Origin of the sequence: Streptomyces sp. NPDC088910, from assembly GCF_044749865.1 — a bacterium.
GTDB lineage: Bacteria > Actinomycetota > Actinomycetes > Streptomycetales > Streptomycetaceae > Actinacidiphila.
The window spans coordinates 1-115,343 of the sequence record NZ_JBIVIV010000008.1; the positions used below are offsets into that span (position 1 = coordinate 1).

At 70.3% G+C, this 115,343-nt stretch carries 91 protein-coding genes, 3 tRNA genes, 7 pseudogenes and 1 riboswitch (1 of these 102 running past the window's edge); of the genes and pseudogenes, 44 read left to right on the plus strand and 57 right to left on the minus strand.

The window, feature by feature from the left end; genetic code table 11:
• Positions 1 to 276 (minus strand): annotated as a pseudogene (locus ACIP4Z_RS19395) (hypothetical protein); the annotation flags it as partial.
• A 208-nt stretch (positions 277 to 484) separates the two neighbouring features.
• Between ACIP4Z_RS19395 and ACIP4Z_RS19400 the strand changes: the two are divergent.
• The 5 genes and pseudogenes from ACIP4Z_RS19400 to ACIP4Z_RS19420 all read left to right on the plus strand — a co-directional run bounded on the left by ACIP4Z_RS19400 (position 485) and on the right by ACIP4Z_RS19420 (position 7,612).
• Complete coding sequence (locus ACIP4Z_RS19400; protein WP_355336180.1) at positions 485 to 2,095, plus strand: FAD-dependent oxidoreductase; 1,611 nt, start codon at positions 485 to 487, stop codon at positions 2,093 to 2,095.
• Between the two features lie 111 nt (positions 2,096 to 2,206).
• Entirely contained in the window at positions 2,207 to 4,444 is a 2,238-nt protein-coding gene (locus ACIP4Z_RS19405) for a hydantoinase/oxoprolinase family protein (RefSeq protein ID WP_401309539.1), read from the plus strand.
• Positions 4,441 to 5,052: pseudogene (locus ACIP4Z_RS19410) on the plus strand (hypothetical protein); the annotation flags it as partial. The gene ACIP4Z_RS19405 and the pseudogene ACIP4Z_RS19410, both read left to right, overlap by 4 nt.
• Positions 5,053 to 5,191: 139 nt before the next feature.
• The gene (locus ACIP4Z_RS19415; protein ID WP_355336186.1) at positions 5,192 to 6,484 is read left to right on the plus strand and encodes a transporter; all 1,293 of its coding nucleotides are present in this window, start codon (positions 5,192 to 5,194) and stop codon (positions 6,482 to 6,484) included.
• A gap of 102 nt (positions 6,485 to 6,586) precedes the next feature.
• Entirely contained in the window at positions 6,587 to 7,612 is a 1,026-nt protein-coding gene (locus ACIP4Z_RS19420; protein WP_355336188.1) for a hypothetical protein, read from the plus strand.
• Positions 7,613 to 7,699: 87 nt separating this feature from the next.
• Here the strand turns inward: ACIP4Z_RS19420 and ACIP4Z_RS19425 are convergent.
• Positions 7,700 to 7,775 (minus strand) — tRNA-Glu (locus tag ACIP4Z_RS19425).
• A 113-nt stretch (positions 7,776 to 7,888) separates the two neighbouring features.
• Between ACIP4Z_RS19425 and ACIP4Z_RS19430 the strand changes: the two genes are divergently transcribed.
• The 6 genes from ACIP4Z_RS19430 to ACIP4Z_RS19455 all read left to right on the plus strand — a co-directional run bounded on the left by ACIP4Z_RS19430 (position 7,889) and on the right by ACIP4Z_RS19455 (position 16,623).
• Entirely contained in the window at positions 7,889 to 8,239 is a 351-nt protein-coding gene (locus tag ACIP4Z_RS19430) for a metallopeptidase family protein (RefSeq protein ID WP_355336196.1), read from the plus strand.
• 209 nt (positions 8,240 to 8,448) lie between these two features.
• A complete protein-coding gene (locus tag ACIP4Z_RS19435) occupies positions 8,449 to 9,003 on the plus strand; it encodes a hypothetical protein (RefSeq protein WP_401309543.1) in 555 nt (184 codons plus the stop codon).
• Between the two features lie 230 nt (positions 9,004 to 9,233).
• Positions 9,234 to 11,546 carry a DEAD/DEAH box helicase gene (locus ACIP4Z_RS19440; protein ID WP_401309546.1) on the plus strand — a complete coding sequence of 771 codons (2,313 nt, stop codon included), beginning with the start codon at positions 9,234 to 9,236 and terminating at the stop codon, positions 11,544 to 11,546.
• Positions 11,547 to 11,758: 212 nt separating this feature from the next.
• Positions 11,759 to 14,833 (plus strand): FG-GAP repeat domain-containing protein, encoded by a 3,075-nt coding sequence (locus tag ACIP4Z_RS19445; RefSeq protein ID WP_401309549.1) that lies wholly within the window; start codon positions 11,759 to 11,761, stop codon positions 14,831 to 14,833.
• 43 nt (positions 14,834 to 14,876) lie between these two features.
• Positions 14,877 to 16,448 (plus strand): amino acid permease, encoded by a 1,572-nt coding sequence (locus ACIP4Z_RS19450; RefSeq protein WP_401309552.1) that lies wholly within the window; start codon positions 14,877 to 14,879, stop codon positions 16,446 to 16,448.
• Positions 16,449 to 16,550: 102 nt separating this feature from the next.
• Positions 16,551 to 16,623: transfer RNA gene (locus ACIP4Z_RS19455), tRNA-Lys, on the plus strand.
• On the opposite strand, the gene ACIP4Z_RS19460 is transcribed toward ACIP4Z_RS19455, so the two are convergent.
• From ACIP4Z_RS19460 to ACIP4Z_RS19480, 5 genes and pseudogenes are all read right to left on the minus strand, one after another.
• Positions 16,621 to 17,496 (minus strand): aminoglycoside phosphotransferase, encoded by an 876-nt coding sequence (locus tag ACIP4Z_RS19460; RefSeq protein WP_401310113.1) that lies wholly within the window; start codon positions 17,494 to 17,496, stop codon positions 16,621 to 16,623. The two genes, ACIP4Z_RS19455 and ACIP4Z_RS19460, sit on opposite strands and share 3 nt — an antisense overlap.
• Before the next feature lie 60 nt (positions 17,497 to 17,556).
• Positions 17,557 to 17,769 carry a hypothetical protein gene (locus ACIP4Z_RS19465; RefSeq protein ID WP_401309555.1) on the minus strand — a complete coding sequence of 71 codons (213 nt, stop codon included), beginning with the start codon at positions 17,767 to 17,769 and terminating at the stop codon, positions 17,557 to 17,559.
• Positions 17,766 to 18,122, minus strand: a pseudogene (locus tag ACIP4Z_RS19470) (radical SAM protein); the annotation flags it as partial. The pseudogene ACIP4Z_RS19470 and the gene ACIP4Z_RS19465, both read right to left, overlap by 4 nt.
• A gap of 175 nt (positions 18,123 to 18,297) precedes the next feature.
• Entirely contained in the window at positions 18,298 to 19,302 is a 1,005-nt protein-coding gene (locus tag ACIP4Z_RS19475) for an ATP-binding protein (protein WP_401310116.1), read from the minus strand.
• Positions 19,303 to 19,422: 120 nt separating this feature from the next.
• A complete protein-coding gene (locus tag ACIP4Z_RS19480) occupies positions 19,423 to 20,163 on the minus strand; it encodes a GntR family transcriptional regulator (RefSeq protein WP_401309558.1) in 741 nt (246 codons plus the stop codon).
• An 83-nt stretch (positions 20,164 to 20,246) separates the two neighbouring features.
• On the opposite strand from ACIP4Z_RS19480, the gene ACIP4Z_RS19485 reads away from it, so the two are divergent.
• Entirely contained in the window at positions 20,247 to 21,341 is a 1,095-nt protein-coding gene (locus ACIP4Z_RS19485) for a DUF1152 domain-containing protein (protein WP_401309560.1), read from the plus strand.
• Positions 21,342 to 21,389: 48 nt separating this feature from the next.
• Positions 21,390 to 22,004: an NUDIX domain-containing protein gene (locus tag ACIP4Z_RS19490; protein ID WP_401309563.1), complete on the plus strand. Its 615-nt coding sequence runs from the start codon at positions 21,390 to 21,392 to the stop codon at positions 22,002 to 22,004.
• A gap of 240 nt (positions 22,005 to 22,244) precedes the next feature.
• On the opposite strand, the gene ACIP4Z_RS19495 is transcribed toward ACIP4Z_RS19490, so the two are convergent.
• From ACIP4Z_RS19495 to ACIP4Z_RS19515, 5 genes are all read right to left on the minus strand, one after another.
• Positions 22,245 to 22,778 carry an NUDIX hydrolase gene (locus ACIP4Z_RS19495; protein ID WP_355336213.1) on the minus strand — a complete coding sequence of 178 codons (534 nt, stop codon included), beginning with the start codon at positions 22,776 to 22,778 and terminating at the stop codon, positions 22,245 to 22,247.
• A gap of 177 nt (positions 22,779 to 22,955) precedes the next feature.
• The gene (locus ACIP4Z_RS19500) at positions 22,956 to 23,231 is read right to left on the minus strand and encodes a hypothetical protein (protein ID WP_401309566.1); all 276 of its coding nucleotides are present in this window, start codon (positions 23,229 to 23,231) and stop codon (positions 22,956 to 22,958) included.
• 204 nt (positions 23,232 to 23,435) lie between these two features.
• Entirely contained in the window at positions 23,436 to 23,942 is a 507-nt protein-coding gene (locus ACIP4Z_RS19505; RefSeq protein WP_401309569.1) for an NUDIX hydrolase, read from the minus strand.
• 53 nt (positions 23,943 to 23,995) lie between these two features.
• Positions 23,996 to 24,760, minus strand: a complete 765-nt coding sequence (locus tag ACIP4Z_RS19510; protein ID WP_401309572.1) for a class I SAM-dependent methyltransferase — start codon at positions 24,758 to 24,760, stop codon at positions 23,996 to 23,998.
• Positions 24,761 to 24,772: 12 nt separating this feature from the next.
• Positions 24,773 to 25,156: a helix-turn-helix domain-containing protein gene (locus ACIP4Z_RS19515; RefSeq protein ID WP_355336221.1), complete on the minus strand. Its 384-nt coding sequence runs from the start codon at positions 25,154 to 25,156 to the stop codon at positions 24,773 to 24,775.
• A gap of 206 nt (positions 25,157 to 25,362) precedes the next feature.
• On the opposite strand from ACIP4Z_RS19515, the gene ACIP4Z_RS19520 reads away from it, so the two are divergent.
• A complete protein-coding gene (locus ACIP4Z_RS19520) occupies positions 25,363 to 25,725 on the plus strand; it encodes a DoxX family protein (protein ID WP_391159589.1) in 363 nt (120 codons plus the stop codon).
• Between the two features lie 241 nt (positions 25,726 to 25,966).
• The gene (locus tag ACIP4Z_RS19525) at positions 25,967 to 27,187 is read left to right on the plus strand and encodes an ATP-grasp domain-containing protein (protein ID WP_401309575.1); all 1,221 of its coding nucleotides are present in this window, start codon (positions 25,967 to 25,969) and stop codon (positions 27,185 to 27,187) included.
• A gap of 57 nt (positions 27,188 to 27,244) precedes the next feature.
• Here the strand turns inward: ACIP4Z_RS19525 and ACIP4Z_RS19530 are convergent, their stop codons facing one another.
• The 11 genes from ACIP4Z_RS19530 to ACIP4Z_RS19580 form a co-directional block, all read right to left on the minus strand.
• The gene (locus ACIP4Z_RS19530) at positions 27,245 to 28,147 is read right to left on the minus strand and encodes a YhjD/YihY/BrkB family envelope integrity protein (protein WP_355336225.1); all 903 of its coding nucleotides are present in this window, start codon (positions 28,145 to 28,147) and stop codon (positions 27,245 to 27,247) included.
• A gap of 144 nt (positions 28,148 to 28,291) precedes the next feature.
• Complete coding sequence (locus ACIP4Z_RS19535; RefSeq protein ID WP_401309579.1) at positions 28,292 to 29,194, minus strand: glycoside hydrolase family 25 protein; 903 nt, start codon at positions 29,192 to 29,194, stop codon at positions 28,292 to 28,294.
• Between the two features lie 208 nt (positions 29,195 to 29,402).
• Positions 29,403 to 30,275 (minus strand): NUDIX hydrolase, encoded by an 873-nt coding sequence (locus ACIP4Z_RS19540; protein WP_401309581.1) that lies wholly within the window; start codon positions 30,273 to 30,275, stop codon positions 29,403 to 29,405.
• Between the two features lie 66 nt (positions 30,276 to 30,341).
• On the minus strand, positions 30,342 to 33,071 hold the full coding sequence (locus ACIP4Z_RS19545) for a CHAT domain-containing protein (RefSeq protein WP_401309584.1): 2,730 nt from the start codon (positions 33,069 to 33,071) through the stop codon (positions 30,342 to 30,344).
• Between the two features lie 8 nt (positions 33,072 to 33,079).
• Positions 33,080 to 34,702 carry a CATRA conflict system CASPASE/TPR repeat-associated protein gene (locus tag ACIP4Z_RS19550; protein ID WP_401309587.1) on the minus strand — a complete coding sequence of 541 codons (1,623 nt, stop codon included), beginning with the start codon at positions 34,700 to 34,702 and terminating at the stop codon, positions 33,080 to 33,082.
• On the minus strand, positions 34,702 to 35,061 hold the full coding sequence (locus ACIP4Z_RS19555) for a CATRA system-associated protein (RefSeq protein ID WP_401309590.1): 360 nt from the start codon (positions 35,059 to 35,061) through the stop codon (positions 34,702 to 34,704). The genes ACIP4Z_RS19550 and ACIP4Z_RS19555 overlap by 1 nt, the downstream gene beginning before the upstream one ends.
• 169 nt (positions 35,062 to 35,230) lie before the next feature.
• Positions 35,231 to 35,860 (minus strand): potassium-transporting ATPase subunit KdpC, encoded by a 630-nt coding sequence (gene kdpC / locus ACIP4Z_RS19560; RefSeq protein WP_355336237.1) that lies wholly within the window; start codon positions 35,858 to 35,860, stop codon positions 35,231 to 35,233.
• Positions 35,861 to 35,911: 51 nt separating this feature from the next.
• On the minus strand, positions 35,912 to 38,080 hold the full coding sequence (gene kdpB / locus ACIP4Z_RS19565) for a potassium-transporting ATPase subunit KdpB (RefSeq protein WP_401309593.1): 2,169 nt from the start codon (positions 38,078 to 38,080) through the stop codon (positions 35,912 to 35,914).
• Positions 38,080 to 39,744: a potassium-transporting ATPase subunit KdpA gene (gene kdpA / locus ACIP4Z_RS19570; protein ID WP_391159447.1), complete on the minus strand. Its 1,665-nt coding sequence runs from the start codon at positions 39,742 to 39,744 to the stop codon at positions 38,080 to 38,082. The genes kdpB and kdpA overlap by 1 nt, the downstream gene beginning before the upstream one ends.
• On the minus strand, positions 39,744 to 39,833 hold the full coding sequence (gene kdpF, locus ACIP4Z_RS19575; RefSeq protein ID WP_188283652.1) for a K(+)-transporting ATPase subunit F: 90 nt from the start codon (positions 39,831 to 39,833) through the stop codon (positions 39,744 to 39,746). The genes kdpA and kdpF overlap by 1 nt, the downstream gene beginning before the upstream one ends.
• Positions 39,830 to 39,964: a hypothetical protein gene (locus tag ACIP4Z_RS19580; protein WP_355336243.1), complete on the minus strand. Its 135-nt coding sequence runs from the start codon at positions 39,962 to 39,964 to the stop codon at positions 39,830 to 39,832. The genes kdpF and ACIP4Z_RS19580 overlap by 4 nt, the downstream gene beginning before the upstream one ends.
• 363 nt (positions 39,965 to 40,327) lie before the next feature.
• Here ACIP4Z_RS19580 and ACIP4Z_RS19585 point away from each other — a divergent pair, with 363 nt between their 5' ends.
• From ACIP4Z_RS19585 to ACIP4Z_RS19610, 6 genes are all read left to right on the plus strand, one after another.
• Positions 40,328 to 41,113: a hypothetical protein gene (locus ACIP4Z_RS19585; protein ID WP_401309598.1), complete on the plus strand. Its 786-nt coding sequence runs from the start codon at positions 40,328 to 40,330 to the stop codon at positions 41,111 to 41,113.
• 41 nt (positions 41,114 to 41,154) lie between these two features.
• The gene (locus ACIP4Z_RS19590; protein ID WP_355336247.1) at positions 41,155 to 41,355 is read left to right on the plus strand and encodes a hypothetical protein; all 201 of its coding nucleotides are present in this window, start codon (positions 41,155 to 41,157) and stop codon (positions 41,353 to 41,355) included.
• A 113-nt stretch (positions 41,356 to 41,468) separates the two neighbouring features.
• Complete coding sequence (locus ACIP4Z_RS19595; RefSeq protein ID WP_401309601.1) at positions 41,469 to 41,873, plus strand: nitroreductase/quinone reductase family protein; 405 nt, start codon at positions 41,469 to 41,471, stop codon at positions 41,871 to 41,873.
• Positions 41,874 to 42,120: 247 nt separating this feature from the next.
• On the plus strand, positions 42,121 to 42,432 hold the full coding sequence (locus ACIP4Z_RS19600) for a hypothetical protein (RefSeq protein ID WP_355336251.1): 312 nt from the start codon (positions 42,121 to 42,123) through the stop codon (positions 42,430 to 42,432).
• Positions 42,433 to 42,563: 131 nt separating this feature from the next.
• A complete protein-coding gene (locus ACIP4Z_RS19605) occupies positions 42,564 to 43,844 on the plus strand; it encodes a hypothetical protein (RefSeq protein ID WP_401309605.1) in 1,281 nt (426 codons plus the stop codon).
• A 452-nt stretch (positions 43,845 to 44,296) separates the two neighbouring features.
• Positions 44,297 to 45,232, plus strand: coding sequence for a hypothetical protein (locus tag ACIP4Z_RS19610; protein ID WP_401309608.1), 936 nt, complete (start codon positions 44,297 to 44,299; stop codon positions 45,230 to 45,232).
• 70 nt (positions 45,233 to 45,302) lie between these two features.
• Here ACIP4Z_RS19610 and ACIP4Z_RS19615 read toward each other — a convergent pair whose 3' ends face one another.
• Positions 45,303 to 45,938 (minus strand): N-acetylmuramoyl-L-alanine amidase, encoded by a 636-nt coding sequence (locus ACIP4Z_RS19615; protein ID WP_401310119.1) that lies wholly within the window; start codon positions 45,936 to 45,938, stop codon positions 45,303 to 45,305.
• A gap of 678 nt (positions 45,939 to 46,616) precedes the next feature.
• A riboswitch (cyclic di-AMP (ydaO/yuaA leader) is annotated at positions 46,617 to 46,789 on the plus strand.
• A 293-nt stretch (positions 46,790 to 47,082) separates the two neighbouring features.
• Here ACIP4Z_RS19615 and ACIP4Z_RS19620 point away from each other — a divergent pair.
• A complete protein-coding gene (locus ACIP4Z_RS19620; protein ID WP_401309610.1) occupies positions 47,083 to 48,159 on the plus strand; it encodes a peptidoglycan DD-metalloendopeptidase family protein in 1,077 nt (358 codons plus the stop codon).
• 107 nt (positions 48,160 to 48,266) lie between these two features.
• Here ACIP4Z_RS19620 and ACIP4Z_RS19625 read toward each other — a convergent pair whose 3' ends face one another.
• Both ACIP4Z_RS19625 and ACIP4Z_RS19630 read right to left on the minus strand, forming a co-directional pair.
• Entirely contained in the window at positions 48,267 to 48,815 is a 549-nt protein-coding gene (locus tag ACIP4Z_RS19625; protein WP_401309612.1) for a hypothetical protein, read from the minus strand.
• 145 nt (positions 48,816 to 48,960) lie between these two features.
• Positions 48,961 to 49,263, minus strand: coding sequence for a hypothetical protein (locus tag ACIP4Z_RS19630; RefSeq protein ID WP_355336261.1), 303 nt, complete (start codon positions 49,261 to 49,263; stop codon positions 48,961 to 48,963).
• A 343-nt stretch (positions 49,264 to 49,606) separates the two neighbouring features.
• Between ACIP4Z_RS19630 and ACIP4Z_RS19635 the strand changes: the two genes are divergently transcribed.
• The 3 genes from ACIP4Z_RS19635 (at position 49,607) to ACIP4Z_RS19645 (ending at position 53,062) form a co-directional block, all read left to right on the plus strand.
• Positions 49,607 to 50,866, plus strand: coding sequence for a sensor histidine kinase (locus ACIP4Z_RS19635; RefSeq protein ID WP_401309616.1), 1,260 nt, complete (start codon positions 49,607 to 49,609; stop codon positions 50,864 to 50,866).
• A gap of 11 nt (positions 50,867 to 50,877) precedes the next feature.
• On the plus strand, positions 50,878 to 51,525 hold the full coding sequence (locus tag ACIP4Z_RS19640; protein ID WP_401309618.1) for a response regulator: 648 nt from the start codon (positions 50,878 to 50,880) through the stop codon (positions 51,523 to 51,525).
• A 445-nt stretch (positions 51,526 to 51,970) separates the two neighbouring features.
• Positions 51,971 to 53,062, plus strand: a complete 1,092-nt coding sequence (locus tag ACIP4Z_RS19645) for a hypothetical protein (RefSeq protein ID WP_401309621.1) — start codon at positions 51,971 to 51,973, stop codon at positions 53,060 to 53,062.
• Positions 53,063 to 53,261: 199 nt separating this feature from the next.
• Here ACIP4Z_RS19645 and ACIP4Z_RS19650 read toward each other — a convergent pair.
• Both ACIP4Z_RS19650 and ACIP4Z_RS19655 read right to left on the minus strand, forming a co-directional pair.
• Positions 53,262 to 53,600 (minus strand): annotated as a pseudogene (locus ACIP4Z_RS19650) (TMEM175 family protein); the annotation flags it as partial.
• 76 nt (positions 53,601 to 53,676) lie between these two features.
• Complete coding sequence (locus ACIP4Z_RS19655; RefSeq protein ID WP_401309624.1) at positions 53,677 to 54,396, minus strand: HNH endonuclease; 720 nt, start codon at positions 54,394 to 54,396, stop codon at positions 53,677 to 53,679.
• 153 nt (positions 54,397 to 54,549) lie between these two features.
• Between ACIP4Z_RS19655 and ACIP4Z_RS19660 the strand changes: the two genes are divergently transcribed.
• Positions 54,550 to 55,743, plus strand: coding sequence for a DNA cytosine methyltransferase (locus ACIP4Z_RS19660; RefSeq protein WP_401309627.1), 1,194 nt, complete (start codon positions 54,550 to 54,552; stop codon positions 55,741 to 55,743).
• On the opposite strand, the gene ACIP4Z_RS19665 is transcribed toward ACIP4Z_RS19660, so the two are convergent.
• The 3 genes from ACIP4Z_RS19665 to ACIP4Z_RS19675 all read right to left on the minus strand — a co-directional run bounded on the left by ACIP4Z_RS19665 (position 55,678) and on the right by ACIP4Z_RS19675 (position 58,856).
• Positions 55,678 to 56,127: a very short patch repair endonuclease gene (locus ACIP4Z_RS19665; protein WP_355336271.1), complete on the minus strand. Its 450-nt coding sequence runs from the start codon at positions 56,125 to 56,127 to the stop codon at positions 55,678 to 55,680. The two genes, ACIP4Z_RS19660 and ACIP4Z_RS19665, sit on opposite strands and share 66 nt — an antisense overlap.
• Before the next feature lie 128 nt (positions 56,128 to 56,255).
• A complete protein-coding gene (locus ACIP4Z_RS19670; RefSeq protein WP_401309630.1) occupies positions 56,256 to 57,212 on the minus strand; it encodes a NaeI family type II restriction endonuclease in 957 nt (318 codons plus the stop codon).
• Between the two features lie 411 nt (positions 57,213 to 57,623).
• Positions 57,624 to 58,856, minus strand: a complete 1,233-nt coding sequence (locus tag ACIP4Z_RS19675; protein WP_401309633.1) for a PrsW family intramembrane metalloprotease — start codon at positions 58,854 to 58,856, stop codon at positions 57,624 to 57,626.
• Positions 58,857 to 58,866: 10 nt separating this feature from the next.
• Between ACIP4Z_RS19675 and ACIP4Z_RS19680 the strand changes: the two genes are divergently transcribed.
• The gene (locus tag ACIP4Z_RS19680) at positions 58,867 to 59,076 is read left to right on the plus strand and encodes a hypothetical protein (protein WP_401309636.1); all 210 of its coding nucleotides are present in this window, start codon (positions 58,867 to 58,869) and stop codon (positions 59,074 to 59,076) included.
• Positions 59,077 to 59,436: 360 nt separating this feature from the next.
• Here the strand turns inward: ACIP4Z_RS19680 and trmB are convergent, their stop codons facing one another.
• From trmB to ACIP4Z_RS19695, 3 genes are all read right to left on the minus strand, one after another.
• A complete protein-coding gene (gene trmB, locus ACIP4Z_RS19685; RefSeq protein WP_401309639.1) occupies positions 59,437 to 60,354 on the minus strand; it encodes a tRNA (guanosine(46)-N7)-methyltransferase TrmB in 918 nt (305 codons plus the stop codon).
• A gap of 159 nt (positions 60,355 to 60,513) precedes the next feature.
• Positions 60,514 to 61,764 (minus strand): L-2-hydroxyglutarate oxidase, encoded by a 1,251-nt coding sequence (lhgO, locus tag ACIP4Z_RS19690; protein ID WP_355336277.1) that lies wholly within the window; start codon positions 61,762 to 61,764, stop codon positions 60,514 to 60,516.
• A gap of 278 nt (positions 61,765 to 62,042) precedes the next feature.
• On the minus strand, positions 62,043 to 63,458 hold the full coding sequence (locus ACIP4Z_RS19695; protein ID WP_188283634.1) for an MFS transporter: 1,416 nt from the start codon (positions 63,456 to 63,458) through the stop codon (positions 62,043 to 62,045).
• Between the two features lie 970 nt (positions 63,459 to 64,428).
• On the opposite strand from ACIP4Z_RS19695, the gene ACIP4Z_RS19700 reads away from it, so the two are divergent.
• The 5 genes from ACIP4Z_RS19700 (at position 64,429) to ACIP4Z_RS19720 (ending at position 72,293) form a co-directional block, all read left to right on the plus strand.
• The gene (locus tag ACIP4Z_RS19700; RefSeq protein ID WP_401309642.1) at positions 64,429 to 66,753 is read left to right on the plus strand and encodes an asparagine synthase-related protein; all 2,325 of its coding nucleotides are present in this window, start codon (positions 64,429 to 64,431) and stop codon (positions 66,751 to 66,753) included.
• Between the two features lie 871 nt (positions 66,754 to 67,624).
• On the plus strand, positions 67,625 to 68,836 hold the full coding sequence (locus ACIP4Z_RS19705) for a DNA polymerase III subunit delta' (protein WP_401309645.1): 1,212 nt from the start codon (positions 67,625 to 67,627) through the stop codon (positions 68,834 to 68,836).
• A 465-nt stretch (positions 68,837 to 69,301) separates the two neighbouring features.
• Positions 69,302 to 70,450 (plus strand): hypothetical protein, encoded by a 1,149-nt coding sequence (locus tag ACIP4Z_RS19710; protein ID WP_401309648.1) that lies wholly within the window; start codon positions 69,302 to 69,304, stop codon positions 70,448 to 70,450.
• Between the two features lie 96 nt (positions 70,451 to 70,546).
• Positions 70,547 to 72,112 carry an alpha/beta hydrolase gene (locus ACIP4Z_RS19715; RefSeq protein ID WP_401309651.1) on the plus strand — a complete coding sequence of 522 codons (1,566 nt, stop codon included), beginning with the start codon at positions 70,547 to 70,549 and terminating at the stop codon, positions 72,110 to 72,112.
• Positions 72,113 to 72,219: 107 nt separating this feature from the next.
• Positions 72,220 to 72,293 (plus strand) — tRNA-Thr (locus tag ACIP4Z_RS19720).
• A gap of 73 nt (positions 72,294 to 72,366) precedes the next feature.
• Here the strand turns inward: ACIP4Z_RS19720 and ACIP4Z_RS19725 are convergent.
• The 7 genes and pseudogenes from ACIP4Z_RS19725 to ACIP4Z_RS19755 form a co-directional block, all read right to left on the minus strand.
• Positions 72,367 to 72,792: pseudogene (locus tag ACIP4Z_RS19725) on the minus strand (tyrosine-type recombinase/integrase); the annotation flags it as partial.
• A 133-nt stretch (positions 72,793 to 72,925) separates the two neighbouring features.
• Positions 72,926 to 73,243, minus strand: a complete 318-nt coding sequence (locus ACIP4Z_RS19730; protein ID WP_401309654.1) for a hypothetical protein — start codon at positions 73,241 to 73,243, stop codon at positions 72,926 to 72,928.
• 16 nt (positions 73,244 to 73,259) lie between these two features.
• Positions 73,260 to 73,847 carry a class IV adenylate cyclase gene (locus ACIP4Z_RS19735; RefSeq protein ID WP_401309657.1) on the minus strand — a complete coding sequence of 196 codons (588 nt, stop codon included), beginning with the start codon at positions 73,845 to 73,847 and terminating at the stop codon, positions 73,260 to 73,262.
• A 7-nt stretch (positions 73,848 to 73,854) separates the two neighbouring features.
• The gene (locus ACIP4Z_RS19740) at positions 73,855 to 74,523 is read right to left on the minus strand and encodes a class I SAM-dependent methyltransferase (RefSeq protein WP_401309660.1); all 669 of its coding nucleotides are present in this window, start codon (positions 74,521 to 74,523) and stop codon (positions 73,855 to 73,857) included.
• The gene (locus tag ACIP4Z_RS19745; RefSeq protein ID WP_401309663.1) at positions 74,441 to 75,079 is read right to left on the minus strand and encodes a hypothetical protein; all 639 of its coding nucleotides are present in this window, start codon (positions 75,077 to 75,079) and stop codon (positions 74,441 to 74,443) included. The genes ACIP4Z_RS19740 and ACIP4Z_RS19745 overlap by 83 nt, the downstream gene beginning before the upstream one ends.
• Entirely contained in the window at positions 75,072 to 75,977 is a 906-nt protein-coding gene (locus tag ACIP4Z_RS19750) for a radical SAM protein (protein WP_401309666.1), read from the minus strand. The genes ACIP4Z_RS19745 and ACIP4Z_RS19750 overlap by 8 nt, the downstream gene beginning before the upstream one ends.
• A gap of 108 nt (positions 75,978 to 76,085) precedes the next feature.
• Positions 76,086 to 76,778, minus strand: a complete 693-nt coding sequence (locus ACIP4Z_RS19755) for an HAD family hydrolase (RefSeq protein WP_401309669.1) — start codon at positions 76,776 to 76,778, stop codon at positions 76,086 to 76,088.
• A gap of 98 nt (positions 76,779 to 76,876) precedes the next feature.
• On the opposite strand from ACIP4Z_RS19755, the gene ACIP4Z_RS19760 reads away from it, so the two are divergent.
• Together ACIP4Z_RS19760 and ACIP4Z_RS19765 are read left to right on the plus strand one after the other, a co-directional pair.
• Entirely contained in the window at positions 76,877 to 77,650 is a 774-nt protein-coding gene (locus ACIP4Z_RS19760; RefSeq protein WP_401309672.1) for an XRE family transcriptional regulator, read from the plus strand.
• Positions 77,637 to 78,104, plus strand: coding sequence for an NUDIX hydrolase (locus ACIP4Z_RS19765; protein ID WP_401309674.1), 468 nt, complete (start codon positions 77,637 to 77,639; stop codon positions 78,102 to 78,104). Before ACIP4Z_RS19760 ends, ACIP4Z_RS19765 begins: the two co-directional genes overlap by 14 nt.
• Here the strand turns inward: ACIP4Z_RS19765 and ACIP4Z_RS19770 are convergent.
• Entirely contained in the window at positions 78,092 to 78,673 is a 582-nt protein-coding gene (locus ACIP4Z_RS19770; RefSeq protein ID WP_401309677.1) for an HD domain-containing protein, read from the minus strand. The two genes, ACIP4Z_RS19765 and ACIP4Z_RS19770, sit on opposite strands and share 13 nt — an antisense overlap.
• 344 nt (positions 78,674 to 79,017) lie before the next feature.
• The gene (locus ACIP4Z_RS19775) at positions 79,018 to 82,803 is read right to left on the minus strand and encodes a DUF4365 domain-containing protein (protein WP_401309680.1); all 3,786 of its coding nucleotides are present in this window, start codon (positions 82,801 to 82,803) and stop codon (positions 79,018 to 79,020) included.
• Between the two features lie 746 nt (positions 82,804 to 83,549).
• On the opposite strand from ACIP4Z_RS19775, the gene ACIP4Z_RS19780 reads away from it, so the two are divergent.
• Positions 83,550 to 85,358, plus strand: coding sequence for a DNA cytosine methyltransferase (locus tag ACIP4Z_RS19780; RefSeq protein WP_401309683.1), 1,809 nt, complete (start codon positions 83,550 to 83,552; stop codon positions 85,356 to 85,358).
• 5 nt (positions 85,359 to 85,363) lie between these two features.
• Here ACIP4Z_RS19780 and ACIP4Z_RS19785 read toward each other — a convergent pair whose 3' ends face one another.
• From ACIP4Z_RS19785 to ACIP4Z_RS19805, 5 genes are all read right to left on the minus strand, one after another.
• Entirely contained in the window at positions 85,364 to 85,993 is a 630-nt protein-coding gene (locus tag ACIP4Z_RS19785; protein ID WP_401309686.1) for a hypothetical protein, read from the minus strand.
• A gap of 310 nt (positions 85,994 to 86,303) precedes the next feature.
• Positions 86,304 to 88,313, minus strand: coding sequence for an AIPR family protein (locus ACIP4Z_RS19790; RefSeq protein WP_401309689.1), 2,010 nt, complete (start codon positions 88,311 to 88,313; stop codon positions 86,304 to 86,306).
• A complete protein-coding gene (locus ACIP4Z_RS19795; RefSeq protein ID WP_401309692.1) occupies positions 88,306 to 89,325 on the minus strand; it encodes a PD-(D/E)XK motif protein in 1,020 nt (339 codons plus the stop codon). The genes ACIP4Z_RS19790 and ACIP4Z_RS19795 overlap by 8 nt, the downstream gene beginning before the upstream one ends.
• On the minus strand, positions 89,322 to 92,099 hold the full coding sequence (locus tag ACIP4Z_RS19800) for a Z1 domain-containing protein (RefSeq protein WP_401309695.1): 2,778 nt from the start codon (positions 92,097 to 92,099) through the stop codon (positions 89,322 to 89,324). Before ACIP4Z_RS19800 ends, ACIP4Z_RS19795 begins: the two co-directional genes overlap by 4 nt.
• A 62-nt stretch (positions 92,100 to 92,161) precedes the next feature.
• Entirely contained in the window at positions 92,162 to 93,679 is a 1,518-nt protein-coding gene (locus tag ACIP4Z_RS19805; RefSeq protein WP_401309698.1) for an ATP-binding protein, read from the minus strand.
• A 774-nt stretch (positions 93,680 to 94,453) separates the two neighbouring features.
• Here ACIP4Z_RS19805 and ACIP4Z_RS19810 point away from each other — a divergent pair.
• Both ACIP4Z_RS19810 and ACIP4Z_RS19815 read left to right on the plus strand, forming a co-directional pair.
• Positions 94,454 to 95,638: pseudogene (locus ACIP4Z_RS19810) on the plus strand (IS256 family transposase); the annotation flags it as partial.
• A gap of 112 nt (positions 95,639 to 95,750) precedes the next feature.
• Positions 95,751 to 96,455, plus strand: coding sequence for a hypothetical protein (locus ACIP4Z_RS19815; protein WP_401309701.1), 705 nt, complete (start codon positions 95,751 to 95,753; stop codon positions 96,453 to 96,455).
• A 158-nt stretch (positions 96,456 to 96,613) separates the two neighbouring features.
• On the opposite strand, the gene ACIP4Z_RS19820 is transcribed toward ACIP4Z_RS19815, so the two are convergent.
• A complete protein-coding gene (locus ACIP4Z_RS19820) occupies positions 96,614 to 97,027 on the minus strand; it encodes a hypothetical protein (RefSeq protein WP_401309704.1) in 414 nt (137 codons plus the stop codon).
• 166 nt (positions 97,028 to 97,193) lie between these two features.
• On the opposite strand from ACIP4Z_RS19820, the gene ACIP4Z_RS19825 reads away from it, so the two are divergent.
• Entirely contained in the window at positions 97,194 to 97,919 is a 726-nt protein-coding gene (locus ACIP4Z_RS19825; RefSeq protein ID WP_401309707.1) for an HNH endonuclease family protein, read from the plus strand.
• 354 nt (positions 97,920 to 98,273) lie between these two features.
• Here the strand turns inward: ACIP4Z_RS19825 and ACIP4Z_RS19830 are convergent, their stop codons facing one another.
• From ACIP4Z_RS19830 to ACIP4Z_RS19860, 7 genes and pseudogenes are all read right to left on the minus strand, one after another.
• The gene (locus tag ACIP4Z_RS19830; RefSeq protein WP_391042865.1) at positions 98,274 to 98,444 is read right to left on the minus strand and encodes a hypothetical protein; all 171 of its coding nucleotides are present in this window, start codon (positions 98,442 to 98,444) and stop codon (positions 98,274 to 98,276) included.
• A gap of 116 nt (positions 98,445 to 98,560) precedes the next feature.
• Positions 98,561 to 100,495: a vWA domain-containing protein gene (locus ACIP4Z_RS19835; RefSeq protein WP_401309710.1), complete on the minus strand. Its 1,935-nt coding sequence runs from the start codon at positions 100,493 to 100,495 to the stop codon at positions 98,561 to 98,563.
• A 645-nt stretch (positions 100,496 to 101,140) separates the two neighbouring features.
• Positions 101,141 to 101,275, minus strand: a complete 135-nt coding sequence (locus tag ACIP4Z_RS19840) for a hypothetical protein (protein WP_401309713.1) — start codon at positions 101,273 to 101,275, stop codon at positions 101,141 to 101,143.
• Positions 101,276 to 103,557: 2,282 nt separating this feature from the next.
• Entirely contained in the window at positions 103,558 to 103,779 is a 222-nt protein-coding gene (locus ACIP4Z_RS19845; RefSeq protein WP_401309716.1) for a hypothetical protein, read from the minus strand.
• 73 nt (positions 103,780 to 103,852) lie between these two features.
• Entirely contained in the window at positions 103,853 to 104,623 is a 771-nt protein-coding gene (locus ACIP4Z_RS19850; protein WP_401310122.1) for a transposase, read from the minus strand.
• 63 nt (positions 104,624 to 104,686) lie between these two features.
• The gene (locus ACIP4Z_RS19855) at positions 104,687 to 104,944 is read right to left on the minus strand and encodes a DUF6221 family protein (protein WP_401309719.1); all 258 of its coding nucleotides are present in this window, start codon (positions 104,942 to 104,944) and stop codon (positions 104,687 to 104,689) included.
• Between the two features lie 33 nt (positions 104,945 to 104,977).
• Positions 104,978 to 105,676, minus strand: a pseudogene (locus ACIP4Z_RS19860) (IS5 family transposase); the annotation flags it as partial.
• A 531-nt stretch (positions 105,677 to 106,207) separates the two neighbouring features.
• Here ACIP4Z_RS19860 and ACIP4Z_RS19865 point away from each other — a divergent pair.
• Positions 106,208 to 106,621: a hypothetical protein gene (locus ACIP4Z_RS19865; RefSeq protein ID WP_401309722.1), complete on the plus strand. Its 414-nt coding sequence runs from the start codon at positions 106,208 to 106,210 to the stop codon at positions 106,619 to 106,621.
• Positions 106,622 to 106,756: 135 nt separating this feature from the next.
• Here ACIP4Z_RS19865 and ACIP4Z_RS19870 read toward each other — a convergent pair whose 3' ends face one another.
• Positions 106,757 to 109,120, minus strand: coding sequence for an ATP-binding protein (locus ACIP4Z_RS19870; RefSeq protein ID WP_401309725.1), 2,364 nt, complete (start codon positions 109,118 to 109,120; stop codon positions 106,757 to 106,759).
• Positions 109,121 to 109,446: 326 nt separating this feature from the next.
• Between ACIP4Z_RS19870 and ACIP4Z_RS19875 the strand changes: the two genes are divergently transcribed.
• The 5 genes from ACIP4Z_RS19875 to ACIP4Z_RS19895 form a co-directional block, all read left to right on the plus strand.
• Positions 109,447 to 109,662 (plus strand): hypothetical protein, encoded by a 216-nt coding sequence (locus tag ACIP4Z_RS19875; protein ID WP_401309728.1) that lies wholly within the window; start codon positions 109,447 to 109,449, stop codon positions 109,660 to 109,662.
• Positions 109,649 to 110,176 (plus strand): DUF6879 family protein, encoded by a 528-nt coding sequence (locus tag ACIP4Z_RS19880; RefSeq protein WP_401309731.1) that lies wholly within the window; start codon positions 109,649 to 109,651, stop codon positions 110,174 to 110,176. Before ACIP4Z_RS19875 ends, ACIP4Z_RS19880 begins: the two co-directional genes overlap by 14 nt.
• A gap of 88 nt (positions 110,177 to 110,264) precedes the next feature.
• Positions 110,265 to 111,125 (plus strand): methionyl-tRNA formyltransferase, encoded by an 861-nt coding sequence (locus ACIP4Z_RS19885; protein WP_401309734.1) that lies wholly within the window; start codon positions 110,265 to 110,267, stop codon positions 111,123 to 111,125.
• 1,097 nt (positions 111,126 to 112,222) lie between these two features.
• Entirely contained in the window at positions 112,223 to 113,233 is a 1,011-nt protein-coding gene (locus ACIP4Z_RS19890; protein WP_401309737.1) for a helix-turn-helix domain-containing protein, read from the plus strand.
• A gap of 1,322 nt (positions 113,234 to 114,555) precedes the next feature.
• Positions 114,556 to 115,343 carry the start of a LamG-like jellyroll fold domain-containing protein gene (locus tag ACIP4Z_RS19895; protein WP_401309740.1) on the plus strand. 3,580 nt of this gene lie beyond the right edge of the window, so 788 of the gene's 4,368 nt are visible here — the first part of the coding sequence; it begins with the start codon at positions 114,556 to 114,558; its stop codon lies off the right edge, out of view.

The following is a 115,343-nucleotide window of genomic DNA, read 5'->3' on the forward strand; positions in this document are numbered from 1 at the left end:
GGCCCTCGCGCCGGGGGCCCGGTGCTCGGCGGCCCGCTCGCCGTGGGCCCTCGCGCCGGGGGCCCGGTGCTCGGCGGCCCGCTCGCCGTGGGCCCTCGCGCCGGGGGGCCGGTGCTCGGCGGCCCGCTCGCCGTGGGCCCTCGCGCCGGGGGCCCGGTGCTCGGCGGCCCGCTCGCCGTGGGCCCTCGCGCCGGGGGCCCGGTGCTCGGCGGCCCGCTCGCCGTGGGCCCACGCACCGGTGGCCCGGTGCTCGGCGGACTGCTCGCCGCGAGCCATCGCCCCGGGGGGCCGGGGTCTTTGGGGGCGGAGCCCTTAACGGGCGAGAGCCCCGCGGCCGGTCGGCGTCAGGGCACGTGGCCGTAGGGCGTCCTCGGCGAACCGGACGCCGGAGGGTCCGGGGTACCGGGCAGAGCCGTCATCCGACGCACCGCGCAATCTTTCGACAGCACCGCCGCAGGCGGTACGCACCACCTCAAGGAGACTCGTGAAACCCGGACCGGACATTCTCATCGTCGGCGGCGGCCTCGGCGGCGTGGCGGCGGCACTCGCCGCGTGCCGCGCCGGGCGCGGCGTCGTACTGACCGAGGAGACCGACTGGATCGGCGGCCAGCTCACCTCGCAGGCCGTCCCGCCGGACGAGCACCCGTGGGTGGAACAGTTCGGCACCACCGCCTCGTACCGCCACCTGCGGGAATCCATCAGGTCGTACTACCGCCAGTGGTACCCGATGCGCTCGGAGGCGCTGGCCCTCACCGAGCTGAACCCCGGCGCCGGACGGGTCAGCAAGCTCTGCCACGAGCCGCGCGTCGGCCTCGCCGTGCTGGAGTCGATGCTCGCGCCGCACCTCGCGTCCGGCCGCCTCACGCTGCTGACCGAGCACCGCCCGGTCGCGGCGGCGGCCGAGGACGACACCGTACGGTCCGTCACGGTGGAGAGCCTGCGCGACGGCAGCCGCCGCACCATCGCGGCGCGGTACGTGATCGACGCGACCGAGACCGGCGAACTGCTGGAGCTGGCCGGTGTCGAACACGCCGTCGGCGCCGAGTCGCGCGACGAATTCGGCGAGCCGCACGCCCCGGAGACCGCCGACCCGCTCAACCAGCAGGGCATCACGGTGTGCTTCGCGCTCTCGCACCACGAGGGCGAGGACCACACCATCGACAAGCCCGCCGACTACGAGTTCTGGCGGGACTACCGCCCCGACTTCTGGCCGGGCCCGCTGCTCGGCTTCCTCGCCCCCGACCCGCGCACGCTCGAAGCGGTGCCGCGCACCTTCGTCCCCAACCCCGACCTCGACCCGCTCGACGTCAACGCCGACCAGTCGGAGGACGCGGGCGACAAGGAGCTGTGGGGCTTCCGCCGCATTCTGGCCCGCCGGTTGCACCGGCCCGGCGCCTTCGACTCCGACATCACGCTCGTCAACTGGCCGCTCAACGACTACTGGCTCAAGCCGCTGATCGGCGCGGGCCCCGAGACCTCGGCCCAGGCCGTGGCCGAGGCGCGGCAGCTGTCGCTGTCCGTCCTGTACTGGCTCCAGACCGAGGCGCCGCGCGCCGACGGCGGCAAGGGCTTCCCCGGACTCAGGCTCCGCCCCGACATCACCGGCACCGCGGACGGCCTGGCCAAGGCGCCGTACGTCCGCGAGTCCCGCCGGATCAAGGCCGTCACCACCATCACCGAGCAGGACCTCGCGATCGACCTCGTCGGCCCGCACGGCGGCACCACGTACCGCGACTCGGTCGGCGTCGGCGGCTACCGCATCGACCTGCACCCGTCCACCGGAGGTGACAACTACATCGACATCGGCTCGGTGCCGTTCGAGATCCCGCTCGGCGCGCTCATCCCGCGCAGGGTCCGCAATCTGCTGCCCGCGGGCAAGAACATCGGCACCACCCACATCACCAACGGCTGCTACCGGCTGCACCCGGTGGAGTGGAACATCGGCGAGGTCGCCGGTGCCCTCGCCGCCCACTGCCTCGCCGAAGGCGTGGAACCGCACCGGGTCCAGGCCGAGGACAAGCGGTTCGACGCGTTCGCCGCCGTGCTCGACCGCGCCGGGATCCAGCGCCACTGGCCCGACGTGCGCGGCTACTGAGCAGGACCTGCCGCCCCCAAGGGAGAACGGCCGGACGGAAGCAGCTCCACCTGCCCCGCCCGGCCCACCGCCCGCGTATTCGCCAACACTGCACAAGGAGGTGCCCAGACCATGACCACCCACCGTATCCGCGTCGGCATCGACGTGGGCGGGACCTTCACCGACGCCGTGGCCGTAGACGCCGCGACCCTCGAACTCCGGGGGCAGGTGAAAGTGCCCACCAGCCACCACCACGAGGACGGCGTAGCCCACGGCATCGTCGAAGCGCTCGACCGCCTGCTGGAGCAGACCGGGAACGCCCCTGAGGACGTCGCCTTCCTGGCCCACGGTACGACCCAGGCTACCAACGCCCTCCTGGAGGGTGACGTCGCCACCGTCGGCCTGATCGGCATCGGTACGGGTCCGGGGGCCGCGTTCACCCGTCGGCTCGCGTCCTTCCGCAACCTCGAACTCACCCCCGGCAAGCGGCTCCCGCTGCACTACGCCCATGTCGCCGACCCCGACGACGCGGCCGATGTGCGCAGGGCCGTCGACGAGGTCGTACGGGAAGGCGCCGAAGTCCTCGTCGCCAGCCAGCCGTTCAGCGTCGACCGCCCCGAGGGCGAGGAGGCCGTGCTCGAAGCGGCCCGCGGCAAGGGCCTGCCGATGACGGCGGCCCACGGGATCACCTCGCTGTACGGGCTCCAGAAGCGGACCCGTACCGCCGTGGTCAACGCCGCGATCCTGCCGCGCATGCTCGCCACCGCCGACCTGGTCGACGCGGCCATCACCAAGGCGGGCGTCACGTCCCCGCTCATGGTGATGCGCTGCGACGGCGGCGTGATGTCGCTGGACGAGATGCGGCGCAGGCCGCTGCTGACCGTCCTGTCGGGACCCGCGGCCGGCGTCGCGGGCGCCCTGATGCAGGAGCGGATCAGCGAGGGCCTGTTCCTGGAGACCGGCGGCACCTCGACCGACATCAGCGTCGTACGGCGCGGCAAGGTCGCCGTCCGGCACGCCACGATCCTCGGCAAGACGTCCTATCTGTCCGCGCTCGACGTGCGGACGGTCGGCGTCGGCGGCGGGTCCATGGTCAGGATCAGCGGCGGTACGGGCGGTACGGGCGGTACGGGCGGTACGGGCGGTACGGGCAGGACCGGCGGCTCCGGCGGCTCCGGCGGGACGGGCGGCTCCGGCGGGACCGGCGGCTCCGGCCGGAAGGTCACCGCGGTCGGACCGCGCAGCGCCCACATCGCGGGCCTGCCGTACGCCTGCTTCGCCGACCCCGACGACCTGCGCGACGCCACGCTCGCCACGGTCAGCCCGCTCGCCGACGACCCCGCCGACTACGCGGTCCTCGACGCCGCGGGCGGCCGGTTCGCGATCACCATGACCTGCGCGGCCAACGCGCTCGGCCGGGTCCCCGAGGGCGACTTCGCCCGCTCGGACCAGGAGACGGCCAAGGCCGCGCTGGCGCCGCTGGCCGCCGCGCTCGGCGTGGACGTCGCCACCGCCGCGACCCAGGTGCTCGACGCCGGTACGGCCCAGGTGAAGGCCGTGGTCGACACCCTGATCTCCGAGTACCGCCTGGACAAGGACAACGCCGTCCTGGTCGGCGGGGGCGGCGGCGCCGCGTCCGTGACACCGCACCTGGCCGTCGTCTGCGAACGCGAGGGCAGGATCGCCGCCCACAGCGAGGTCATCAGCCCCATCGGGGTCGCCCTCGCGCTGGTCCGCGAGCAGATCGAGCGGATCATCCCGGGCGCCGGACAGGAACAGATCCTGGCCGTACGGGCCGAGGCGGAACGCGCGGTCGTCGCCCAGGGCGCCGCCGCTGACGGCGTCGAGGTCGAGGTCACCGTCGACCCGCAGACCAGCACCGTACGCGCGGTCGCCACCGGCGCCACCGAACTGCGTACCCAGGACCGGGCCCACCGCGCCGACGACGGGGAACGGCTGCGCGCCGCCGCCGCCAGCCTCAAGGCCGACCCCGCCGAGGTGCGGGTGCTCGCGGGCACGCCCTCGCACACCGTGTACGGCACGGAGCTGCGCCGCCGGTACCGCGCCACCCGCCACCCCGTGCGGGTCGTGGACGCCGACGGAGTGGTCCGGCTGCACTCGCCCGACGCCCGCGTCGAGACCACCACGGCGGGCGCCGCGCCCCAAGTCCTCGCCACGCTCGTGGACGAGGTCACCTCGTACGGCGACGGCGGGGTCCGCGCGCCCGCGCTGCGGCTGCTCATCGGGTCCCGGATCTCCGACCTGTCGGGCGTCGTGGAACCGCAGTCGCTGCTCGCGCTCGCCCGCAGCGAACTGAGCAGCCGCGCTGCCGACGAGCCGGTGGTGGCCGTTGTGGAGGCACGGACATGACGGCATCCGTCCTGACCCGTACGCCCGACCTGGCCGCGCTGCGCCGCCTCGCCGACCTGGACGACGTCGAGTTCGGCGTGCGGCTGCTCGCGGGCACCCCGACCCACGAGGGCCGCGACCCCGCGCTGCTGCGTCAATGGGCCCGCGCGGCGGCCGAGTTCGGTGCCGCGCTCGCACCCGTCGCCTGCGCGGCGGACGTCGTGGAGAGCGACGGCGGCCTGGAAATGGGCCTGTTGGCGCGCTACACCTCGCGGCCCGACGCCATCGAGCTGTTCACCGACACGATCGCGGCGGCCGACGGCCTCGCGGAGCGGCTCGGCTGGCGCGACTGGTACCCGGCCGGTTCCGTCCGCGCCGCGGCCGTCGCCCACGAGGCCGCGCACGCGCGGCTCCACCACGGGCCGGCCAAGGCCGAGTTGAGGCGCGCGCTCGGCCATGTCGTGCTGCGGCTCGGCAGCCGCCGCTGGTACGGGCACGTCGCCGGCGCCGACGAGATCGCGGCGCACGCGTACGCCCGTACGGTCTGCGGTCTCGGCCGCAGTCCGCTGCTGCTGACGGCGGCGCTCGCCGAGTGGGTGACCGCGTCGCCGCAGACACGCGCCCCTGGGGCGACCACCCCGCAAACACGTACCCCGCAAACACGTACCCCGCAAACACGTACCCCGCAAACACGGACCCCGCGGAGACGTACCCCGCAAACACGTACCCCGCGGAGACGCACACCGCACGGAAGAGAGAAGTGACGCCATGGGTGTCGTCATTCTGCTGATCATGGCGGCGGGTGTCGCCGCGATGCTCACCCGCAAGCTCCCCACGGCCTTCGCGCTCATCCTGCTGGCCGTCGCCATCGCCCTGGTCTCCGGGGCGCCGCTGACCGGCAAGAACAGCGTGCTGGACACGGTGCTCCAGGAGGGCGCCCCGGCGCTGGCCGCCACCATGATCGCGATCCTGCTCGGGTCGTGGCTCGGCAAGCTGCTGGACGAGACGGGCATCGCGGGCACCCTCGTCCGCAAGATCGTCGAATTCGGCGGCGACCGGCCCGTGGTGGTCGCGCTCGGCGTACTGGCCGTCTCCACGCTGGTCGGCACGGTCACCGGCTCGGCGCCCGCCGCGATGCTCGCGGGCATCATCGGCATCCCCGCGATGATCGCCGTCGGCATCCCCAAGGCCACCGCCGCGGGCACGATCCTGATGGGCATCGCCGCCGGCATGCCGTTCGAACTGCCCGTCTGGCAGTTCTTCTCCACGGCGCTCGAACTGCCCGTGCACACCGTGCGCGGCTTCATGATCAAGCTGTTCCCGTTCGCGCTGGTCGCCGCGGTCCTCTTCGTTCTGATCGAGAACCGCCGCAAGGGCGTCGAGCACTCCTGGTCCCTCAAGTCGGTGGCCGAGCGGCCCGGGCCGAACTCCGGCACGCGCCGCAAGCAGCTCGGCGACGCGCCCTGGTACGCGCTGTTCACCCCCGCCGTGCCGCTGATCCTCGCGCTCGGCTTCGACATCGCGATCATCCCGTCGCTGCTGGCGGGCGTGCTCTACGCCCTGGTCACCACCACCCGGCCGCGCGAGATGAACAAGCGGCTGCTGCGTACGCTCTACGCCGGATTCGAGGTCGCGGCGCCGCCGATCACGCTCTTCATCTCCATCGGCATCCTGCTGGCCGCGGTGAAACTGCCCGGCGCGGTCGACGCGCTCGAACCGCTGGTGAAGGCCGTCAGCCCGCAGAACGCCGTGCTGTTCGTCCTGGTCTTCACCGTGCTCGTGCCGCTGTGCCTCTACCGCGGGCCGCTGAACGTGTTCGGTCTCGGCGCGGGCATCGCCGGGGTCCTGATCGCCGCGGGCGTGTATCCGGCGATCGCCGTCCTCGGCCTGACCACCTCGTACAACCAGGTCTTCGGCGTCGCCGACCCGACCAGTACGCAGACGGTCTGGGCCGCTCAGTACGCGGGCGTCACCCCGCAGACGGTGATGGTCCGCACGCTGCCGTACGTCTGGTGCGTCGCGCTCGGCGGCTTCTGCGTCACGGCCGTGCAGTACCTCTGAGCGGCTCGTCCGCGTTCCTTCGTACGTCCCGTACTTCCTTTCCGCTTCCCGCACTTCCCGTACTTCTGCCCTTTCCGACATCCCTCCGGGACGGAGTTCCCCATGTCAGAGCAGCAGAACCCGCAGAGTCCGCAGAGCCCGAGCCGTCGCGTCATCCTGCGCGGGGCCGTCGCCACCTCCGCCGCCCTCGCCGTGGGCACGACGGCGGGCACGGCGACGGCCTCGGCCGCCACCCCCGGCGGATTCCCCGACTACCGTTACGTCAAGACCCTTCTGACGCCGTCTCAGCTCGCGTACAACCCGACCGGCGAGATCATCTTCCCGTGCATACGCGGCACGGTCGGCCGCCTCACCGCGCCGCTCGGCCGCTACTACCTCTACTACGCGCCGCACGACGCCCCCGGCGGCGTCTGCCTCGCCTACGGCGACCACATCGAGGGCCCGTTCACGGAGTACGCGGGCAACCCGGTCGTCTCCCGCACGTGGTCGCCCCACTACTCGGTCAGCCATGTCTCGTCGCCGCACGTCATATGGGTCGAAGGCGCCAAGGAGATGTGGCTCTACTTCCACGGCGAGAACACCACGACCCGGCTCGCCCGCTCCAAGGACGGCATCCACTTCACGTACGACAAGGTGGTCCTGTCGACCTCGATGCTGCCGTCCGGCACCACCGAGACCTCGTACGCCCGGGTCTTCGCCCACGAACTCCCCGCGAAGAACGCCCACTTCGTCATGCTGTTCATGCTGAACAACACCACCAACCACCGTGACATCGGCTGGGGCTGGTCGGCGGACGCCCGCAACTGGACCTTCTCCCAGACGCCCCTCATCCGCCACACCGACGTCGGCGCGGGCGACGTCGGCGGCCCCCACCTGCTCACCCGCGACGGCAGCGCGTACGTCACCTACAACAAGGACAAGGCGCACGGCGGCGACCTGATGATCACCGAGGTCGGCAACGACTTCAGCCTCCGCAAGCACCTCGGCGTCTTCTTCAACTCCTCCGACGGAGCCCCCGACAACGGCCGCAGCGCCGCCCCCAGCTTCGGCACCGAGAACGGCGTCCCCTACATGGTCTACGAGTCCGGCGAACGCCTGGCCGGCAAAATCGCCGTAGCCCGCGGCTGACCCCCGCCCCCCACCCGCCCCCACCCCGAACCGAGCCCGGCCCCGACGCACATCGCGCCGGGGCCGGACTCGTCGGACCGAGATCTGTGGTGCCCCCAACGGGATTCGAACCCGTGCTACCGCCTTGAAAGGGCGGCGTCCTGGGCCACTAGACGATGAGGGCTGGATGGCCGACCGTGGGCGCCGAGGCGCACGTCGGGGACGGGTGCAGCATATGGGATGGGCCGGGGGTTCGCCAAAACGCTTTTCGCGGCGGGGTGGCGGACAATGGGCAGCGTGCTGGAGATGACGCGTGAGGAGTTCGAAGAGCTGGTCGGGGAGGCGCTCGACCGGATTCCCGGCGAGCTGACCCGGCTGATGGACAACGTGGCGGTCTTCGTGGAGGACGAGCCCGCGCCGGGGGAGCCGGACCTGCTCGGGCTGTACGAGGGGACGCCGCTGACCGAGCGCGGCGAGTGGTACGCCGGGGTGCTGCCGGACCGGATCACCGTCTACCGGGGCCCGACGCTGCGGATGTGCGCCACGCGCGAGGAGGTCGTCGCCGAGACGGAGGTGACCGTCGTGCACGAGATCGCCCACCACTTCGGCATCGACGACGAGCGGCTGCACGCCCTGGGGTACGGATGACGGTTTCGGGGGCCCTTTCGCGCTGACGGCCGCGGGCGGCGGCCCGGCTGCGCGCCACGGGTGACGCCAGGGACGCGGGGCGTGTCCTGGCGGGAGGCGCGGCGTTGGACACGGCGATCCGACCGCCGACCGGTGCGTACGGACGTGCGGCGGTACGACGACCGTACGACCGTACGCGTCCGCCTGTACCGAGCCCGAGGTGCGTACACGTGCTCCCTGCCCCAGACCGCCCCCGCGACCCCCGCCGCGACCGGGCCCGAGCCGTCCGTACGGGGCTGCGGTCCGCCGTCCTCGTCACGCTGGTGGCCGCCGGGGTCGCGGCGTGCGTGAGCGCGGGGAGCGAGTCCGACCCCAAGGCGCCGAAGCACGCGCCCGGCGTGAGCGCGGGGACCGTCGCGGACGGTTCGCGGGTCCCGCAGGGCGCGGGCGACCCGCACCGCGGCGGCGGCCCGATGTCCCCGTCCCCGTCCGTCACCGGTACGGCCTCGCCCGGCGACACGCGGGCCCCCGCGACGCCCCGGGCGGGCGGCGCGGGCGGCGGCCCGGCAGGACCCGGCGGCGTACCGACCGCGTCCGACGGCACCTCGGCGCCCCAGCCGACCGCCCAGCCCTCGCCGACGGCCTCCCAGCCGACCGGCCAGCCGACGACGGACGCGCCGACCGCGCCGCCGACCACCGACCCGCCGACCGCCAGCCCCAGCTCCGACCCCAGCGGGTCGCCCGACCCGAGCGCCGAACGGCGCGGGGACCGCCGCGACCGCTGACCGCATCGTGGCGGTATCGCCGCTGGTCAGCGCCCGGTCCGAAAGGCGATTGGCAAAGGCGCCGACAGATGCGTATGCTGGTAGATCGTTTGATCCCACTGCCTGGCGCCTGATCCGATGTGCGCCGCGTGGCGCGTTCCTTTTCTCCTGTGGCTGACCGCATCGAGGCGGTTGTAAGCAACCTACGGAGCTGGCGCGTGCCGTAAGTCTCCGAGAGGTTTAGCTTCAGCATGTCCATTGACAGTGCCGACCGTTCCGTCATGCCCGAGAACGACGAGATCCTCGCCGTAGCGGACGTGGTGGACATCACCACCGCCGACACCGCAGAGAACACCGACATCACCGACATCACCGGCGCCGACGACGCGACCGACGTCCTCGACACCGGCATCACCACCGGCATCGCCGACGTCATCGACGCGGACACCGAGGCCGAGGCCGACGCCGAGGACGACACCGACGCCGAGCCCACCGTGACCTTCGCCGACCTCGGCCTCGCCGACGGCATCGTCCGCAAGCTCGCGCAGAACGGCGTCACCACCCCCTTCCCGATCCAGGCCGCGACCATCCCGGACGCGCTGGCGGGCCGGGACATCCTGGGCCGCGGCCGTACCGGCTCCGGCAAGACGCTCTCCTTCGGCCTGCCGCTGCTGACCCTGCTGTCCGGCGGCCACACCGAGCGCAAGCGCCCCCGCGGCGTCATCCTCACCCCGACCCGCGAGCTGGCCATGCAGGTGGCCGACGCGCTCCAGCCGTACGGCGACGTCCTCGGCCTGAAGATGAAGGTCGTCTGCGGCGGCACGTCCATGCAGAACCAGATCTACGCGCTGGACCGCGGCGTCGACGTCCTCGTCGCCACCCCCGGCCGGCTGCGCGACCTGATCAACCGCGGCTCCGCCGTGCTCGACCAGGTGCAGATCGCGGTCCTCGACGAGGCCGACCAGATGGCCGACATGGGCTTCCTGCCCGAGGTCACCGAGATCCTCGACCTCATCCCGGCGGGCGGCCAGCGCCTGCTGTTCTCCGCGACGCTGGAGAACGAGATCGACAGCCTCGTCCGGCGCTACCTGGTCGACCCGGTCACCCACGAGGTGGACGCCGCCCAGGGCGCCGTCACCACCATGAGCCACCACGTGCTCGTCGTGAAGCCGAAGGACAAGGCGCCGGTCACCGCCGCCATCGCCGCCCGCAAGGGCCGCACGATCATCTTCGTCCGCACCCAGATGGGCGCCGACCGCGTCGCCGAACAGCTCATCGAGGCCGGTGTCCGCGCCGACGCGCTGCACGGCGGCATGACCCAGGGCGCCCGTACCCGCACCCTTGAGGACTTCAAGGCCGGTCAGGTCAACGTCCTGGTCGCCACCGACGTCGCCGCCCGCGGCATCCACGTCGACGGCATCGGCCTGGTGCTCAACGTCGACCCGGCCGCCGACCACAAGGACTACCTGCACCGCTCGGGCCGTACCGCCCGCGCGGGCGAGTCCGGCACGGTCGTCTCGCTCGCCCTGCCGCACCAGCGCAAGCAGATCTTCCGGCTGATGGAGGACGCGGGCGTCGACGCCTCGCGCCACATCATCGGCGGCGCGGGCGTCTTCGACGAGGACGTCGCCAAGATCACCGGCGCGCGCTCGCTGACCGACGTCCAGGCCGACGCCGTACAGAACGCCGCTCTCCAGGCGGAGCGCGAAGTCGCGGACGTCACGCGTCAGTTGGAGCGGCTCCAGCGCCGCGCGACCGAACTGCGCGAGGAGGCCGACCGCCTCACCGCCCGTTCGGCCCGCGAGCGCGGCGAGGACCCGGAGGAGGCGGTGGCCGCCAAGGCCGCCGAACTCGCCGCCGAGGCCGCCGCGTTGGCCGCCGCCGCCCCGGCCCCCGTGCCGGAGCAGCGCGAGGACCGCCGCGACGACCGCGGCAACTTCGACCGCCGCAACGACCGTTCGTCCTACGGCAACCGCGACTCCCGTCCCTCGTACGGCAACCGTGACGACCGTCGCGACAGCCGCCCGTCGTACGGCAACCGTGACGACCGTCCCTCGTACGGCAACCGTGACGAGCGCCGTGACAGCCGCCCGTCGTACGGCAACCGTGACGGCAACCGCGACTCCCGTCCGTCGTACGGCAACCGCGACGGCAACCGTGACGACCGCCGTGACAGCCGTCCGTCGTACGGCAACCGTGACGACCGCCGCGGCGACGACCGTCGTGACTCCCGCCCCTCGTACGGCGAGCGCAGCGGCCGTCCGTCCACCCCGTACACCAGCCGCGACAGCCGCGACTCGCGTCCCTCGTACGGCAACCGTGACGACCGCCGTCCCGCGTACAACAGCCGCGACGACCGCGACCGCCCCTTCAACCGCGACCGCCGCGACAGCAGCCGTCCGTCCACGTCGTCCTCGTACGACCGCCGCGACAGCCGCCCCTCCTACGGCGACCGCGACTCGCGTCCCTCGTACGGCAACCGTGACGACCGCCGCGCCCCCGGCGCCGCCCCGGCCGCCGGCTCCTCCTACGACCGCAAGCCCCGCTGGAAGCGCAACGGCTGACCGCTGACCGCTCAGCCGCAGAACGGGCCCGCCCGGTGTGCCATGTGCACACCGGGCGGGCCTGTTTGCGCAGGTGGGGCGAGTGTTAGAGTGCGGTCACTTGCATGGGGGGTACAGCCGGGGGGCTGGGGGGCTTCACCGCAGTGCGCTGACGCGGCCGGACAGGCCGGGGTCCCGCCATGCCGTGTTCTTGATGACCTCAGGAGGAACGGGTGGCACAACGCCCCCGCGCGCACGGTGCTCTCGCCGCGCTCGCCACTTTCGCTCTGGCCGTGTCGTTCGGGGCGGGGACCGGGACGGTGACCACCGCGGCGGCGGCCGACGTACCCGCGGGCGGCGCTCCGACGTCGTTCCAGGCGGCGGTGCCGTGGTCCCCCGACGCCCGGACCGTCTTCGCGGGCGCGTCGGGCGTGCTGCGCAAGTCCCAGGACGGTGAGCACGAGTTCTGGACGCGCTACGCGGACGGCTCGTCCACCGAGGTGCCGCCGGTGGCCAACGACTGGGTCACCGCGAGCCGCGTGTCCATGGGCAGCGACATCCTGACCACACTGAACACGGCGAACGGCGGCAAGCGCCTGCTGCTGCGGGACATGGCCGACGGCGGCACATCGGAGATCGCCATCCCGGCCGGGCAGAATTTCCGGGCGATGGCGGGCAGCGCCGCACTCACCGATTCGGGCGACCGTACGGCGGGGACCTGGCGACTGCACATCCTGCGCGCGGGCGAGCGAGCGGGGGACGCCACGACCGACACCGCGGTGGCCCTGCCGGACGATGTCAACGTCTTCAGCGTGGACGGCGGCGACGACCGGGGCGCGGTGCTCACCTACCGCATGCCGTCGGGCGCGCTCCACATCGGCTACGTCGATCTGGCCGCCGCCGCCTTCCACGCCCTCGGCGACGCTCAGACCGGCACCGCCCACCCCATGCTCCTGCTCACGCCCAACAGGCTTGCCTGGTACTACGGTTCCACCATCCGGTCCGTCGGCCGGGACGACCTCGGCGGCCCGCGGACGACCGCCACGCTTCCCGCCCAGGCGCAGTCGACGCGGCGGTCCGTGAGCCTGGTCGGCGACTCCGCCCTGGTCTCCGACGCCCCGACCGCGACCGCGACGCCGACCGACACCCTCACGCCGTGGGGCGTTCCGGTCGTGGCCGTACCGCTTGCAGGCGGCGCGCCGGTGACCGTACTGCCGCGCTCCACCGGCCGCCTGCTCGCCACCGGCGACGGGCGCGCGCTCGTCGAGGGCGGCGCGGACGCCGCCGACTGGGCGGTACGGGTGCTCGCGGCGGACGGTGGGCCGATCGGCACGGGCGTTCCCGTCCTGCCCATGAGCCCCGCCGCGGTACGGGTCGACGGCATGACGATGGACCGCGGTGTGGTGCGGTACGCCACGGCCGCCGCCCGCTACGACGGCTCGCTCGGCCGGAATCTCTACAGCCAGGAACTCGGCCTCGCCGATGGCCTGCCCACCGGCCCGGCGGTCCCGAAGGGCGCCGTCGCCGCAACCGCCGTCCCCTGCGAGCCCGGCTCGTCCTGCGTCCGGCTCTTCGGCGGCAGTCAGCAACTCAGCTATCTCTCCACCGGTCCCGTCACGGACGGCGGCTACGACACGATCGGCCCGCGTACGACCCCCGGCAAGGGCGGCCGACTGGTCGACGCCTGGGGCCCTTACGTCGCGTACGCCAGCGGCACTCCCGCGCGGCTCTACGTCTTCGACAACAACAGCTCGAACCACACACCGGTCGACCAGCCGCTTTCCGCCGCCACTGTGCGCGGCGACATCCTGTGGCGGCCCACTGCCGCCAAGGGCGTGCTGACCGCCGATGTGATCCGCGAGTTCGGACACGGCCCGAAGCGGACCGTGGTGACCAACGCCCCTTGCGTTCCGACGGAGTTGCAGAGCGCCGGACGCTGGCTGTACTGGTCCTGCGGCCCGACCGGCCCGGCGGGTGCGTACGACCTGACCGCCAACAAGAACGTCGCGCTCCCGAGCGGCACCGCGCTGCTGGGCGACGGCTACCTGGTGCGCCACATCGGCGACCACCTGGTGCTGAACGACTTCCACGGCGGTACGGCCGCCGGCCCCGACCGGACGATCGCCGACCTTCCGGCGGCCTCGCTCACCGACGACCGCGGCTGGCACTGGACGGTCGACCGGTTCGGCGGCGGCGTGGCCTGGGCGGACGATGCGGGCACCTTCCACGTCCTCGGGACCGGGGTGCCCGGCTCGCCGCTGGAGAACGTCGGGGCGGGGGGAGCGTGGTACCCGAGCAGGCCGGTCGGCTCGTGGAAGGTCGACTACATACGGAAGGTGACCGGCGCGCGGGTCGCCACCCGCAGCTTCGGGGCGGTACGGGAGTACCACCTCGCGGCGAACTGGGACGAGCGGACCGACGCCGGCGTCGCCGTGCCCGACGGGCTGTACCGCAGCGAGGTGACCGCGAGGCCCGCCGACGGTCAGGGCCCCGACCTGGCCTTCGACGGGGGAACGCAGTTCGCCCAGCACGGCGCGCCCGTGCCGCACGACTACACCAAGGACGGCTTCCCCGACCTCTTCCTGACGGGCGTCGAAGCGAACCTCGACACCGTCTTCCGGGGCACGGAGAAGGGCGACTTCACGCCGTACCCGCTGCGCATCGCGGGCTGGGGCAAGGGCTCGCTGCTCGTCCCGACCGGTGACGCCGACGGAGACGGAATCAACGACCTGCTGATCCGTACCACCTCCGGTGAACTGCGCCGCCTCCCGGGCCGGTCGGACGGGACCCTTCCCGACATCTCGGGTCCGTCCGTCCTGATCGGTCCCGGCTGGAACATCTACAACGCGATCGTCTCGCCGGGCGACCTGAACCGGGACGGCTTCCCCGACGCGGTGGCCCGGGACGCCGCGGGCGTGCTGTGGCGGTACGACGGCACGTCACGCGGGACCTTCGCCCCGCGGGTCAGGATCGGTCCCGGCTGGAACATCTTCAACAAGATCGTCGGAGCCAACGACCTCAACGGCGACGGCGTGGCGGACCTTCTCGCCCGTGACACCGCGGGCGTGCTGTGGCGCTACGACGGCTCCGGCCGCGGCACCTTCGCGCCGCGCGTGCGGATCGGCGCCGGCTGGCAGATCTACAAGGACATCGTCGGCATCGGCGACCTCTCCCAGGACGGCCGCAACGATGTCCTCGCCGCCGACGCCTCCGGCGTTCTGTACCGCTACGACGGCAGCGGCAAGGGGACGTTCGCGCCGCGGAAGAGCCTCGGGGGGCCGAGGAGCATGGTGAAAGCCCTGTACTAGACGACGCGTGCATGTCATGCCCTGGGTGCGGGAAGCCTGGGGCATGACACCTGAGGACGTCCCTCTCTCCGCCTCTTCCGTACCCCCGGATTCCGCTCCCGTCTCCTCCTCCGTCTCCTCTCCCGTCTCCTCGTCCGTTTCCTCGTCCGTGTCGGACGAGGAGCGGCTCGCGCAGCTCGGCTACACGCAGAATCTGGCGCGCCGGATGTCGGCGTTCTCGAACTACGCGGTCTCGTTCACGATCATCTCGGTGCTGTCCGGCTGTCTGACGCTGTACCTGTTCGGGATGAACACCGGCGGTCCGGCCCTGATCACCTGGGGCTGGGTCGGGGTCGGCCTGATGACGCTGGTCGTCGGGCTGGCGATGGCCGAGATCTGTTCGGCGTACCCGACGTCCGCGGGCCTGTACTTCTGGGCGCACCGGCTGGCCCCGGAGCGCAGCGCCGCCGCGTGGGCGTGGTTCACCGGCTGGTTCAACGTCCTCGGCCAGGTCGCCGTCACCGCGGGCATCGACTTCGGCGCCGCGTCGTTCCTGGGCGCGTATCTGAACCTCCAGTTCGACTTCCGCGTCAGCCCCGGCCGGACGATCCTGCTCTACGCCGCGATCCTGCTCCTGCACGGCCTGCTCAACACCTTCGGCGTACGGATCGTCGCCGTCCTGAACAACGTCAGCGTCTGGTGGCACGTGCTCGGCGTCGGCCTGATCGTCGGCGCGCTCGCCTTCGTGCCCGACCACCACCGCTCGGCGAGCTTCGTGTTCACGCACTACGTGAACAACACCGGCTTCGGCAGCGGCATTTACGTGGTGCTGATCGGCCTGCTGATGGCGCAGTACACCTTCACCGGGTACGACGCCTCCGCGCACATGACCGAGGAGACGCACGACGCCGCCACCGCCGGTCCGCGCGGCATCGTCCGTTCCATCTGGACGTCCTGGATCGCGGGCTTCGTTCTGCTGCTCGGCTTCACCTTCGCGATCCAGTCGTACGACGCCGAGTTGGGCTCACCGACCGGCGCGCCGCCCGCGCAGATCCTGCTCGACGCGCTCGGCGCGACCAGCGGCAAACTCCTGCTGCTCGTCGTCATCGGCGCCCAGCTCTTCTGCGGCATGGCGTCCGTGACCGCCAACAGCCGTATGATCTACGCCTTTTCACGCGACGGCGCGCTGCCCTACTCGCGCGTCTGGCGCACCGTCAGCCCGCGCACCCGTACCCCCGTCGCCGCCGTCTGGCTCGCCGCGGCCGGCGCGCTCTGCCTCGGCCTGCCGTACCTCATCAACGCCACCGCCTACGCCGCCGTCACCTCGATCGCCGTCATCGGCCTCTACATCGCCTACGTCATCCCCACCCTGCTCCGCCTCCGCAAAGGCCCCGCCTTCGAGCCCGGCCCCTGGCACCTCGGCCGCTGGTCCCGCCCCATCGGCGTCGTCGCCGTCGCCTGGGTCGCCCTCATCACCGTCCTCTTCATGCTCCCCCAGCTCTCTCCCATCACCTGGAAGACCTTCAACTACGCCCCCATCGCCGTCCTCGTCGTCCTCGGCTTCGCCACCACCTGGTGGCTCGTCTCCGCCCGCCACTGGTTCCTCCGCCGCCCCACGGACACCCCCCAGCCCTAGGGTCTGTCCGGCGCCAGGCGCCGCCTGGACCGCCCATGATCCGCCGGACAGGCCCTAACCGGTTCGGCCTCCCCCGCAGGTCCCAGCTATGCTGCGGGGAGCGGGCCCTTAGCTCAATTGGCAGAGCAGTGGACTTTTAATCCATTGGTTGTGGGTTCAAGTCCCACAGGGCCTACGGGGTCAGGTCTCGTGACGAGGCGCTGACCTGCGAATTCACGGTGCCCCGGCCGCTCGAAGCGGCCGGGGCACCGTCGCGTGCGAGCCTGCGTGCCAGCGTCGTCGCGTGCTGCGCCATCGCCCTTTTCCACGGCCTGGCGTCCTGTTCGGCGATCTCCCGCCACAGAGTCGCGGTCGCCGTGCCGAACGCCGCGAGGGCCTCGGGCGCCGCGCTGCGCCAGGACGGGAAGCGGGTGGCGAATTCGATCGCGGCCTCGGCCGGGTGGCCAGCCTCCATGAGACGCAGGGCCAGGGCGCCCGGGTCGATCCAGGCGGCGCCGCGCGTCGGCCACGCCCAGTCGACGAGCCGCGCCCGCCCTCCGGCGATCAGGACGTTGTCCGGGGCGAAGTCCGTGTGCAGCAGCGCGTCACCGTCGAAGTGCTGAACGGTGCCTGGCGGCGCGTACTGCGCCCACCGGTCGACGGCCTGTTTGATCTCGACGTCCGCCGGTGCGGTGATCCCTTGCAGTTCGGCGAGCGCCGCTTCCACGAGCGGCAGGTCGGGAGAGCCGGGCGCGTAGTCGGCGTGGCGGCCGTCGATGACCTCGTAGCCGAGGAGGCTCCAGCCGTCCAGCTCCAGGTGCCAGTACAGGTGCGGGCAGGAGGCGGGCAGGTGCGCGGCCACCGCCGCCTCACGGCGCTGCGCACCGACCTGCGGATGGTCGGCCCGGATGCCCTTCACGAAGACGGGGCCGCTGTCCGTGTCGAGCACGCAGCCGAGGCCGGAGTTCATGCCGCCGGGCGCGGTCACCGCCTGGCGCAGGAAGCCGGTCTTGTCGGCGACAGCCTGGCGGACGTCGGCGGGAAGCTGCTCGAAGGGGATACGGGACATGGACACGACGCGCGGTTCCTTGGCTGCGGGGGGAATGGGGGGTGGGCATCTCCTCTGGGGTTAGTACGGTTGATCGTCGCCTGCCGAGCACGAGCACTCTGCTCCTTCGGCCGCTTCGTCAAGGTCGGCGATGATCTGGAACTCGTCGTCGCCGATCGGAGCGACGGTCAGCGGTACCGGCAAAACGCCCCTCGGTTCGGCAGGCGGTCGCAGGCCGATGGCGACCATCACCAGTTCGCGCGGCGGGGCCGGTGCTGCGGTTGGTGGTGTCATGATCCATAACCTCCGTGTTGGCAGTAGAGAACTCTGCGGTCCCCCGCCTCCTGGTAGAGCTTGGCCAGCGGCCGACACGTACGGCACGCGCCGGTCTTCGTACAGCCGGAGCAGCCACCGGTGCGGAGCTGTAGGGACTCGGCGATCGCGCCGAGCCGGGGGAGGGCTTCGACGCCCTCGGCGATGAGGTTCACGCTCGGATCGCGGCCGACCTTGCAGATCGACGCGATGCCGTGCGGGTCGACGTGAAAGAACGTGTGTCCCGCGTTGCAGCCGGTGAAGACGCTCCGGGGCCGCAGGTGGTCGTACGCCTGGGTCGCCAGCGGGTTCGCCGCGCCGTCGATCGTGGGCGACCGTTGGCGGTGACGCCCCGCAGCTCCTCGTAACGGACTTCGGGGATGCGTATGCCCGCCGCGTGACCGGGCTGGACGAGCAGGTACTGGCCGAGGAACGGACTGGCGACGAGGCGCGGTGTCTGGCTGACGCGCGGGTATGCGGTCATGACGACCTCCACGGGTAAGCGAGCGGTTAATCCGGATGGTGGGCGGCCCAGTCCTCGCGGGCGGCGATGAGCGCGGGGCGCACCTTCGTGTCGAGGAAGTCGGCGTGCGCTCGTAACTTCGCGGTGACCTCGGCCAGCCCCTGCGGGTCCAGGGCCGGAATCCAACGTCCGACGGCGACATGAAGGTTGACCACCGGCATGCGGAGGCGGGGGTCCTCGTCGTACGGATCGCAGTCGATGCTCCCCTCGAAGACCGCGTCTTCCTCCACTCCGTCCCATACGTCCGGGGCGGCCAGCGGCAGCATGGGGCCTTCGAAGAGGCTCCGGTGGTTGATCTGCGCCAGCAGCGACGGGAGCAGATCCGGCGGCACGCCGACCTCGGTGGGGTCGTCCTCGGCCCATTCGGGAAGGTACCCGGACACCACGGCGCCGCCCTCGGTGGCGATGGTCCACGTCCCTGGCGCGGTCCACGACGCGGGCCGGCGCCCGGCACAGGTGTCAGACTCGCCCACGGCTTCCGGTGATGCGGAGGAGCGTGGCTCGGTCACGGCCGCGCCCTCGGACGGCCAGGCGTCGGCCATGGTGAACGAAACGGCTGTTCCGCCGTACTGACTCGGCCTCACCTGCCAGGAATCCGACAGGGCGTCCACCAGCCACAGGCCGCGGCCATGCTCCGAATCCTCCAGAATCGCCGGGCGCTTGAGCAACTGCACCTTGAAGGGCGATCCCGGGTTGTGCACCTCGACGCGAAGGTCTGTCCTCTCGCGCCACCACTCGATTCGTACACGCCATGCGTCTTCTGACTCGCCGTAGAGGACCGCGTTGGTGACCAGCTCCGAGATCATCAGAACGCAGTCGTCAACGGGACACGCGAGTCCGTGGGGTTCGACGAAGTGCCGGAACCAACGACGCGCCCGACCCACGGACTCCGGGACGGGATAGAGCGTCATCGTCCCGTTCGGCTCCGGGCTTGTGTCGGAGCCGTGGGGATCAGCTGTGACGTCATTCATCGGGTGTGCTCCTTTACGCATGCCGATTCGGCCAAGGCGGCGCTCGGCGCGAGTTCCGCACAAGTGGCCTTAGCCACTTAGTGGATAGTGGCATTAGCCACTTGCGGTGCGCAAGTGGTTCGGCACACACGGTGCCGTACGTCAGGTCAGTTCGTAGCCCTGCTCGAACGCCCACCGGTCGGGCGGGTACGTGGCCTCGGCGAACTCCAAGGGCCGGTCCTGTGCGTCATAGACGACGTGATGTACGACGAGAACCGCCGACGCCGCCTCCAGTCCCAGGTCCGCGGCCTCCTCGTCCGTCGCCGCGCGGGCGCACATCCGGTCCTCCGCGTAGCTTCCCCGCCGACCCGTAGCGCGCTCGACGTACAGGAGCGTTCCTTCCCGGATGCGTTCCGGATTCAGGAGCTTCGGGGCCTGCTGCCCGACGTCGGCCGCGAACCAGGACGTGGACAGCGTGATCGGCCCGGTCTCGTTGTTGGTCACGCGCCGACGCTGGACGACTCTGCGGTCGTTCGTCAGCCCCAGCGCCGTCGCGACATGATCCGGGGCCTGCGACCACGCGGCCATGGTGATCACGGCGTATTCGCCGGGTGTGTAGATGTGCCCGGTCTGACGCGCCCGTCCGTACAACTCCCTTGCCCGCCGGTTGACTTCGAGACCCCGTACGTAGGTGCCCGAACCCTGCCGCTTCTCGACCAGGCCCTGACTGCTCAACGCTTCCAGCGAGCGGGCGGCTGTTGGGCGGGATACGTTCCACGAGGCCGCGAGCTGCCGTTCCGAGGGAACCTCGTCTCCGGGCCGCAAGTCGCCGCGCAAGATCTGGTCGCGGATGTGGTGCGCGATCTGGAGGTACTTCGGCTGAGCCTCCTCGATCTGCGGCATCACGCCTCCTCTTGTCACAAGTGGCTATTACCTCTGGCCACTATAGGTGAGTGGCCAACCTCCGAGGCTCGTACGCTGGCCGCATGACGCGCTTGATCGTGGCAGCCGGCGGCGGGGGCGACGCGGTCGCCGCCGCGGTGGTGGACGCCGCCCTCTATGGAGGTGACGAGCCTGCCGTGATCCTCACGTACGCGTGGGACCGTCTGATCGTCGATCCCGTGCCGGGGCCCCGCGGGGCGGCGGATTTCAGGGGCCTTCGGCGGCTTACGCACAGCGTCCGGGCGGTTCCCGCCGACGCCAGGCCCGTCGCGCCCGCCGGTTCCACGCTGCCGCGGCTCGCGGCGGAGCTGACCTACACGTTCGCTCTTTTGGACCCGCATCACGGCGTCGAGGGCATGACACGTCAACTGGACGAGCTGATCGCGGAGTTCTCACCGTCGACCGTCGATCTCCTGGACGTCGGGGGCGACATCCTCGCGCGCGGTGACGAGACCGGGTTGAAGAGTCCGCTCGGGGACGCGCTCTCTCTCGCAGCCTGCGCTCGGGCCGACGTGCCGATCCGCCTGTTGGTGGCCGGACCCGGTCTCGACGGCGAGATCCCGGCCGATGTCCTGCGCGATCGCCTGGGCTCTCGCGTTCATACGCTTACGGCCGAGCAGGTCGAGCCCGTCAGCGCCGTACTGGAGTGGCATCCCTCCGAGGCCACCGCGATGCTGGCCGCCACAGCCCGAGGCATTCGCGGCCTCTGCGAAATCCGGGACTCCGGACTCCCCGTCCCGCTCACCGACGAGGGACCGGCCGTCTACGAGGCCGACTTGAGGAAGGCGGCCGAGCGCAACGCACTGGCTCGCGCGGTCCGCACCACGACGAGCCTGGCTGAAGCCGAGCGGCACAGCCGCGAGGTCTGCGGCTTCTCGGAGATCGACTACGAGCGCGCCAAGGCCCAACGGCTCTCCGACCGGACGTCCGTGGCGTTCGACGATGCCGCCGTCCTGGCCCGCGTCGCCCACATCGCGGCAGCGGCCCGGACCCAGGGCATCACTCATACGACCTTCCGCCGCCTCACCGAAGCCCTCGGACTGCCCGGCACCCAACGCCGCGACCTGCGCGCGCTCCTGATCTCCACCCGCCCGGCGAACTACACGCCACCCCTGTGGCACTTCGGAGGGCAGGGGTAAGCAACAGTCGCCGACCTCACTCGCGCACCCTGCGGAGGGACCGCCCCCATGAAGCCGAGCCCCGCCGACCCCGAAGCCTGGAACGCCTATCTCGCCGAGGGCAATGCCATGCAGGCCCGTAAACGGGTCTCCGCCGACGTTCTCCTGCGCGATGAGGAAGGCCGGGTCCTGCTCGTGAAGCCCACCTACAAGCCGGGTTGGGACCTCCCGGGCGGGATGGCCGAGGCGAACGAAGCCCCTGACGACGCGGCCCGCCGCGAACTCAAGGAAGAATTCGGCCTCGACGTCACCCTCCATGGTCTCCTTGTCGTCGACTGGGTCCCACCCCATGGCCCTTGGGATGATCAACTCGCCTTCATCTTTGATGGGGGCACACTCACAGCTAGGCAGACTGTAGAAATCCGTCCACATGACAGAGAACTTCTACGACTGCGTTTGTGTCCCCGCCCGAAGCCGCACCAGCGCACGCGACCGGCCGGCGACCCACGCGGCCATCGCCGAAGCGCAGTTGCAGTTCGGGCAGGTCGGATCCGCGGACGACGAACCGCCTTGGGTGAGTTACTTCGACCGGACCAAGCTCACCGTGGGCATCGGCATCGCGCTCGGGCAGCTCGGGGACGTGGATGCCGCCGAGCCGTTGATCGCCGAGGCGCTGCGCGATGAGCCGGAGACCAATCTGCGCGGCCGGGCCTTCCATTCCTTCTGGCTGGCGAGCACCCGGTTACAACGCGGCCTGGTGGAGGAGGCCTGCCAAGCGGCCAGTGACGCCCTGAACCTGTCCGCGACCATCGACTCGCCCCGTGTGACCTCACACGTGCGGACTTCCGTCGCCTGCTCACACCATTCCGCACGTTCCGGCCAGTCGCGGAACTGGACGCCCGGCTGCCGGGGGCAGCGGGCTGACTAGAGTCCGGCCTCGTCCAGCAGCAGGTAAAGGACTCCCACGAGTGTTCCGCTGCTGACGATTTCGCGGCGGTCGATCATGCCGCGCAACGTGGACAACGGGACCCACTCAAGCCGGTCGGACTCGTTGAGTTCGGTTGGCGGACCCGTGTACTCCACCGCGTCGGCGCGGAAGACGAAGTGCTCCGAGTCGGTGATCCCGTTCGCCGGCTGGGCGTAGATCAGGGGCGTCATCTCGCCGGTGCGCCAACCGGTCTCCTCCATCACCTCGCGGGCGGCGGCCTCGGCGGGGGTCTCGTCGGCCTCGACCAGACCCATGGGCAGTTCCCAGGCCCAGGAATCCGTGATGAAGCGGTGGCGCCACATCATCAGCACCTGCTTCTCGCTGTTCACCACGGCTGCCACTGCCAGGTGCCGCAGCTTGAGCACATGGTGCTCCCACCGCCGCCCGTCCGGCTGCTCGACATCGACCAACCACACGTTCACCCAAGGGTTCTCGTAGATCGGACGTTCCCCGTGGATCTTCCACTGCATCGCTGCGGCCCCTCTCGATCGCCCTCAGCATCCCAGATCCGGGACTGTCGGGCCGCTGTTCAGGGCGACTTCACGTCACGCTGACGAGTACCGGGCAAAGCGACGGCCGGGGAAGGCGGCTGGCCTTGTGGTGCGCGGGTGCGGTGGAACTTCGCGGACGGGCTTCGAGTGGAAGGGCTAGGCGTTGGCGTCGGTCTCGGGCTCCTCGTCCGAGGCGCCGTACATCGCTTCGACCAGCCGCTGTCTGGCTTGGTCCAGCCTGAGGTTGTAGTCCGGCATGAAGAGCTCTACGAGAGCCTTTTCGAGCGTGCCCGAGATGGCGTGCAGCGGAGACCAGACCGCTCGGTCGTTCACGATGGTGTCGAGAGCGCCGGAGCTCTCCACCTCGTAAAGCCAGTGGGACAGCACGAACGCCTGGTCATGCGACAGCTTGATGGTCACCTCTTCGTCCACCTGGGCACCGTAGCGCGCGGGATCAACGGCGTCGCCCGAGTAACAAGCGTGGAGCCCAGCCCGACAGGTCGCACCGGTCCGTACGACCGGCGTGGAATCTGCCGCTCGGGGCTCGGGGCTCGGGGCTCGGGCTCGGGGCCGGGCCCGCTTCGGGACGGGGGCGGTGGCGGGAATTGGGGGGAAACCGTCGTCGTACGGGAAGCGTCACATGCCAGGCGTTCCGCCGCCCACGGCGCGGTAGCGGATGAACGCCTCGCGTCCGTCGGGCACGAACTCCGGGCCCTGGGCGAGGGATTCGAGTTCGGAAGCGGTCAGCCAGGTGTGCCAGGGGACTTCGTACGGGTCGGGCCGGATCGCCGTGGTGACGACGGTCTCGTGGATGCCGAGCCAGTAGGGGCTGATGGCCCCGGCGCAGCGGAACTTGAGGACGAAGCGGGGCGCGGCCCGCACGCCCAGCTCCTCCAACAGCTCGCGGGCCGCGGCCTGTTCGTACGACTCGCCGACGTCGGCGGCGCCGCCGAGGAGCCAGTTGTACTGGCCGGGGAAGCGCGAGGAGTCCCGCGGGCGGCGGTGCACGAGGAAGCGCCCGGCCGGGTCGCGGCACACGATGGTGGCGACGCGGTGCAGCCAGCCCTCACGGATCGCCTCCGCCCGGTCGACGACGGCCAGGACGCGGTCCTGCTCGTCGACCCGGTCGACCAGTTCACTCATGCGACGTCACGCCTACGCGGTCACGCATGCGACGTCCCCCACCCGGCCCGCGCTCACCGGAGCGTGAAGACGGCCACGTCGTAACGCTCGTCGACCGGGGCCGGTTCGCCGTACGGCTCGCGGTCCGCCGCCGCGGCCAGTCGTTCGAGGCCGGAGGAGAACTGAGTCGGCGTCAAGTGGGCGAATTTCGACTGGGGTTGGGTCGTCATGCGGGCGTGGTAGTCGCGCAGGCTGCGGGTCACGGGCTGGACGAAGGAGCGGATCTCGCGCAAGTCGAAGCCAGCGGCGGTGAATTCGGCCGTGACGTCGTCCTCGGCGGGAAAGCGGAGGGCGTCGGTGGCGCGCAGGGGAGGCCAGTAGTCGTAGACGACGGCGTCCAGGCGCTCCTTGAACGTGGTGCGGACGACGACCGAGCCGCCGGGGCGCAGGACGCGGGCGAGTTCGCGGGCGGCGGCGGTGCGGTCGGGGAAGTGGTGGATCACCCGGGAGAGCAGGGCGAGGTCGAAGGCGTCGTCGCCGGCGGGCAGCGCTTCGGCGGTGCCGTGCGCGTACCGCACCGACGGGTGCGGGTGGTGCCGCCGGGCCTCGGACAGCATGGCCTCGGAGGCGTCCACGCCCAGGACGCTCGCGCCGTCGATCCACCGGGCCATCGCCGCCGCGAACATCCCGGTCCCCGAGCCGACTTCGAGCACGTCGGGCGCCGGGCGGTCGACGTAGGAGCCGATCAGGCCGACCCACGCGCGCAGGGCGTCATCGGGCATCTCGTTGCCCGACTCGTAGGAGCGGGCGAGCCGTTCGTCGTCGTAAGCACGCTTCATGCGGAACCGTCCTCAGGGTTGGCGGGCAGCGGCGTCGTACGTGGCCTGGCTCTGTTCGATCGCCGGATTGTTGTCGACCGCCCACTCGGCCAGGGCCACGGCGGGGGCGATGAGCGTGCGGCCCCGTGGGGTCAGCTCGTACTCGACGCGGGGCGGGACCTCGGCGTAGACGGTGCGGGAGACCAGCCCGTCGCGTTCGAGGTGGCGCAGGGTGCGGGTGAGCATGCGCTGGGAGATGCCGGGGACGCGCTGCTGGAGCTCGGTGAAGCGCAGGCGCTCGCCGTCGAGGGTGGCGACGACCAGCAGCGTCCACTTGTCGCCGACACGGTCGAGGATGCCCCGGATCGCACGGCCGCCGTCGCCGCGGATGAGGCAGGAGTGGCGGTACTTCGACATCGGCGCCCCCCGTCGCGTGGTCACACAGCACAAGCCCACAGCACAAGCCCACAACACAAGCCCGGAGCACACAGACCGTCGTACAACAGCCGGCACCGCGGCCGGTCCGTGTGCGTAAGGCACACCCATGTGCCTTTTGTAAGCGCCTCCATAGTCACCGATCATGTGCTTACTTACAAGTCGTAACCATGACGGAGGACGCACCCATGGAGACCGCCTACTGGATCCTGGCCGGGCTGCTCGCGGTCTTCTACCTCTACGCGGGCGGCAAGAAGACCGCGCAGAGCAAGGAGCGGCTCGCGCCCATGATGGGCTGGGTCGACACCGTCCCGATGCCCGCGGTCCGCGCCGTCGGCGCCGTCGAGATCCTGGGCGCCGCAGGGCTGCTGCTCCCGCCGCTCACCGGCGTCGCCCCCGTCCTCGCGCTGGTCGCCGCGCTCGGCTTCCTCGTCCTCCAGGTGCTGGCCACCGCCCTCCACCTCTCCCGCGGCGAGGCCAGGGTCACCGGCCTCAACATCGCCCTCATCGCCCTCGCGGCCGTCACCGCCTGGCTCGCCACGGCCTGGTGAGCGACGGCGCGCCGCCGTCCCGGCCGGTGATGTTGGCGAGTTGAAGCGGGTGGGAAATGTGGGCGTCACAGTCCGGGGTTAAGGTGCGCTCACACATGATCGGGGAAAGGCGCGCGGCCTCGGGGTTCCAGGGCCGTCGGCGGCTCGCGCCCGCATGGTCGGACGGCGGGCTCTGGGGGGTTCGCACGGAGGGCGAAGGAGTATCGCGATAGCACTTCGGATATGGCTCAGCAGCGCGGGGGTGGCCACGACCCAGGTGATGGGGATGCTGCGCGACAACCCGGACGCGGTGGACGTACGGATCTACGGGACCAATGTGCTGCGGGACGCGCCGGCGCTCGCGGCGTGCGATGTGGGGGAGTCGGAGCCGCGGTACGTCGGCGACGACGAATACGCCGCCTTCGCGGTCGAATTCTGCCGGCGGCACGCGATCGACGTGCTCATCCCGCCCAGACGGCTGGCGGCGCTCGCCGGGCGGGCGGAGGAATTCGCGGCGGTCGGCACGCGCCTGATGTGTTCACCGCCCGAGGCGGTCGACGTGCTGACGAGCAAGGGCCGTACGTACGAGGCCGCGCGGGCGGCCGGGGTGCCGGTGCCGCCGTGGCGCGTGGTGTCGGACGCCGAGGGGTTCCGGGCGGCGGTCGGGGAGTTGGGGGAGACCGGGGAACGGATTTGCGTCAAACCCGCCGGTGAGTTCTCGGCGTTCGGCTTCCGCATCCTGGAGGACCGGCCGCTGCGGCTCAAGGACCTGCTGGCCGCGCCCGTACCGCTGGCGTCGGTGGCCTCGGTGGCGGGCGCGCTGAAGCGGGCGGCGGACGAGGGCGAGGCCGTACCCGAATTCCTGGTGATGCCGTATCTGGACGGGCCCGAGGTCAGCGTGGACTGCCTGTCGGCTCCGGGCGGCGCCATGCTCACCGGCATCGCCCGCTCCAAGCAGGGGCGTTACCGGCTGCTGCTGGACGATCCCGCGCTGGTCGCCATCGCGCGTCGGCTGGTCGGGCACTTCCGGCTCGCGTATCTGTCCAACGTCCAACTCCGGTACCGCATGGGGCGACCGGTGCTCCTTGAGGCCAACCCCCGTGCCTCCGCGGGCATTTTCCAGACCGCCTTCACCGGGGTGAACCTGCCGTGGTCGGCGGTACGGCTGCTGCTGCGCGGTGACGCGGGCGCGCTTCCGGCGCCACGGCTCGGCGGGCGGATCGCGATCACGGAGAGCGCGACGGAGATGGCGGCGGCCATCCAACTCCCGGAGCCCGCACCGCCTCTGGAGCCCGCACCGCTTCTGGAGCCCGCAGCGCTTCTGGAGCCCGCAGCGCTTTTGGAACCCGCGGCGCCGCTCCCCGAGCCCGTACGCGTCCTCACCGGCATCGACGGCGCCCGCAGCGCCGCCCTTCGCACCGCCGCACGGGACGCCGTCCCGCCGGCACCGCTCCTCGGAGAGACGGCCACAGCGGCGAGCTGAGCCCCCTCCAGGGGCCCGCCCAAGACCCCCCAAGGCCCCCCGGCCCCCGACCCCGCGTCAGTCGATCGTCCCGCCCGACCCGTCCGACCGCCACAGCACACCGGGCGCCGTCTCCTTCGGCTCCTCGTACCACCCTTCCGGCCGCTGCGGCCGGGGAATCTCGCCGCCCTGCCGCAGCATCCGCCCGTCCCGCACATGCCGTCCGAGCAGCGCGCCGCCGAAGACGACGAAGCCGACGCCGACCAGCCAGGTGACGACGGTGAGCACGGTCCCGACGGGGCCGTACGTGACGGCGTTGGAGACGATCATCGGGGCGAAGAAGAGGTGCGAGAAGAGCCGGAGGCCCGCGAGGCCGAGCATGGTGAACACGGCGCCGGGCAGGGCGGTGCGGACGTCCACGCCGCCGCCGAGCAGGAAGCGCTGGCCCCAGGCGAAGAAGACGACGCCGAGGACGAAGGTGAGGACGATGCGTACGCCGCCGCGCAGCAGCCCGCTGCCCATGAGCGCGGCGCTCTGCGACTCGCAGAACAGATAGGCGGTGAGCACCGCGAGCCACACCGCGCGCCGCACGTCGCGGTGCCAGGGCCCGGACGGCAGGTCCCAGATCTTGCGGTAGCCGGTCTCGACGCTCGCCACGAAGGTGAGGCCGAAGTAGGCGAGCGAGGCCAGGCTCCACGCGCTGGTGGCGCTCAGGATGTTGCGCGGCGCCGCGAACAGGCTGCGGACGCTGTGCGAACCGTCCGCGTTCAGGCCCATGCCGTCGACGACCCACTGCGCGAAGCCGGGCCGGTTCTCCCACGGCGTCGCGGCGGCGACCACGACCAGCAGCGGCATCAGCGTGACGAAGCCGAGCGCGGCGAAGCCCATCGAACGGTGCATCAACTCTATGTGGGTGGCCTGCTTCCACAGCCGTCCCGGCGCGGACCGCTTCCAGGCAGCCGTCAGTCCAGCCATGGCCATGGTGTCACCTTCCCCCGCAGCATCACCGCTTGTGGATACCTGGCGGAGGACCCCGCGCGCAACTCGGGCCCCACAAAGCGCCGTTACGGGACACCGAATCGGGACAAGTGGCAGCGGCGGGCCGAGGGGCGGGGCCGCCGGGGGCTACTCCGGGGCCGCGTCCGCCGCCACCGCGTCATCGATGGCCTGCTGCACCTTCGACACCAGGGTGTCCGTGTCCAGCGCCGGATTCGCGGTGGCCAGCGCCTGCGCGAGGGTGTTGACGGTGGCGGTCAGCGCGGTCAGGCGCGTGATCAGCGTCTTCACGTCGGCGTTGGTGCCGCGCAGATAGCTGTACGCGTCGTGCGGGTCGGCCTTGCCGTTGATCTGGCCCTTGTAGGCCCACAGGTCCTTGGGATCGGGCATGTCGTCCTCCGGGGTGCCGCTCGCCCACGCGCGCAGGGCGGCGGGGGAGAGATAGGCGAGATTACGGTCGGTGGGAGTGCTGGTGAACTGCCAGAACAGCGGGCGCAGTCCGGACGGCGACGGCTGCGCGCGCTTCTCCGCGTCGGCGTACGACATGGTCCCGGCCGGATACGCCGGGTACCAGAGGAAGGCCGAATTGGCGGGCAGGTGCTTGGCCGCGATGTCGTCGGCGGAGGTGTAGACGCCGACGCGCTGTCCGGGGAACGCCTTCTGTACGGCGGTGATCCAGGTCTGCGCGTAGGCGCGGATCTGGGCGGCGGTACGGCCCGAGTAGTTGGCGCCGTCCGAACGGCGCTCCAGGTCCAGGACGTGCAGGAAGCCTTTTCTGGCATGGGACTTCACGGCGGCGACGTAATTGGCCGCCTCCGTGGCCGCGTTCTGGTTCGGCCAGCCGAAGTGGTAGGCGCCCGGCACGAGTCCGGCGCCGATGATGCCCGCGATGTGCGTGGCGAAAGCGCTGTCCTTGGTGTGCTCGCCCTCGCTCGCTTTGGCGAAGGCGAAGGTGATGCCGCTCCGGGCCAGGGACTTCCAGTCCTGATTGCCCTGGTACGACGAGACGTCGAGACCGCGAGACGTCGGCATGAGCCCTCCGGGTGGTCGTGGCGGGGCAGGCGTACAGTCCACCGTCACTCGCGGTGTCCGCGCAAGCGGAACGGGAAATGCCGCTCCACCAGAGGGCGTACGCGCAAGGGCTCGCGCCGGGCGCACTCCGCCGGTGACATCGCTCACCGCCTGTCACACCGGATGCCTCAGGTCACGCCCTGCCTCATGCGTCACGGGTACGTACGCGTCAGCCGCCCGGCCGCTCCAACAGCCCGCGCGCCGTGGCGAGTCCGTACGCCGACAGCGTGTAACCGTCCGAGATCGCGCCGTCCACCAGCATGGTGTGGAACGCCTCGGGGGTCAGCGCCAGCCTCCGGGCGATGCCCTCCTCCAGCGCGCCCTCGTCCGGCTCCTCGCTGAAGTCGTCCGCGTCGACGCGCGCGAGGTACAACTGGTCGGCGATCGAGCTGAGTCCGGAGTCGGAGACGAAGGCGCCGAGGTGCACGACCTCGCGGACCTCGCAGCCCAGCTCCTCGCGGGCCTCGCGCCGCGCGGTCGCCTCGCCGCCCTCGCCCGCGTCGCCGAAGCCGCGCGGGATCTCCCAGTGCCAGGCGCGGGTGGCGTGCCGGAAGTGGTGGAGCAGGACGATCCGCCCGTCGCTGAGCACCGGCAGCGCGGCGGCCCCGCCGATCGCGGTGTCGCCCACCGCGCGGATGTACGTGCCGAGCCGCCCGCTCCTGAACCGGACCGCGTCGCGAACCAGCCGCAGATACGGGTCCCGGTAGACCACGCCGATGTCCCCGACGTCCTCCGACAGGCCGCAGGCGACCGCCGACTCGGCCGTCCGCCGGGTCACTTCGTCCTGGTCCGCGCTGTCGAGCAGGATCTCGACGGCAGCGCCGGGCGGATTCTCGAACAACTCGGGCCGCAGGGCGCGCAGTTCGTCGTACGCCGCAAGCCGGGCGCGGCGCCGCTCACGGACCCGGTCGGCCTCAGGGCCCCGGTCGGCCTCCCGGACCCGGTCGGCCTCACGGGCGGCGTCGGCCCTGTCGGCGGCGGAGGCGGACCCCTCCGCGCCGCTGGAACCGCTCTCCGACGTCTCGTCCTCGGCGATGCCCATCCCCGTCTCCTGCCCCGTCGTCGGTGATCGGCGGCCTGCCGGCCGTCGCCTGGCCCGATCATAGATTCACAAGTACAGCGCCAGCGGCAGGCGTTCGACGCGCGCGGCGAGCCCGTCGTACGTCTCGATGTCCTGCCGGTAGTGCCGGTGCAGGGCCTCGACCACGTCGAAGACGCCGGTGCCGGCCGGACCGGGGCCCAGCACGCGGCGGCTCTCGCGCAGCAGGGCGCGCACGGTGGCGACCATCGTGGTGTCGAGGACCTTCCACAGCGGGACGCCGATCGCGCCCGCGCCGCTGACCATCAGCGACCGCATGAAGCCCAGGACGTCACCGCCGTCCGAGCGCATGCCCTGGCCCGCGAGGCACGCGCCGAGCACGGTCAGCTTGTTGCGCGGCAGGCTCAGGTGCAGGGCGAGGTCGAACTGCGTGAGGACGTCCTCCTGGCCGAGGTTGAGCAGCGGCCCCGCGCCCTCGGCGGTGTCCACGTACGTGCCGTGCCCGGCGTAGACGAAGAACTCGGGCTTGCACTCCACGAGCGCCGCCACCCCCGACCAGTCGGCCGGGTGCCGCTGCGCGGCGCCGGGGGCCGTCGTGGGGTCGGGGAAGCCGCCGAAGACGTCACCGGCCAGCACGATGTGGTCCGGCGGCCAGCCGGTGCCGACGACCTCGCGGCCCGTCGCGTGCGCGTCCGTCACCAGCAGCGCCGCCAGGTCGTCGTCCCGCTCCGCCAACTGCCGCTTGAGCAGGTGCCGTCCACGGGTCACGAAGGCCGCGACGCTCACCGAGTGCGACAGCGGTACGCGCGCCGCCAGCGGCCGGGCGTCGCCGCGCTCGGTCGCGACATGCAGCGGCATCGCGAAGAGGTCGTCGGTCGGGACGATCGTGAGATGCGTCAACGGGCCGCCGCGCGTGGCGTGTTCCCAGACCGGCGCGATCAGCAGGTCCCAGATCCGGTGGCAGGTCTCGGCGCCGGGCGCGCCCGCCTCCAGGTCGGTGGTCACCTCCCGCGCCAGCGCGGTCACGTCGTCGTACGGGACGGCGGGCAGCAGCGTCAGCAGGCCGTCGCGGCACACCATGACCCCGAGCCGGTCCGCGACGGCGGCACCCGCGCCGCCGTCGCGGCGCACCCCGTCCGGCGCCACGTAGCTGAAGTACCGCACCACACAGGACCCTTGGTGGTTGAGGGTGTACTGCACGAGCTGGTGGGCGATGTCCTCGTCGTGCGTGACCGAGGTGAGCGGGTGCTGGAGGAACCACTCCTCGTACTCCTGCTCGCGCCGCACGATCAGCGTCCGCAGCCGCTCCGCCTCCTCGTCCGCCAAGGTGCCGGGAGCGGCGCGCCGCCCCGTGCCAGGCGGCGGCTCCGCGCCGGACCCGCCTGCCTCGGCCCCCGCCTGACGGTCCGTCGGCGGCGCGAGCAGCGGCGGCCGTGAGGAGCCGAGCAGGTCGAGCAGTTCACGCCCCGAGGACTCCTCGACCAGCGACAGGATCTGCTCCAGATTCTCCCGCGACCCGTCGCCCGTCTCGACCCGCGCCGCGATGGCCTGGAGGTACGCGGGCCGCATGTGCCGCGCGTAGGCCCGCTTGTAGACCGGCAGCGCGACCGCGCCGCGTACGGTCCTGGCCATCGTCAGACGGCGGTCAAGGACATCGGCGGGACGGCTGTCCTCGGGGAGCTGCCCCGCCACCCGCGCGTAGCCCCGCACCGTGTACGCGTAGAAGTCGACGTCCATCCCGGTCTGCCGGCCGATACCGCTGTCGTCCTGCTCCAACTCGTCCAGCAGCGCCGCCAGTTCGGCCAGCCCCTCGGGGCCGCCCCTCCTGATCGCGAGATTCTGCCGGGCGATCCGGGCACCGCGCGCCCAGGGCTGGTCGAGCAGGTCCTCGTAGTACGCGACGGCGTTCGCGGGGTCGCACTGCGCGCTCAGATTCGCCGACTGGGCGACCCGGTAGGAGTCGCCGAGGGCCCGACTGACGACCAGCGACTCGCCGATGACCTCCAGCGCCCGGCCCGCGTCGCCGTCCTGCCGTACCGCCGTCGCCAGATTGTGCAGGGCGTTCGCGTAGCCGCGCAGGAACTCCCGGTGCCGGGGCGGCGCGTCGGGCGAGGTGGGCAGCGCGATCCCGAACTCCGCCAGACCGGCGCGGACATCGGCGCACAGTGCCTCCAGCTCCGGTACGAGACCGTGCGCGTCGGTGCCTCCCGGGCGGTCGCGCGCGGTCTGGCTGCGCTCCTCGAAGGCGGCGCGCGCCTGATTGCTCCGCAGGTCGGGCAGCACCCACCACAGCCCGGCCGTCACAGCCGTGCGCACGGCCGTACCGAAGGCGATCCTGGCCGGGGTGAAGTCGCCCAGCCGGTACCGGATACGGCCGACGCCGTCGTACCAGCGGGCCACCGCGTAGGAGGCGAACTCGTCGGGCGCCTGCGCCAGGCGCGCCAGGAGCCCCTCCGCGTCGGCCCTGGACGCGTCGATGAGCTGGAGGCCGGTCAGCGGCTCGTACGCCATGTCCGCCCGGACGATCTCGCACCAGTACGCGCCGACGCGCCGCGCGGTCGTCCGCGTGCCGCCGCCGGGGGCCGGGCTGTGCGCGTCCGCGAGCCGCAGCATGCCGACGGCGTCGGACTGGCGCATGGGGATGTCGAAGTCGACGTCGAAGCGGGTGATCAGGTCCTCGACGTCCAGCGTCTCGACGAAGGCGCGGATGGCGGAGGAGGCGGATCGACCGCCGGGGGCGGGGGCGGGGCGGGACGCCGGGCCTAAGGCGCCTTCTGGGGAGGGTGACGCGGATGTCATGGGAAACCTCAGTGCCGTCGGGTGAGCCAGCGGGATGCGCCGTACGCGATCAGCCCCGACACCACGGCGCAGGGCAGTGTCACGGCGACGGGGAGCGGTCCGAGATCGAGGTGGCGGCGGACCAGGACGGTCACCAGCCAGCACAGGGACGCGCCGACCAGCCCGGCCGCCCAACTGACCAGCCACGCGTAGGAGGTGGTCGCCCTGACCCCCGCCCAGCGCAGCACGGTCAGCGGCAGCGCCAGGGCGAGCGCGGTGAGCACGGCGATGGTGGGGGACTGGAGGAAGCGGGAGAGCGGTACGTGGTACGAGAACGACTGGACGGCGGCGAGCGCGGTGGCCGCCGCGCCCAGCACTGAGCCCTGGATGAGCGTCAGCTTCCCGCGCCGGTCGTCGAAGGCGCGGTCCACGATGGTGGTCGCCAACGCCCGTGCCGCCTCGGCGCGTTCGCGCGTCGTCTCCAGATACACCTGGTCGCTCTCGGCCTGCGCGATCAGCGCCTCGGCCGCCGCGAGGTCGGCCTCGGGCCAGGACGCGCCCGGGCCCCGGCGGTGGACGACGGGCGCGTGGATGCGCATGTTGGCGGCGGCGATGGCGACCGTACGGCTCAACTGCCGCAGTCCGGTGATCGTCCACGTCATGCCCTGCGCGCCGAGCTGCGTCCCGTCCAGCAGCGCCGCCGCGCGCAGCACCCGGCCGAGCGCGATCGGCTGCCCGGAGGCCGCGGGCTCCAACTCCCGTAACAGCTCGCGCGTATGACGCTCATTCACTTCCACCCGTACGTGCACCGGCTCGTCGGCCGCGTACTGCCGTGCCTCGTACCGCAGTTTCGAGGCGTGCAGCAGATAGCGGGTCAGCGGCCGCAGTCCGCTCTCGCCGTCCACGGCCCAGGCCCAGGCGTCCAACTCGGCCTCCAGCGCGGCCGGGGCGAGCACGTAGAGGTGGGAGACAGCGTTGTGCGCCGGGTCCTCGTCGGGCCGCCACACGTCGAAGCCGTGGTCGGTACGGTCGAAGCCGCGCCACCAGGCGCCGTCGCGGCCCGAGCCCGAGGCCGTGCTGCCCGAACCCGTACCGCCGGAGCCCGTACCGCTGACCGACCCCGTACCGCTGACGGAACCCGGTCCCGGCACCGGCGGGCCGTACCGGCGTATCTCCTCGCACACCGTGTGGTCGTTCACGCCGACAGTGCGCCGGCGCAATGCCTCGAAGACGCGGAATTCGCCGAGGATTCCGTCCGGCGGGGGCCCGGCGCCCGGCCGTCCGGTGCTCGCGACCGCCGTGTTCCATTCGGTCAGCAGGTCATTCCACTGTTCGAGGCCGGAATGGGTGTCATTCGGGGCGAGCAGCGCGATCAGGCCAACGGTGTCGTGTTCCGCGAAGACGAAGGCGGAGTGAACGGAGGTCGCGCCGCCGCGTTCGGCCGCCGCGAGGATTTCCAGGTCCTTCGTATGGCCGGGAATGGCCGGTAAGCGGGCCGCGTGAAACGGAAGTCCGGTAATCGGCGATGTCATGCCGAGCGCTCGGCACGCCTGCCAGAGATCGTTGAGATAGGCGTGTGCGGATTCGTCGTCGGCGGAGGCGGTGGGGGCGAAGCAGGCGACGAGCAGGGCCGGTTTGACGATGCCGCGCATCAGGCGGCGGGGCCGGTCGACGAGGGGCCGCCGCCCGTCGAAGGCCCGGCCGCCGGGCCCCGGTCCTCACTGCTCAGGTCCAACGTGAGCCGCCGCACGAGGATGTTGCGCTGCTCGCGCTGCCGCTGCGGGATGAAGGACTTCACCGGGCCGGGACGCGCCAGCGCGCGCCGCGACTCCTCCAGCCTCTGGAGCGCGCCGAGCGCGCCGCGCACGCCCTCCTCGCTCCCGTCCGCCAGCGCCGTGCTCAACGCGTCCAGCGCGGCCCCCACCGCACCCCATTCCTCCGAGGTCAGCAGCCAGTCCTCAATGGCCTCGACCCGCCCGAGAACGCTCCGCACACTGAGCCGGTCCGTCATGGCCCTCCCCCTGCCCCGAGAATGCGAAAGCCCCCCGGCACGCGCATCCGTTTCGGCGGAAGCGTATACCGGAGGGCTGACGGCGCACCCGGGAAATACCCGGAAGGATCTCTCCGCGGATCTCGGTACGGATCTCGATACGGATCTCCGTACGCCGATCGCCACGGGTTCAGTGCCGCGACGCCAACGCGCGATTGAGGTCGAGGACATTGACGTGCTTCTGGCCGAGAAAGCCCAGCTCGCGCCCCGACACATGGTCGGCCACCAGTTCGCGTACCGCGTCCGCGGAGAGCCCGCGGGCCTTGGCGACCCGGTTCACCTGCTCGTACGCGTACGCGGGCGAGATGTCCGGGTCCAGGCCGGAGCCGGAGGCGGTCACCGCGTCGACCGGGACCGAGGCCGGGTCGACACCGTCGAAGGCGGCGACGTCCTTGCGGCGCTGCTCGATCGTCTTGACCAGGCCCGGGTCGTTGGGGCCGAGGTTGGACGCGCCCGAGGCCAGCGGGTCGTAGCCGCCGGCCGACGGGCGCGGCTGGAACCACTTGGGGTCCGGACGGGCCGCCTCGTCGGCGTCGTCGGGGTTCTTCTTCGGCAGGTCGAAGCTCTGCCCGATCTGCCGGGACCCGACGACCTGGCCGTTCTGCGTGACCTCGGAGCCGTTCGCCCGGTCGCTGAAGGCGACTTGGGCGACGCCCGTGACGGCCAGCGGGTAGACGATCCCCGCGATCACGGTCATCAGCAGCAGGACGCGGAGCGCCGAGAGGTGCCTGCGGACCGCGCTGGAGTGGAACGTGAACATCGTGTCGCACCTTCCTTTCGTGAAGAGGTGTCGCTCGCCCGGAGGCGGCGGTCAGCGCAGTCCGGGGATGAACTGGATGATCAGGTCGATGAGTTTGATGCCGATGAACGGCAGGGCGAGGCCGCCGAGTCCGTAGACCCAGATGTTGCGGTTGAGCAGGGCGGCGGCGGACGACGGCCGGTAGCGGACACCGCGCAGCGCGAGCGGGATCAGCGCGACGATGATCAGCGCGTTGAAGATGATCGCGGAGGCGATGGCCGACTGCGGGCTGTGCAGGCCCATGACGTTGAGCTTGTCCAGGCCCGGATAGGCGACGGTGAACATCGCGGGGATGATCGCGAAGTACTTCGCCACGTCGTTGGCGATCGAGAAGGTCGTCAACGCGCCACGGGTGATGAGCAGTTGCTTGCCGATCTCGACGATCTCGATCAGCTTGGTCGGGTTGGAGTCCAGGTCCACCATGTTCCCGGCCTCCTTGGCGGCCGAGGTGCCGGTGTTCATGGCCACGCCGACGTCTGCCTGCGCGAGCGCGGGCGCGTCGTTCGTACCGTCGCCGGTCATCGCGACGAGCTTGCCGCCCGCCTGCTCCCGCTTGATGAGCGCCATCTTGTCCTCGGGGGTGGCCTCGGCGAGGAAGTCGTCCACGCCCGCCTCCTCCGCGATGGCCTTGGCCGTCATCGGGTTGTCGCCGGTGATCATCACCGTGCGGATGCCCATCGTCCGCAGCTCCGCGAAGCGTTCGCGCATCCCGGCCTTGACGACGTCCTTGAGGTGGATCACGCCGAGCACGGTCGCGGTCGTCCCGCCGTCGCGGCGCACGATCTCGCCGACGACCAGCGGTGTGCCGCCGCTCGCCGAGATGCCGTCCACGATCTCGCCGACCTCGGGGCTCGGCTGTCCGCCCGCGTCGCGGATCCACCGGATGACGGCGGAGGCCGCGCCCTTGCGCAGCGACCGCTGGCCGCCGTCCTCGACCAGGTCGACGCCGCTCATCCGGGTCTGCGCCGTGAACGGCACGAACTCCGCGTGCGGCAGCTCCCCTTCGGCCCGCGCGCGCAGCGCGTACCGCTCCTTGGCGAGCACCACGACGGACCGTCCCTCGGGCGTCTCGTCCGACAGCGACGAGAGCTGCGCCGCGTCGGCCAGCCGGCCGATGTCGGCGCCGCCCAGCGGCAGGAACTCGGCGGCCTGCCGGTTGCCGAGGGTGATGGTGCCGGTCTTGTCGAGCAGCAGGGTGTTGACGTCGCCCGCCGCCTCGACGGCCCTGCCCGACATGGCCAGCACATTGCGCTGCACCAGCCGGTCCATGCCCGCGATGCCGATCGCCGACAGCAGCGCCCCGATGGTGGTCGGGATGAGCGCCACGACCAGCGCGACGAGGATCACGATGGACTGCTCGGCGCCCGCGTAGATCGCCATCGGCTGGAGGGTGACGACGGCCAGCAGGAACACGACGGTCAGTGAGGCCAGCAGGATGTTCAGCGCGATCTCGTTCGGCGTCTTCTGCCGTGACGCGCCCTCGACCAGGGCGATCATCCGGTCGATGAACGTCTCGCCCGGCTTGGAGGTGATCTTGACGACGATACGGTCGGACAGCACGCGGGTGCCGCCCGTCACCGCCGACCGGTCACCGCCCGACTCCCGGATGACGGGAGCCGATTCACCGGTGATCGCGGACTCGTCCACTGACGCGATGCCCTCGACGACGTCACCGTCGCCGGGGATGATCTGCCCGGCCTCGACCACCACGTGGTCGCCGAGCCGGAGTTCGGCGGCGGGCACCGGCTCCTCGGCGACCGCCCCCGCGGGCCCCGCGGCGGAAGTGCCCTGCCCGTGACTCCAGTTGGCCAGCCGACGCGCCACCGTGTCGGTCTTCGTACGCCGCAGCGTCTCCGCCTGCGCCTTGCCGCGGCCCTCGGCGACGGCCTCCGCCAGATTGGCGAAGACGGCGGTCAGCCAGAGCCACGCGGTGATCACCCAGGCGAAGATGCTCGGGTCCTTGATCGCGGAGAGCGTGGTCAGCACCGCGCCCGCCTCGACCACGAACATGACCGGGTTCCTGGCCATGACGCGCGGGTCGAGCTTGCGGCACGCGTCGGGCAGCGAGATCAGCAACTGCTTGGGATCGAGCAGCCCGCCGGAGATCCGGTGCGACGGCTGCGCCGCCGCGGCGCCGTGGCCCCCCGAGGGGGACGGCGGCCTGTCAGTGGTGACGGACATCAGTGCAGACCTTCCGCGAGCGGGCCCAGCGAGAGTGCGGGGAAGTAGGTGAGGCCGACGACCACGATGATCACGGCCGTGAGCAGGCCGACGAACTGCGGCCGATGGGTGGGCAGCGTGCCCGCGGTGACGGGCACCGGCTGCTGTCCGGCGAGCGAACCGGCCAGCGCCAGCACGAAGATCATCGGCAGGAAGCGGCCGAAGAGCATCGCCAGACCGAGCGCGGTGTTGTACCACTCGGTGTTGACGCTGAGGCCCGCGAACGCCGAGCCGTTGTTGTTGGCGGCCGAGGTGAAGGCGTACAGCACCTCGGAGAAGCCGTGCGGACCGGAGTTGAGCATCGCGGCGCGCTCGCCGGGCAGCGCCATCGCCGTACCGGTGCCGATCAGGACGACCGCGGGCGTGGCCAGGATGTACAGCGACGCGAATTTCATCTCGCGCGCGCCGAGCTTCTTGCCCAGGTACTCCGGCGTGCGGCCGACCATCAGCCCGGCCACGAACACCGCGATGACCGCGAGGATCAGGATGCCGTAGAGACCGGAGCCGGTACCGCCGGGCGCGATCTCACCGAGCATCATGTTGAAGATCGTCATGCCGCCGCCGCCCGGCGAGAACGAGTCGTGGAAGGAGTTGACGGCGCCGGTCGAGGTCAGCGTGGTCGAGGCCGCGAAGAGCGTCGACGCCCAGATCCCGAACCGCTGTTCCTTGCCCTCCATCATCCCGCCCGCCGCGTGACCGGCCGAACTGCTCACGCTGTGCAGCTCGTTGACGGTGATGAGCGCCACCGACGCGGCCCAGATCAGACCCATCACGGCGAGGATCGCGTACCCCTGGCGGTGGTCGCCGACCATCTTGCCGAAGGTGCGCGGCAGCGAGAAGGAGATCACCAACAGCAGGTAGATCTCCAGGATGTTGGAGATCCCGTTGGGGTTCTCGAAGGGGTGGGCGGAGTTGGCGTTGTAGAACCCGCCGCCGTTGGTGCCCAGTTCCTTGATGACCTCCTGCGAGGCCACGGGACCGCCGGTGATCGACTGCTTGTCGCCGATCAGCGTGGTGATCTCGTGGACGCCGTGCAGATTCTGCACCGCGCCCGCCGCGACCAGCACGATCGCGAAGACGAACGCCATCGGCACCAGCAGCCGTACGACGATCCGCGTCAGGTCCACCCAGAAGTTGCCGACCCGGTCCGTCCTGCGGCGCGTGAAGCCGCGGATGAGGGCGGCGACCACGGCGATGCCGACGGCGGCCGACACGAAGTTCTGCACCGCCAGACCCGCCATCTGGACCAGGTGACCCATCGTCACCTCGCCCGAGTACGACTGCCAGTTGGTGTTCGTCACGAACGAGGCGGCCGTGTTGAACGCCTGGTCGGCCTTGACCGGCGCGAAACCCAGCGACAGCAACAGGTGGTTCTGAAGCCGCTGGAATGCGAAGAGGAAGAGCACGGACACCACGGAGAACGCCAGCACGCCCCGCAGATACGCCGACCACTTCTGGTCCGCGTCGCCGTCGACACCGCCGAGCCGGTAGATGCCGCGCTCGACGCGCAGGTGCTTGGCGGTGGTGAGGATGCGGGCGATGTAGTCGCCCAGCGGGCGGTAGGACAGCGCCAGTGCCGCGATCAGGACGGTGATCTGGAGCCAGCCCGCGAGAGTGTCGTTCACTAGAACTTCTCCGGGAAGATCAGGGCCAGCACGAGGTAGACGAGCAGGCAGGCAGCCACGACGAGGCCGACGACGTTCTCGGCGCTCACAGCTTCTCGACCCCCTTGACCACCAGGGCGAGCACGGCGAACACCGCGACCGTCACGAGGACGAAGACAACATCGGACATGGGCGAGAACCCCGGATCGTGTGGAGAGGTGAACGGAAGGACATCGCTCATGAGACGGCCTGACCGGGGCCCGTCCGGCGCTGTTAACGCTTCCCTGGCGCGGCGGACGGCCACGTTGACACCGTCTTGACGGCGCAGGCCGTGTCCTGCCGGGCTCTGCCGGGGCGTACGGCCGCGCCGCAGGTCAGCGGGGCGGCGCGCGAACGATTACGGCAGCCGGGTGAGCGGCGGCGGGCTGGCGTCCGGGGCCCGGCGTCAGGGGCGCGGAGGCGCGGCGGGCTGGCGTCGGGGTCGTGGGGTCGCGTCGGGGTCGCGGCGGCCCGGCGTCAGGGTCGCGTCAAGACCACGGGCGGGGGCGTCAGGGCCACGTCAGCGGTCGGTACGGGGCCGCCGGGCGCCCGTAGCGTCGGAGACATGGGATACGGCGAGACGGTCGAGACGGCACGGTCGGGGGCTTCCCCGGTGTCGGCCGGGCACGCGCCCGCGGCCGGGCACGGGTACGGGCCCGCGGCCGGGTACGGGCACGGGCCCGGTTCGGCGTACGGACGCCCGCGCCCGCGCGGCGCCGCGCACGTATCAGCGCACGTATCCGCGTACGGGCGGCTGCCCGGTCAGGTGCGCGTCCATCGGCCCGCGACGGCGTACGACCACGGGTGGCGCGCCGGATTCCGGGTCGCCCTCGGGGTGGCGGGCGGCCTGCTCGCCGCGCTGACCGCGGCGGACTGGGCGCTGGGCACCCTCGACCCCGTGCGGGCCGCGTTCTGGACCGCGCTGGCCGCCGCCGTCTTCGGGGCCCTGTGTCCGCCCCTGGTCACGGCGGGTGACGGCTGGCTCCGGGTGCGGGGCGTGCTGCGCGGCCACCGCGTCCCTACCGACCGCCTGGTCCGTATCCACCTCTTCCCCGGCCGCACCCCCCGGCTCGTCCTCATCGACGCCGAGGGCGGGCGCGCCGCCTTCGACCCGCGCGTGCTCGCGGCCAACCCCGGCCTGTGGCGCCTGCTGGAGGCGGGCGGGCGGCGGTCGTACGGCAGGGGGCTGCTGGTCGCGGGGCTGCCGGTGCTGGACGGACTGGCGGCCGAGGCCGCAGGGGGCGCGGGGCGGGAGCCGGGACCGGAACCGGGCGCGGAATCGGGCGCGGAATCGGGGCGGGAGCCGGGTCCGAGGTCGGGCGGCGGGCCCGGCCGGTCGGGTCGCGGCTGATCCGGGGTGCGGACCCGGGGCAGGCGGGGCAGGCTGGTGTCATGGACACTCCGCCGATCACCGTGCACCCGCCGGGCCCCGGCGGCGGGCGGCGGGTCACCATCCGCGGCACCGACGTGGGCCGCGCCCACCGCATAGCCGACCTCGTCGAATTCCTCCGCCGCGCCGGTCTGGACGACATAGAGGTCGAGGAGACCGACCTGATCCAGTGGGTCGGCGGCGACGCGGACACCTGGTCGTAGCCGATACGAGGCCGTCGGCCGTACGGCCCACGGCGCACGTGTGGGTGCGGGTAGGTTCGGACCCGGCGTAACGCCCAACGGGGGCGTCGGCGACATCCTGGAGGACCGGGCCGGTGTCAGAGCGAGTCGAGCGCAATCAGTTAATCATTGACCAATTCCGCGCCAACGGAGGCCAGTTGGGCGGCGGAGGTCTCCCTCTGCTGCTCCTCACCACCACCGGCGCCCGTACCGGCCGCCGCCTCACCTCCCCGATGGCCTACGCCACGGACGGCCCGAACCTCGTCGTCTTCGCCGCCAACGGGGGCCGCCCCACTCACCCCAACTGGTTCTACAACCTCCGCGCCGACCCCGCCGCCCACGTCGAGGTCGGCACCGAGTCCTTCGACGTCACCGCCACCATCACCGAGGGCGCGGAGCGCGACCGGCTCTGGGCGCAGCAGTTGCGCGCGGCGCCGTTCTTCGCGGACTTCCAGCAGCGTGCGGGGCGCACGATTCCGGTCATCACGTTGAGCCGCTGATGTCGCTAGGGCGCTGAGTCGCTGAGCCGCTAGGCGCTGAGCCGTTGAGCCGCTGAGCCGTTGGCCCGCTGGATTTCGGGCCCGCGCCGCCGAGGCCCGACGTGCGTCCTTCGGGGTGTTCCGTGATCGCCGCCGCTGCGTGTCAGTTCCGGCGGTGGCTCGTTGACCAGGGCGTGGCCCCGCGAATATGCGGCGGGCATGGTCGGTGTCAGCGGCGGGACTCGGTCCCGGACCAAGGAGGAACGTGATGGGCGCAGAGGTGCGGGACATGGTCGGCGGCGTGGGCAAGCTGGGTGCGCGGGCCGCCGTGCTGGGCGCGGTCGCGGGAGCGGCGCTGCTCCCGGCCGGTGTCGCGCACGCGAGCGTCCTCGGGGTCGGCGACGCGGTGTTCGGCAACGCCTGCGTCAACCAGGACCACGGCGTACGGTCGGCGGGCGCGACGGTCGCGGGCAGCGGGGTGGGCGGCGGCAACCAGACCGGTCTGCCGCTCAGCCTGCCGCGCAACCACTGCGGCGGCAGCGGGATCGTCTGCACCGCCGTCTTCATGTCGTCCGTCTGACCCGGGCGGGAGCGGCGGAGCGGCGAGCGGCGGCCGGTCGGATGACGGCAACGGCGGGCACAACGGTGGTTACGGTGGCGGGCGTTGGTACGGGCGCGGGTACGTGCGCTGCGCCGGGTGTCGGTACGGGTGTGGCCGCGAGTGCCGCGCCCGGCGACCGGGCGGTGGCCGAACTGCTCGCCCTCAGCGGGCAGGCGCTGCCGTCGCTCCGCCGGTGGGCGGCCTCGGAACCGGACTGCGGCCTGGCCCGTGCGCTGCTCACCCTGGCGACCGGCGACGGTCTCGGCGACGCGGAGCTGAAGGCGGAGTTGGCCGTCGCGTACCGCGACGCGCAGGCGGCCGGCGAGCGCCAGGCGAGCGTGGTGTACGGCGTGTTCCTCTTCACGCACCGGCAGTACGCGCTCACCGCGGACCACCTGGTGGCGCACTTCGCCCGGTGGCCGGCCGACGAGGTCGCCGGGCTCATGCTCGGCGCCTTCGCCGCGGACGCGGACCCGGCCGGTCGCGCGCGGGGCGAAGCCCTCGTCGAGGAACAGGCCGCCCTCGCGGGCCCCGCCAACTGGCCCTGGACGAGCTGGCTGGCCGCCGCCCGCGCCGAGCAGGGGCGGGTACGCGACGCCCACCGGCTCGCGGTACGCGCCCTGGAAATCTGCCCGCGCTCGGGCGTCGCCGCCCACGCCCTCGCCCACGCCGAGCACGAGTTGGGCACCGGGCTGGCGGGCACGGAATTCCTCGACGCGTGGCTCGCGGCGGACCCGCGCGCGGTGCAGTCGCGCCATCTCACCTGGCACGCCGCGCTCCACTCCATCGCCTGCGGCGACTTCGCCGACGCCCGTCGCCGCGCGGACGCGGCCCTGTCCAGGTCCGACGTCGGCATGCGGGCCGCGACCAACTGGCGCCTGCTGCTGGCCGGACAGGAACCGGCCGGGCGCAACGACCCCGCGCACGTACGGGAGTTGCTGGCCGGACCGGGCGGCATGGCGGAGGTCTTCCACACCTTCAACCTCGCCCTCGCCCTGGCCGTGGAGGCCGCGACCGACGACCTGCACGCCCTGGCCCGCCGCGCCGCCGCCGACCCGCGCACGGAGTTCCGCGACGTACTGGCCCCGGTGGTACGGGCGTTGGCGGAGATCACCGCGGGCCGCCCCCGGGCGGCGGCCGACCTCCTCACCGACCTGGGCGAGGCGGCGGACCGGATCGGCGGGGTGCGCGTGGAGCGCGAGATCATCCACGACACCCTCGCCCGCGCCCTCGCGGACGCCGGAGAACCCGCCCGCGCCGCCGCCCTGCTCCACGACCGCGTCACGGCCCGCCGCCACCACGTATACGAAGACCTTCTCCTTACGCCGGGCGGCCCGGTCGTCTCCGATGACCCGGCGGCCGACCGCCGACCGCCACATACTCCGGCGTGACCGCCACACCGCCGACCGCGTACCCCCGCGCCGTCCGTGGCCGTCCCGTCCGCCCCCGCGGCCGACCGCCCTTCGCCCTGCGCGTCCCCGTGCCCCGCACGCCTGGCCGTGTCCCGGTGGCCTTACGCGTGCGTGCGCGCCACGCCCAGGGTGGCTCCGACCGGGCGGCCGCACCAGCCGCGCGGGTGCGGGCGCGGGCGCGCCACGTACGTCGGCGGGACCCGCGTACGGGTGGCCCGTCGCGGGTGGCGACCCACCGTTTGGCCGCGCACCCGCGTGCACCACGCGCCACTTACGTCGGTGCGGCCGACATACCGGTCGGCCACACGCGCGTGGTCACGTACCCGCGACCGGGCCCCGTGGCCGTGAGCGCCACGCGCCCACGTACCCCCGCCGTGCCGTTCATCGCCGGGTATCAAGCCCGGCCCGCCCCGACTTCTTCGGAGAGTTACATGTCCGCTGCCCACTTGATCGTCGTGTCTTTGCCGGGCAGTGGGACGCCGGTGGTGGCCGGGATCACCGGCGCGCTCGGGTATGCCTCGCTCGGCACGATGAGCGGAGATCAGTCGGCCGGGCCGCGGCAGCCCGGTCCTGGCGAGGTGTATTCGCTGCTCACGGCCGCCTACGGTCCCGAGAGGGCCGCCCGCCTGCTGAACCCGAATCCGAGTCCGAACCCGAATGTGGAGCCCGCTTTTCACGAGGCGGTCAGCGCCCTGTGGCGGGTGTGGTGGACGCGCCTGGGCCAGCCGGTCACGCACGGCTCACCCGTGGACCCCGGCGCCGAAGCCCGGCTGGCCCGGCTGCCCGCCGCCGAACTGCTCGATCTGCTGCCGGGCAGGGGCTGTTGGTACGTCACCGGCCTGGACCTGCGCCGGGCCGACGCCGACCTTCTGCGCGTCTGGCACTCCGGCGGACGGCCGCCGATCGTCTTCCACCACCGCGACATCCGCGACCGGATCATCAGCCAGATCCGCGCCCTCACCCGGCCCGAGGGTCAGGTGGGCTCCCTGCCGGAACACCTCGTCTACCGCGACATCCTCACCGCCCTGCCGACGCTGGACGCCCGCATCACCCTCGCGCTGACCGACCCCGGCTTCCCCGGCATGCACGAGGCCCGCCGGAGCCAGTGGCTCCTCCGCCACCCGGCGGTCTGCGTGATCACCGACGAGGAACTCGCGGGCCCCGCGCGCGAAGAGGCACTCGCCCGCCTCCTGCGCGCGACGGGCCACACGTCCCTCCCGGCCACCGCACTCCCCCCGCCGGCCGCCCCCGGCGACGTACCGCCGGACACCGGCCGCGCGCTCTTCACCCCCGCCCACGACCGGCTCCTCCGCCTCCACCACGGCGACCTCCTGCCTCCCCTGGACGCGGCCACGTCCACGAGGTGAAGGCCGCCGTGCGCTCGGGCACCGTCCCCCGATTCCGCGCCGAATCCGCGCGGATTCCGCGCCGGAGGCGTCAGGTGCCGTTGACCAGGCGGATGTAGCGGACCCAGTCCCAGTTGGGTCCGGGGTCGGTGTGGTCGGTGCCGGGGACCTGGACGTGGCCGATGATGTGGTCGCGGTCCTTGGGGATGCCGTACTTGTCGCAGATCTCGGCGGTGAGGGCGGCCGAGGAGTGGTACATCGCGGTGGTGAAGTAGGCGGGCTGATCGACCCAGCCCTCGTGCTCGATGCCGATGCTGCGGGTGTTGTAGTCCCAGTTGCCCGCGTGCCAGGCGACATCGCGCTCGCGGACGCACTGGGCGATGGCGCCGTCGCCCGAGCGGACGACGTAGTGGGCCGCCGCCGCGTGGGAGGGGTCCTGGAAGAGGCTGATGGTGTCGGTGAAGGACTCCTGGGTGACGTGGATCACCACGAGGTTGATCGGGTAGGTCGAAGTGCGGTTGGACGCCGTGTAGTTGCCGGAACTGGCCGGGGTCCAGGAGGCCGACGGGTAGTCCACGGTGGCGGCCGACGCGCGGCCGGTCCCGGACGTCAGGTCCGCCGTGACGCCGACGGTGACGGCGGCCCCGAAGGCGAGGGTGCCGCGCAGCAGCGAGCGCCGGGTGGGCGTCTCCGCCGCGAGCGGGGCCCCGGCGGGGGTGCCGGGTATGCGCCCGGGTGAGCCGGTGGGTTCGGCGCCGGAGACGACCCCGGACGGGACCGGGACCCCGGACACGACCCCGGACGTACCCGAGGACGTAACCCCGAGCGTGCCCCCGGACGTACCCGTGGACGTAACTCCGGTCGTGCCCGTGGCGTCGACTTCGCGCCCAACCTGGCCGGATTCACCGGCCGGGCTCAACGGGCGTGACGGCGCGGGTACTTGGGGGTCGCTGGGGCGTGCCATGAAAAGCTCCCTTGGGCGTCATGGAGAGGACGAGTGCATGACAGAAGTACGGGGCCTGCTCATGGTGGGGTCCGGGTGCGTGACCTGCCAAGCGATTCGCGAATTGGCAGAGGTCCACACCGGTGGCGAGACCGCAGCGGCCCCGTCGCCGCCGTTGCTTGGCTGCCGGACCCCGGCCGTCGGTCGACGCCGTACACGGCCGTGCACACGGTATCGGCGCCGCGCCCTGACCGTACGTAATCGAACCGTCCCCCTGTGCATAACAACTGACACACACTCACATCACTACCCGGCCACATTCGGTGCCGGGTTTACCCGTATCACGCACTCCGTGACCGTTTGGTTCCCGACGTCAACTCTTTGATTCGGCTTGGAAAACGACCCCGGCTCTATTAACGTTCGATAACGCAGCGCGGTTGTCACCACCGCCACAGAGGCGGCACCGCGCGCTTGCCGAATCCCGTCCGCGGGAACCGGGGACCCGCCCTCCTGCTCGCCACACCCTGGCGTACGGGAGGGGTCCAATGGGGTGAATCGGGCAGCATCCAGGCCCGTAGGAGACCTTCCTGCTCCGAACCCGTCAGCTAACCCGGTAGGCGACAAGGAAGGAAAGGAGTGCGCCCGCGTGGCGTCCAACCAGCCTGCCTACGCTCCCGCCCCGGCGGCCCCAGCGGCCGATCCCCCCGGCGAGTGGGACGACTGGAATTCTCCAGGGGATTCCGCCGCCTCTGCCGAAGCCACTGCTTCTGCCTCTGTCTCTGCCTGTGTCTCTGCCCCTGCCGAAGCCGCCGCGTACGTCGCGGCCCAGGGCGACGCCGGTGCCGCGGGCGCGCAGGGCGGATACGGCGCGTACGGTGTTCAGGGCGCGAACCGTCACCGGCTTCCGCGCCAGCGCTCCGTCGGCTCCGTGGCCCGTGGCTCGACCGTCCTCGGCGTCGCCGCGATGGCCGCCGTAGGGGCCGGGGGGGTGGCCGTCGCGGCCGACGCCGTACCCGCGCCCATAGCGGTCCCGGACCTGCCGGAAATTCCCGACTCCCTTGACCTGCCCCCGAGTTCGACCGGGGTCTCGCCCGCCGGTTCCCCCGGCGTCTCGGCGCTGCCCACGGCCGGTGACTTCTTCGGCGCGGCGGTACGGGACGTGTCGGCCCCCGACACCGCCGTGAGCACGGCCGCCGTGAGCACGGCCGCCGATACGGCCACGGACCTGGCTCCGGCCCCCGACTTGGCTCCGGCTACGGACTTGGTTCCGGCCACGGACTTGGCGCCGGTTTCGACCACGGCTCCGACCACCGTCGTGGCCGCCTCCTCCGTCGACGTCGCGCCGTCCGCCGCCCCCGTGCCCACCGACCCCGGTGAGGCCCTGCGCGCCCGCATCATCGACGAGGCCACGCGGCAGCGGGACGCCGCCGCGCGGGCCGAGCGCGAGGCGGCCGAGAAGGCGGCGGCCCAGCAGGCAGCCCGCGAGGCCGCCGCGCAGAAGGTACGCGAGCAGGCCGCCGCCGCGAAGGCCGCGGCGGAAGCACAGGCCAAGGCCGATGCCGAGGCCGCCGCCAAGGCCGAGTCCGAGCGCCTGGCCCACCTCGCGGTCTCGTACCTCAAGCCGCTCGCCTCGTACACGCTCACCGACAGCTTCGGCGAGGCCAGTTCCCTGTGGGCCAACACCCACTCCGGCCAGGACTTCGCCGCTCCCACCGGCACCCCGGTGCACGCCATCCACACCGGTACGGTCACCTCGGCCGGGTGGGCGGGCTCGTACGGCTACCGCGTGATCCTCACCCTCGATGACGGCACCGAGCTGTGGTACTGCCACCTCTCCACCATGGTCGTCACCTCCGGCGAGGTCATCACCGGCGACACCATCGGGCGCGTCGGCGCCACCGGCAACGTCACCAGCCCCCACCTCCACCTGGAGGTCCGCCCCGCCGCCGGGGCCGCCCCCATCGACCCGGCCGTCTGGCTCCGCGCCCACGACATCGCCGTCTGAACCATCTGGGACGGTCCCGCTCCACCCGGGACCGCTCCTCCGGTTAACCCCGACGGCCCTGGCGCTCCCCCCCCGACGCCAGGGCCGTTGGCATGCGGCCGGTTCGGTCAGCCCTTCCAGTCCAGCGTCGCCGACAGCACGGCGATACCCGTCTCGCCCTCGTCGAACTGGCGCAGGACATCAGCCAGCCTGGCGGCGGCTTCGGTGTGCTCGATGACGAGCAACGGCTGCGCGCCGTCGTCCTGGACCGCCGGCACGAAGTCGGTGACGATCTCGCCCCGCAGCAGCACCAGACGGTCGGCGTCGAGCGGATCGCGGGCCAGCCCGGCGAGGTGCGTCCGCAACTCGTCCGTCTCGCCCAGATCGGCGTCCAGCACCGCGCGGTGCGACAGCACCGTCACGGCCAACCGCTCGCCGATCCGCTCATAACGCGCCGAGAGGTCGTCCGGCAGCAGATAGAAGACGCCTTCCTCGCCCTCGTGCCCCCGGTTCAGCAGCAGACGGATCATCCGCTCCGCCGGGTCGGGCGAGTCCAGACCGAGGTCCAGAATCACTTCCACGCCGTCCGGATCCACCGACGGGATCGCGCCGATCCATATCCGCGCCGACCCGGAACCGGCGGCCCCGCCGCCGCTCGTGACATCGTCGTCGTCCATGCGCGGCATTCAAACACGCGGCTCTCAGCCGCGCGGGCCCGTCACGGCCGGGGCGTGGTCTCAGGGGTGGCGGCGATGTCGCCGTCGGCCCGCGACCGCCCTGGGCGCGTCGCCCGCGTCGGCGTCCGCGTTCAAGCGCGCCGCCTCAGCCGCGTCGGCCTGTCACGGCCCAGGACGCGGCGGCCACGCCACCCGCGACGGTGAAGACGGCGGGCCAGGCGCCGAGCTTGCGGGCGAGAGGGTGCGAACCCGCGAAAGCCGCCACGTAGACGGTGGTCAGCGTCGTGGCGACCGCCGGTCCCGAGCGCGCGTGCCACTCGCGGGCCGCGAGCGTGCCCGCCGCCGCGAGGGCCACGCCCCCAAGGGCCCGCTTCCGCGTCCACCGGGCCACCCCGTAGCCGCCGATCAGCCCGCCCGCCGCCACCACACTCGCCGGAACCCCAGCCATCCCGTCCTCCTCCTCACGCACCAACCCCGAAGCCTTGTCTCCGAGGCTAACCGCCCCTCGTCCGCCCCCTCCGCGAGGGGGTCCGCGACCAGAGGCGGCGAGTCGCCCTGTCCGGTGTTTGGGGACGGGAGCCGAGGCTGGCGGTGTGCCGGAAGCCATGATTGAGGACGGAGGCCGGGGTTGGCGGTGTGCCAGAGGCCATGATTCAGCCCGTCCGGCGTTTGAGGACTAGCCCCAGCGGCAATGAGCGCCCACCCGTCGACCACGCCCCGCCGTCCGGCACCCGAGGGCGGATAGGGGACGGTTCCCCGGGCGAGACCCCCGCCGCCCCTACCCTCGGGGAATGACCGACGCCGACCTCCGTACGGAGGGCCGTACCGAGGGCCGCCCGGAGGGCCGTACGCCCCGCGACTGGGCCGTGGACGCGGCCGCGCTCTGCTTCGCCGTACTGGTCGGCATGGTGGTGTACGGCGTCGCGGCGCAGCACGAGGACCGGCCGGTGTGGATCCAGGCGGTCGACCTGCCGCTCGGCGCGCTCGCGTGCGTGTCGCTGTGGTGGCGCAGGCGGTACCCGATGGCCGTGGCGCTGCTGGCCGTACCCGCGTTGGCGCTGTCCAACAGCGTGTTCGGCGCCGGGATGGTGATCACGGCGAGCCTGGCGCTGTACGAGCCGCTGCGCCGTTCGCTGCCGGTGCTCGGACTGTTCGTGGCCGCGTCGGTGCCGGACGCGCTGCTGCTGTCGGACCCGCACGGCACCGACTGGACGGCGGCGGCCTTCTCGGTGGCGTACTACCTCGTCTCCTTCGCCTCGGGCAGCGCCCTGCGCAGCCGACGCCAACTCCTCGTCCGGCTGCGGGAGGACGCGGTACGCGAGCGCGCCGACCACGCGCGGCGGCTCGCCGACACCCGCCGCGCCGAACGGACCGCCATCGCACGGGAGATGCACGATGTGCTGGCGCACCGCATCTCGCTGCTGTCCGTGCACGCGGGCGCGTTGGCGTACCGGACGAGGAGCGCCGGCGGCCCCGCTCTGGACGCCGCAGAGATCGAGGAGAGCGCCCGCGTCATCCGGGACAACGCCCATCAGGCGCTGGAGGAGTTGCGGGAAGTGCTGCTCGTGCTGCGGACGGAGGACGAGGGCACGGCCGCGCCGCAGCCACGGCTCGCGGACGTGGCCGTACTGGTGGGCGAGGCGCGGGCGGCCGGCCAGGACGTGCAGTTCCACGACGACGTGGACGCCGCGCTCGCGTCCGACCTGCGCCCGCAGGTCCAGCGCACCGCCTACCGCGCGGTGCAGGAGGCGCTGACCAACGCCCGTAAGCACGCGGCCGGTTCACCCGTGACCGTACGGCTGAGCGGCGCGCCCGGCGCGGACCTCACCGTCGAGGTGACCAACCCGCAGGCGTACGAGGCGACTTCGGGGCCGCCGCGCCCGATCCCCGGTTTCGGCACCGGTCTTGTGGGCCTCGGCGAGCGCGTCGCCCTGGACGGCGGGACCCTCGAACACGGCCGCGCCGACGGCGTGTTCACCGTACGGGTACGGCTACCGTGGCCCGCGACATCAGCGCGTGATCCACGGCGGCGGGGGAAGGGCGACGCGTGAGGGGCGACGGCATGATCCGGGTACTTCTGGTCGATGACGACCCGCTGGTGCGCGCCGGGCTGAAGATGATGCTGCGCGGCGCCGACGGCATCGAGGTCGTCGGCGAGGTGGGGGACGGCGCGGCCGTACCCGGGGCCGTACGGCAGCACGGTCCCGACGTCGTCCTCATGGATATCCGCATGCCGGTCATGGACGGCATCACCGCCACCCGCGCCCTCACCGGGCGCGACTCCGCGCCCCAGGTCATCGTGCTGACCACCTTCGGCGCCGAGGACACCGTCCTGGAGGCGGTACGCGCGGGCGCGGCGGGCTATCTGCTCAAGCACACCGAGCCGGAGGAGATCGTCGAGGCCGTACGCCGGGCGGCTCGCGGCGAACCCGTCCTGTCGCCGTCCGCCGCCCGTGCCCTCATCGCCCACGCGGCTACCGGGTCCTCTTCCCGCGCCGACGCCGCCCGGCAGCGGCTCGCCGACCTCTCCGAGCGCGAGCGCGACGTCGCCCGCGCCGTCGCCGAAGGGCTCTCCAACACCGAGATCGGCGCGCGGCTGCATGTGTCGGTCGGGACGGTCAAGGCGCATCTGTCCAGCGCGCTGGGGAAGGCCGGGGTCGAGAACCGGATTCAGCTCGCGTTGCTGGCGCATGACGCGGGGGAGGAGTGAGGGGGCGGTGCTCGCGGCGGTCCCGTCCCGTAGTGCCTCCGGCGGGGATGCGGGCCGGTGGGTGTACGGGGCCGGTCGGTGTACGCCTCCGGGCGGTCGGCCGACGGGGCCGGTCGGTGGGTTGACGGGTCTGGCCGGTCGGACGGCGGGTCTGGCCGGTCGGCCGAGGCCGTGAACGGGGCGGGTGCCTAGCGTCGGAGGTATGCCTTCCGATGACGCAGTACGGACGTCTTTGCCGCGGGCCGCCGCTTCCGCCCCGGACCCGGGGGCCGAGGCCGGCCGGGGGACCGTATCCGACCCTGGGGCCGACTCCCGGCCGGGGACCGTATCCGACCCCCGGACCGTATCCGCGTACCGGCCGCCGGCCGACCCGCGCCCGGCCGACCCGCGCCCGCACGACCGGCACCCACACGACCGGCGCCCGTATCACCGTCTCCGGCTCGCGGTGGCCCTCTTCTTCCTCTCTCCCCTGATCGGGGAGTTCCTGCTCGGCAACCAGCCGGTCACCGCGCTGCCGTCCGTCCTGATCCTCGCGCCGATGTACGGCGGCGGCACCGTACTGATCCGCGAGTGCGCGCGGCGCCTCGGCCGGGGCTGGCCGACGATGATCGTGCTCGCGGCGGCGTACGCCCTGGTCGAGGAGGGGCCGATCGACCAGATGCTGTGGAATCCGCACTACGGCGGGTTCGACATGGCGGGCGCGTACGCGGGGACGTACGTGCCGTTCCTCGGGACGAGCGTCGGGATGATCGAGGACGTGCTGTCGATCCACACGGTCTGGAGCGTGTGCGTGCCGATCGCGGTCGTGGAGACCTTCGCGTGGGGTGGCGGGCGCGCGGGACGGGAGATCCGGCCGTGGCTGGGCAACATCGGCCTGCCGCTGGTCGCCGCGGCCTTCGTCGCCGACTCGCTCTTCCTCGCCGTCGCGCAGCAGCACAGCGAGCACTTCATGGCCTCGCCCGCGCGGCTCATCGGCTGCGGCGCCGTCATTCTCTTACTGATCGCGCTGGCCTTCACGCTCCCCGCCCGCCCGGCGACCCGCCCGACGGCCCGTACGCCCCGCCCCTGGCTCGTCGGCGCCGCGGCCTTCGCCGCCACGTCCCTCTACTGGGCGCGCGGCGGCCTGTTCCCCTCCGGCGTCCCCGACTGGACCGACCCTGCGCTGTGGCTGCTGGCCGTCGCCGCCTTCGTACGCCTCGCGCTCCGCTGGTCCCGCAGCCCGGCGTGGTCCGCCGCCCACCGCTTCGCGCTCGCCGCGGGCGCCGTCCTCACCTACGCCTGGGTCGGCTTCACGCAGTCCCCGACCCTCGACGTCCCCCTGTCCCTCGCCCTGACGGGAAGCGCCGTCTTCGCCCTCGCCGCCCTCGTCCTCCTGGCCGCCGCCGCCCGCGCCCTCACGCGTCGCGCAACTCCCGGTCGCCACGCCCCCAGAAACGCCGGTACACCCGCCGGGCCAGCAGCGGACCGAGAATCCACAGCACCCACGCGTGCGTCGTCGCGAAGAACACCGGAATGGACAGACCGAACCCGACGATGACCCCGTACGACCCCTCGTTCCCGTCCACCCCGGCGCCCGTCCCCGTGGGGTTCAGTGTCTTCAGGTAATACGTCAGGGCGAGCAGCGTGACATTCGCCAGCACCTGCAACAGCGCGTAGAAGCCCCACCGCAGCGCATGCGTGGCGACGGTGTCGTGCCCCTCCTCGATCAGCATCTTCGTCGCGAACGGATTCAGGATGATCATCATCAGCCACACCATGTTGATCTTCCGCAGCCGCGTATCGACCCGCAGCGCCGTCCTGAACACCCTGTGGTGCTCGCCCCACGCCATCGCGATCACCACGAAACTGATCAAAAACGCCAGGTAGTGCCCGTCATTCGCCCGCACCGAGTGCCAGAACTCCGACACATCGTGCCCCTCCGGCACCGGCAACTCCAACGCGAGCAAGGTGATGGCGATCGCCACCACCGCGTCCGAAAACAAAATCAGCCGCTCCGCCGCCCGCGTCTCATGCCCTTGCTCGTTCTCCGAAATATCCGTCTCCCCACACACCGCGACGCCCCAAAGACCCCGCACTCACCACTAAAACCGCCCCAGTAGACCACCCCACCCCACCTCCCACAGTGCGATGCCGCACCTACGCAAGGAGGGGTCAGTTCGTCAGAAGTGCGCGGAGAGCCGTCGGGGTCCGCCACGGCTCCTCGGGGCTTGCACTGCGGTGGCACATGCGGTGGCAGTTCGAGCAGAGCAGGGCGAGGTCGTCGAGCGACGTGGTGGTCTCCCCGGAAACGTGGAGAGGGAGCGTGTGATGCACCTCGATGTAGCCGTCGCCAAGGCTGCCGTATGTCTCAGCGAAGCTGAAGTCGCACGCTTCGCAGCGCAGGCTGCCGCCGGCTGCGAGCACGGACTTGATCTTCCTGGCCCGGAGCTTCGGATCCCGCTCCCTCGCGTGGTGGAGCCGAGCGAGCAGTCGGCCTTCCGGAGCGGCTTCGTCGTCTGGATCCGGTGGCTCGGCAGGGAGCTGAAACGGACCGTTGACGGCTACGTTCCGAATCCGCTCGGCGGCGGCCAGCATCTCCTCGGGCCGGGCGATGAAGGCGGCCACGACTTCCTTGTCCAGGCGTCCGCCCCGGGTCGGCGGGCCCTGGTAGGACGGGTGAGCCGTGGCCAAGTCCGTCGTCTTGCGGCTGACGCTTCCCGTGGAGCGGAACTTGACGCTGCGGGTCTCGACCGGGTGGAGGGGGAGCACTTGCAGCAGGTCGGACAAGTCCATTACCTGGAGGTCGTTCTCGCGAAGTTCCTTCCAGCCGTTCTGCACGACGAGGGCGCATGCGAGGAGGAGTTCATCCCGCTGCCAAGAAGGGTTCCGCATGCGCCTTATCGTAGGACTGCTCGCTGTGGCGTGACGGATGCCCGAAGACTGCCGTCCGCTGCGCGACACTTGAGCGGATTGTCAGTGGGGTCTGCCACCCTCTGTGACAGTGAGATGCAAGACGCTCACACGGCGCGACTGGGATGAGGGTGCATGACGAGCATTGAGCCACAGTTCACCTCGGTGGAGATCTGCGCCGGAGCAGGCGGCCAGGCGGTGGGCCTGCACCGGGCGGGGTTCAAGCACCTTGCCCTGATCGAGATCGACCCGAATGCCTGCCAGACGCTCAAGGACAACGTCGAGGGCAATCCGAAGTGGGACGGCTGCAAGGTCATCGAGGCCGATCTCACGAAGTTTGACCCACGCCGGCTGAAGCTCAAGCCGGGAGTGCTTGACCTGTTGGCGGGCGGCGTCCCGTGCCCGCCGTTCTCGGCGGCAGGCAAGCAACTGGGCCACGAGGATGAGCGTGACCTCTTTCCTACGATGCTTGACCTGATCGGCTTCCTGCAGCCGAAGGCCGTGATGATTGAAAACGTCCGGGCACTGCTGGAACCGCCCGAGAAGTTCCGTAAGTACCGCGAAGACGTCATCGAGCACCGCCTCAAAGAGGCTGGATACACGATCTGCTACTGGAAAGTGCTGGAAGCACGGGACTACGGGGTTCCGCAGCTTCGGCCGCGGGCGATTCTCGTAGCGATGAAGCCGGAGTATGCGAAGCACTTCGCCTGGACTGAACCGGAGCACACCAAGCTGCTCACGGTTGCCAAAGCCTTGGCGAAGTCCATGCGTGAGCGCTACCAGGCCAGCGGGCAGGACCCTCGCTGGAAGGGTCTTTACACCGCCCGCTGGGAGACCGCCTACAAGAAGTGGCTCAAGGCCGCGAAGACCGGCACCGTGGCGCCCACGCTGGTGGGCGGATCAAAGAAGCACGGCGGAGCGGATCTCGGCCCCAGCCGGGCGAAGGAAGCCTGGCGGAAGCTCGGTGTGTGCGGGCTGGGCGTCGCGAACGATCCGTCGGACCTTCAGGATCCGGAGCGGGACCTCTACGCGGAGCGCGGTCCCAAGCTGACCGTGCTGCAGGCAGCGACCATCCAGGGATTCCCCGAGGACTGGAAATTCTCCGGCCGGAAGACGGCGGCATACCGCCAGGTGGGGAACGCCTTCCCGCCGCCTGTCGCCGAAGCCGTCGGCAAACAGATCGTCGCCGCCTTGGCCGCGGGGAAGCGTGAGAAGGACGCGCAGATCGAGAAGGACTCCGCTCTCTTTGAAGTCTCCGCCCCGTCAGCTCCTGCTCGCACGCATCTTGTCAACCGTGGCGGCGATCGTGAGCGCGCAGGCGTCCGGTGACTCGTGCTCCCAAAAGCGCAGCGCCGTCCAGCCGGCTTCAGCGAGCCGTTCGTTCGTATCCCGGTCCCGCGCCATGTTCCTGGCGACCTTCTCTGACCAGTAGCCCGAATTGGTCTTCGGCGACACATAGTGCTCCGGGCAGCCGTGCCAGTAGCAGCCGTCGATGAAGACGGCGACCTTTGCCGGCCGGAACACCAGATCCGCCGTCCGGCGAAGGTCGGGCAGGGGGCGCGCTGAGACGCGATAGCGCAGCCCCCGCGCATGCACCAGGCGCCGTATCAGCCACTCCGGCCCCGTATCCCGGCTCCGGATAGCCTGCATGTTCCGTCGGCGGCTCTCAGAAGAGGCCCAGGAACCCGGCGGTGGGGACCAGTCGTCCGTCAACCTGCTCTCCCCCCTTGAGGCACGTACGCCCCGGACGCACAGTTCGGCCTTCAGCCGTCCAGAGGCACCCAACGGTACCGAGCCTACGGGTGGGCTGGCCGAAGACATTGCGCTGGCAGTCAGCCCGTTCACTTGGTGTGGGTAGGGAGCAGCGGAGCCGCCTGGGGCGGTTCGCCCGGCAGGGCGCAGGCCCAGCGGCGTTCACTGAGAACGACGGTGGGCCGGAGGGTCTCCGCCGGTCCGACCTCAACGACACGAACGCTGACGAACTCGCCTTCGCGGGGTACCGGTATGCCCAGTTGCTCGGCGATCCGCCTGTGGCTCTCGTAGTCGCCGATGATGAGGATGCCGTCCTTGCGCAGCGCGCTCCGCGAACCCCCATTGCCGCGGACCCGCTTCATGTAGTCCTTCTGCTGCGCTACCGTCCGCACGACGTTCCGTCCGATCCGGCGCTTCTGGACTCTGCGGAAGAGTTCGTTCAAGCGCGCCTGCCCAGATGAGGATGCGAACACTGCTTTCCGGTCGGTCGGATCCATGTGGAGCAGCACATTCTCCGGGAGTTCCGCATCGCGCCATAGCCACGTGATCTTTTCCCGTTGTTTGGAGTTGACCGTCTGCTTGAGGTCCCGGTTGTTGCCCTGGTTCAGCAACTCCGCCCTGATGCGCACCAGGCCGGCGCTCCACCGGCTCTTGTAGTCATCAGCCCAGACGAGCAGGCACAGATGGCCAATTGCCTCCGGCGGAATCATCCAGCCGCCGAAGGTCTGGGAATACTTGCAGTCCACGTCGACGCCCGCGATTTTGTAGTCCATGGCGTCACCGTCAGCAAACCGGAACTCCCGCTGGAGATTGATCTCTACGACCGTGCCCGCATGCGTCTTCTCCGTTTTGAAGAGCGTCTTCCAGTCGTAACGGCCTGTGCTCTCCCCGTCGAGGAGTTGGTCGATGGTGTTCCGGAGCACTGTTGCGAACCGGAAGCCCGAGGGATCCGCCGCCCGGAGCGCTTCCACGACGGCCGCAAGCTCGGGGTCGTCCTGGTCGGCAGACGCGATGTTCGTGGCAGCCGAGTGGTCGAGGGGGAGCAAACGTATACCTCCTTCAGCCTGAGCGGCTTGCGAACGGCCGGGGCCGACGGGGACGTTGCCGTCGCCGAAGGCGCAGTCGTGCTGGGCGCGCTAACGGGGCCGTCAGCCTACCGATGCTCCGGGCCCGTGCGGGTAAGGGCGGGAGACGGCGACGGGCAGCGGCAGGTTGGCGCCTTGGGGAGCACGGTGGAGTTGTCGCCCGTACCCCGCTCGACGATCACCACAGCCGTCCCCGACGGCGCGGGGTGGACCACGAGGTGCGTGGTGTCGACGCACGCGGCGGCCAGGTCGGCGCGCAGGAACTCACCGGCGTTCGTCGTCCCGCGTCCCGCACAGCAGGGCGGCTACGGTGTTCGACGCCTTGCGGGCCGAGTCGCTGGAGCCAGGCTCTTGCGCAGGCTCGCGCGGAGATTATCGGTGCTTGCCGGGTCCGGGGGCGCCCCACGTGCCGGGTGCCTGCGCGTGCCATGCGCCGGGCGCACCCCACTGGCCGGGCGCCTGGCCGTCCCACGGCCGGGGACCCCACATAGGGGCCTGGCGCGGATGCGGGAAGGGCGCCGCCCAGGCGGCGGGCGGGAGGTGGGGCGTCGCGGCCTGGGCGAGCGGGATTCGCACCAGGGACTTGCGCTGCCAGAGGTGATGGAGGAGTTCGGCTTCGCGCGCGGTGAAGTCAGGCGCGGGCATGCCGCGGGTGGCCGCCGCGCGCAGGAAGGCGAGGTGCGTGGCGAAGGCGGTGTAGTCGCGTACCGCGCGCGCCCCGCTCTCGCCGTAGTAGCGGCGCGCGGTGTCGCGGGCCTGGCTGCGGGCCTTCATCGAGGCCAGGGCGGTCGGCTCGGGCAGCGTCAGCCAGCCGGCGGCGGCGTAGACGGGGAGGTTGGTGCGGATGGTGCGCAACTCGCGGGCGCGGGCCCAGAAGGCGAGCCAGACGACGAGGCCGAAGACCGGGATCATGACGGCCACGTAAATGGTCAGGAAGCCGACGGGCGAGAGCATCGAGGAGCTGTTCCACAGGCCGTGCAGCACCATCGCGAGCAGCCAGCCGCCGAGCGGCGCGAGCCAGCGCCACACACTGCGCGGGCGGCTGGTGGCGGCGATGGCGAAACCGATGCCGGTCATCGCCGTGAAGAGCGGGTGCGCGAAGGGCGTCATCAGGACGCGGACGAAGAAGGTCGCGGCGGTCGCCGAGTCGAGTACGGAGGAGCCGAGCGCCTTGTCCTCGCCGAAGGCCGAGCCGATGTACAGGATGTTCTCGGTGAAGGCGAAGCCGGTCGCGGCCAGCCCCGCCAGCACGATGCCGTCCACGACGGACTCGATGTGACGGCGCCGGAAGAGGAAGAGCAGCAGGAGCGCGGCGCCCTTCGCCGTCTCCTCCACCAGCGGCGCGACGAAAGTCGCACCCCAGTGGTCGGTCTGCGTCGGAGTCGCGGAGAAGGTCGTGGCGATCAGCTTGGCGCCGTACTCGTTGGCGAACAGCGCGACGAGGGTCGCCGCGCACGCGCCCCAGGAGAAGGCGAAGACCACGTTCTGCCAGGGGCTCGGTGCCACGTGGTCGAGCCACAGGAACGCCCAGACCAGCAACGGCACCGGCAGGACGGCCAGCACCAGGCCGACCAGGAAGCTCTCGGTGCCTATGTGCTGGCGCACGACCGCGAGGATGATCACACCGCAGACGGCCAACGCCGTGAACAGCGCGCCCGTACGGACCGCCCGGCTCTCCCAGAACGGACGGCGGGGCGCGTACTGCCAGGTCTCGGGAGCGGGCGCGGGCGCGAATCCGGGCGGCGGCCCGGCGGTCCCGGACTGCGGTCCCGGCGCGGCGGACCCGGGCGGCGACCCCGACGCGGGCAGGGCAGCGGCCTCCTGAGGACCCGCGGCCCCGGCAGCCGGGTGCGAAAACGTGGACACCCGTCGACAGTACGGGGGCCGGGCGGCCGTACGCGAGGGTGCGTCGGCATCGGTTCGCGCAGGTGACCGCCGCTGCCCGGCCCGAACGGGCGGGTCAGGGGCGGTTCCGGCGGCGGCTCAGGGACCGGGCCAGGGACGAGACCAGGGGCGGGCCAGGAGACGGTTCCCGGAGCGCGCGCCGGTCGCGTACGCCGGACGTCCCCGCGCCCGTACGCGCCCCGCGCCCGTACGCGCCCCGTGCCCGTACGCCGGTCGCGCCCCGCGCCCGTACGCACGCCGCGCCCCACGCGCCTACGCAGGACGCCCCCCGCCGCCTCCCTCAGATACGGGTGAACAGCAGGTCGCGTACGACGTGCCCCTTCGCCAGCCCCTGCCGCTCGAACTTCGTCATCGGCCGGAAGTCCGGCCGGGGGGCGAAACCTTCCGCCGGGTACCGGTTCGCCAGCCCCGGCTCCGCCGCCAGCACCTCCAGCATCTGCTCGGCGTACGGCTCCCAGTCCGTCGCGCAGTGCACGACCGCGCCGGGCCGCAGCAGCGGCAGCACCATGGCCAGGAAGTCCGGCTGGATCAGCCGCCGCTTGTGGTGCTTGGCCTTCGGCCAGGGGTCGGGGAAGTAGACGCGCAGGCCCGCGAGCGAGGCGGGCGGCAGCATGTCCCGCAGCAGGACGACGGCGTCGCCGTTGGCCACGCGGACGTTCGTCAGGCTGAGGCGGTCGGCGAGCGCCAGCAGATTCCCCTGGCCGGGGGTGTGCACATCGACGGCCAGGATGCCGGTCGCCGGGTCCGCCGCCGCCATCGCGGCGGTGGCGTCCCCCATCCCGAAGCCGATCTCCAGCACCACGGGCGGCTCGGGGTCGCCGAAGAGCGCGCCCGGATCCAGCGGCGCGCCGTCCAGCTCCACCCCCCACGCCTCCCAGTGCCGCTCGATCGCCGCGGCCTGCGCCTGCGTGATCCGCCCCCGCCGGGCATGGAACGACCTGATCCGGTGCTCCTCCCGCGACCCCGCCGGATCGGGCGCGGGCCCGCTGGGAAAGCGCTGCTGCCTGCCGACGCCGGAGACGGCCTTTCCGGCAACGGCTTCCGTGACGGATACGGCGTCGGCTTCCGTGACGGATGCGGCGTCGGCTTCCGTGTCGGCTTCCGCGACGGAGACGGCTACGGCTAGGGCTACGGCATCGGTCTCGCGTACGGCGGGCGCGCTCGTACGCGTGGCGGGGGGAGTGGGTGACGTGGACACAATGCCGTCGATTCTACGGGGCGCCCGCGGCCCCCCGGCGCGGCTGCCAGCGGCGTACGGGCTCACGTACCGGTGCGCGGACGCGCCGCGTAAGGCCAGGTCCGGGGCCGTACGGCGGCCGGGGGCGCAGGCGCGAACCGTGAAACGCCGTCCGCGGGGCTACGCGGCGCGCAGGGCCTCCAGGGCCCGGCGGGCGACCTCGCGGCCGATCGGGAGCGAGGCGGTGGCGGCGGGGGAGGGGGCGTTGAGGACGTGGACGAAGGGGGCGGTCCCGGCGAAGAGGAAGTCGTCGACGAGGGTCCCGTCGGGGAGTACGGCCTGGGCGCGGACTCCGGCGGGGGCCGGGACGAGGTCGCCGGGGCGCAGCGCGGGCAGCAGGCGGCGGGCGTCGGCGGTGAAGGCGCGCTTGGACAGCGAGCGGTGGATCTCGCCCGCCTCCTGGCGCCAGTGGCGGCGGGCGATCCGCCAGGTGCCGGGGAAGCGGGCGGTCGCGGCGAGGTCGCGCAGTCCCACGGTGCCGCGCCGGTAGCCCTCGCGGGCGAGCGCGGGCACCGCGTTCGGACCGAGGTGGACGCCGCCGTGCACATCGCGGGTCAGGTGGACGCCGAGGAAGGGGAAGTCCGGGTCGGGCACCGGGTAGACAAGACCGCGCACCAGCCCGCGGCGGACCGGGATCAGCTCGTAGAACTCGCCGCGGAAGGGCACGATCCGCATGCCCGGGTCGTCCCCGGCCAGCTCCGCGATCCGGTCGCTGTGCAGCCCCGCGCAGTTGACCAGCACTTTCGTACGGATCTCGGGGCGCGGGCGGCCCTCGGCGTCGCTGCTGCGGACGGCGACCAGGCCGTCGGCGCGGCGCTCGATCGTACGGACCCGCTCGCCGTAGCGGACCCGGCAGCCCGCGTCCCCGGCCAGCCGGGCCAGGGTGGCGGCGACCTCGCGGAAGTCGCAGATGCCGGTGGTGGCGACGTGGATGGCGGCCAGCCCCGCGACCTTCGGCTCGTACTCGGCGATCTGGGCCGGGCCCAACTCCCTTACCGGGATGCCGTGTTCGCGGCCCCGCTGGACCAAGGCGTGCAGCCGCGGGAGTTCGGCCTGGGCGGTGGCGACGATGAGCTTGCCGGTGGTCTCGTGCGGGATGCCGTGCTCGGCGCAGAATTTGCCGATCTCGGCCGAACCCGCCAGCGCGTACTGGGCTTTGAGGGAGCCGGGGCGGTAGTAGATGCCGCTGTGGATCACTCCGCTGTTGCGGCCGGTCTGGTGGCGCGCGGGGCCCGGTTCCTTCTCCAGCACGGTGACGCGGATGCCGGGGGAGGCGCGGGTGAGCGCGTAGGCGGTGGAGAGGCCGATGATGCCCGCGCCCACGACAAGGACATCCTCCGGGCGGGAGGCGGGTGCGGTGCTGCGGGTCATGACGCCTCCTGCCTGTGGGGCCCTCATAGCCCGGCGGCCCGCTCCTCAAACGCCGTACCGGCCGGAAACCGCCGGACGGCCCGGAATTCGCTGCTGGCACACCCGCGCTTCTGGGCACACCTGTCCTGCTGGCGCATCCGCGCTGCCGGTACGCCCGTGCTGTCGGCCTTCCCGCGCTTCTGGCGCGGCCACGCTGCCCGCCCGCCCGCGCCGCCGGTCCGCCCGCCCGCGCCGCCGGTCCGCCCGCCCGCGCCTGCCGTCCCGCCCGGCTGAATCGTTTACGCCGGAGCCGCGAGCAAGGGCCTGGCCCGCTCCCGCAGCTCCAGCACCCGCGGCTCGTCGTTGTACGGCTCCAGGCGGTGCAGCAGGTCGCGGACGTACTCCGTGGTGCGGGCCGAGGAGATGCGCCCCGCGACCTCGACGGCCTTGGTGCCCGCGGCGCACGCGGCGTCCAGGTTCCCGGACTCCAGTTCGGCGACGGCGGAGACGACCAGGCGCAGGCCGTGGGAGCGGACGAACTCCTCGGTGGGGCGGGCGAGGGCCTGCTCGGTGAAGCGCTGCACCTGGCGCGGGACGCGCAGGTCGCGGTAGCACTCGGCGGCGTCGGCGGCGAGCCGGTCGTAGGAGTAGAAGCCGAGCCACTGCGGGTCGGCGTCGCCCTCGCGGGAGCGCTCGAGTAACGCCTCCGCGGCGGCCAGCGAGGCCCCGCAGGCGGCGGCCTCGCCCGCCTTGGCGTGCGCGCGGGCCTCCACGAGGTGGAAGAAGCTCATCGTGCGGGCGGTCGCCAGACCGCGGTTGCGCTCCAGAGCGGCCTGGGCGAGGTCGACGCCCTCGTCGGAGAAGTTGCGGTACGTGGCCTGGAGCGACATCGAGGCGAGCACGTAACCGCCGAGCGGTACGTCGGCGGCGGCGCGGGCCATCCGCAGCGCCTGGATGTAATACCGCTGGGCGGCCTCCTGTTGGCCGGTGTCGAAGGCCATCCACCCGGCGAGGCGGGTGAGTTCGGCGGTCGCGCCGAACAGCGCGCGGCCCACGTCGTCGCTGTAGGAACCGAGCAGCAGGGGCGCCGCCTCGACCCGCAGGCACTCCGGGACCATGCCCGAACGCCAGTCGCCGCCACCGTACTTGGAGTCCCAGCGGCGGGCGTCCTCGGCGGCTTCGCGGAGCTTGGTCACGTCGTTGTGACCGACGTGGTTCATGCCCGGCGCGGGCGCGTCGCGGGCCACGGTGGCGTCCGCGGGGGTGATCAACCAGCGCGACGCGGGGGTCACGTAAGCGCTCACTGCGAAAGATCCGGCCAAGCTCTGCCAGATGCCGGTGCCGCCGGGTCCGCGCCGTCCGGCGAGATCCAACCGCCACAGATCGGTGGCCGATTTCACCGCCTCGCCGACATCGCGCGGGAAGGCGAGACCGACCTCGGGCGCCGGGTCCGCGTCGGCCAGACCGATCTCGTGCAGCGGCACGGGACGGCCGAGCTTGGCGCCTATCGCCGCCGCGATCAGATGCGGCGCGGCGCCCTGCGGGACCATGCCCTTGGCCACCCACCGGGCGACCGACGTCTTGTCATAACGCAGGGTCAGGCCGCGTTGGGCGCCCAAGTCGTTGACCCTGCGGGCCAGTCCGGCGTTGCTGATGCCCGCCAGAGCGAGAAGGGTGCCGAGCTTCTCGTTCGGCCCGCGGTGTTCTCTGTTCACTGCGGTTCACCTCGTGATGCCGCTGGGGGGCAGGCCGGCCGGCCTGGTCTTGTCGTGGGGTACGGGGGTCACCCTCCCCTGGAGCCCGATTCAGCCACCGCGGTGACCGCTCGGCGGCCGGTGCGGCGCATGCGCCGGACACCCGAGCCGCGCGTACGTGTGCGAACCGGGTACACCCAGCGTAGTTCGCCGCATCCCGACCGTTAAGAGTCTCGTCCCGGATGGCGAGATTCCTGCCCCTTACTCGCCACCTCATTGGACCGTGCTCCCGGTATATGTGGCCGTGCGCCCGGCCGTGCGCTCTGTGCCGTCCGGGACGGCGGCGCTTGCATAGGGTCCGTGGGTCGGCCCGCGGCCCCGGCAGGCGGCTATGGCGGTGGTACGGCGGGCCAGGGGGTTCCGTTGCCACAATCCCCGCGGGCGGCGGACCGGCCCGGGAGGTGCGTCAGCGCCCTCCCGGGCCGTGGACCTCCCCTTGCGCCGAAGCCTCTCCGCGACGGCGCGCCCGCGCCCGGCCCCGCCCGCGCCGCCCGGCGTCCGCGGGAGGTGCTCCACCAGCGGTCCACACCTGCTCCACACCTTCTCCACGGCCCTCACCACTGTCTCCTTCACCACATTCACCGCCCCCGCCCGCGCCGGAACGTGCCCTTAATGTCCCGCATGCCGACCTCGAACGGTCCTCAACCGGTCCCTGGTCGCGTACGTGGCTTTCCGGCATATCAACTCCGGCATGTGCCGCAGACTTTGGCGCGAATCAGACGTTTCGGCTGATGCGTGTTTCACACTCGCCTCGCGGCTGCCCTCAGCGCGCGACCCGGCGCTCCTTGGTGCACCCATGCGCCGCTTTGCGCGCCTTCACGTGGCAGCATGGTCTTTCGGACGTCAGACGTGGCAGCGAAGCGGTAGAGCAGTGGGGCGGCGGCAGAGCGGCCCCCCGCGTACCGGCTGTCCACAGCCTGTGGAGGCGGCGATGCGGTGGTTGGTGGGGTGGAGCAGTGCCACCGCGGGTCCCGTTCCCGGCAGCAGGACCCGTACGCTCCTGCCCGTCGGTGCCCAACTCCTGTGGTCGGAACCGGATCCGCTGTGGGCCGTCGGTGACTGGCGGCCCGACGAGGTCCGTGTCGTCCAGGCCGATCCGGGCGGCGGCGCCGCGTACGCCTTCGGCGGCGGCAAAGGTGCGGCGTACGGCTCCGCGGGCGCGGCCTACGGGGACGGTTACGGCGACACGTACGGCGGGGCGGGTGCCGCGTACGGCGACGGCGGCGCGTACCGCAACGGCGGCCGGGGCGGCGGCGGTTCGAACGGCTCCCACAGCAACGGCTCCCACGGCAACGGCTCCCATGGCAACGGGCACGGCGGGGGCGCCCCGCACACCGTCGCCCGGCTCGCCGTACTCGGCCGATGCGGCGCCAGCGACGCCGAGTTGCGGCTCGGCCTGGTCGCCGCCCGCGGCGGCGCGCTGCGCCATCTGACGGCCTGGTCGGGCAGTTACACCGCCGTACTCCAACTCGGCCGCCGCATCACCGTGTTGGGCGACCTCGCCGGTGCCAGGCCGGTCTTCCACACCCGTTGGGCGGGCGGTACGGCGTACGCGACCGCCGCCCTCCCGCTCGCCGACCTCATCGAGGCCGGGCTCGACGTCACCCACCTCGCCGCGCTCCTCGCCTGCCCCGACTCGCCCGAAGCGCTCGGCGACGGCACCCCGTACCTCGGCGTCCGCCGCGTCCCGCCCGGCCACGCGCTCATCCTGCGCGACGGTGCCCCGGAGATCAGCGGCTACGAACAGACCACCTCGCTGGCCGTCGGCCACCAGCCCACCAACAACGCCGACGCCACCGCGGCCGTCGAGGGCATACGGGACGCGCTCGTCGACGCCGTACGCGCCAGGCTCTCCCAGGCCCGCTTCGTACCCGACCCCGGGGACGGGCCCGCGCCCGGCATCGGCGCCGACCTCTCCGGCGGCAGCGCCTCCGCGACGCTCGCGCTGCTCGCCGCGGGGCTGCCCGGCAACCCCGGCATGCTGCCCGGCGCGCCCGGCTCCCTCGCGGGCGAGCGGCTGCTCGCCGTCACCTTCAACGACCTCGCGGGCGGCGGACCTCCGGGGTCCTCCGGCGGGGAGCCCTCGGGCGGCGGACTCCACTCCAGGGAAGCGCAGTTGGAGCGGGCGCGGATCATGGGCGCCGACCCGCGGCTGCGGCACGTCGTCGTCCCCGGCGGCCCCGAGGCGCTGCCGTACGCCGACCTCGGCGGCGGCGCGCTCACCGACGAGCCCGCCCCCTCCCTCGTCGACGCCGAACGCAACCGGCGGCGGCTCGCCGCGGGCGGCGCCGACCACCTCATCGGATACGGCGCCCGGCAGGTCCTCGACGCGCATCCCGCGCGGCTCGCCGACCTCCTGATGGACCGGCGCCGCCGCCACCTCGTACGGCCGGTGGCCGCGCTCACCCGCGCCGACGGGGCCCTCGGGCACCCGGCGCTCGTGCCCTTCACCGTGCCGATCACCGTCTACCGCGCCGCCCGGCGGCTCGCCCGCACCCCGTATCAACAGGGTGTGGAGGACGCGGCGGCGCGGCTCCAGCGGCATGAGTTCGGCTCCGCCGGCAGTGGGCCGCTGGCCGCGTCCCTCGCCGCGATGACCTGGGTACGGCCGGGGCCCGCCGCCCGCTGGCTCACCGGGGAGGCGCTGGCCGAGGTGTCGGTACGCCTCCAGGACGCCGCGCGGCGGCCGTGGCCGATGGACCGGCCGGGGGAGCGGCGCGCCCGCGCCGTGCTGGCGCGTACCGCCGCGGATTTCCGCGCCTTCGAGCAGGCCGCGGCGGTGCCCAGCCAGCGGCTGCACGCGCCCTTCCTCGACAACCAGGTCGTCCGGGCCTGCCGGGCGCTGCCCGGCGCCCTTCGCGTACGGCCCGGCGCCCGGGCCGACGTCCTGCGCGACGTCCTCGAAGGCGCCGGGGTCCGTGACCTGCCGCCGGGGTGGGGCGCCAACTCCCACTCCACCGCTGCCGCGGCGGCCCGCACGGGGTTGCGCTTGGCGCTGGACGACCTTCTGGACCTTTTTGACGCGCCGCTGCTTGCCGATGCCGGGCTCATCGACGCTCGGGTGGTGCGCTCCGCGCTGGTCGCTGTCGCCGACGGGGGTGGGGTGCCGGCGGATCTCGACGGGTTGGGCGACCTTGTCGCCACTGAGGTCTGGCTGCGGCGGCTGCTTGCGCGGAGGGGGTCGTGCTGGACCGATCCCGCCACTCCCACTGATCCCCGCGCCCTCTCTTCCGGCGTCCAGCGCCTCTCCCTCTGACCTCGCCATCTCCTTTTCCCGCCCGCCCACCCGTGCGGGTGTTTTCTTCGTCTGCGGGTGCCGCCTGTGCCTGGTCGGTGCCGGTCCGGGGCACCTCCTCGAAATGCGGCTACCTGCTCTTTGCTCATCCGGCACCCTTCTTGTCACCGCATTTCTGCGGGGGCACCCCGGCCCGTCCCCTCCCGGTACGTCGGCGTCCGCCTGTCCGGTGGGGGTTGCCGGGGAGGTTAGGGGGTCTTCTCAGCGTGCCGCCCTGCGCCGGTGGCCCCTCCCGGTGGGGGCCCTTCCCCCAGCGCCCCACGACGCCCCTGCGCCCACCCCACTCCGACACCCCTCACCCCTTAGGTCCCGCACCTCCCCCCACCAGGCTGGAGGGGGTGGTGTGAGGCCCCCTTCCGCCCGCCCCGCCGGGAGGTCGGGGGGCGCAGGGGCCGGGTTCCCACCCACCCCCCTGCCCGGCCACCCCCACGGACCGTCTGGCGTACAGGTCCGGCACCCCACCCACCCCCGTCCGCCGCCCCGGGTGGACGGTCGGTCGCGCAGGGGCCGCACCCCCTGCCACCCCTCCCCCCCCTCAGCCACAGCGGACAGGCGGGCGCCGACGGACCGGAGGGGACGGTGCGGGGTGCCCCCGCAGGGGGACGAACGGGCAAGGGCAGAAGCGAGTGGAGGTGGCCGCAGGTTCGTCGCCCGAGGAGGTGCCCCGGGCCGGGACCGACCAGGCACAGGCGGCACCCGCAGACGAAGAAAGCACCCGCACGGGTGGGCGGGTGGGAAGGCCCAGGCACCGCAAAGGCGCCCACCCCTGTCAGTGGGGTGACGCAGAATGGTCCTCGGGGAAACGACGGGGACAAGGCGAAGGGAGGTCGACATGACGGTATGGGACGACGTCGTCGGCCAGCAGCGCGTAGTCGCGGAGCTATCAGCGGCGGCGGCAGACGCAAACGCCTTGGTGACGGCCCACGAAGAAGGCCGTCCACAACCCGAGGCGTCAAGAATGACGCACGCCTGGCTGTTCACCGGCCCCCCCGGCTCGGGCCGATCCACCGCCGCCAGAGCCTTCGCCTCCGCACTCCAATGCGTCAGCCCCGACCGAGCCCTCGGCGCCGCCCCCGGCTGCGGCTTCTGCGACGGCTGCCACACCACAGCCGTCGGCACCCACGCCGACGTGGAATTCGTCCGCACGGACCTCCTCTCCATCGGCGTCAAAGAAACCCGTGACCTGGTGCGGCGCGCCGCGCTGTCCCCGGCCGGAGGCCGCTGGCAGGTCATCGTCATGGAAGACGCGGACCGCCTGACGGAAGGCGCGGGCAACGTACTGCTGAAAGCCGTCGAGGAGCCCGCCCCCCGCACGGTGTGGCTGCTGTGCGCGCCGTCGGTGGAGGACGCGCTGCCGACGATCCGTTCGCGGTGCAGGCTGCTGAGCCTGCGTACGCCCTCGGCCGAGGCGGTCGCGGACGTACTGATGCGGCGCGACGGCATCGACCCGGCGCTGGCGGAGCGGGTCGCGCGGGCGACCCAGGGCCACATAGGGCGTGCGAGGCGGCTGGCGACGGACGAGCAGGCACGGTCCCGCCGCGCCGCGGTGCTGCGCGTACCGCTGCGGGTCGCGGACATCGGCGGGTGCCTGCGCGCGGCGCAGGAGTTGGTGGACGCGGCGCAGGAGGACGCGAAGGCGGTCGCGGAGGAGGTCGACGGCAAGGAGACCGAGGAGATGCGGGCGGCCCTCGGCGCGGCGGCGGGCGCGGGCAGCCGGATGCCGCGCGGCACGGCGGGCGCGATGAAGGAGCTGGCGGACCGGCAGAAGCGGCGTTCGACGCGTACGCAGCGCGACACGCTCGACCTCGCGCTCACCGACCTCGCCGGTTTCTACCGCGACGTGCTGTCGTTGCAGCTCGGCTCGGCGGTCGGCATCGCGAACACCGAGGTCCGCGAGGGCATCGAGCAGATCGCGTCGTCGTCCCGGCCGGAGAACAGCCTGCGCAGGATCGAGGCCGTGCTCGCCTGCCGCGACGCCCTGGACCGTAACGTCGCCCCGCTGCTGGCGGTGGAGGCCATGACCCTGGCGCTACGAGCGGGCTGAGGGCCGAGCCGCGGCTCGGGGTCCGGCCGCCGGAAGGGTCCCCGGCGGTCCGGGGTTCGTCCTCCGGAAGGGCCCCGGCGGCCGGAGGGTTCGTCCGCCGGAAGGGCACCCCGGCGGTCCGGGGCTCGTCCGCCGGAAGGGCACCCCCTTGGTCCGTCCGGGTGATCCCGCCCCCGCCCCCGTAACGTCTCCCACCCCACGGCCCGCAGCCGTTGCAAGGTGCAGACAGCGTTCCCGCGCTTCCGCCGCCGTACGGAATCACCAACCGCCCCGGGGGTCATCCCACCCCGAGGACCGACCCGAGGACCCGACCAGGCCCAAGGGTCCGGCCCAAGGCCCCGGTCCAAGACCAAGGCCCAGGCCCAGGCCCAGGAACCTGGTCCAAGGCCCCGGCCCGAGGACCAGCTCCCCGTACCCGGCCGCACCGTCCCAGCGGGAGCGCACCCGCACCCGAGGGGTTCCGCCGTGGCCGACGTCGTCCTGTCCGTCCTGCTGCTCGCGGCGACCGCCGCCGCCGTACTGCTGGCCCACCGCGCCCTGCGGCACTGGTGGTCAGAGCGCGCCGGGCGGCCGTACGAACTGCCCGCCGACCGCCTCGGCACCGCCCTGCGCGCGGGGGCGGCCGGGGTCGCGGCGCTCACCGCCCTGTCGCTCGCCGTGCCGCTGCTCAGCGACTCCCGCGACACCGGCCGCGCCGACCGGGCCCCCGCCGGGGAGTCGGGCGAGGCCACGACCACCGTGCCGCCCGCCCCCAGCCGTACCCCCGCACCCGCCCCGCCGGCGCCCGAGATGCGTACGGTCGGCCACCCGGCGGGCGGCACCCTGATGGAACTGCGCGACGGCATCCGCGTCTGGCTGCCGCCGCGTTACGAGTCGGCGGGCGCGGCGAGCCTCGCGTACCCCGTCGTCCTCGCGCACCTGCCCGCCACCGGCGCCCCCGACCTCTTCGAGGGCTTCGCCGTACAGGCCAAGCGCGGCCTGGCCAATCCGTTCCTGCTGGTCATGCCGCGCGACTGCGGTCAGGACCCGGTCGCCGTCCTGGCGGAGGCCGCCCGCCACTTCCGCGCGCTGCCCGCGAGCGGCGCGCACGCCGTGATCGGCCTCGGCGCGCAGGCGCCCTGCGCGGTGCACGAGGCGCTGAGCCACCCGGGCCGGTACCGCGCCGCCGCCGGGATCTCCGGTACGTATCCGCCGCTCGCCCCGGCCGCGGGCCCGCATCCGGCCCTGCTGCTGGCCGCCACCACCGGCGAACTGGCCCCGCGCGCCTCGGCGTTGCGCCTGCGCGCCGCCCTGCGCCCGCGCGGCGACCAGGTCCGGATCATCGACGGCGTACGGGTGCGGCGCGAGATGTACGCGCTGGTCGCGGGGTATCTGACGGAGAAGCTGGAGGGGCCGAGCCGTAAAGCCGCCTCGGCCGTATCGAGGGCACGCGGGACCTCGGCCGTATCGAAGCCGCGCGACACCTCGGCCGTATCGAAGCCGCGCGCCACCTCGGCCGTACCGGAGGCGCCCGGCACCTCGGCCGTATCGAAGACCGGTCACGCGACAGCCGTACCGGAAGCCCACGCCGCGACCGGGGCGGCGCCCACCCCCACCCCCCTCAAACGCTCATAATCGTGCGTATCACTCGTAAGGGGACAGCTTGAGCGTCTGTCCCCGCCCCCCGGCCGATACGCTCGCAAGCACCCGACGGGAGGATCCGAGCCGCCGATGCACTCCAAGCGCCTGCTCCGCATCCCGGCCACCGTGATCGCGGTGACCGGACTGCTGCTGTCCGCATGCACCTCAGAGGGGGGCGGGCACAAGGCCGCGGCGTCGTCGCCGGTCCCCGCCACCACCTCGCTCAAACCGCTGCCGTCCGAGAGCCCCGCGGACCTGGCGCCGTACTACGGACAGAAGCTGTCGTGGCACGACTGCGGCGTCCCCGGCTTCCAGTGCTCGACCATGAAGGTCCCGCTGGACTACGCGCACCCCGTCACCGCCGACGACCTCAGGCTCGCCGTCGCCCGCAAGAAGGCGACAGGCCCGGGCAAACGGCTCGGCTCGCTGCTGGTCAACCCCGGCGGCCCCGGCGGCTCGGCGATCGACTACCTCCAGTACGCGGCCCTCGGCTACCCGACCGCGGTCACCTCGCGGTACGACATGGCCGCCGTCGACCCGCGCGGCGTCGCCCGCAGCGAGCCCGTCGAATGCCTCAGCGACCCGCAGATGGACGCGTTCACGGCCGTCGACACCACGCCCGACGACAACGCCGAGGTCAACAAGCTCGTCACCGCCGACCGCGGCTTCGCCAACGGCTGCGAGAAGCGTTCCGCCAAGATCCTCGGCCACGTCTCGACCGTTGAGTCCGCCCGCGACATGGACATCCTGCGCGCGCTGCTCGGCGACCAGAAACTGACGTACGTCGGAAAGTCGTACGGCACCTTCCTCGGGGCCACCTACGCCGGGCTCTTCCCGCAGCGCGTCGGCCGTCTCGTGCTCGACGGCGCCATGGACCCCTCCGTCGGCGCGCTGGAGAGCAGCCGCGCCCAGGCCGGCGGCTTCGAGGTCGCCTTCAAGGCGTTCGCGGCGGACTGCGTCAAGCGCTCCGACTGCCCGCTCGGCACGACGTCCACCGACGACGCGGGCAAGCACCTCGACGCGTTCTTCGCCACCCTGGACAGCCACCCGCTCTCCACCGGCACCAGCCGCCCGCTCACCGAGGCCCTCGGCACGACCGGCGTCATCGCCGCGATGTACGACGAGGGCGCCTGGCCGACCCTGCGCGGCGCCCTGGCCAGCGCCCTCAAGGACGACGGCGGCCCGCTGCTCAAGCTCTCCGACAGCTACTACGAGCGCGACGACAAGGGCAAGTACAGCAATCTGATGTACGCCAACGCCGCCGTCAACTGCCTCGACCTGCCCCCGGCCCTGTCCTCCCCGGCCGACGTCGAACGCGCCCTCCCCTCCTTCCGCGCCGCCTCCCCGCACTTCGGTACGACCCTGGCCTGGTCCTCCCTCATCTGCGGCTACTGGCCCCTGCCGTCCACCGGCCACGCCCAGCGCATCGAGGCCAAGGGCGCCGCCCCGATCCTCGTCGTCGGCACCATCCGCGACCCCGCCACCCCGTACGCCTGGGCCGTCTCCCTCGCCTCCCAGCTCTCCTCCGGCCACCTCCTCACCTACGACGGCGACGGCCACACCGCCTACGCCCGCGGCTCCGACTGCATCGACACCGCCGTCAACGCCTACCTCCTCGACGACACCGTCCCCCCCAAAGACCAGAAGTGCACCTAACCCCTGACCTGCACCCCCCTTGATCCCCCAACGGTCCGAACCACCCCCCGGAACCCTGTAGACTTGGCGCCGCTGCGCCTGCCACCCTTGGCATCAAGGCGCAGCGCGCCGCCTTAGCTCAGTTGGCCAGAGCAACGCACTCGTAATGCGTAGGTCTCGGGTTCGAATCCCGAAGGCGGCTCCGAAGAACCCCAGGACTCACTCGCCGTGACCTGGGGTTTTTCCTTGTCCGGGGGCCCGCCGCGTCAGGCCGCTCAGACGGCGCTGGACGGCTTGCGTGAGCGATGCGTGAGCGGAGCGCTTTTGGATCTAGGTTTTGGGCTTCTTCCGCTGGCCTTCTTCTTGGCCCTGGCCTGGGATTCCTTCGCGGTCTTCCGCGCCTGCTCCGCCTCGGCCTTGCGCTGGAGGGGGACGAGCTTGGCGGTGGCTTCGGCTGCGTTTCTGCCGACCTGGGGGAGGACGCTCTGGTAGATGTCGCGCGTGATCCGGGTGTCGCTGTGCCCGAGGGTGTCGGAGACGACCTTCACGTCGACGCCGGCAGCGAGCATGAGGGTGGCAGCGCCGTGGCGGAGGTCGTGCAGCCGGACCGGTGGCAGGCCGGAGGCGACGACAAGCCGCTCGAAGAGGTCGGTGACCTTGCCGGGGTGCAGCCAGGAGCCGTCCTCCTGGGTGAAGCTCGGAGGGGTCCACCATGCGGTGGACCCCTCCGAGAGAAGGGCTGCTCAGCGGACCTGACCGCAGCCGTTCCATCCGGGCCGGGCGAACAGTTGCCAAGTCAAGCCTGGCGACGTCGGTGCCGCGCGCCACCGGCCCTCACTGGCGAGCGTCCCGGCTCCGGCGGTGGACTGAACCGGGCTGCGCCGGGCCGTCGGTGAGAAGGATTGCCTGCCAGACCCGTTCCTGGAGTTCGTTGATGCAGGGGCCGCAGGCGTACATCGGTGCCTGGGCTCCGGCGACGTTCGCCGGGCCGATCCACAGGACGCGGGTCCACTGCTGGCCGCAGAACAGCCAGCAGTAGCCGTCGGTCCAGTCATTCCCGTCGTCGGTCGTCGCTGGTTCCGGGAGGCCGCCGCGGGCGAAGGCGGCGATCCCGGGGATGACGCGATGCTGGAGGGAGAGTTCCGTCAGCACGGCTGTGCTCCGGCAATCACTGACGTTGCGAGGCCGTCGCGGGCTCGCCGTTCTTCCCGGCGTCCGAGAAGAGGAGGGTCGGTTCGGCGAGGATGTCGCGATCGGCTTCGCTTTTGTAGATGGCGTCGACGCTGCCGAAGCGGGCGTTCGCGTAGTCGAGGTCGAGGCGGGCTGCGGCGTCGCGGACGGAGGGTTCGTCGGGTCCTTCGATCTCCAGGAAGGTGGGGAGGTCGGGCCAGGTGTCGAAGTCGAAGGCTACGTCGCCGAGCTGCCATTCCTCGCGGAAGTTCTCCTGGTAACGGACCTCGCGCAGGCCGAGGTTGGTGAGGATCTCGGCCATGGCGTGGAGGTCGCCGACCTCGGTCTCGATCTCGGTCGTGCCGTGGATGGACGTGGCGTCGGTGACCTGCTTGAGGGTGAGGGTCGTGCGGGTGCCCTCGTTGCGCAGGCGGACCCACTGGGAGCCGTCGAGGACGTCGCTCTCGAAGATCTTCCGGGTGAGCAGGGTACGGGGGAACGCCTGTACCGCGCCGAGAGCCGCGAGCTTGGCCTGGAGTCCGGCGACGTCGACGGCGAGGAACTTCGCTTCGTACTCGTGCTTCATGATCGCTTCATGCCCTTTCAGAGGTCACAGGGTTGGTGCGGGTCGCCAGGAGCAGGCCCATGCGGTGGGTGTGCAGGTGGGGCTGACCGATGTGCGGACGTTCGACGTACTGGCCTGATCTCAGAGTCAGTTGGATGTTCCATCCGTCGGAGAAGAGCGGGCTGAGCTTCTCGGCGGACGTGCAGTGCTCGCTCAGGTGGTGCCGGGCCGTGACGGGCATCATGAACTCGGCGCCGAACAGACCGTGGACGCGCACCAGGCCCTGCATGCGGGTGATGAAGTCGGCCAGGGGGCGGTGGTGGTTGGCACTGTAATGCCAGGAACAGCTCGTCCAAACGGCGTCGTACTGCGCGTCGCAGGGCAGACCGGCGTCGAGGAAGTCCCCTTCCACGATGTTCACGCGATCGGCCAGTCCTTCCTGCTGAAGCCGCTCGGTCAGGCCGGGGGCGTGGGCCTCGGTGCCGTCGGGCAGGCTGACGAGACCACCCCGAAGAGCGACCGGGTCTCGTTCGACCGCGGTGACACGGTGTCCTGCTGCCGCCAACGGCATCACCAGCCTGCCGTCGCTCGCCCCGATCACCAGCACAGTGGCATCAGGGCCGACGTGTTCCGACAGGGCCGCGCGGAACTGGGGGAAGAAGGTGAGGGTGTGCTCCCACCGGCTCAGGGTCTGCACCGCTGACTCCTTGGGCAGTGACGTCGAGGATGGCGTGGACGACCTGTTCGGGCGTGCGGCCCGTGGTGTCCACGCGGTGCATCGGGAAGGGGGCGTAGGCGTGGGTGATCTGCTCGGCGACCTCTTCGGCGAGGCCGTCCCAGCGTGAGGTCGGCTTGTGGCGGGCGGCGAGCCTGCGTCGGCGCTCGTTCTCGCCGCAGACGAGGCTGTACGTGACCGGCTCCGGCAGGTCCGGCGGCAGGGTGATGCCGAGGCGGGAGCCGAAGGCGCGGTGGTTGGCGAAGCAGCGGGCGAAGTAGCTGTCCACGACGACCGGGGTGCCGGCGGACAGGTGCGCGCGGATGTCGTCGGTGGCCGCGAACAGCGCGGAGAGGTAGAACGCCATGCGGGCCTCGACGTTGTCCCGTGCGTCGATCTCCCGGCGCAGCGGCTGGTATTGCGCAGGCACGGTGAGGACGAGGGCGGCGCCGCGGGCTGCTGCGAGCAGCGGTGCGACGGTGGATTTCCCGGTGCCGCGCAATCCTTCGAGGCTCTCGAAGAGCGGCTGCCTAGGCACGGGCGTAGACCACGCCGGGCACGGCGAGGGCGAGTTCGTCGGTGGCGGAGGGCCGGTGGACGACGTGCCCGGCTTCCTTGTCGTACCAGAAGGCGTTCGCGTCCTTGCCGACCGCCTTGCAGGACATCGTGAGTGCGCCGCGCGGGTCGGCCTCGATCCGGGGGATGGCGGCGGTGCCGCTGAGCGGTTCGCAGACCTCGGGTGCGCCGTCCTCCGACAGGTCCTCGTCCACGATGACCTCGATGGTGAGGTTGTCGGCGGTGCGGAGCTGATCGCGCAGGCGGCCGTACGCGGCGGTGCCGCTGATGAGGAGTTCGGGGTGGTGGGCGGCGTTGCCGACCGGCCGCAGGTGGTGGAGTTTCAACTGCCGCGTGCCGTAGTCCTGGAGGGTGTGGGCGAGCGGCAGCACCTCTTCGATGTTGCGGGCGTTGACGGTCATGGTGGCGCCGGTGGGGATGCCAAGGTCGCGGGCGTGGGCCAGGGCGGACAGGGCGCCCTGGTAGCTGCCGAACTTACGGATGGCGTCATTGGTGGCGCCGTTGCCCTCCAGCGAGATCCGCAGAAGGTCGAGGTGCGGGGCGATCTCGGTGAGGCGGCGTTCGATGCGGTAACCGTTGGTGCAGATCTCCACGTGCAGGCCCAGCTCCTGCTTGGCGTAACGGACGACCTCGGGCAAGTCCTCGTAGACGAACGGCTCGCCGCCAAGGAGGTTGACGGCCTCGGTGCCGTACTCCTTGTGCATCAGCCGCATCAGCGTGACGGCCTCTTCGAGCGTGAACGCGTCTGCGTGCTGGAGGCGTTCGCCGTGGAAGCAGTGCTGGCAGCCGAAGTTGCAGCGGTAGAGCAGTTGCAGGTAGAGCATCCGGATCGTCTTGATGCCGGTGATCTCCGTGATCATGGTGACCTCCCTGGGCGTGGTGCCTGGGTTGAGGCCCTGATCGTGGCCGGGCTGCACGGGACCGCGTCACCGCGTAAAGGGACGCGCCCAGGACGTCCTGGGAAGTTTTCAGGCTCGCGCGATGTCCTCCAGGAGGCGAAGGACGCGGTCGGTGTCCGCCAGGTCGGGCAGGACGACGGGGGCGCCGGCGGCTTCGAGTGCGGCGGGGCTGTCGACGCCGGTGGCCACGGCGATGATGTGCGCACCCGAGGTCAGGGCGGCCTCGACGTCCCGGGGCGTGTCGCCGACCAGGACGACGGGAGCCCCGGCGGGCAGGCCGCGGTCGCGCTGCATGCGGCGGCGGGCGACGTCCACCAGGCCCGGACGCTCCTCGGCGTCGGCGCCGTACGCCCCAACGGGCAGGTCCAGGAGCGCGTCCAGGCCGAATGCCGAGAGCTTCACGCGGGCGTTGGCGGCGATGTTGCCCGTCAGCACGGAGGAGACCCAACCCGGTTGTGCGGCAGCCGCCTTGAGGACGTCCTGCACTCCGGGCAGCGCTGTTCCGCGAGCTTGAAGCGCTCCTAGCCTTTCCGCTCCCGCCCGGACCAGCGCGGCTTCGACGTCCGGCCACTCGGGCTCGGCCACACCGTTCCGGCCGAACATGTCCCGCATGATCAGGCGGTCCGTACGCCCCTCGGTGACGGCCGCCTCAACTGGACGGCTTCCCGTCACGGCCTCGTACGCGGTGGCGTAAATCTCCTTGCTCACACCGGCGTTGTCGATGAGCGTGTGGTCGATGTCCCACAGGACGATGAGCGCCATACGGCCAGCGTAGGCGCCACGCGGGAACGACCGGTTCCGCCGGCGTCCAACCCGATCGGGCTTGCTCCCATGCCGGGCCCTGCACTTGTATGGCTTCTGTGAACGAGCGACTCCACTCCGTACTCGCCCAGCGTGGCGTCACGCCCGAGTTGCTCGCCGAAGCGTGCGAGGTGGACCCCAAGACCGTCGGCCGCTGGCTCGGCGGACGCATCCCCCACCCCCGGCACCGCCACCGCGTAGCCCAACACCTCCGTGTGGAGGAGACCTTCCTCTGGCCCGCCCCGCAGATCCTGAGTAGGCCGGCGGCCGCCACCCAGGGCACGGAGCTGCTCGGCACGTACCCGAATCGGGCCAGCGTCCCGCGCGAGATATGGCTGGGCCTGCTCCAACAGGCCCAGGAACAGATCGACGTCCTCGTCTTCTGCGGCACCTTCTTCGCCCAGAGCAACCCGCACGTCGCCCGCATGCTCGCCGCCCGCGCCGCCGACGGCGTCCGCGTACGGCTGTGCTTCGGCGACCCGAGCGGCCAATCAGTCTCCATCCGGGGCCGCGAAGAAGGCATCGGCGACACCCTGGCCGCCAAGATCCGCGCCTCGCTGACGTATTACCGCTCGCTGCTAACGGTGGCGGGCTGCGAGGTGCGGGTGCACGACACCACGCTCTACACCTCGCTATTCCGCTACGACGACACCCTGCTGGCCAACCCGCACATCTACGGCCAGCCCGCCAGCGCCAATCCCGTCCTCCTCCTCAAGTGGGCAGAGACCAACGGCTGGTTCGACACGTACGCTCACAGCTTCGACGCCGTCTGGGCCGGCGCACGCCCCTGGACGCCCGACCGGGAAGAGGCCACCGCGCATGGGCAGGACTGAGTACTACAACGACCCCAACGCCCCCAAGGCCAACACCCTCATTCCCGCCAGCAACCTCCTGGTCGTCGACGAGACCGGCGCGATCCTCCTCCAGCGCCGCCGCGACACCGGCCAGTGGGCGCTGCCCGGCGGGGCCCAGGACATCGGCGAGACCGCCGCCCAGTGCGCGGTGCGCGAATGTCTCGAAGAGACCGGCATCATCGCCGAGATCACCGGCTTCCTCGGCGTCTACACCAACCCCAAGCACATCATCGCCTACACAGACGGCGAGATCCGCCAGCAGTACGAGAACACCTACATCGGCCGCCCGGTCGGCGGCGAGCCGACCATCAACGACGAGGCCGACGGCGTCCGCTGGGTTAGTCCGAAGGACCTCGACGCGTACGACATCCACCCCAGCATGCGCCAGCAGATCGGCGACTACCTCGCCGGCACATACCCCTACCTCGGCTGAGCGTTCCCCATCGCCGCCTCCACCCGCGCCACGGCCGCGTAGATCTCCGGCTCCGCCCGCCGAATGAACCGCCCCACAATGCTGTCCGCCCCGTATCGGCTTACGATCTCGGCCACCCGCTCCGGCGCGGTGGTCGGCTCCCCGTCAGGCGTCGTCGTCATGTCGCAATACACCAGCGCATCCACCAACAACTGGTCCTCCAGTAGCGGAAACTCGGCCTCCAGCACCTCCCGCAACCCCCGCTCCTCCGCCTCCAACAACGCGAACGAATGATTCGCCACCAACCGCGTCACCCGCTCATCAACCCCATGCTCATCCCGCAGAAACCGCGCCCCGTCCAACGGATGAAACCCGGTGACCACCAGCCGAGGTGCGTACCCGACGTCATGCAGCACCGCCGCCGAATTGATGAGCGCCGCGCGGTCGCCGACGATCTCGGCTAGCGTCCCAGCGCGTGCTGCAACGCCCTGAGAGTGTGCCCAACGCCTCGGCAGCGGGCCTGCAAGCTCGTGCTGAGCAATTAGCTGTTCCCTGGTCAAGCGAGCCTCCAGCCGTAGCTCTGAACTCATACTGCATCGGGGCACGGCACGACCCCGGGCAATGCAGTCTGCCTGAGGTGTGCACCTGCCCTGCGTAGCAGTTGGGTTGGTCACGCACTGGCGCAGGGGATCCGCCTGGGTCGTGGGTAATTCCCGGCACGGTGCAGGTCCCGTGGAGTCGGTCGCCGGGGCCGTTGCTGAACAGCGTGGCAGGTGTCTGCGGAAGGACCAGTTCCGGGGACGAGATTACTGTGGTTCCCGGGCTGGCCAGTGCCCAGGAGCCGTTGCGAGATCAGTGATGTGTTCCTGTTCCAGGAGCCAACGGCGGCAGATGCTGCCAACCTGGACGGCGGACGCACGGGTGCAGTGATGGTTCATGAAGCGGCGCCCAAGGCGGCATCTGCCATGGATGTTGCCAAGGACGGACTGAAGCCGTGCTGCTGTCTCAGCCGGGCGATCAGTTGGGTACGCACCAGATCCTTGAATGCATCGGGGTCGGGCACAGGCGCCTCTTTGTTGCTGCCGACGGCGCTCCAGCGTTGGATGCTGGTTCGAACGCCAGCTTCCAGGCTGCTCAGAACCGTTGGCCATACGGCTGCGACGGGATCCGGCCCCAGGCCCACAGCGAGGAGCGTCAGCGCAGTGAGTGACGCCTGAGCTGCGGCAACGTGGTGAGGCTCGATCAGTGAGCTACAGCCTCGCAACGCCGCGGCGTGCCAGCCAGCGAGTTCTGTGGGCGCCTCGTCCCAGATTCGGGCGATGGCCGCGGACCAGATGGCTTCGCTGTCTTCGGTGGCCCAGAATGTCGGCCGGTCGAAAGGGGCAGCCGCGCTGCCGGGGCGCCAGCCCTCATCCCGAGCGATGTCAATGACGTCATCCTGGTCGAAGGGAAGGTCGACGACCCAGGCCCGCATGAGTGTGCGCCGGTCATCACTGAGTTGCTGAGAGGTGAACTGAGGGTAGTCGGGATGGGTGGCAAGCACCTGGAGTAGGGCGACTGTGCCGAACGTTTGAATACCGCTAGGAATGAGTAGCTGGCGCAGGGCCGGGTCGTCGCACCACAGGGCCATGCCGTTAGTCAGGGCCAACTGGGCGGCGTGCAGCCAGGGCATCTGCTCAGCCTGTGGCTTGGTGGTGAAGGGAAGCCACTCATACAACGGGTCCAAATTGTCGACGGGTTGAACGGCCAGGGTGGGCAGGAGACGAATAAACGCGGCTGAACGCTGGGCCACGTCGCGTTTGTTCTGCGGGGATAGAACCGTCAACGTGACGTCCCCGGTTCGCACGCCGAGCTGACCGCTGGACCGGAGCAGGCTGTCGCAGGCGTAGACGGTGTTGACCAGGTCGTCGTGGACGGCGGTGGGTGTGGTGGTGGCCGAGAATACTGCGCGCAGTTGGGCGATGCGCTCTGGGAGTAGTGTGGCGACGGCGATTGCGCTGAGATCGAGGACGACATCGCGCTCCAGAGCTTCGTAGGCAGCACGGACTTCGGCCTGGAAGGCTTGCGGGTCGCGGGTGGCGGCGGGGATGAGGCCGGCGGGGCGCTGGACGTAGGCCAGTGCGTGGGGGCGAGATGCTGCTTGTGCGAGCACGCCCATGGGTACGGCCCCGATGCGGACGGCGTCGGCAACCTGGTCTATGACAGTCTGACGCGGGCCCAGCGTGCGGAGCACGAAGTCGGCGAGTTCTTCGGGGCTTGTCGCCGTGCCCAGGACGGGTACTTCAGCGGCCTGCGGGTCCAGCAGCTCCAGGGCACGGGCGTGCAGTGGCTGGGGCAGATCCAGCCGAACACGCTGAGCGCCGCTCCCGGAGTTGGTGCTGATGTCGGGGTCGGGGGGTTCCTCGCGATCGCCGCCGGCCGCATGCAGGATGGCTGCCGCCGTTCGGCTGCCGAGTGCCGGGAGGCGAGTCACCATCTCCAGCGCCTGCTCCACTCGGGGCACGGTCCACCCGCCCCAGTCCATCAGGGTCAGCCACATGGCAGCCTCCGGGGCGCTGCCAATCACCGGGGTGAACCGGCTGATGGTGTCCCACGCCGCATCCAGGCGCCGATTGGCGAGCTGCGCATGGACCGCGGCCCACGCGAACATGGCCGCAATCGAATCGACTGGGCCGTGTGCAGTGCCCGGGGCTGCCTCCTCGTCGGTCAACTCTTCGGTGAGACCGGCCAAGGCGTGGTCTTCCATATCGATCCAGTCCTGGCGGTCCTGGGCCCATCGGACGGCACGGCCTCGCAGATCCCGCCGCATGACGACCGGCAGGTGGGGGCGTGCCAGCAGGGTCAGGGCGCGCAGCCTTGCCAGATCACTCTGCCCGGCCTCCTCCCAAAGCTGGACGGCATGGACCCGCAGCGCCAGATCCCCGAATCGGTGTCCTGCGCGTTCGGCGATGGCGGCCGCAGCCTCTCTGTCATCGACAAACGCCACCAGGGCCAGCGCGGCCACCGGGCCCGCCGTCTCCCACTGCCGCAGGCGGCGTATCGCGGCAGGGCGGTCGCCTGCGGCATCCTGCGCGCAGGCCCATCGCACCTGATACACCACCTCGGACAGAGCGCCTTGCTCGCGCAACGCGTCCAGAGCAGGAATGGGCCACACTCCCAGTCCCGTCAGCGCGAACGCGGCCAGGCCCCGCTGATCGTCGTTCGTGGCGGTGTCCAGCGCCTGCTGCCATGCTTCGACCCGCTGCGCGGTGCCGGTCTGTGGGTCGGTGTCCATGGCCATGGCTGCGAGCTGGGCGCGCGCCCCGCGGTCGGTGAGTCGGGCCGCGAAGCGGACTGCGGCCTCTGGCTGACCGGCCTGGTAGGCGGCACGGCCGGCGTCCAGGATCAGCGGCTCGTAGTCGGCCTCCAGACCGATCGCTTCCCCGTCGGGAGCGGGAATGGCAGTGGCGAGAGCGGCTGCGATGGTGTCGCCCATCAGGCGGACCCGGAGCAGCACCAGCGCGGCGTCACCGCCGGGTCCGCCCCAGCGCCGGTACTCGGCCCTTGCTGCGACCGCCAGGCGCTCGGCGCGGCGGGAATCCAGGTAGGCCAGGGTGGCGGCTCCCGCCGTGGCGTGCCACATCAACGCCTGCGCCAGATCGACCAGCAGGCCAGGGAAGTCGGGGGCCAGTTGGGCAGCCCGTTCCAAGGCTGCCAGCCCCTGGTCGTAGTGGCCGGCAGCGAAATGCGTGTGCGCAACGAACCTCAGTACCGTTGACTCTCCTACCGCCGCTTCATCGCCCTGGTCCAGAGCCTCGGCCACGACCGCGGGCAGCTCGGACGGCTGGCCGCCTGCGCGGACGAGTGCCTCGGCGACGGCCGCCAGCACAGGGACTCGGCCGACGCTGGCCTCGATGAGGCTGCGAGCACGGTCGGTGTCAGCAGCGGCGGCGAGTATCGCCGCCAGCGCGCGCAGCCGTGCTGCGGCATCCGCGTCGGGTTCTGCGTTGGCGGCTCGCTCCAGCGCGTCAACGGCATCCGTTCCCAGTTCGTGTGCGGCGGCGTATCCCGCAAGTGCCCGCCACGCCCCCGCACGCTCGGTTTCCTGCAGTCCTGCCAGCCACGGCGGTGGGGAAGCCAAGAGGCTCCTCAGCAACGCCCGCGGGTTGACGGCATCAGCGAGCGTGACGGCCATTTGGACCGCATAAGCGGCGTCGGCTTCGTGGGCGCGCATGAGGGCGCTCCTCGGATCGGCGGGCAGCCGGTCCAGGGCTTGGTGGAAGGTCTCGGTATCGGCTGACCGTCGTGCCGGAGCGGCCAGCGCGTCGGCGCAGCGTTCGTTCAGTTGTTGGGAGGCAGGAACCAGAACCTTCCAGCCCTTGCCAGTGCTCACCAGCGTCGTCTCATTGACATGCTGCCAGTACACCGCCCGGGTGCCAGGGTGAAACAACGCGATCACGACGGGCAGTGAACCGTTGCTCCAGTACTCCATGTGGGCGGCATTGCAGCGAAACCACCATCCACCGTCCACCGGCTCACTGAACCAGCTGGGCCCGGACTTGATCTGCACTGCCAGCAGCCGCCCCGTGGCCTGACCGCCTTGGACCACCTCGAAGTGTGCGTCGATCCCCATATCGCTGGTCTCCTGGCTCCGATACAGCCACCCCAGCTCGTCAGCCACCAGAAAACTGACCATGCCCACACCGGCTCGATCAACAAGGTGAGTCCGGTCTACCTTCACTCCGCCTCACCCTTCCGTGCGAAGACCCCGCCCCGTGGACGAAAAGCCATCGTAGGGACACGATGTGACATCCGGCGTGCAGTAGGCGAAATGAGCCAATGGCCGTCCCCTGCTAACGGCTGCCCCCTGATGCCCCGTCGCCGTGTACGCCCCGCAGGGCAAGCCAGTTCAGATACCACCCGATCGTGCGGCAGCTCCCTTCGACGTTCGCTACCGGTGCCTCGCTCGACTGGGGCTGCCGCTGTTGAGGTACTGCACGAGGCAGAGATGGCGATTCGTTGCTGACCTGCTCCCTGCTCTTCAGCGGGTACGTACGCGACTCGAACGTGTCTTCACTGGCGTTGCGTCGTTTGTCAGGGCAGCGGACAGCGGTGTCGCACTGCACTTGCCCATATCGCACGCGAGGGCAGTGGATTCGATTATGATCGATCGTCTTGGGACACAGAACTACGGTTCGAAGTTGCAGGTCGGAGGCCCTGCGGAAGCGGTGGCTGCGTCGGGGAACATCAGCCGTCAGCTCTGCCGATCCGGTTGGAGGACCTGCCGAAAACCTTGCTTCTACCAGCGCGTCTGTGGTCTCCTGGTGCTCGTTCATGTCATGCGTCACGGAGGGCTGTGCTGTGGGTAAGGGGCACTACGGCGTACCTCTTGAACGCAGTGATTGTCTGGAGCTGCCACTTCACCCTCATAGCTGCACTCCAGAGTCCTTCCAGGACTGGCTGGAAAACAGCGGCAAGGGCAGGCGCTTGGCCGTCGACCTCTTCTCCGGTGCCGGTGGGCTGAGCGCGGGCGTCGAGCGGGCTGGGTGGACCACCGCCGCAGCAGTGGACACCGACGAGCGCGCACTCGAGACCCACAGAGCGAACTTCCCCGGCCTGGGCTTGCAGATGGATCTTGGCGATCCCAAGGAGCGGGACAGGCTGGAGGCAATCCTCGGGTCTGCAGAGATTGATCTCGTCGCGGGTGGACCTCCGTGTCAGCCCTTCAGCAGGGCCGGGCGCAACAAGATCCGCCACCTCGTGAAGAAGCACGGGCGTGATCCGGAAGACCGCCGGAAAGAGCTGTGGAGCGCCTACCTGGACATGGTCAAGCGGATCAGGCCGCGGGTGGTTCTCATGGAGAACGTTCCTGACATGGGGCTGCACGACGACTTCTTCGTGATCCGCACGATCGAGGAAGAGCTCGAGGAACTCGGCTACGCGACGCAGGTGCGACTCGTCGACGCGTGGAACTACGGCGTCCCGCAGCACCGGAAGCGCCTCATCCTCCTCGCCAGGAGGGACGTCGACGACTTCACCTGGCGGGAGCCCGCTCCGCGGCGCACCACGCTGCGTGACGCGATCGGCGACCTCCCGGAGCTGAAGGTCGTCGCCACCGAGCGAGTCGGTGAGCGGAAGATCGACTACCGCAAGCCGCGCAAGATCTCGGATTTCGCGGACGAGATGCGCAAGGGTGCGACCCGCGGCGTGATCTGGGATCACATGACGCGAAGGGTCCGCGCAGACGACTACCGGATCTTCCAGGTCATGGACTCCACCACCAAGTACTCCCAGCTACAGGAGAAGCTGGACGAGGAAGAGTGGGAGTACCAGCGGTACAGCCCGGACAAGTACACGGACAAGTACAAGAAGCTGGCCTGGGACGAACTTAGCCGTACGATCACGGCGCACATCGCCAAGGACGGCTACTGGTACATCCACCCGGAGCAGCTGCGGACCTTGACTGTGCGTGAGGCTGCACGCGTGCAGACCTTCCCGGACCGATTCCGATTCGCTGGCACCCGGAGTGACGCCTTTCGGCAGATCGGTAATGCTGTGCCCCCGCTGCTGGGTGAGGCCGCCGCTGAGGTACTGAAGCCCGTGGACGGTCTCGACGCCACGTCCGGACTCCAGCCACGATGGCGGGAGGTCCGGAACGCGCTCACCGACTGGGCGGAACGACGACGCGCCGGAAGCGACTGGTACCAGCTTCCGAGCGAAGAGCCCGTCCCACTCCATGCCGCTGTCGTGGCCATACTGTCCGGTGCCAAGGTCAGGCCGGACGCCATGGCGGAGATCATGGACATCGTCAGGAAGTCGAGGACGCTGACCTCGACGCTGTTCAAGAAGCTGGTCGACGTGGCGCCCACGAAGCCAGCCCGCGCGCGAGTGGATCGTCTGACGCCACTGATCGACAAGCCGAACGCCTGGAGGGTGGATCAGCGACTCAGGATTCCGGCCAAGCTGTCCATGAAGCCAGCTGAAGAGGCTCTCTACAAGCTGCTGATCGGCGAAGACCTCATGCTGGTGGGCACGGGGAACCTTCGCGTGGCTGCGAGGGTCAACGGTGTCGACGAGGACCACGCGAATCGGCTCAGCGACGGGCGCGTCAACCTGGTGAAGCTCGTGGGCGCGGGGAACGACGCGCCGCTCCGCATGGCGGCGGTCCGTCTCATCGGTGCGGACCTGTGCCGGGATACGCAACCTGTCTGCTCGGACTGCCCACTCGTCGCTCACTGTGCTCGCCGTGGGGAGCTGTCCGACGACCTGCTGACTCTGGCCGTCACAGGGGAATGAACCCCTCAATAGTCGTCGGCCTGCTCGAGTTCCTCGGCGAGTCCTTCGACCCATGCCGGGGCCGGCAGGGCGTCGAAAGCTTCTCGATGCTCGACGATCGCCCGACCCAGGGCATGGAGATCGGCCACTGATCGGCCGTACAGGTACCAGCGCCCACCACGCTGGTCGACACCACAGCCCGCGAGTTTCGCGAGTTCGATGATCAATGCGCCGCGCTCCGGGTCAGGGGCGACCCCCACCAACGGGTGGTCAGCGTGATGGCGGTGGTCGATCCCGCCAGAGCATGAATAGAAGGTGGCTGTCCGGGCTGCGCTGAGGGCGAGGCTGAGGCCGGCGACTCCGACGTCGTTGCCCTGAAGGACGCACATGAGGTCGAAGTACCCCAGGTCGTCTGTCTCCCGGGTCTCGTCGAGGAACTCCTCGACGCCGTCAGGCGCGTCTGATGAGGCCGCCCTCTCGAGGACCTCAGCTTCCCTCTCGAGACACTCCTGTGCTTCTGCCCAGCTGGGCAGGCCGAGGCAGTGGTATTCGTGATGCTCGGTGAAACCATTGGCCACCTCCTCGGCCGTCAAGTCATCGCTAAGAAAGGCCAGTTGATAAGTGTGGCCGATCGCTATCTCGAACTTGGGAATCATGTGCCAATGATGACGGACAGCGTGTCGTTGGGGGAGAGTCGGCGGGATTCGCGCCCATCCTTGAGAACCGGACTTCGGGCATGGGCCCGCGTACTTTGGCTCGCAGCGCCACGCGAGCGGACGCTGTCGCCCTGTTTGCGGGCCACGGTCGCCACTCGCTGAGCGGCGCCCGCAGTGTCACGGCGAATCTCGCATTCGCAGATCCGCACCACGGTCCGAGAGGAAGCGGTCAGGGACTGGGCCGAGGGTGCTCTGAACCGCGGTGTTCAGGGTCCGGGTCCGGGTTGTCGTCATCGCCCGAACCCGGACCCTACGGGGCGGGGTTGAACCCCAGACGTAGCGCTTCGTTGCGGGCGTGCAGCGCTTGGGCGGCCTGGACCTCGGGGACCTCCTGTTCCAGTTCGAGCCTCCTGCCGACGAACTGCGCCAGCTGCCGCTGCCACGGTTCGAGGGCGCGTGTCTCCTTGGCCCAGCGTTCGATCGCGTACCACTCGTCAGCGGGGATCAGCGCTGTCTCCTCGGCGGCTCCGGACTCGGTTCCGGTACCACCGGACAGTGCGGCCTCGTCCAACGGATTGTCGAGCAGTTCGGTGGACAGAGCGCGCGGCATCGTCCAGGGGACTGTGGACACCGCGTCCCAGCAGGCCACTTTCTTGGCCCATTCCCCGACGTGATTGCCTTCCAGCGGTGTGGTCACTGCCCTCATGACTCGTGGGCAAAGGTCGTGGATAGCGGATTCCAGGACCGGCGTCACGGACTGGTCCCGCCAAATCCGGTCGAGGTCGATCCGACGGTCCGTGGCCAGGGAGAGACGCGCCGCGGTGTAGGTGGTGATCATGCTCTTGTGGCTGCCTGCGCCGTGGATGGCGGCAATGCGGTCAATGGTCTTGAACAGGATCGCCATGGCGATCACCCGCTGGCAGTACTGGAGGTCCACCCGAGGCGGAGCCTCCTCGATGCGCAGCATGAACTCGACGAAGTTCTTCTGGGCGCCTCGGCTGACCAGGTAAGGGAGCCGGTGCCAGGAGTGGACGAACTTGGCCAGGTCCGCCTTCGTGAATTTCTTCTTTGTCGGGTTGAGCTTCTTGAACTGCCTCTGCCTTGCGGGCGTCCGGGCTTTGGCCAACTCGTCCGTGTACTGGCCGCGAGCGCGTTCGTAGAACCAGTGAGTCTCCTGGCCGCTGCCGTCTGCAGCGGGGGCCCACAGAGAGCGGGTGATCCGCTGGATCTCCACGTGGTAGTCGTGGTTGGAACTGAAGTCGACCTGGGTCACCCGGTTTTGCGTGTTGGAGTACTCCGAGATCTTCGGAACGATCTCGGCGAGCCGGTCGGGTGCCACCTCCGTCAGCTTCATTTGCACCCGCGCGTCGGACAGGTCTGCCTTGTCACGGGTGAGCGCGTAGTGGAGCGAGGCGGTCGTCTGACCCCCGTTCACGATCTGCAGGCCGTGGATCCCGGAGATGTGGGTGGGCTCGCCGTCAGGGCCCCTCACGAAGTCGACCTGCGATGCCGTCGCGGTGATCCCGTTGTTGTAGGCCAGGAAGCGGCCCGGCGCGTGCAGCAGGGTCTCCCGAATTCCACGGTTGACCGAGCCGCGGGTCTGGAGGAAGGAACGGACGTTCAGTTCCAGGAGTCGCGTGCCGTACTCGGCGTACAGCTCCGCGAGCATCTGCCCGGGTATCACCGCCAAGGCGACAGAGTGGTCCTCCTCCGAGGAAGGCGCGGCGACGCAGGGGAGCGGCGGAGAGAAGGGCACCACGATGGGCTCGCCGAGCGAACCCGACGTCGCGTGACGGTGCAGGCGGGCCAGGTCCCACACCTCGTGGGTCACCGGCAGGCCGTCGAGGTCTGACGCCGGTACCTCGGTGAAGGTGCCGACGCGGTTGCTGAGCAGGAAGAGCCTGATCCGTTGCACTTCGGTGAAAGCCTTCTCGACTGCCGCGCACATGTCGTACACGTCGAAGGACTCGTCGATGTGCTGCTGCAACCCGTCACGGCAGCGGGCCGCGAATGTCAGGAGTCGTCTGAAGAACGTCTCGGTCTGTGCCTTGCTGAGTTTGGTCTCCAGCGGCGCCAGATGGAAGTCCGTGACGAACAGGTCCAGAGACTCGCCCGACTCCCCGATCCCGTATCCGTGGACCTCGTGCCCGTGCGCCTTGTGGTAGGCGGTGAAGGTGTTGGAGACGATGCCGGCCTGTTCGAGGTCTTCGAAGACCCGTCTGGTGAACGCCTCCGGGGTGGTCGTCCCCTCGGCGTCAGCCGTCGCTTGGACGTCGGCGACCAAACTGCGGGAGAACTCGTCTAGGTCCAGCTCAGCCATGGGGTCCCCCGATCATCTCCCGCACCTCGTCGATCTGTGCGCGGAAGGCGTCCAGACCCGAGGTGCTCACCTGGTACGAGCAGTCGCCGACCCCTTCGGGGAGGTCGGACTCGGTCACCCTTGGAAAGCCGTCTCGTACGTGCCAGAATCGCAGGTCCCGCACGGTGTACCGAGGCTCGTCGTAGGAGTCCCGGTGCGCCGGCAGGTAGCCCGCCTGGATGAGCAGGCCGTCGAAGCGGGCTCGGGCGGCGGGGTTCGTGAGCTGCTGCCGTATGCGGTCGACTCGCCTGTTCAGGCTTTCGCCCGAGCCTCCGCGCCGCTCGTCCAGCTGCGCGAAGGCGAGGAGGAGGGCGGGAGTGCCTGTGCTGTCCAGCTGCCTCTCACTCGCGATCCGGATGTTCCGGGGCCGCTTGGCGGTGCTGACCTTGGTCTCGATGGCCGCGCCCGGAAGTTGGAAGTCCTGGTTGGTCCCCGTGGGGCCGGTCCAGGCGTCGACCGCCTCGGACTGTGAGAGCTCTGCGATCAGAGTGTCTCCCAGCAACAGGAGTTCGCCGTACAGCCCACGTCGCGCCTCGGCGCTGAGTCCGTCCGTACTGACGGCACGCAGCAGGTCTTGCCACCGACCGAATCGCGCCACGGCGGCAGCCAGGGCGTCGGCAGCGCCCGAAGCCGCCTGGGCGGTGGCGGCCACGTCCGCGACGAGCGGGTTGAACACCTCCCGGAGCGCGTTCTCGGTCAGGATCACCTGCAGCTCGTACTCCAAGCGAGACACCGCGCTCAGGTTCATCTCAATCCCGGCGGCCCTCGGCAGACGGCCGACGGACCGTACGACGGGGTCAGCGGAGCGGGCGTCAGTGCGGAATACCAGCATGCGCTGGCGATCGGGGTGGGAGACGGAGAGGAAGATGTCGAGCGGCGAATCCGGGTACATGCGGATACTGGAGCGCCCCCGGGTGTTCTGCGGACGCTCCAGCTCCTGCCACTCGTCCTCGGTGACGTCGGTGACCGTCACGCCTCGTCCTCCTCCTCGTCCTTGGTGTAGATGTCCTCCTGCAGCCAGATGGCGTTGGCCTCGTACTCGGTCTTGGTCTGGTATTCGGAGTGCGGGAAGCTCACCTGGAACCCCACGACAGGGGGCGTCTGACCGGGGACAGACGCGTCCGGCACCGTGAGCGGGTAGACGAGCAGTAGTCCCTGGTCAGTCCTGCGTTGACGCCGGATGTGCGGGCCGGCCGGTGTCTTGGGGACCGACGCCTTGTCCTGCAGCTTCGCGGCCTTCTCAGCGGCTGCTCGTGCCGCGTCCTTCTGGTCGACGTCGAGGTCGATCATCTCGTCCGGCGGGCTGAGTACCCTGCGGATGGTGTACCGACCCTCGTCCCCGAACTTGGGGTTAAGTGCCTTACGGGTCACGAGGCCGACCGTGTGCCCGGCGATCTCCTGAGGCGTGTCCGATGTCGTGCTGCCGACCAGACAGACTGTCCAGCTGCCGAGCTCGCCGACCCTCGTGCACTGATCCACGTATTTCGCGATGAGCCTCGGGCGGACACGCTGTGCCATACGGTCGGTCTCGTAGGTGGTCAGGAACTCGGAGACTATCTCCGCGGGTACGTCGTTCCATCGGACCTTCCCGTTTGGTGTTTCGGGAGGGACTGACTCGGTGATCGCGTCCATGCGACGGACGAGCGTTTCCAAGGCCTGGTAGTTACGCTCGACGGTGCCCTTCGCGAGATTGAAGATCACAGTCTCCGGTCCCTCGCCGGAGTAGCTGAGCATGATCTTCGTGCTCTGCCGCATCTTGTTGGCCGCTGTCACGGTGAGGCCCAGCGAGGAGGCCCGCACCTTGAGGCCGAACTGCTTCGGGGTGAGACCGAGGGTCGCCATCTCCTCGACTTCCCTGCGCAGTTCGTCGGTGGCGGCAGTGACCTCCGCATAGGCGTTCTCGAGAGCCGGCATGGTGTAAAGGCGGCACAGGTCCTCGTACCCGGGGCGGTAGCCGAACCACCGGCCCATCTGCAGCAGCGTGTCGTACGTCTTCGACGGCCGCAGGTAGTAACTGACCGTCAGGCCCTCAAGAGTGAGGCCGCGGGAGAGCTTCTGCCCTCCGATGGCGATCACCGACAGGCCGTTCCTGCGGTTGTCGTAGTAGTCGAGAGCGTCCTTGGAAGAGCCGTTTACGGTCTTGACCTGCATCTTCCGGAGGGCCGGAAGGAGCTGGTCGGATACTTGGTCCCAGGTCAGCCGCTCGGCCTGTTCGGGCTCGAAGCAGTCAGTGGTCGGGACGAAGTCCCTCTCCCACAGGGCACGGATCTCGGCACGGATCTCGGGTCCCTTTCCGTAGCGATCCCGCATCATGTCGACGACGAGGTGCAGGTGGTCCTGGACCTGCTCGTGTACCAGGTTCTGCACAGCGGTGAAACGAGTGACGTGCACCAGCATCGAGTTGTGGGCCTTCGTCTGCCCCCGGGCCCGGCGGGCGGCACAGGAGAGCACGAACGAGAGGACCGCCTCGCGCAGGGACGTCGGGAGGTCCCCAGCGGGGACGTCGCCGGACTTGTGCCCGGAGCGGAGCCAGGCGTCACTGTCGTCCACGTGACGGACGAGCGGCAGGGCCTGCACGTCGGCCTCATCCTCGTCCTCCACTTGGAGGCCGAAGACCCGTTCGGGCCCGAGGTAGTTCGACGGGGAGGGCAAGCTGCGGATGAAGCTGGCAGGGAAGAGGTCCTCGCCAGCCTCGGAGTTGTCCGCCTCCGGATCGATGTAGATGTTGGCGAACGGCGTGGCCGTGTAGCCCACGTACGCGGACTTGTCGAAGCTCTTCATGAGCTTGCGGATTGCCGCGTTGGTTTTGGTCGGATCCGCTTCCGGGTCACGCACCGTGTTGATGGAGGCGTTGTCGGCCTCGTCGTCGATGACGAACAGCGGGAGGTCGCTGATGACCTTGTCACCGTTCTCGTCCTCGACGCCGTGTACGTCCAGTACCCACTTACGTACGTACTCGAGGATCTTGTAGTGCTTCTTGACGACGAGGACGACGGGGAAGTCACCCAGGGGGAAGTTGATCGCCTTCGCCGTCGCGAGACCGAAGTCCCCCTTCTCGCCGCTGTTGGTCGGTGAGGCGATCTTGAGTTTCTTCACTAGCGGCATCTTGCCCACACCTATGGCACGGGAACGCCCGTTCTCGTCCGAGCGGCTCTGGTTCTGGGTGTCGAAGCCCAGGAGCCCCTCGTCGATCCGAAGTTGGGTCTGACTACGAAGGTCGTTGTGGATGCCTGCGAGCACTACGATGAAGCGGTAGCCGGCGTCCACTGCCTTTGCTGTGAGTCCGATGTACTGGCCGGTCTTTCCTGACTGCACCTGGCCGATCACCAGGCCTCTGCGGCGCCACGGTCCCGGGCGACGGGGGTCCTCCAGCTGACTCAGTACGTCGTCTGAGCTCTGGTCCAGTCGGCGTACGACCCACGGCGGGAGGTTGACCACGTCCTCGAGGTACCTGCGGTAGCGCTCCCAGAAGTCCCAGTCGCGGTCGTTCTTCGCCTCGGGCAGCCACGGCTCGTGACCCTCGCCCTCGGTGAGGGCGAGAGACCGCTCCTGGAAGACGGCGGTCAGGGCCTCGATCTCCTTTACCAGCACTTCCCGGTCGACGGCCTCACCCTGCGCGGCCATCATGCCGAAGATGACGTTGACCGCGTTGTAGACCTCGTCAGACTTCGGCTGCCGGTCCTGGGGCAGGAAACTGAGAACCAGGCGACGGGCCTTGGCCATGGGGTCGTCGGGAACGTCGCTCACGTGGAACCTCCGGTCGGACGAAGTCGATGTCTGGAAGCGTAGGAGCGGCCACGGACAATGCGTCATCTGCTCCAGAAACCCTGCAGCTGGTCGAAGGGCGGCATGGTCCTCAGCCGATCTTTGGCGGCGGACGGAGAACGGCCACCCGAGACCAGTGACTCGTAGATGCGCTGTGCGACCTCGACGGCCGCGTCGTCAGCCGGGCCCGGGCCGCCGAACGGTTCTGGATCGTCGCTGCTGTCGGTCTCGTGCATCACTCGCAGCGCCGTGACGGGGATCGTCTCCTCAAGGAGACGGATCAACGCGCGTACGTCGGCGCTGGTGTTGCCGCCCGGACGCAGGGCGGACTGGACTAACGGGTGGCTGCGGTTGACCTTGCAGGTGACTCTGCCTTCCGGGCGGCGTACTAGCCACGCGTACGACAGCGGGTCGCCGTGAGTGCGGGCGGCGACCTGTCCCCGGTACCGGAGCACGTCCGCCGCGGTCGACCGGGCCTTGCGCGCGATGCGGTTGAGATGCGGCCGGAGGGCGACGGGCGGGACGACGCTCGACTTCCTCACGTCGACGCTCCACTCGGCGTCCGTCTCGGCCGGGATGTCCACGGCGATGCGCGCCAGGTTGTACTTCTCCTCACGTCGCATTCCCCGTTGCCCTAGCCAGTCACCGGCGAGGATCAGTCGGTTCCGGCGGTACACGTAGAAGCCCTGTTGGTCGAGCCAGCCTTCAGGGCCGGCTGCCTGGGCGTACTCCTCTGAGCTGAGCCGGTGGGAGCCGGGCAGGATGTACGCCTCGACTCGAACCGAGCTGTCACCCAGCGGCAGCTCTTCCGGCTGGAGGGGCTGTACCGAGGGATGGTTGCGAAGGAAGGGATCCCAGGCTTCCACCGTGGTTCCGCGTACCCGCAGGTCACGGCGCCGGGTACCGGTGAGGAACCGGGCGAAGATCATGCCGAGGTGTGACTCGGTACGCGTCGCCTCTGCGTAGAACTGCTTCTGGGTGCCCTCGTCACCTTCGCCCACTTCAGCAGCGTGGTATCCGTTGAGCCGCCGCCAGAGAACGATGGTGCCGTGGTCGGAATCCCCCCGGAGTCTGTCTAGCACGGCCATGGTTTCGGTGTCCGCGTCGTGGAGCAGCCGCCACTGGCCGGACTGTTCGACGACGTCAAGGTCCCAGGTCCGGGTGTGCCACTGTCCCCTCGCCTTGGCCGAGGTCACGGTGAGCTGCCTGGCCTGGGAGAACGAGGCGGACTTGAGACCGACGCCGAACCGGCCGAGGTCGGTAGCCGAGCGTGGCGTCGAGGGGGCGCGGGCGGCCACCGTCATGGCCGTGACGAGTTCCTCGGCGGTCATACCCCAGCCGTTGTCGACAACCGCGATCCAGGAATCGGCGCCGGCCCAGGTGAACTCCACGTCGATGGTCCGGGCCTCGACGGAGATGCTGTTGTCCACGAGGTCGGCGACGGCAGCTGGCAGCGAGTAACCCAGCGAGCTGAGCGAAGCCACCATGCCCGCCGGCTCGGGGGCGGCGATGTCGTACTTCATGTGTGCCCGGTTCTGCTTCCCCGTGACGTTGTTCTCCAAAGGGTGACCGTCCCGGAGACTCCGTGAACCCGGGCGGATGCGACCCCTGGCCAAGAGGGACCACTGCGGGCGTTCGTTCGCTCAGGGCGACACACCCCACCACCAATCGATGCTACGGGAGCAGCCCCGCATGCCGGCCGGAGTTCGCCGGACCCGTGGTCTTGGGAGGCAGGATGAGGCCGAGACTTCCTGTCCGTCCCGGCAACAGCTTCGGACCCGCTCACGCGGTGACCCCGTCGAACAGGCGGCCTATCTAGCTGCTCTTCACCGAAAGCGGGGGCGCCACTGGCCAGGGATCATCTGCTCCGGCGCCGACTCAATGCGTGAGCGATGCGTGAGCGGATGGGGCGGCACCGTCTGGATTAGGCATCATACCGATCGGGGTCGCAGGTCTCTGACCTGGTAAGACGGGATTCTGCGGCACCGCCCGGTAATAGCCGGGATGATCTCGCGGGCCCTCGTAATGCGTAGGTCTCGGGTTCGAATCCCGAAGGCGGCTCCACGGTAAACCCCAGGTCGGGCCTCTGACCTGGGGTTTCTTGTTCTGGTTGACCTTGGAATTCGGGTGAAACGGACATGTGCGGTCCGTGCATCGTAATGCGTAGGTCTGCGGTTGGCTCTCAGTGGTCGCTTCTTCGGTTCAGTGCTCTGACCTGTGACTTTATCGCCATCCGCCTTCTAGTCTGCTCTCCGAAGGCCGGACCCGGTGGCCATCCGGTGGCCGCGCGTGCAGGCAGCGTGCAGTAGGACCGTCGGTGCTCGGTTCGTTCAGGGCTGAAGGGTTGTCGAGTTGCGACAAGGGCGCAGCGCACTGATTGCCGAGGCGGCGAACCGGTCGAGGCTGCTCGTACTCGCAGCAGGACTCACCCTTGGTTGAACTCCCGTGCGGGCGGGCTGGCGTTGACCGGTGAGGGCGGGCTGCTGCAGCAGCTGACCAAGCGGGTACTGGAGTCCGCCCTCGAAGGCGAGATCACCGACCACCTGGGCTACGAAAAGCACGACCCGGCGGGCGCCGGCAGCGGCAACAGCCGCAACGGTGTCCGCTCCAAAACGGTGCTGACCGACGTCTGCCCGGGCGACATGCCCGTTCCGCGGGACCGGGAGGGCAGCTTCGAGCCGCAGATCGGCAAGAAGCGCCAGCGGCGTCTGACAGGTGTGGACGAGATGGTGCTCTCCCTGTCCGCGCGGGGCCTGACGCACGGCGACATCTCCGCCCATCTGGCCGAGGTCTACGGCGCCGACAAGGTCATGGACGGCATGGCTGAGTGACAGAACCAGCCTCTCGACCCGGTCTATCCGGTGGTCTTCATCGACGCCGTCCACGTGAAGGTCCGCGACGGGCAGGTTGCCAACCGGCCGGTCTACGTCGCCTTGGCCGTGACGGTGGACGGCACCCGCGACATCCTCGGGCTGTGGGCCGGCGACGGCGGCGAGGGTGCCAAGTACTGGCTCCAAGTGCTGACCGAGATCCGCGACCAAGGCGTCGATGAGGTGTGCACGGCCGTCTGCGACGGGCTGAAGGGCCTGCCCGACGCGATCGGTTCGCTCTGGCCCCAGGCGGTGACGCAGACCTGCATCGTTCACCTGCTGCGGGCGTCGTTCCGCTATGCGGGCCGCCAGGACTGGGACAAGATCTCCCGCTCCCTCAAGCCCGTCTACAGCGCACCGACCGCGAAGGCCGCAGAGGACCGCTTCCTGGACTTCCAGAGGGAATGGGGCACCAAATACCCGGCAATCGTGCGGCTCTGGGAGAACGCCTGGGCGGAGTTCGTGCTCTTCCTCCAGTTCGACGCGGAGATCCGCCGGATCCGTTTCCGCCCGGCCGAACGGTCCGGCCGACGCCACACACCTGTCGGGGGCGTGCTGCCGACGACAGCCGCTGCCCCAAAGCTGCCGTCACCCACCCACCCCTCCACCAGCGCAACCACCCGACCTCGAGTGCGGCCGCGATGGGCGGCGCTGGTCTCGCGCTCCGCGCGGATGGAGAGCATCTCGCGCCGAAGGTCGAAGGCGAAAAGCGCAGCAAGGGCGGGGGCCGGTCCGGCCGTCGTACACCGGATCGCAGTTGACCATGTCCGCCGCGATCTACGGCGTGCGGGAGCCGGTGCACTGGCTGCTGGAGCAGGTGGACAGCGCGTTCATGCAGCGGCAGATCGCCCGGGAGGTCGGGCGGCAGCTGCGCACCGGCACCGACCCCGAGCGGCTGGCGGCACGGCTGCGCGCCAGGTTCGCCGCAGCCGTCCCGGCCGACATCCGGGAGCCGGGCCGGTGGCTGCTCGGAGTGGCACTGCCGCGGTGGGGCTGTGGCCTCGAGGACTGCGAGGCCGGCGTGCTGTGGTCGACCGGCGCGCGCTGCGAGGTGTGCGCCTCGATCGTCGCCGACCGCCGCCGGCCCGCCGCATCGAGCAGGGCCTGTGCCCGGGGCCACGGCGCCGCCGCAGATCGGTCCGGGGCCTGTCCGGGCTGCGAGGACGACCGTGTCCCGCGCCATGCCGTGCAGATTGTCCCGGGCGGGTTGGACAACCGGCCGCGCGGCGCCTGCTGCAACCGCGGTGCGCGGATCTTCCTGACCGGTGCCGCAGTGTTCGACGGGCTGTGCAAGCCATGCCGCCAGGAGCAGGAGGGCCGGGTGATCGACCCGGCGCCGGGCATGAATCGGGTGACGTGCACAGGGCTGGACGGCGTGCCGTGCGACCGGCCCGCGCTGCCGACCCAGCCGGTATGCCGGGTGCACCGCGCGCAGCAAGTCGCCCTCGCCGAACGGGCCAGCCTGTGACCGCGATGCCGGGCCCGCCGTGGGCGGCGTGACGCAGCCGGTTGCGCGGCGCAGCCAGGGTTCAGGACTGCTGGTCGTCGGACTCGCTACCGGGGCGCCGGTCCAGCGCGCGGATCAGGATCTCGGCTCGGATCAGGCGAACGTTGCCTGATGCGGCACTAGCAGTGGGGCAGACCACCAGGCGACATCCAGAACCTCTGGTCACCATCCACGTACGGCCCGTAGGTCCAGCCGGGGCCCCCGGAGGAGGTATATACATCGAGGTAGGTGCCGTTCACCATGATCCCCGAGGTGCGGTACCAGACGTCGCCGGTGGTGCCGACGGTGCCGCCGGACACCCAGCAGTCCACGTAAGCTTGCTGCCCCGGCGCGAGGATGAGGCCGTCGATCTTCTTGGAGTCCGCCCGGGGGGAGCTGTAGACCCCCGGGCGGTACTGGGTGATCAGCGTGGCCATCTGCGGGTTGGAGTCGTGAACGTTCGGATTCGGATCCGCAGACGCCTGCGAGGACGCGCCGAGGATCGATGCCCCAGCCAACACAAGCGCGCCGAGAGCCGTGATCACACGAGCCATTGAGTGTTTCTCCCAGTCCTCATAATTGTCAGTATCCGGCGATGGGTGATGCATCCCGCTCGGATGCCGTGCGGGGCCGTGGCCCGGCCACCAGGCGGCCCAGCCGACTGTCACCCTGCTAATCGAGGCTAAGAGCTTCCGTCCTGGATCCGTCCTAGATCCGTCCTTGCGCACTCGTCTGGCGGGGCTGGTGCTGGCGGGCTGCCAGCCGAAGTCCGATAGCGCGAACGGGAAGGTGCCCTCGCGGAGCGCGGGTGTCGCCCGCTCCATCAGCAGCGGGTCGGCGCTGGGGGCGCTGGCGAAGCTCGCGGTGAAGCCGGACGGGCCGATCTCCGGCTACGACCGGATCGCCGACTTCGGCGCGGCGTGGACCGACGGCCAAGGCGCGTCCGGCGGCCACAACGGCTGCGAGACGAGGGACGACATCCTGCGGCGTGATCTCACCGAGGTGAAGCTCGAGGGCAGGTGCGAGGTCGAGTCCGGTGTCCTGAAGGACCCCTGCACCGGCCGGACGATCCGCTTCACCCGGGGCCGGAAGACGAGTCCGGCGGTGCGGATCGACCATATGGTGGCGCTCGGCAACGCCTGGCAGACCGGCGCGAAGGCGCTGTCGAAGCCGGTGCGCGAGCAGTTGGCCAACGATCCGCTGAACCTGACCGCCGCGGACGGCCCGGCGAACGACGACAAGGGCGACGACGACGCCAGCGGTTGGCTGCCGCAGGCAGCGGCCGGATTCCGGTGCGAGTACGTGGCACGGCAGGTCGCGGTGGAGACGAAGTACAAGCTGTGGATCACCCCGGCGGAGAAGACCGCGATGAGCAGAACCCTGGGCGGCTGCCGCGGCCAGGTGCTGCCCACCGAGTCCAGCCACGAGGTCGCGCTGAAGTCCTGACCTGCAAGCCCCGGGGCTTCGGTCGACCGGGTCGAGCGGTACGCCCCGCCGAAGTCACCGGCCGTCGTCGTGGAACGCGGGCGCGGCGGTCCGGCGCGGCGCCGGTGCCGCGTCCGGTTGACGGATCAGGAGCAGGCATCGCTGCGGCGCCGGGGCGGGCTGGCGCCGACCCCCACGGAAAATTCAGTCTGGTGACCGGGGTGCTCATAGATTCTGCCGCGGCCCCCTCGCCCAGGACGAACCCTCGTGTGCCCTTTGGGAAGGGACGGCAGACTTCCTGCGCGGGCCGGTCGTAGATCCCCACCGACGCCCCGAGCCGCATCTCTTCGCCGTCGAAACCCACGTCGGCGGCGGTCACAATGACATCGGTGGCGTCGCCGCAGGTGAGCAGGCGCTGAGGTCGGCCCGGGTCGCGGCGTGGACGACCGCGACCCGCTCGCCCGGCAGCCAGCCGCGGGCCAGGGCGTCGCAGACCGCTTCGTCGGCAGCCGCGAACGCGGCCCGCACGTAGCGGGTGTGGCCCACGTCGGGATCTCCTCCCTCGGGTACGCGCGCGAACCAGCATGGGTCGGGGAACTGTCCGCCGAGACTGGGATGCAGGCGGGCGCTGGAATGGTGGTGCGCAGGGGTCGGCCGGCCGGTCAGCGGCCGGGGCGGTCCAGGGCGGCGCGGTGGCCGCGGGCGACGGTCACGCCATGGCGGCCGTCTGCGCCGTGCGCGTCGGTGCTGCTCCCGTAGCCGCCGTGCTCGCCGCCGTCATCGGGTGGGCAGCAGGTCACGGTGTTCGTGACGGTGGCGTGCTGGTGGTGTGCCGTGAGGGTGGTCTCGTACGGCAAGGGCAGGTCCACGGGCGTGCCGTCGATCTCGCTGATTTCGGAGCGGGTGAGCGTGCAGGCGTCGTTGCCCAGGTGGACCTGTTCACCGATCGTCACCTGGTCGCCCACTGTGTAGCCGGGGCGGGCGACGCCCCAAGGCTGCGGTGTCGGTGACGCGGTGTCGGGGCCGGTGAGGGTGAGCTGGGCGTCGAGGCCGTCGGGTTGGGTGCCCTCGGGGTAGAGGTGCCCGTCGACGTCCCACTCCTTGTCGACGGTCAGGTCGGCTTCGCCGTCGTCCTCCGCGGGCCGGTTGTAGACGGTGCAGGTGATCGCGTCCTGGCGGGGAGCGTCGACGGTGAAGCCGGGGCCGGCCGCGGACGCGGTGTTCTCCACCGGTACGCGCCGGCCGGTGTCGAGGTCGGTGCACACCGCGTTCTGGCCGCCCTGGGTGACCAGCTGGTATCCGGGGTGCTGGATCTCGTCCACCGTGACGTCAGCAGAGGGGTTGGCGCCGTAGCCGGGGGTGAAGGTGACCGTGCCGGTGCCGTCGGCGGTGGTGGTCCGGGAGTCGGGCAGACCGGTGACTCCCGGTGTGGTGGTGGAGGCAGCGAAGGTCCACCCCGGGCCGGCCGGAACCGAGCCGGTCACGTCTTCGCCGGTGGTGTCGGCCGGTGTGATCTGCTTGACCACGTTGATCGTGCCGGTGCACTTGTCCACTGCCAGGTCGTGCAGTTGGCGGCCGGCCTGGCCGAAGTCAGCGGTCTGGAAGTAGTCCGCGGCCACGGTGTTGGACCCGTCGAACGCGGTCGGTCCGGAGATCGCCCGCAGGTTCAGCCCGGACACCCCCGCGACGCCGCTGCCCACACCCAGCGCGATCACCCGGGTGTCCTTCGCCTTCACGGAGTTGGCGGAGAAGACGCCGTTCTCCACGTCAATGAAGTGGGTGTTCGACCCGTCGCCCCGGCGTTCGCCGAAACGGGTCGGGTTGCCGTCGGTCAGTACCACGGTCGCGTCGTAGTGCTCCGGTGCCTGCGCCACCGCCCACAGCGCCTGGTCCCAGTTCGTGCCCTTGCCCAGCGTCCAGTCGGCGTACAGGTCCTTGAAGGAGTCCGCTCCGGCCTGCGTGGACACCGAACGCAGCTGCGGATAGTTCACGCCCACGCTGGTGGACGGCGACGCCTCGTCGAAGGAGAACAGCGCCATCCGCGAAGGCGTGCCGGTCAGCGCGTCGGTGAAGGCGTCCGTCGCGGCCTTCAGCGCCGGCAGCTGGCTGCCGACCGACGCCGACAGGTCGAGCACGACCGCGACGTCCAGACCGCACGACGGCGGCAGCGGCGGATTGTCCCGCGAGGACTGCCATACCCCGCCCGACCGTGTGGGCAGCCCGTTGTTCGAGCTGTACATGAACTCGCGCGTCGACCGGTAGGTGTTCCCCGCTTGCAGCGGCGGGGTCTGGAACCGGTAGGGCGAGGCCACCGACCCCGAGCCGCTGCCCGGTCCGGTGCGCAGCACCGGGTTGGTGTACCACCCGGTCGGCGCCGCCGTCTGGCGCACCGTCATCACCGCGGAGTGGTTCGCCTGGCCCGCGGCGGTGTCCGGGACGACGAAGCTGCAGTCCCCCTCGGCGTCGGACGTGCACCGGGCCCACGCCTGTCCGATTGGATCGGTCGCGTCCGGACTCGCGTACAGCGCGAGGCCCACTCCTGCCAGCGGCGCCGCCTCGTCCTCAGAGACCCGGTCTCCCCCGGTCCGTACCGTCACCACGCTGCTGTCCGAACCAGGTGCCGGCACAAAACGCGCGGCCTGTGGGCTCGCTGCCGCGGCAGTCACCGGAGCGGCGGCCAGTACCAGCGCGCTCAACGCGATCCAACACAACCTCTGCCTCATCGGCCTCTCCTCGACGACCAGCCACCGCCCACTGCGGCAAACCGGGATCAAAGGCACCCTAGGCACGCCGTCGGTGACCTCCGCCCGGACGCGCCCAGCACACGGGGCACACCAGCCACACGGGTCACACCGGGGACGACGGCTTCCGACTACGCCGGGGGATCCGACCAGCACCGAAGCCCGACTGTGCTCGATCCTGGAGGGCGCCGTGCGCCGGCCGTGATCCGCGCCTCCTGGACCGCCGCCGCGCCGGCAGGTGACGGCGCGGCCGCGGCGGTCGTCGATGTGGACCTGGCGGCCGTGGACGTCGCTGCGACGGTCCACATCCACCGCGAGCACCTCCGCCACCGGCACCTGCTCGCCGCGGCCCGCCGCCACCTCGTCCGCGAGCTGCGCGGCCGCCGCGCCGAAGCAGGCATGGAGGACCGGCTCGTGACGGCGGCGATCCGCGGGCCACTGCATCGACGTCACCCCGCCCCCGGTGCCGGGCCGCCGGCCGCGCCCGCCCGGGCACACCGCCTACACCACCACCTGGCACACGGTGCCCGGATCGGTGAGGGTGCCGGTCACGCAGATCACGGGGGCGGCGACGAACCGGCCGCGTTCCTCGGCCGCGACGGGCCGCCCCCGCCTGCGCGGGGAGAACCCCTTCACGACCTGCGAGTTTCCAAGGACTTTGCGATCTCTTGGGTCACTCCCCGTCTGCTCACCCGGCCAGTTCGGCAGAGGCCCGCCGTCCTGGCTTTCGGTTCTTCATGCTGATCGCGTCGCAGGCGAAGCCTGACCGGAACCGGCAAGTGACACTGGTGGAAGCCCGCTCGATGGGAGTTTGTCGGTGGCTCACAACCCTGATGGGCATCCTTACCGAAGTCACCGGTGGCCAGTCGGTGGCCGGATGCCTTTGGACGACGTATTACGAGGTGGCACAGTCCAACCAGCCACACATACTCTGATCAGGAAAAACATCACTCAGCGGTACGACCGGGCACCACACGACATGAACGCTCACGGTCTCGTAATGCGTAGGTCTCGGGTTCGAATCCCGAAGACGGCTTCGAAGAACCCCAGGACTCACTCGCCGTGACCTGGGGTTTTTCCTTTTCCCCGCGCCTGGCGGGTTCTGCGGTGCGGCAAGGGACGCCCGCAGAGGTCAAGGGGAAGCGCGAGGGGAACGCATTTGTACAGGCGAAGGACAACGGGCCGTTCCCGGGGAGCGCGCGGTGCGTGCGGCGGAAGCTCGGCCGGGGGCTGTCGGCGCGGTGGTCCAGCGACGGCGCCAGACGCTCTCGGCCGGTCGTCGGGCTGAGCCCGGAGTGGGGACGGCTTTCGTGCATAGCGGTGTCTCGTCCCTGTCGGCTTGTGGCATCCCGACAACAAGCAGCCCGTACGCTGATGTGGCGTCCGATATTCAGCAGAGTGTGGACTCAAGGCAGTCGTTGCCCAGACGGGCGCGGTGCTGCTGACGCGTGGCGTCGAGGTCGAGCCTGTGGCAGTGCGCGACGTGGTGGCGCTGATGGTCCGCTCGGTCGCCGAGCGCGTGAATATGGACCCCGAGGAGGCCCTCCACCTGGTGCAGGCCGGAGTCGGTCGCCGAGGCGATCACCGCCGCTGCGGACCCCGGCCGCGAAGGCGCGGAGCACGTTTACGCGGTGCGGCCTGTACGAGTCGATGCCAGCACCGCCGCGGTGCCGGTACGGATCCTGGGCCGCCTCGTGATGGCCGCCGCACAGACTGGCAAGTACGCGACGTTGAACGGCGACGGGCGTACCGCCTCGCACGCGCTGGACCTGGCGACCGAGACCGGCGCGGCCATGACCACCGAGGGCGTCGGTGATGAGTCCGACCTGCCGGTCGGTGTGCTGACAGAATTCGCCGACACTACCGAGTCGGTTGCCGTCCGCGTCGAACGCGACGGGTGGAGCATCTGCCCGTGCGGCGAAGACCATGACCAGGCAAGGTGGACGCGAAGATGCCCACGACCCTGCGCGCCGACGCTGCGCTGGCTCGCCGTTGGAGCGACTGCTGAAAGTACGCGCCGAGGTGGGGCCAGCGGGGACGCGGGGTGGGTGCTCTCCGGCAGGATCGCCAGTCCGACCCTGAGCGCAAATTAATGGATGTAGCCAGCCGGAGAGTTGCGGGGGCACTACAGTGCTGACGTTGGCGTTGCCTAACTCTATGAATCCGTGTACTCAGGACGCGGGGCATAAGACGGCGGGCCGCCGACACAGCACGTGGGAGCCACGCTGCTTCGTGCGACCCCCACGTGTGGCGCGGTAGAAGCGCGCCTATGACCGCATGCGGTCACTGTAGTGAAGAGGGGATCCGGCTACACGTCTCAACGGTTGCCGAGGTGCGAGCTGACCGCGTCGGCAAGGACGCGGGCGGCCACTTGCCCGGCGAAGGTTAAGACGGCTCGTAGTCGGGTTTCCCCTTTTCTTTTGTTGCGGTGTCGGCCTTGGGACATGGGCTCCTTCTCGCATCGGAGTTTCCGGCTGGTCGCCGGAGCGCGGTGTTGTTGCCGCGCCGCTTGTGCCGATGCATGAAAGCGTTGCCTGTGGGCCGTCAGCCGCTGGGATGACTTTATGGCACCCGGACTGTGCGGGGAGTGCTTTCATCTTCACCGGGAGGGCAACAACAGCCCACTGCTTAAAGCTCGTAACACGATCATGATCATGCCTTCTTGAAGCGTCTGAAGGAGATCAGGCTGTGGGCGAGGGAGACGAAGGCGTCGTGGAGTTCGGTGCGGCGTTCCCAGCGCACAGCGAGCCGCTTGCTCTGGTGGAGTAGGGCGAAGGTCTGCTACAGCGACGTAGCGGAGCTTGCCGATGCCCTTGATGTTCGGTGATCCCTTGCGTGAGATGACGGACAGGATTCGTCGGTTCCGCATTGCGTCGCGGTGGGCGTTGGAGTCGTAGCCCTTGTCACCGAGCAGGGATTCAGGTCGGCGGCGGGGACGGTGTCCTGCGACGGGCGGGATGCCGTCGCCCAGGGCGGGTCTGGATGACGTCGTTGACGTTCGCCGCAGTCGTGACGACCTTCAGTGGGGTGCCGCGGCCACCGCAGATCAGATGGTGCCTGCTGCCTGTCTTCCGCCGGTCGACCGGCGGAAGACCGGTGTCGGCGTCTCCCGTTTTCGCGCGGATGTGAGAACCATCCACGCAGCCCCCCGACTAAAGGTTGTTGCAGAAGGGTGGGTGTGGGCGGGTTGGTGTGGCGGTTGGCCTGCTGGTGTCATCCTGTCTGGGCGAGGTTGTGCATGGTGGCGACGGCCTGGACGGCGTGGTGGAGGCCGTTGCCTTTCTGGCGGCAGTCGCGGAGGATCTTCCAGTTCTTCATGCGGGCGAAGGTGTGCTCGGCACGGGCTCGCACGCGTCGGTGTTCGGCGTTGTCCTCCTCCTGGCCGCGCAGGAGGGGGCGGCCGGCTCTTTTGCGGTGCGGGACGATCAGTCCGGTGCCCAGGTAGGCGCCGTCCGCGATCACGGTCGTTCCGGCCGAGGCGGCCGGCAGGTCCGATTCCCGCCAGACGTGGGCGTCGGCCTTGTTCCCGGGTGCCGGACGGGCTGATGCGATGACCAGACGGCTGTCCGCGTCGATGATGATCTGCACGTTCGCAGAGAAGCGGTAGTTGCGGGAGGAGGCTGCGAGGCTGCGGTCGCGGACCGGGATCAGTGTGCCGTCGACGATCCACAACCGGTCGATGTCCGCGACGGGTCGCGGGGCGGGCTCCAGCGCGAGGAGCGGACGCAGGCGCTGGATGATCCGGCAGACAGTGGCACAGGAGATCCCGAAGAGTGGGGCGAACTGGCGCATCGTGAGGTTCGTCCGGTAGTGCACGGCCACCAGCAGCACCCGGTCGGGCAACGGCAGGCACCACGGGCGACCACCCCCGGGCCCGTTGCCTTCCCGCTCCCGTACCACCCTCACCAGTTCTGCGAACCGGTCCATCCGCAAACCAGTGAATGCCTCCACCCACAACGGCTCAGCCCGCAACACCCCACCCATACAGAAGGAATGCCCCATCACGGACGTTCTGCAACAACCTTTAGGGACTGTCTCCTTGGAAGGCTATGGGCGCCATTCCTCCTGGTAGGCGGGGTGTTCGGCGTATGACTGTGCAAGGACTCGCAGCGCGTATGCCAGGCCGGCCGAGCGGGAGTCTGAGGGGGCCATGGCTTTGTATTCGTTCGCAAGCTGCTCGATCAGATCGAGCATGGGGAGGTGGCTGTCGAGGAGAGCCTCTGTGCCCAGGGTGCCGGCCACGTAGGCATAGGCGTGGTTGTCGTCATTGATACGTGCGACGAGGAACTCCACAAGGTCGTCCATGTGGCCATCCTCGCGGGTAGGGGGCTTTGGCGGTCAAGCGGCGGTCCAGACGAGGATGGCGGCGAGGTGGAGTGCGACCTGGTAGGCGATGGCGAGCCTGTCTGTTCGCATGGCCAGGCCGCTCCACTGCTTGAGTCCGTTGATGCACCGTTGGACAGCGTTGCGCTGCTTGTACGCCTCGGCGTCGAAGGCCGGTGGCGGCCTCCGTCGCGGCCTCGCCGCAGGCGGCGGCCGACTTGGTCGGACGGCTGGGGGATGACAGTTCGGAATCCGCGTCGCCAGAGGTGCTTGCGGATCTCGCGGGATGAATACGCTCGGTCTGCCAGGACGGTATCGGGCCGGATTCTGGGCCGGCCGGGGCCGGCTCGCAGAACACGGATGCCGGCCATGACGGTCTCCAAGGCCGGGCGTCGCCCGCCCGACCTGCGGTGATGCGAAGGGCCTGGGGTCGTGCACACCTGTCGCTGGCGCGGTGGACTTTCGTGCTCAGTCCGCCGCGGGAGGGTCCGAGGGCGTGGTCGTCAGGTTCGGCGCGGCCTGGCGCCCCTCTTTCCGGGCTCCGGCGGCGTGCTGGTGAGCCCGGCAGGCGGTGGAGTCCACCGAGACGGTCCAGCCGATGTCGGCATCAGCGTCAACTGCTGCCGAAACCGCGTCGAGGATGCGCCCCCAAGCGCCGTCCACTGCCCACCTGATCAGACGTTTGTGAGCGGTCTGGAACGAGCCGAGCTCGTAGGATCGAGCTGATTCAGCCCCGGATGCCCGCAGACGTGTTCGCCGTCGGATCCGAGCGACGAGTCGGCCCTGTGTTCACGAGGCGAGCAATCGGTGGCCTGACATGCAGAAGACAGGATGGTTGCCACCATCAGGGCGGTGAAGGGCTCGGAAGGCTTTTCGGCTTGGTCGAGACGGCAGTCCACTTGCTGACCCTCCGCGTTGGCTGCCGGACTGTGGCGCACAGACGAGTTGGTGGCCGGGAGGCGCTGATCGGCGATGCAACATCGGACGGCACTCGGACCTGTCCCTCTTTCGGGCGGGCGTGCCCTTGGTAGCAGAAGTGCTGCACCAGGCTGAGGCTCTGTCTGCCGCCGATGTTTCACAAGCTCGCCAGCCGGTTCGCCCCCGACATGAAGGCCAGGCAACTCGGCCTCCCTCGAAGGCCACGCGGACACGCCGCTCACAACTTGGCCAGTGCCCGGGTGCGGGGAGGTAGTGATGCGCCTACCGTAGCCATGGTTGGGCGACGGATCCTCCCTAGGAGCTTTCATGGAAGCAGAGTTAGCGACGCTCGCGACATCGGGGGCCACTACGGTGGTTGCTCTCATGGCAAGCGACGCATGGAATGCGGTGAGGCCCCGGATCGTCGCGCTGGTGCGCCGAGGCAGCGCAACGCAGGAAGAGGCGGATCGAGCTGAGTCTGAAATGGACTCGGAACGCCTTGAGGCGACAGCGGTCCGGGACAGTGACGACCCGACGGTAGTCGCCGACCTTGAGGCGGTCTGGCGAGTCAGGCTGCGTCAACTGCTTCGTGAGGACCCCTCCGCGTCAGTCGCGCTCCGGGAACTCATCGCAGAGGGGACCGCCGCGCCGGGCCCAGTCCATAACAGCATTAGCGGCGGAGAGTTCCGGCAGGCGGTCATTCAGGCCGGGAACATTCACGGCGATATCCATCTCGGTTGACCGCGTCGGGACCCTTCTGCCTGCTTCCATCTGGTTGCTGCCAGCAGTCGATCTCCGGTGAGGGCCGGCGCCTGTGTTTCCTTACCCGATTACCTGCCGGCTCACCGCCGTCCAGCGCGACCGTGGCAAGGGGTGCTACTCCGGACCGAGCAGGGCTTCAAGGCGGCTGCGTTTGGCTTCGGCTTCGGGTCCCGTGAAGTTCGCGAGGAGTTGGACTGCCTCGCGGCGGTGCTCCTGCGCTTCGAGGAGGTTTCCCTCCTGGACCAGAGTGTCTGCGAGGTGGGCGAGGGAGGTTGCGAGTGACCACCGGTCGCCCCGGCTGCGATGGGCGGCGGCGGCCTGGAGGTGAAAGCTGGCGGCGTCCTCGGTACGCCCGAGCAAGAGGTATGTCTCGCCGGTTACATCCCACGTGGTGGCTTGGAGATCGGGGCGTCCGACTCGTTGGAAGAGGGCTGCTGCCTGTTGAAGATGGCTCAAGGCTTCGCCGGCCTCCGGCCGTGCCACGGCGTTGCGGCCGAGTTCGAGCAGGGCGAGCGCTTCGAAGAGACTCGCTTCGGACTCGCCGGCGATGGCCAATGCCTGCTCGGCTGCGGCGTCGGCCGCGTCGAAACGGTGCGAGTGCCTGTACACGGCGGCGAGAAGAGTGAGCGCCTCGGCTTGCTCAAGGGACTCTCCCGCTCCGGACAAAATGTCTGCTGCTTGGCGCAGCACTGTTTCTGCCCGGTCGACGTCACCTCGCTGGAGGAGGGCCCAGCCGAGATTGCGCGTGAAGGCACCGGTGTAGAGCTGGTTGCCGAGTTCGCGCACCAGGTGCAGGGCCTCCTCGAAGCGAACCGCGGCCCGGTCGGGGTGGTGCGCGAACATGTGCGTAACGCCGAGGCCGTTTGCGGCCCGCGCCTGGCCGAACGCGTCTCCAAGACGGTGGAATACCGTCAGAGCGCCGCTGAAGTGTTCTTCTGCCTGTAGGAGCCGGAACAGATGGCGGTAGGCGATACCCAGATTGTCGAGCGTGATCGCTTCTCCGTATCGGTCATCTGCTCGCCGTGCTGCTTCAAGCGCCATCTGCTGAGCGGGGAGCCACGCGTCGGCGGGCTCACGATCGGCGATGATCATGGTGAGGACGGCGGGAATCTGCCAGGCGATACGGTCCATTCGGCCGGTGCACGCCGCCTGGACTGCGGCTACGAGGTTGCTTCGTTCGGTCTCGTACCAGGCGATGGCCGCTCCACTGTCTTCGAAGGTGGCTGCGGTCACGTTGTCGGGCAGGGGCTGCAGAGTGACGGGCAACGTGTAGGCACTTGATCCGACCTGGGCGGCTGCCGCCGCGGCGTGCAGGTACCAGCCGAGAAGGCGTTCCAGGGCGGCGTTCCGCTCCACTTCGGGTTCCTCGGTCTGGGCCTGGTCGAGAGCGTACGCGCGCAGAAGGTCGTGAAATTGGTAGCGGTGGTGTCCGCTCTCGTCCAGAAGGTGCGCGCCGGCCAAGGTGTCGAGTTGTCGCCGTGCCGTGACGGGAGGAACCGCCGCGAGGGCGGCAGCCGCGTTGAGGCTGAAGTCCGGTCCTGGATGGAGTCCCAGGAGCCGGAACATGCGGGCTGCCTGGGGAGTGAGCGAACGGTAGGACCACGCGAATACGGTGCGAACCGCGTCTGTTTGTTCTGGGCCCTGCTCGTTTTCGGACGACAGCGCGTCCCAGAGGCCGGACTCGTCGCGCAGATCCGTGATGAGGTCGCGCAGGGGCATCCGCGGCCGGGCGGCGGCTCGCTCTGCCACGATGCGTAACGCCAGTGGCAGCCGGGCGCAGAGCCGGGCCAACTCGGCGAGTTCTTCGTCACCGTCGCTGGTGCGGTACGCGGCGAGGACAGTGCGGAGCAGCTGAACCGAGGCGGTCTGTGAGAGAGTCTCCAGGCTCACGCGATGTGCCCCTTCCCGTGCCACCAGTCCCGACATGCGAGTGCGACTGGTAATGACCACCAGGCAGTTCGGGGCCCCGGGTAGCAGCGGACGGATCTGTCCTGCCGTGGCGGCGTTGTCCAAGACAATGAGGATACGACGTTCGGCCATGGACGAACGAAAGAGCTCCGCCCGCGGTTCCTCACCGTTGGGAATGCGTTCCAGCGGGATGTCCAGGGCGCGCAGGAACCGTACGAGTACATCCGTTGCGGCGACGGGCGGTCCTGGATCGTAACCGTGAAGGTTGACATACAACTGACCATCAGGAAAGCGGTCCCTGACCTGGTGTGCCCAACGGACCGCCAGGGATGTTTTGCCCACGCCGGCTGTGCCGACGATCAATGCGAGCCGTAGCGGGGCCGCTTCCCCGGCGGCGGGATCCGCTACCGCGGCGTCGAGACTCTCCAGTTCCTGAACGCGGTTGACGAATCCCCGCGCCTCTCCTGGAAGCTGCCCCGGGCGGGGCCCGGCGGTGAGGGGGGAGGAGTGGAAGTGGATGCCCCCGCCGATGTCCCTGGCCTGCACTACGTTGCCTGCGGAACCGGACATGTCAGAATGTGTGCCGTGATAAGCCGGTGGCACCGGCTCGTTGCTGGAACTGTTCGATTCCCCCGTCAAGTGACCTCCTCCCCGTTGGCGCGAACCTGAGGCGGACACCCCGACGTTCTCTGAACGGGGTTTGCCGGGTCAGCTCACTGGCTAGCATCGCTCTTGGCGATAGCAACACACACCCTCCGTCTCTGCAATACCGGATCAGGCCGCAGCTGCCGGTGGGCGAGTGCGGTGATCGATGTGCCAAATGCGCCATCGCAGCGCCGTCAGGCGTTCTGCACCACGTTCTTGCCCGGAGTGACGTCGAGACGCGAGGTTCGATCATGAAGATAGAGTTCGTCGGCGGTTCCACAGGTCAGGGGGGTTCGCCGCGGCTGTACCGGGACGCGGAGAGCGGCGACTTCATCGTGCAGGGCTACGTTATCGATGAACCGTCCGACCTGGATCAGATGAAAGTTCCTGCCGGTGAGACGGTCGTGCGCGTCCCGGCGTCCCTGTTCGACTACTTACCGAAGGACGGTGCACGTGGAGTCTCTTGACGCAGATGGCTGGGCGGGGTTGTTCAACGCCTGTCGTCAGTCGGCCTGCCACCTGGAGATGCGCGACAGCTACGCGGTACAGGAAGAGCAGTCCGACATCGAGAAGTGGCGGGCCGGTGAATGGGGACCGGCGCAGGATGCCGAGAGTAAAGCCGGCTGGCTCGACCTCATGAGGGCCACCGCAGCACGGGGCGTGAAACTGCGCAGAGTACGCATCGTCTCCGAGCCCGTTACCGAATACATCCGTTTCGAGCATGACGGGACGCCGCAGAACATTGCCGCAGGCGAAGACGTGCGCTGGCTGCCGCGCAGTCGGGCCTCCACATTGTCTCTGCCTGGCAACGACTGCTGGATCTTCGATGGTCAGACGGTGCTGTTCAACCACTTCACCGGGGATGGGAACTGGGTCGGCAACGAGCTTGACGCAGATCCCGACGTGGCGACACGCTGCGCTGCCGCGTTCGAAGAGGCATGGAAGCTGGGCATTCCCCACAGCGAGTACAAGCTGAACTGAGTGGGATCGGGGCGTACCCGCCCGCATTCGCGAATCCAGACCACTCCAAGCTGAGGACGGGAGCTTGCGACAAGTCCTGAGGATCGGCGTGATCTCCTCCGGTCCCGCCGAATTTGCCACGATCCACGCAGCCTGCACAGACGCTGGGCATCTCCCGGTTGCCTACTTCTACGGCCGGTCCCTCCGATCTGGCGGTCCGAATCTCAGCGATGCCCCAGAGACAACCGCAGAGATCCTCGACGCTGTCCCACCAGGGATGGACCTGCTGCTCCCAGGGAGCATGGAGGGACTCGCCAGCGCCCTGGCGAGCTATCGCCTCGACCTGGTGATCGTGTTCGGCTTCCCCTGGAAGATCCCGCAGGCCGTCCTGGCGATCCCACGGCTCGGCATCATGAACATCCATGTCTCCATGCTGCCGAAATACCGTGGGCCCGCGCCACTGCTCTGGGCGATCCGCAACGGCGACACGACCGGCGGTGTAACCGTGCACTGGATGGACGACGACTTCGACACAGGAAACATCCTCGCGCAGCGGGACGGCATCCCCCTCGCCGAGGACATCACCTGGAAGAACTACTGCGACGAAGCGATGCCCGTCATCTACAACCTGCTGATGGACTCCCTTGAGTTGGCTGCCGGTGGCTACGCCGGTGAGCCACAGGATGCTGATGCGGCTACCTACGCGGGATTAATGGAAGATGACTTCTCCGTTATTGACTGGTCCGACAGTGCGCGCGATATCCACAATCAGGTCAGAACGTATCGCTACATGCGGTCCACCACCTACCCGCTTGCGCGGATCGAGACTGGTGAATGGCTGCACATCATCCGCACGAGTCTCGAAACTGCCAACGGGCCCGAGATCGTTTGTGGCGACGGACTCTCTCTTTGGCTGCTTGAATCCGAACCCGGGCGGCCGCCGGCGAGCTATAGCCACAGAGCCCCATGATCTTCTCTGAGAATCAGGAGGAGAGTGGGTACAATGTGCTCTGAGTGGGCCGCTCTGCTCCTGATACAGCGGAGCTAGGGTTATTCTTCAGCGAAGTGCGAAAACACAGGCGCGCCTGCAACGTGGGCAACTCGGTCGGCACTACGGAGTCGAGCCCGCGGCGAACACGCGGCGCGGACGCTGACTCGCGCCGACCAGACAGACTGAGGTCGGTACGGCACGGCGCGGATCCGCAACCGGTCAGGCCATGCGATCGGTGTGCAGCAGGACGACGGAGATCAGGGCAGCGGCCCGTGTGAAGAAGTAGTCAGTTGCGTCGTTCGTAAGGATGGGACGTTTTGTCGATCTCGTGGTGCCAAATCGTGAAGTCGTTGCCGATCTCCCTCAGCGCCCAGAACTCGGCTTTCAGTGCGCGCTGAATCCATCTGATCCGACCCCAGCGCGCGTGATCAACTGATCGGTTGACAGATTCTTGTTCTTGCCGGGAGTCCGTCGGAACTGAACCTGCCCTGGCGTCGGCCCCTCCAACGTCAGCCCCGAGGGGCAGTGTGGGGAGCACAAGGGAGCGCGGATGCCTTTGGGCTGGGCGGGGGGGGGACACTACGATTCAAGCAGCGGCAGCCCTTCTGATCAGGCATAACAGCGTGACAAAGAATGAGCCGTGACGACTCGCATGATCGCTCACGGTTTCGTAATGCGCACGTCTCGGGTTCGAATCCCGAAGGCGGCTCCGAAAAACCCCAGGACTCACTTGCCGTGACCTGGGGTTTTCCATGCCCAGGATGCCCCCGGCAGCCGCGCGCGGGTCGACTCGCTGCCCGTGGTCTGAGGTCCAGCGGGTGGGTGCGACCTTGGGTCGTGCAGGTGTGTGTGAGCCTCCGGCGCCGACGTGGTGTGCCTCGCTGAGTTGACGTCGGCGGGTCGGTTGAGGCTGCGATCGGGCACGGCGGCCTGGTGGAGTAGCTAAAAAATCCAAAAATTCTCCATACAAACATTTCTCACACGAACGGATGGCTCGGTTCGCCGAGGGCTGTTGAATTCATCGAGGTTCCGCCATGCTCAGTCGTGGGTAATCAGTGAGGATTGGAGTCCAAGTTATGCCGGATATCTTCGACCAAATCGAATGGAGCGTCCGGAAAATCTTCGGAGAGGGGCCGGTCTGCGTCCACGTGGGAAATGTTGATGAGTGTGAAATCAAGCGACATCCTACTTATCCGAAGTTTCGCGCCGAGGCGGTCCGAGCGGGAGTGCGGTCAGCTCCGAGTTCCCGCCTGTGGGAGTCAATGATTGCCAGGGGGCGGCTGTGTGACATGGACGGGGATTACACGTGGCGCCTGGTGATCCTCGACTGTATCGTTCCCTGTTTCCGTACGCTGTCAGCGAGTATCTCCCGTGATTTCCGGGTCGAGCGCGAAGAAGTCCGGTCGGCGATGACGGCAACCGCACTGGAGGTGTGGGCAGACACCGTCATGGGGGTTCCTCCGCGCCACGTCAGGGACCGAATGGTGAAGGCGGCCTTCGATGTGGCCTTCCGGCGAGGGAGGGCCGCTGTTTCGGAGCACTCGACGGACGACATCGATCTGTTCTTCCAGCCGGAAGTCTCTGCGCAGGGTTCCGTGCTGAGGGCGTTGTCAATCATCAATGTCGATGATATTCGTGACGCGGATGTCGCAGAAAAGATCAGGGGCGAGCGATTTGGTGCGCTGCTTCAGACGTGGGATTGTTTCGACGCTGTGCGGGGTTTTCACGACGAACTTCGCTCTGGTCGCCGTACGGGGTCGATCAGCCAGGTCGTAAAGCAGCGACTGACTCGATCCTGGATTTCCAACCCGAACCTCTACTACTACGCCTCCGACTTCTACCCCTCGTACATTGGACTCCAGGAAGCCGCAGGAGTGATGGGGATCACTGAATCTGCCGCACGCCGACTCATCAAGGAAGGAGAGTTGCCTTTCCCGGTGGCGAGGGTGGGACGGAGCTACAAGGTCTCTGTCAAGGCGCTCATGCATTTCATGCGTATGCCCGACGCCATCGTCCATGTCGATGACGTTGAGAACGGTGCCTTCCACGCGGGCGGTGGCGCTGGCAGGCCTAGGGGACTGGGGTGACGAGGAGGCGCGATTGCCTGAGCGAAGCAGGTCGCACGACTGGGCGGAAAGCTGTACCCGAAGATGTGCTTGACCCCCTTCCCCGTCCACGCGTTTGGCCTGCGGCGCACGGTTCTTCGTGGGCTGGTGGCGTGGCCCTGTCGGGCTGGATACGGTCACCGTCGCACTGAGCGGATTGTATGGCGCGTCGTGCGATCGCAGCGGAGGAAACGACACACGGCCTCCACCGGACGGGAGTTGATTGATTGGGTGCGGGCGGTCCTCCGCAGGCCCTACGGTGAGAGCCCCCGGCTGTCCACCGGGCGGAGGGCGTACCGTACGCGCCGACGTACGGGCACGAGGGGGAGGACGTCATGCCGCTCAGATCGGCGGACAGGCCCCCCGGACCCCTGGTGTCCATACGATCTGCTAGGCGTCAGTTCTCGGCCCCCTGCCTCGTCCCGGTCACGCCGCGGTGCCGAATACCCAGCGACCGGGCGACCATTCCACCAGACCACGCGCCCGCCCGCGCCGCTTTCTCACAACGGGGCCGATCCCGCGCGGACGTGACGTTTCCCAGAACACTGGCACAGCCAGTCCCTTGCGCGGGCGATACGTGGGCGGACGTGTCGGCGGCCTTTGGAACACATAGCATTGCAAGACGTGCTATCGCGCGTTGACCAGGGGGAACGAGAATCCCCACGCTTATTCAGCAGCGCCCGTCACGAACGTGCAGGACCTCGTGATGTGTGGGTTTCGGGTTCGAATCCCGAAGGCGGCTCCGAACCACCCCCCGGACTTACTCGCCGTGACCTGGGATTTTTTCCTTGCCCGGGCCCCGCCCCGCCCGGCCGCCGGGACGGCGGATGGTGACGAGCAGCGGGAACGCCGCGAGGTACGCCGCCAGCCGAAATGTCTCGCCGAACGTGGTTGTTCCCAGGGCCCGTACCTCGCGGCGGCGGACAAGCGAGGGCAACGGTCAAGGGGGAGTAAATTATTCGCCGCCACCTGGCCTTGGTGGTCGAGGTCGACCGCCTCTCAACGGCCTCGCCGAGCGCGATGATGGATCGTCATGTGCGGTGCGCGGCAATCCTGTTGGCATCAGATGCATCCATCGGGAGGCGGGACTCCCTGTGTGTAGCCCTCTCTCGCCGCCCACGTCCCCAAGGGGCATCTGCGTCCAACCCTGTTGACCCCTTGTGATCGCAGCCTGTTAGATCCGCTCACTTGTGTGAATTTTGTGAGCAGTCTGTGGGGATGGGTTCATGGGGTGGGTGGGGGGCGGTCATACCGCTCGTGGCGGTCGCTGGCGTAGGGCGGCGGCTCAGATCGGGGTTCTGGCGGTGCTGTCCGGAGCGGCGGTGTCGGCTGGAACGGTCGCCGCAGTCGCGGACGGGCCGGTACCTGTTGGTGATGTCGCGGCACCGGAAAGCGCGTCACCAGGGACGGGCGATACGCCGGAGTCGCTCGCGGTCGGGGAAGCGCGGAAGTCCGGTCAGCCGGTCGTCGTGCAGGCGATGACGGATGAGAACACCGAGGTGACTGCGCAGCCGGATGGGTCGCTGATGGCGACCATCCATGCGAACCCCGTGCGGACGCGCAAGGACGGGAAGTGGGCGACGATCGATACGTCGCTGAACACGGCGGCCGACGGCGGTGTCGCGCCGACGGCGGTGTTGTCGCCGCTGGAATTCTCCGGAGGCGGAACGCAACCGCTCGTACGGATCTCGAGCGCGGGCAAGACCCTCACCTTGACGTGGCCCAAGCCGTTGCCGACGCCGGTAGTGAGCGGGGACACCGCCGAGTACCGGTCGATCCTGCCCGATGTGGACCTGCGGATGACTGCGACGGACGGTGGCTTCACGCAGTTGGTCGTTGTCAAGACCGCCGAGGCAGCGAAGAATCCCGAACTCGTGCGGCTCAAGATCGGTATGTCCAGTCCTGACATGACGATGCGAGAGAACGCGGACGGATCGTTGTCGGCGGTGGACGCCGCCGGTGGCGGTGGCACCGTATTTGTGGCGCCGAAGCCGATGATGTTCGATTCGTCGAAGGCGGCACAGGACGGTCCCGGCAGTTCATCCATCGCTGCGAGTGCACACACGCTCCGTTCCTCGCGTATCGCCGGCGC

Excerpts from the sequence above, each read along its gene's own strand:
- ACIP4Z_RS19590 (WP_355336247.1), top strand. The coding sequence starts at position 41,155 with ATGGACACTCCGCCGATCACCGTGCACCCGCCGGGCCCCGGCGGCGGG.
- ACIP4Z_RS19495 (WP_355336213.1), bottom strand. The coding sequence starts at position 22,778 with ATGCAGTGGAAGATCCACGGGGAACGTCCGATCTACGAGAACCCTTGG.
- ACIP4Z_RS19875 (WP_401309728.1), top strand. The coding sequence starts at position 109,447 with ATGAAGATAGAGTTCGTCGGCGGTTCCACAGGTCAGGGGGGTTCGCCG.
- ACIP4Z_RS19415 (WP_355336186.1), top strand. The coding sequence starts at position 5,192 with ATGGGTGTCGTCATTCTGCTGATCATGGCGGCGGGTGTCGCCGCGATG.
- ACIP4Z_RS19765 (WP_401309674.1), top strand. The coding sequence starts at position 77,637 with ATGGGCAGGACTGAGTACTACAACGACCCCAACGCCCCCAAGGCCAAC.
- ACIP4Z_RS19870 (WP_401309725.1), bottom strand. The coding sequence starts at position 109,120 with ATGTCCGGTTCCGCAGGCAACGTAGTGCAGGCCAGGGACATCGGCGGG.
- ACIP4Z_RS19450 (WP_401309552.1), top strand. The coding sequence starts at position 14,877 with ATGACACCTGAGGACGTCCCTCTCTCCGCCTCTTCCGTACCCCCGGAT.
- ACIP4Z_RS19420 (WP_355336188.1), top strand. The coding sequence starts at position 6,587 with ATGTCAGAGCAGCAGAACCCGCAGAGTCCGCAGAGCCCGAGCCGTCGC.
- ACIP4Z_RS19785 (WP_401309686.1), bottom strand. The coding sequence starts at position 85,993 with ATGATTCCCAAGTTCGAGATAGCGATCGGCCACACTTATCAACTGGCC.
- ACIP4Z_RS19440 (WP_401309546.1), top strand. The coding sequence starts at position 9,234 with ATGTCCATTGACAGTGCCGACCGTTCCGTCATGCCCGAGAACGACGAG.
- ACIP4Z_RS19635 (WP_401309616.1), top strand. The coding sequence starts at position 49,607 with ATGACCGACGCCGACCTCCGTACGGAGGGCCGTACCGAGGGCCGCCCG.
- ACIP4Z_RS19715 (WP_401309651.1), top strand. The coding sequence starts at position 70,547 with ATGCACTCCAAGCGCCTGCTCCGCATCCCGGCCACCGTGATCGCGGTG.
- ACIP4Z_RS19520 (WP_391159589.1), top strand. The coding sequence starts at position 25,363 with ATGGAGACCGCCTACTGGATCCTGGCCGGGCTGCTCGCGGTCTTCTAC.
- ACIP4Z_RS19700 (WP_401309642.1), top strand. The coding sequence starts at position 64,429 with ATGCGGTGGTTGGTGGGGTGGAGCAGTGCCACCGCGGGTCCCGTTCCC.
- ACIP4Z_RS19855 (WP_401309719.1), bottom strand. The coding sequence starts at position 104,944 with ATGGACGACCTTGTGGAGTTCCTCGTCGCACGTATCAATGACGACAAC.
- kdpB (WP_401309593.1), bottom strand. The coding sequence starts at position 38,080 with ATGTCCGTCACCACTGACAGGCCGCCGTCCCCCTCGGGGGGCCACGGC.
- ACIP4Z_RS19770 (WP_401309677.1), bottom strand. The coding sequence starts at position 78,673 with ATGAGTTCAGAGCTACGGCTGGAGGCTCGCTTGACCAGGGAACAGCTA.
- kdpC (WP_355336237.1), bottom strand. The coding sequence starts at position 35,860 with ATGTTCACGTTCCACTCCAGCGCGGTCCGCAGGCACCTCTCGGCGCTC.
- ACIP4Z_RS19820 (WP_401309704.1), bottom strand. The coding sequence starts at position 97,027 with ATGGCTCGTGTGATCACGGCTCTCGGCGCGCTTGTGTTGGCTGGGGCA.
- ACIP4Z_RS19850 (WP_401310122.1), bottom strand. The coding sequence starts at position 104,623 with ATGGGTGGGGTGTTGCGGGCTGAGCCGTTGTGGGTGGAGGCATTCACT.
- ACIP4Z_RS19735 (WP_401309657.1), bottom strand. The coding sequence starts at position 73,847 with ATGAAGCACGAGTACGAAGCGAAGTTCCTCGCCGTCGACGTCGCCGGA.
- ACIP4Z_RS19490 (WP_401309563.1), top strand. The coding sequence starts at position 21,390 with ATGAAGCCGAGCCCCGCCGACCCCGAAGCCTGGAACGCCTATCTCGCC.
- ACIP4Z_RS19550 (WP_401309587.1), bottom strand. The coding sequence starts at position 34,702 with ATGCGCGGCATCGTCAAACCGGCCCTGCTCGTCGCCTGCTTCGCCCCC.
- ACIP4Z_RS19545 (WP_401309584.1), bottom strand. The coding sequence starts at position 33,071 with ATGACATCCGCGTCACCCTCCCCAGAAGGCGCCTTAGGCCCGGCGTCC.
- ACIP4Z_RS19750 (WP_401309666.1), bottom strand. The coding sequence starts at position 75,977 with ATGATCACGGAGATCACCGGCATCAAGACGATCCGGATGCTCTACCTG.
- ACIP4Z_RS19475 (WP_401310116.1), bottom strand. The coding sequence starts at position 19,302 with ATGCGTAAAGGAGCACACCCGATGAATGACGTCACAGCTGATCCCCAC.
- ACIP4Z_RS19660 (WP_401309627.1), top strand. The coding sequence starts at position 54,550 with ATGACGAGCATTGAGCCACAGTTCACCTCGGTGGAGATCTGCGCCGGA.
- ACIP4Z_RS19505 (WP_401309569.1), bottom strand. The coding sequence starts at position 23,942 with ATGAGTGAACTGGTCGACCGGGTCGACGAGCAGGACCGCGTCCTGGCC.
- ACIP4Z_RS19755 (WP_401309669.1), bottom strand. The coding sequence starts at position 76,778 with ATGGCGCTCATCGTCCTGTGGGACATCGACCACACGCTCATCGACAAC.
- ACIP4Z_RS19515 (WP_355336221.1), bottom strand. The coding sequence starts at position 25,156 with ATGTCGAAGTACCGCCACTCCTGCCTCATCCGCGGCGACGGCGGCCGT.
- ACIP4Z_RS19600 (WP_355336251.1), top strand. The coding sequence starts at position 42,121 with ATGGGCGCAGAGGTGCGGGACATGGTCGGCGGCGTGGGCAAGCTGGGT.
- ACIP4Z_RS19465 (WP_401309555.1), bottom strand. The coding sequence starts at position 17,769 with ATGACACCACCAACCGCAGCACCGGCCCCGCCGCGCGAACTGGTGATG.
- ACIP4Z_RS19865 (WP_401309722.1), top strand. The coding sequence starts at position 106,208 with ATGGAAGCAGAGTTAGCGACGCTCGCGACATCGGGGGCCACTACGGTG.
- ACIP4Z_RS19460 (WP_401310113.1), bottom strand. The coding sequence starts at position 17,496 with ATGTCCCGTATCCCCTTCGAGCAGCTTCCCGCCGACGTCCGCCAGGCT.
- ACIP4Z_RS19610 (WP_401309608.1), top strand. The coding sequence starts at position 44,297 with ATGTCCGCTGCCCACTTGATCGTCGTGTCTTTGCCGGGCAGTGGGACG.
- ACIP4Z_RS19890 (WP_401309737.1), top strand. The coding sequence starts at position 112,223 with ATGCCGGATATCTTCGACCAAATCGAATGGAGCGTCCGGAAAATCTTC.
- ACIP4Z_RS19405 (WP_401309539.1), top strand. The coding sequence starts at position 2,207 with ATGACCACCCACCGTATCCGCGTCGGCATCGACGTGGGCGGGACCTTC.
- ACIP4Z_RS19640 (WP_401309618.1), top strand. The coding sequence starts at position 50,878 with ATGATCCGGGTACTTCTGGTCGATGACGACCCGCTGGTGCGCGCCGGG.
- ACIP4Z_RS19790 (WP_401309689.1), bottom strand. The coding sequence starts at position 88,313 with ATGGCTGAGCTGGACCTAGACGAGTTCTCCCGCAGTTTGGTCGCCGAC.
- ACIP4Z_RS19655 (WP_401309624.1), bottom strand. The coding sequence starts at position 54,396 with ATGCGGAACCCTTCTTGGCAGCGGGATGAACTCCTCCTCGCATGCGCC.
- ACIP4Z_RS19815 (WP_401309701.1), top strand. The coding sequence starts at position 95,751 with ATGTCCGCCGCGATCTACGGCGTGCGGGAGCCGGTGCACTGGCTGCTG.
- ACIP4Z_RS19555 (WP_401309590.1), bottom strand. The coding sequence starts at position 35,061 with ATGACGGACCGGCTCAGTGTGCGGAGCGTTCTCGGGCGGGTCGAGGCC.
- ACIP4Z_RS19680 (WP_401309636.1), top strand. The coding sequence starts at position 58,867 with ATGATCACACCGCAGACGGCCAACGCCGTGAACAGCGCGCCCGTACGG.
- ACIP4Z_RS19510 (WP_401309572.1), bottom strand. The coding sequence starts at position 24,760 with ATGAAGCGTGCTTACGACGACGAACGGCTCGCCCGCTCCTACGAGTCG.
- ACIP4Z_RS19580 (WP_355336243.1), bottom strand. The coding sequence starts at position 39,964 with ATGAGCGATGTCCTTCCGTTCACCTCTCCACACGATCCGGGGTTCTCG.
- ACIP4Z_RS19485 (WP_401309560.1), top strand. The coding sequence starts at position 20,247 with ATGACGCGCTTGATCGTGGCAGCCGGCGGCGGGGGCGACGCGGTCGCC.
- ACIP4Z_RS19630 (WP_355336261.1), bottom strand. The coding sequence starts at position 49,263 with ATGGCTGGGGTTCCGGCGAGTGTGGTGGCGGCGGGCGGGCTGATCGGC.
- ACIP4Z_RS19540 (WP_401309581.1), bottom strand. The coding sequence starts at position 30,275 with ATGGGCATCGCCGAGGACGAGACGTCGGAGAGCGGTTCCAGCGGCGCG.
- ACIP4Z_RS19625 (WP_401309612.1), bottom strand. The coding sequence starts at position 48,815 with ATGGACGACGACGATGTCACGAGCGGCGGCGGGGCCGCCGGTTCCGGG.
- lhgO (WP_355336277.1), bottom strand. The coding sequence starts at position 61,764 with ATGACCCGCAGCACCGCACCCGCCTCCCGCCCGGAGGATGTCCTTGTC.
- ACIP4Z_RS19480 (WP_401309558.1), bottom strand. The coding sequence starts at position 20,163 with ATGCCGCAGATCGAGGAGGCTCAGCCGAAGTACCTCCAGATCGCGCAC.
- ACIP4Z_RS19705 (WP_401309645.1), top strand. The coding sequence starts at position 67,625 with ATGACGGTATGGGACGACGTCGTCGGCCAGCAGCGCGTAGTCGCGGAG.
- ACIP4Z_RS19585 (WP_401309598.1), top strand. The coding sequence starts at position 40,328 with ATGGGATACGGCGAGACGGTCGAGACGGCACGGTCGGGGGCTTCCCCG.
- ACIP4Z_RS19530 (WP_355336225.1), bottom strand. The coding sequence starts at position 28,147 with ATGGCCATGGCTGGACTGACGGCTGCCTGGAAGCGGTCCGCGCCGGGA.
- ACIP4Z_RS19535 (WP_401309579.1), bottom strand. The coding sequence starts at position 29,194 with ATGCCGACGTCTCGCGGTCTCGACGTCTCGTCGTACCAGGGCAATCAG.